Here is a 112,771-nt window from a genome sequence, read left to right as displayed (position 1 = left end):
CTTGACCCAGTCGTCGAGGTCGCGTTTCAACCTGCCTCTGTACATCTGCCTGCCCCCTTGAATTCGAAGGCAATCTGAAACGACACAGTTAGAAAAACAAGCCGCAAGGCACAGGGAGCAACAAGGCCAGCCGCCCATGCAATAACCGCATGCCTTCCATGCTCTTTTTGCACTGCACAAAGTCGTACGTGTCGCCTATATTCATTCTCAACAGAGCGACGGAACTTCTGGCGCTTCTTCTTCGACCCGCTCACTCCTCCTCCCAGAGCGGGATCGATTGGCCAACGACACTCCTCCTCCCAGTCGTTGGTCTGCAAAAATGACGCTCACCGGACCTCCTCCCCCGGTGAGCGTTATTTTTTTGTCTTCTCCCCCCACTTCTGACTGCCTTGCGTTGCGGGCTGCCGCGTGACCTGCACGAATGCAATGCAAGATGGGATCTGAGGCAAACGCACAAAAAATCACCAGTTAACAATGAGTTAAATCGATCGATATGCGTAGAGCGCATGGGTGCTCTGCCGCATTATGTCTTCAATGATTTCGCATTGCAGCATATATTCAGATCAACAAATTCGAAGGGGCCCACAGACGGGTCCAAACCACCAAAGAGGTAGACCCCATGAACATCGCTCGCTCGCTCAACAACTGGCGCAAGTATCGTCAGACCATCACCGAACTCGGCCGCATGTCGGACCGCGAACTGCGTGACCTCGGCATCGGCCGCGAAGACATCCGTCGCGTTGCCCGTCACGCCGTCAACGGCTGATTGGTCCCGACTTCGGTCGGATACAGAATGGAAAAACCCCGGATCTCCTCCCAGATCCGGGGTTTTTCTTTGTCTGCTCGGCGCTGCTGCTCAGTCTTCGCGGACGGCCACGATCACATCGTGGATCAGCTTCAATACAGCCGGCGCATCGATCTCGGTGCAGATCTTCTGGCTCGGCAGGTCACCATCCCAGTCGGAGGGACCGAATCCGCGACCATCCGGCTTCTGGATCGTCTGGCCATCGGCAATGCCGCCGCAGACCACACGGATGACGCCGCTGCGGGTCTTGAAGAGTTCCGGTGCGACGACATAGACGCAGGCGCAGCTGTCATGCACGACCATGCCGTCGTCGACCAGCCCCTCGTAGAAATCGATGTAGAACTGCGAGAGATCAAACAGCAGGCGCGCGCGGCTGGTGCCGGCGGCGTCCCTGATGTCGGCGAGCTGCGAACGCGTCATCACCGTCTGCATCGTGACATCCAGGCCGACGACCACCACAGGCCACCTTGCGGTCATCACCACGTCTGCCGCTTCCGGGTCACCGTGGATGTTGGCTTCGGCCGCCGGCGTCACGTTGCCGTTGACGTCGAAGGCGCCGCCCATGATGACGATCTCCTTCACCAGATTGACGATCTCGGGGTCTTCTTTCAGCGCATTGGCGAGATTGGTCATGCGGCCAACGGCAACGATCGTCACCTCGCCCGGATTGGCACGGACCGTTTCGACGATGAAGCGGTGGGCTGGACGCGGATCGGGATGGACGTCCGTCACCTCGGGCACGCCGATGTTGCCGAGCCCGTCATCGCCATGGATGAATTTCGGCGGCTCGTGGCTGACACGATGCGGGATGAAGGTCTCGCCGGCGCCGCGTGAAACGGGGGCATCGATCTTCCATTCACGCTTCAGGTACAGCGCGTTGCGGGTCGTGATATCGATCTCGGCATTTCCGAACACGGTCGTGATACCGAGGAGGTCGATCTCCGGATGATGGTGCAGGAAGAGGAGCGCCATGGCGTCGTCGACGCCGGGATCCGTATCGAAGATGACCTTGTGCATGGAAGAAATCCTTTTTTTGTTGTTGTTGTTCGGCGTCCGCCGAGCGCGTCGGACGATAGACCTGAAGCGTGACGGCGGGAAGACCGGGTATCAGCCGGCTGCTTTCTTCTTTTTGCCGACGTTTCTCAAGACATGGCTGAAATCGGAATTGTAAAGATCGCTGTCGCGGAATTCGACATGACCGAAGACCTTGCCGACCAGCACCAGTGCGGTCCGCGTGATCTTCGCCTTGCGTACCTCTTCCGCCATGTCCTTCAGGGTCGTGCGGATGAAGAGTTCGTCCGGCCAGGTGGAGCGATAGGCGATCACCACGGGGCAATCCTCGCCGTAATAGGGGGTCAGTGTGTCCCGGATATGCGCGAGATTGCGGATCGAAAGGTGGATCGCAAGCGTAGCCCGGGATTTGCCGAGGATCTCCAGCGTTTCGAATTCCGGCATGGACGATGCCTTCATCTCGGTGCGGGTGACGATGACCGTCTGGGCGATCTCGGGCAGGGTCAATTCGGTCTTCAACCGCGCTGCCGTCGCAGCAAAGGCCGGCACGCCGGGGACGACGTCATAGGGAATACCCAGCGCATCAAGACGGCGCATCTGTTCGGCGATCGCGCCATAGATCGAGGGATCGCCGGAATGCACACGGGCGACATCCTCGCCGCGCGCATGGGCGGCCACCATGTCGGCGACGATCTCGTCGAGATGCATGGGCGCCGTATCCTTGACGATCGCATCCTCGGGTGCCGCCGCGACGATCTCCTCCGGCACCAGCGAGCCGGCATAGAGGCAGACCGGGCAGCGCTCGATGAGCCTGAGGCCGCGCACAGTGATCAGATCGGGGGCTCCGGGGCCGGCGCCGATGAAATAGACGGTCATGCTTCAATTCCCTTCATGCCACTGTCTGCCTTGCCCGAATAACCACGCGGCGTGTAGACCCAGGTCTTGCCGTCGCCGGTCGTCACAGTCCGGCTCTCGGACGAGCCGACCACCACGACGGTCAGCATGTCGACATCGTCGACGTTCAATTCGCCAAGCGGCACGGTGCGGACGTTTTCGCCCTCGCGGCCGAGATTGGTGGCGAGGATTACGGGGGTCGTGGCCGGGCGATATTTCAACAACTCGTCGCGGGCATAAGCGAGCTGCGTGCGGCGTTTCATCGATACGGGATTGTAGAAGGCGATGACGAAATCGCCCTCGCCCGCCGCCTTCACCCGGCGCTGGATATGTTCCCAGGGGGTCAGAAGGTCGGACAGCGAGATGGTGCAGAAGTCGTGGCCGAGCGGCGCGCCGATCCGGGCAGCAGCGGCCTGCAGCGCGGAAATACCGGGCGAGACCTGCACTTCGATGCGGCTCGCGCCATCGGTGATGCCGCCCTTGTCGAACAGTTCGAAGACCAGCGTCGCCATGGCATAGATGCCCGCATCGCCGGAGCAGACCAGGGCCACCGTGTTGCCCTCACCCGCTAGTTCCATGGCGTGCACCACGCGTGCCTCTTCCTTCCCGAGATCGAAATCGTGGCGGGTCTTGCCATCGGCGAGCGGACCGAGCAGGTCGAGATAGAGCGAATACCCTATGAGATCGGTGGAGGCCGCAACCATGCGCGACACCTCGGGCGACCGCCAGCCTTCCGAGCCCGGGCCGATACCGACGACGAAGAGCGTGCCGCGGGCACGGCCTGTTGTCTTCGGGTCAATGATATCAGCAGCCCTCGCAATCGCGGCTGTGGCCCCCTTGGATTTGATCTTCTCGACAACGAGTTCGCCAGACGCGCCGACGGCCGCAAGCGCTGCCCCTTCGGCCACACCGTGGCAACCGACTTCGGCAAAGACGACCTCAGACGGGTTCTTCAGACGCGGTGCCTCGGCTTCGAGCGCGGCTGCGCTGAAGAAGCGGGCCGGCACGCCGAAATGGGCGGCCACCGCATGGATCGCCGTCTCATCCGCCTTCAGGTCGATCGAGCAGACGGCCGCCAGACTTTCCCACGCGAAACCACCCTTTGCGAGCGCTTCCTCGGCAAGCGCGATGGCTTCTTCCGGCTTTGCATGCCGCTCGCAGCCCATGCCGAGCACCAGCGTCTTGGGGTGATAGACGAGTTCGAGCTCGCCTGCGGTCTTCTGTTGGTCGGTCACGGAGAGCGTCACGCGGGCCTCTTGCTGAAATGGAAGTCTTGATTGAGTGAGCCAGGCAGCGGTTTCACCCTCGAGCCGGGCGCCAGCGCCGGCCACGAGCTCGGCCATCACCACCTTGGCTCTTTCGGGATTGACCAGCACATAACCTTCCGGTGGCTGGTCAAGCGCTAACCCGAACTTGAGATCGCCGGCTGTCGTGATGGCGGCATGGGCACCGATGGCGGTCGCAATCTGTCGAGCGAGGTCATTGGCGCCATGGTGGCCGCCGAGCAGCGGCACAACGGAGGAACCATCCTCGGCGACAACAATTACCGGAGGCTCCGCATGTTTGTCGGACAGGAGCGGCGCGAGGAGCCGGATCAGCGCGCCAGCGGCCATTACGGCAATAATCGGTCGACCGGCGGCAAACAGCGTCTGGACGTGATCTTTGGCAGATGCAAAGCGCAGATCTGCCTCCTCGACCCGGGCGGCAGCACCATGCAGTTCACCGCCGATGTCCGCTGCAATGCGGCGACCCAGCGAAGCGGCTGATGCACTTAGGATGACGACCACGGGCTTGGCCGGGGATGCGAGGACAGGCGTCATGCGGCTCCGCTTCCAAGCTTTTTAGCAAGTGCCGGATGCCAGCGCTCGTCACCCTTGTAGATCAGGATCATCGAGAAATAGGGGGCGGTGTCCTCGGACACCTCGCCCAGCGGCGTGAGCTTCTGTTCGGCAAGGCTGACCCGCTCCGCATATCCGGCCTGCGCCGTCAGCCCGAGTCTTTCGATCAGCGCACGGATACGGGCGAAATGCCGGCCGAGCTTGATGATCGCCACGGCTCCCGACGCCTCGATGCGAGCGGCGAGTTCCTCGTCCGAGAGAGGTCCGGGGAGCACGGTCAGCACGTCGTTGCGGGCAGCAAGCGGCCGTCCGAGACCAGCGGCAGCCGCCATCATTGAGGAGACGCCCGGCACGACCTCTGTCGGATATCGATCGGCAAGCCGCTCGAAGAGGTACATGAAGGAGCCGTAGAAAAAGGGATCGCCTTCGCAGAGGACTGCGACATCCGATCCGGCATCAAGATGATGCGACAACGTCTCGGCAGCCTTCGTGTAGATGTCCTGGGCCGGAAAACGCTCGACCCGCATCGGCACGATGATCGGCACTTCCAGCTGAGCGGCGGTCAGAAAGGGAGCCGCGATCTGGCGGGCAAAGCTCGGGCCGGTATCGGGCGCCGGATAGGCGACGACAGGGCAGCTCGTCAGGATGCGAAGTGCCTTCAGCGTCAGCAGCTCCGGATCGCCGGGGCCGAGGCCGAGGCCATAGAGTTTACCGGTCATGTAGCTGCTCCTGGATTGTTGATTGCCCCTCATCCGCCCTTCGGGCACCTTCTCTCCGCAAGCGGGGGGAAGGCCAATGCGGCCAGCGTTCTGCCTCCTTCTCCCCGTTCACGGCGAGAAAGTCCCGGCTGGGGGATGACGGGCCAAGTTGCAGCGTCATGCGCCCTCTCCCTTCACGACCGTCCACATCGTCACCGGCATCAGCGACTTCCAGCCACAATAGCGACCAACCGGGGCCGCCCGCGCCACCTGAATCCGTGAGAGATCACCGCCATGGCGGCTGCGCAGATCTACGAGTTTAGCCTCGCCTTCGATCGTAACAGCATTGGCGACCAGCCGTCCGCCGGGAGGAAGCGCTGCCCAGCAGGCCTCGAAGAGCCCCTCGCCGCTGATGCCGCCGCCGATGAAGATCACGTCGGGCGTCTTCAGGCCCGCGAGAACGACCGGCGCCTCGCCTTCGACCACGTCGAGATCGGGCACGCCGAGGATTTCGGCATTATCGCGGATCATCGCCAGCCGCTCGGGTTTCGCCTCGATGGCGATCGCTTTGGTGCCCATGCCTGATCGCATCCATTCAATCGCAATCGAGCCGCAGCCGGCACCGACATCCCAGAGACGGGCATTCGGAAAAGGCGCAAGCTGGGCCAGTGTTGCCGCGCGGATCTCGCGCTTGGTCAGCTGCCCATCATGACGGAAGGCGTCATCAGGCAGGCCCGGCACAGGTGCCAGCAGCGGCCCGTCCCAGGCGCAGTCGATGGCCAGCGTGTTGAAATCCGAGATCACAGGGCATGTCTCGGCCATTTCCAGCGCCGTCATGCGCAGGATACGCTCTTGCGTGCCGCCCATATGTTCGAGCACCTGCAGCACGGAGGCCCCAAAGCCGCGTTCGGACAGCAGGACGGCGGCGGCCTGGACGGTCGAGGCATCCGAAGTCAGCGCCAGGATGCGGGCGCGCGGCATGACGTGTCGGTTGAGGAAAGCGAGCGGGCGGCCATGCAGCGAGATCTGCGTTACCGATTGCAGCGGCCAGCCAAGCCGGGCAGCGGCGAGCGAAAAGGCCGACGGGCTCGGCAGCACGAACATTTCGTCGGCCGCCACATAGCGCCGAAGCGTCGCGCCGATGCCGAAATGCATGGGGTCGCCGGTGGCCAGTATCGTTACGGGCGTGCCACGCAGTTTCAGGATTTCGGTCAGCGTCTCGCGAAAACCGGCGCCCCAGGTGAGGATCCGCTTCAACTCGGGCAAGTTCGACCCATCGATCACCGCATCAAGCCGCTCGCCGATAACAAGCGTTTCCGCCTGCCAGACGATCGCCTGCGCCTCGGGAGTGAGGCTTTCCAGCCCGTTGTCTCCGATGCCGATGATGGTGAGCCAGGGGCCCTGTACGCGATCAGACATTGGTGCCGAGCCCTCCCGCCAAGGCGTTGACAGCTGCCGAGGCCATGGCCGAGCCGCCGCGACGACCGCGCACGGCGATGTAGGGAATGCCTCTGGAATGGGCGATCAGTTCGTCCTTGCTTTCAGCGGCCCCCACGAAGCCGACGGGAAAACCGAGGATGATGGCCGGCTTGGGCGCGCCGGCATCGATGCGCTCCAGCAGGCGGAAGAGCGCTGTCGGCGCATTGCCGATCGCGACCACGGCGCCTGCAAGATCCTCATCCCAGAGATCGACCTGGGCGGCGGAGCGGGTATTGCCGATTTCGTCGGCCTTCGGCCGCACGCGCTCGTCGTTCAACAGGCAGAGGATCTGGTTTTCGGCCGGCAACAGGCGGCGGATCACGCCGTGGCGGACCATCTCGACATCGACAAGAACCGGGGCACCCTTTTCCAGCGCTGCAGCACCGGCTTCGAAGGCACCGTCCGACCAGCTGACATCATCGGCGAGATCGACCATGCCGCAGGCATGGATGAGGCGGATGACCAGCGGCTGGAGGACCGTGGGGAAACGGTCGAGTGCGGCTTCTACGCGGATGGTGGCGAAGGACTGGCGGTAGATTTCAGCGGGGTCGCGGATGTAATCGAGTGTGGCGTTCATGCGGCCAGCTCCCCCGAAAGTTCCCGATGCCCGATGCCGAGCACCCAGCCCTCCTCAGCAAGCGATGTCGCGACCTCCTCGTCTGACAGCATTGGCGGACGATCCAGAAGCATTGCAAGTCGGCCATCCGCATCGAAGCCTGCAAAGGCCTCGGCGACGGTGCGGACCTGCGCCTGATCCTTCACCTCGTCCTGAGCGGCCAACGTGAAGAGCGACGGATAAATTTCGGCAAAGACCACAGGCTTGTCGAATGAGGCAGCAAAACCGGTCTCGAAGGGCCAGACGGCGATATGTTCACCGTGGCCGCTTTCGTCCAGAAAACGCGACAGGCGTGCGATACCGAGCAATGTCTGGCTGCCGACGGAGCCGTTATAGGTCAGCTGCCAGACGGATTTTGCCCCCTTGGCAAACTGCTCCGATCGCCGGAAGGCAAGCGGGGCCGCCAGTGGCGCGGGCGGCTTCTTGTCGGAGAGATCGGCATAGGCATGCTGATGCGGCCGTCCCCAGAAGCGCGGTTCACCGGCAAAATGGGTGGCGTTCCAGCGCGAGGCGAGATCGAAGCGATTGTTTCGGTTATCGGGCGCATCCTCGATTTCATCGGCGATCTTGCGCCAGAGGGCCCGCCAGTTGGGCTCTCCCGTCAGCCGCTCGGCGGTGCCAGCAGGATAGCCGAAGGCGAAGTCGAAGCCGCAAAGCAGGCGTTTGCCCTCGGAGACCGCTGCGCCGACCACCGCGTCGAGGCGCTGCATGAAAGCATGACGGGTCGAGAAATTCTCGTTCCACTCGATCACATGACCATCGCCCTCGCGCCGGGCGAGGCACGCCCAGAGCGAGTTCTTGCCCGTGACCGGTTGCCCGGCACCGGACCAGTCGACGATCAGGATGCGATCGAAGAGCGGCATCACTTTTTCTTCTGCATCGACTTCGGCCCCAGCGGATGGTCGGCATGGGGGTAAGGCGCATGGTGATGATCGTGACCATGCGAATGGCCATGCTCATGTGCATGACCATGGCCGTGAGCATGATTGTGATGGCCGTGATCATGGCCATCATGGTGATGGTCGTGCCCATGGTCATGACTGTGATCGTGCCCATGATCATGCTCGTGGTGACCGCAGCCACAATTCGGTCCATGCTCGTGATGGGCCGCCTTGACCGAGGAAGGCGCGTCCATCACGGCCTGCAGTTCGGCATCCGGCGTCTTGTCTTTGAGGCCTGCATATTTGCCGCCCAAAGTGAACGAGGGCGCGTAGTCGAAGGCCGGCTCCACGGCAACGGGCTTCAAAGGTGCCGGTTCCGCATGGCTGTGCACCGGCGTCCAGGGCAGACCATGCTCGCGACAGAAATCGGGATCGCGGCAGGAGGCATCGCAATCGCCCTTGCAGGGACAGTTTTCCAGGCCACCGCCGATACCCTCCACATGGTGGTGGTGGCTCTCCTGCGGCTGGCCGACATCGGCTTCGAATCCGAGTACCTGTTCGCGATACTTGCACATCTGGCAGTTCATCACAGCGGCACCCTCGAGGATCTCCCTGACGCGATCCTGGAAGGCATCGAGCACCAGCGGGTGGTCGTTCAGGTAGCTCGCCTTGACGAACTGGATCTCCGGATAGCGCGCTGCCACCTCGTCGGTATAGCTGTAGATGCGCTTCACCAGGACGCCGGTGAAGAGGAAATAGGGGAAGACGACGATGCGCTTGTAGCCCAGCTTTGCAGCATGGGTCAGACCCGGCTCGACCAGCGGGAAGGTCACGCCCGAATAGCAGGTCTCGCCCCAACCGAACCCCATGCCTTCCCAGAGCATGCGCATGACCTTGGTGGCGTTGGAGTTGGCGTCCGGATCGGACGAGCCGCGACCGACCACCATCAGCAGCGTCTCGTGTTTGTCGACGAAACCAAGGGTATCGTTCGCCTCGTCGACAGCCGTCTGGATGCGGTCACCGGCGGCGCGGATCATCTTCAGGTCGATGCCGAGCTCACGGCCGTAATTGATGACGAAATCCTTGTGCTGCGCCTGGTAGGTGTTGAGCACCGAAGGGATGTCGTTCTTGGCGTGGCCTGCGGCAAACAGCATGCCGGGGACCGCAAGCACGCGGGTCACGCCCTGTTCGCGCAGGCTGTCGAGACCGGCTGAAATCACCGGATTGCAGAATTCGAGATAGCCATATTCGACCGGCATGTGCGGATTGCGGGCGCGCAGCGCCTCTGCAATCACGGCGAATTCCTTCGCAGCGTTCTGATTGCGGCTGCCGTGGCCGCAGACCATGATTCCGAGTTTTTCCGCCATGATGATACAAGGCCTCCCTGCTTCGTTCTTTCTGCCTGTACGAAGCGCCGGACTTATCGCGCCTTTCGGCACGGTCCATGGCCTTTGGGACAGCTCCGGAATTGGCCCCCTGATTGGGTCAGCCGCACCGGACTATTTCCAGCCTGTCGAACAGGCGCCGTCGCACATTACCACGAGCTTTATCGAAGCCTTACCAAACGGTCAAACCGGATTGCGGCGCTTTATGTGACGGAAGCGGCAGTTCACAGAATGTCCCTTGTGCGACCTGCACGACACGCTCTCGCAAGGTTGCGCAGCCAAGGCGTTTGGTCCACAAGAGCGCCACCTTCCCTCACCCTTCACGAGTCTCCCCGTGGCCGATCTCGCTTTCCAAGCTTTGCTGCTGCTGTTCATTGCCGCCTTCATCGCCGGCTTCATCGATTCGATTGCGGGTGGCGGCGGGCTGATTACCATTCCCGCGATGCTGATTGCCGGCATTCCGCCGCTGGAAACGCTGGGCACCAACAAGCTGCAGTCGATGTTCGGCGCAGGGTCGGCAACGCTCGCCTATGCGCGCAAAGGTCACGTGGATCTGAGGAAGCAGCTGCCGATGGCTGTCATGGCGGTGATCGGTGGTGCCATCGGTGCCCTGATCGCAACTGTGGTGCCAGGCGACGTGCTGCGGGTGCTCATGCCCTTCCTGCTGGTCGCCATCGCGCTCTATTTTGCGCTGAAGCCGAACATTTCCGACGAAGACCGCCATCAGCGCATGACGCCCTTCGTCTTCGGCGTGACGCTTGTGCCGCTGATCGGCCTCTATGACGGCGTCTTCGGCCCCGGCACCGGCTCCTTCTTCATGCTCGCCTTCGTCTCGCTTGCCGGCTTCGGCATGCTCAAGGCGACGGCACATACGAAGCTTCTGAACCTCGGCTCGAATCTCGGCGCCTTCCTGATCTTCGTCGCCAGCGGCGTCGTGCTCTGGAAAGTCGGCCTCCTGATGGGCGTCGGCCAGTTCCTCGGCGCCCAGACCGGTTCGCGTTTCGCCATGAGCAAGGGGGCCAAGATCATCAAGCCGCTGCTGGTCGTCACCTGCGTGGCACTTGCCATCCGCCTGTTGGCGGACCCGACCAACCCGATCCGGGTTTGGATCGGGGTGTGAGGTTCAGTACTCCACTCCGATCTGAGCCTTGATGCCCGAGCGGAAGGGATGCTTCACCAGTTCCATCTCCGTCACGAGATCGGCAAGTTCAATCAGTTCGTCCTTGGCGTTGCGACCGGTCAAGACGACATGGGTCATCGGTGGTTTTTCGGTTGCCAGGAATTCCAGCACCTCCGCCAGATCGATGTAGTCGTAGCGGATGGCGATGTTCACCTCATCGAGCAGCACCATGGAATTGGCGGGATCGCGGATCAATTCCTTGGCCTTCTCCCAGGCGGCCTGCGCCATCGCAATGTCGCGCGCCTTGTCCTGGGTTTCCCAGGTGAAGCCTTCACCCATGGTGTGGAAGTCGCACAGCTCCGAGAAATGCTTGAGGATCATGTCCCGTTCGCCTGTTGACATGGCGCCCTTGATGAACTGGACCACGGCGCATTTCTTGCCGTGTGCGATGTGCCGGAAAATCATGCCGAAGGCAGCAGAGGACTTGCCCTTGCCCTTGCCGGTATGAACGATGATCAGGCCTTTTTCGCCCGTCTTGGTCGCCATGATCTTGTCGCGGGCAGCCTTCTTCTTGGCCATCTTTTCCGCATGGCGGGCGAGATCGGTCTCGCCGGTGGCAATCGTTTCCTCAGTCATGTCGTACTCCCGGAACTATTGAATTCTTTTGCGAACCAGATGGCTTGCGGTTTACTACAACGGTGACCGCGCCCCGTCTTCAAGAGACGCCACCTTGCCCCTTTGGCAAGTCGTCCACTATGTTGAGCCAGTCGACGCGCTCGTCCCAGTGCCAGTGCTCGCGGATCGCTACGGAAAGCCCATCATCAAGGCTCGCGACATAGAAATCGATATCATCAGGCCGTCGCTCAGTCTCGAACGACATGGGCGACCCGCAATTGCTGCAGAAGCCGCGCCGCACACCCGGGGATGAGGCGTAAAAGTGCAGACTGTCTCCTTCGAGGCGCGCGCTGTCGCGCGGAACGGTGAAGAAGGTCGTTACAGGCGAAGAGGCAACCCTGCGGCAGCTCTCGCAATGGCAATGACCAGAGCTGCGGACGGGCCCAGAGGTACGGAAGCGCACACCTCCACAAAGGCAATGCCCCCGCAAGGCCATCGGGTCACTCTGTTGAACGTCAGACATGCAACTCTCCCTCGGCAAGTTCGCTCAAGGTGAATTTGGCTGAGTTGCTCTTCGGCGTCCACAAGCCGCGCTCGATTGCCTCGATCAGGCGATCCGCCAGCTCTCTTTGTGCCGGAGCATTCTTGTCGGCCATGAAATCGCGCACCCGCTCATCGAGGATGAACGCTTGGTAGACGGCCTCGAAATGGTGGTCACGGACGGCGCCCGTCGTGGCCGCAAAGGCGAACATATAGTCGACGGTCGCGGTCATCTCGAAGGCGCCCTTGTAGCCGTGGCGCATGACGCCCTCGATCCATTTCGGGTTGACGACACGGGCACGCACGACACGGCCGATCTCTTCCTCGAGGCTGCGGATGACAGGCTTTTCCGGCCGCGAATGGTCATTGTGATAGACCTTGGGCCTCACACCCGCGACATGCTCGATCGCTGCCGTCATGCCGCCCTCGAACTGGTAGTAGTCGTCGCTATCGAGCAGGTCGTGCTCGCGGTTGTCCTGGTTCTGTACCACGGCCTGGACCGAGCGCAGGCGTTCCTCGAACAGACCGCGTTCCGCCTTGCCCTCCTCGCCCGCGCCATAGGCATAACCGCCCCAGACGAGATAACTCTCGGCGAGGTCGGCACGGTCATTCCAGCCCTTCTCGTCCATCAATGCCTGCAGGCCAGCCCCATAGGCGCCCGGTTTGGAACCGAAGACCCGATAGCCGGCACGGCGGGCGGCCTGCTTTTCGTCCAGCCCTTCGGCGATCAGTACCTCAGTTTCGGCCCTGACCCGTGCTGCAATCGGGTTGTCACCCTCGTCCTCGTCGAGGCTGGCCACCGCACGCACCGCCTTGTCGAAAAGCGCGATCTGCTCGGGGAAGGCATCGCGGAAGAAACCGGAGATGCGGAGCGTCACATCGACTCGCGGCCGTCCCAGCATCGCGATCGGGATCACCTCGAAGCCGGTAACGCGCCGCGAGGCCATGTCCCAGAGCGGCTTGACACCGATGAGCGCCAGGGCCTGCGCGATGTCATCGCCGCCGGTGCGCATGTTAGACGTGCCCCAGGCGGTTATGCCGAAGGAAACAGGCCATTCGCCGTGATCCTGCACGTAACGCTGGATCAGGAGCTCGGCGGATTTCTTGCCAAGTTCATAGGCCGCCGGCGTCGGCACGGCGCGGCTGTCGACAGAGTAGAAGTTGCGGCCCGTCGGCAGCACGTCCGGTCGACCGCGCGTTGGCGCGCCTGAGGGGCCAGGGGAAACGAATTGGCCGGCGAGGCCCTTGAGCAGGCCATTGATCTCGGCGGGGCCGGAGGAGACGACGGCGGGTTTCAGGCGGGTCTCGATCTCGGCGAGGACGGCGCGGGTGCACGGCCAGTCATCTGGGCAGGCGATCTCTCCGGCGACCAACTGCGCAGCTAGCAACTCGATCCGTTCCACGGTGTCGCCGTGGGTACGCCAGGGGGCTTCGGTGAGATCGGCGAGGATCGCGGGCGTGGGGCCTGCCCAAGGGGCGGACATGACGCAGTCGAGGGGATCGAAGCCTTCGGTCTTCAGCAGATCCCCTGCGATCGCCCGCTGCAGGCTGGCATCGCCGCCATTACCCTGCCCACGCGGCACCCGGGCCAGCGCGACGACAAGATCGGTCAACAGCCGCCCTTCGGGTGCGAGCCCGAAGATGTGCAGCCCGTCACGGATCTGCATTTCCTTGAGGTCACATAGATACGCGTCGAGCTTTTCCAGTGCCGTCTCGTCTGCCTCGCCCTTGGCGATGCCGGCGTCCTGGTCGAGGCCGATATCGGCGATCAACTCCAGGATCTGCTTCTTCAGCAGCACCAGACGGCGTGGATCGCCGCCCGAGGCTTCGTAGTATTCGTCGACCAGCGCCTCAAGATCCTTCAGCGGCCCATAACTCTCGGCACGCGTCAGCGGTGGCGTCAGGTGGTCGATAATGACGGCGGAGCTGCGGCGCTTGGCCTGCGTGCCCTCGCCGGGATCGTTGACGATGAAGGGATAGAGATGCGGCAATGGGCCGAAGACGGCTTCGGGGAAACAGGTTTCCGACAGCGCCAGGGCCTTGCCCGGCAGCCATTCGAGATTGCCGTGTTTTCCCATGTGGATGAGCGCCTGAGCGCCGAATTCCCGTCTCAGGAAGGCGTAGAAGGCGAGATAGCCATGCGGCGGCACGAGGTCGGGGGAATGGTAGGTTTCCTTGGGATCGATGTTGTAGCCACGCGCCGGCTGGATGCCGATCATGAGCTTGCCGAAGCGCATCAGCGGCAGCGCAAAGGCACCTTCCAGGTGAAAGGGATCGGCTTCCGGGGCACCCCAGCGCGCGGTTACGCGCTCCTGAACTTCTTTGGGAAGATCATCGAAGAACTTTATGTAATCGCTGATGGAAAGACGTTCGCGAATGACCCGTCCGTCGTTCGCAGCGTTCGTCGGGCCTGCCATCAGCGCCTGCATCAGCGCATCACCATCGGCGGGTAGATCGGCAATGTCATAACCCGCGTCGCGCATGGCGCGCATGACCTCGATCGTGCCGGCTGGCGTATCCAGTCCGACGCCATTGCCGAGACGTCCGTCGCGGTTCGGGTAATTGGCCATAACAAGCGCCACGTGGCGGTCGGCGGGATCAGTTGCCCGGAGCTTCGCCCAGTTCGCCGCCAGTTCGGCAACGAAACGCATGCGGCCGGCATCCGGCTCGTGGCTGACCAGATTTGCCTCGACCCGCTCGTCAAAGCGCGCCTTGGACTTGAAGGAGACGGCGCGGGTCAGCACCCGGCCATCGACTTCCGGCAAAGCGACGCTCATCGCCAGATCGCGGGCGCTCAAGCCCTGGCTCGAACTCTCCCAGGTGGCGCGCAGCGAGGACGAGAAAATCGCCTGCAGGACGACAGCATCGGTCTCGTCGAGCACCGTCGACGGCTTTTCCGCGCCAGGCGTCGAGACGGCGAAACCGGTGGTGTTGATGACAACAGATGGCGGGAATCGGTTGAAGATGGCGCGGAGCGTATCGACCGAGACCTGATCCTTGAGGCTCGAGACGAAGACCGGTAGCGGTATCAGTCCCTCAGCCTTCAAGGCTTCGACCATGGCTTCGACGGGTGCCGTTTCGCCGCTCTGTACGAGGGCGCGATAGAAGCAGAGGGGGGCGACATTGCCTCTCCCTGCAGCCAAGGAGAGTGTCAGGGTGAGGGGCTGGTCTTGCGCAGAGGTTCGCCCCTCATCCGCCCTGCGGGCACCTTCTCCCCGTGAACGGGGAGAAGGAGGCATGCCGCCGGCCGCAACGCTGCTCTCCCCCCTTGTAGGGGAGATGGCCGGCAGGTCAGAGGGGCGCGCCAGGAACGCGAGCCTCTCCCATTCCTCGACCCCAATCACGCCCCTGCCCGGCCACCAGATGCCGGCTTTCAGCAGTGGTCGCGCCGGTTCCGGACGTTCGTCCCCGCCCAGCATAGCCTCGGCATAGGAGACGAAGGCCGAGGCATTGCCCGCCCCGCCTTCGGTGAGATAGGTCCAGAGCGCTTGCCGGTCGTCATCAACGCAAGCCTGGAACGGTGCTAGCCCCTCGTCCGGCTTGTCATCGCCAGGCAACACAACGATTGCCGTACCGCTGCGGCGGGCTGAGGCATGTAGCGCTTCCAGCGCATAGTGGAAGTAGCTAGCCCCACCCAGAGCCCGCACCACGATCAGCCGCGCATGCCGCGCCGTGCGCTCGATATAGGTATCGACCGACATCGGATGCTTCAGCGTCATCAGGCTGGCAAGCCGCCAGCGAACCACCTGTTCGCCCCTCGCCTCGACAGCTGCGGCTATTGCCGCAAGCTCCGTGTCGGCGGCCGAGAGGAACAGCACGTCCCCCGGCGTCTGGCCGAGATCGATCGCCTCGTCGCCGTCGCTGATCGATCCCTTTTGGGCAAGGAGCAGATGCATGGATCAGCCGGCCGCCGCCTGAACGTCCTCGACGACGGCGCCGAAATCCCATTCATGCAGGCCGATGACGACGATGCGCGTCTCGCGCTTCTCGGCGCTTGTCCAGGGACGGTCGAAATAGGTTTCGATGCGGGTGCCGACGGCCTGGACGACAAGGCGCATCGGCTTGCCCGGCACGTCGATGAAGCCCTTCAAACGCAGGATGTCATGCTTCTCGATAACAGGCTTCAGGCGGTCTATGAAATCGGAAGCGTCCTTGATCGCGCCGAGCTTCAGGACGAAGCTTTCGAACTCGTCGTGATCGTGGTGATGGTCGTGGTCTTCGCCCGAGGCATGCAGCGCCTCGTGTTCCAGCTCGTGATGCGACTTGCGGTTTTCGATGTCGTCTTCGGTGCTGGCGCCGATGCCGAGCAGGACCAGCGACGGCACTTCGCCGTTCTTCGCCTCGATCATGGACGGCTTGCGGCTGGTGCGGCCGGTCACCTCGGCGCGCACAGCGGCAATGCCGGCAGCGTCGAGCAGGTCGGTCTTGTTGAGGACGATGAGGTCGGCGCAGGTCAGCTGATCCTCGAAGAGCTCCTCGATCGGGCTTTCGTGGTCGAGATTGTCGTCCTCGGCGCGCTGGGCGGCGACCGCGTCATGGTCGTCGGCAAAACGGCCAGCGGCGACGGCGGCACTATCGACCACGGTCACGACGCCATCGACGGTGACGCGGGTGCGGATATCCGGCCAGTTGAAGGCAGCGACCAGCGGCTGCGGCAGCGCCAGACCCGATGTCTCGATAACGATGTGGTCGGGCTTCACGTCGCGCTCAAGCAGCTTCAGCATGGTCGGCACGAAGTCGTCGGCGACCGTGCAGCAGATGCAGCCATTGGTGAGTTCGATGATGTCATCTTCGGTGCAATTGTCGGCGCCGCAGCCCTTCAAGACATCACCGTCGACGCCGAGGTCGCCGAATTCGTTGATTATCAGCGCGATCTTCTTGCCGCCTGCATTCATCAGCATGTTGCGGATGATGGTGGTCTTGCCGGCCCCCAAAAAGCCGGTGATGACGGTGGCGGGGATCTTTTGCTGCAACATGGTTCAACCCTTCATTTTCAACGGCAAACCCGCCGCGATAAAATAGACTTCAGCCGCCTCGGCGGCGATGGCTTGGTGGAGACGGCCGGCATGGTCGCGGAAGGCGCGGGCCATCTTGTTCTCAGGCACGATGCCGAGGCCGACTTCATTGGAGACGAAGATGACGGTGGCCTGGAGTTCCTCAAGACTGGCGGCGAGTGACGCGCCGTCCGCGTCCACGTCACGGCCTTCTTCCATCATCAGATTGGTGACCCAGAGCGTCAGGCAGTCGACGAGGATAACCCGCTCGGGCTTGTCCAGCGCCTTCAGTGCCCCGACGATATCCAGCGGCTCCTCATGTGTCGTCCAGCCGTCATCGGCACGGTCGGCCTTGTGGGTCTCGATACGGGCGCGCATCTCGTCGTCCCAGGCGCGTCCCGTGGCTAGGTAGATCTTCTCAAGCGCCGAATTGCGCGCCAAACCCTCGGCAAAGCGCGACTTGCCCGAGCGGGCGCCACCGAGAACCAGGATGGATCGGGAATCGGATGGGGTCATGGTGCGCCATGACCTTCGACCGCGCGCAGACGGCCAGCGGTGCATGCCTTCAGCATGCCCAAAAAAACGATCGATGCCAGGCCCGCAAATACGGACCGGCACCGGCGGGGCGCAAAGGACCCGCGGATGCAGAACGTCGCCACGACAACCTCCGTGCTGGCAACGGGGAGACCTCCCCAGTGTGGGCACCATGCCCGTGGATGGCAGGTCTCCTGGCTCGCAGGTCGTGATCCTCGAAAGGACCGTCGGGTTCTCCTCGCCTTCCCAGGGTTTGCGGCAACACGAAAGAGCGGACGATTCGTAGAAAAAGAGGCGTCCTGCCCCGGCTGATCGTGTTGCCACCCCAGTGGCTTTTCCGTCCTGCCGTTCTGGCGAGCCGGTCGCACCCTGCGACCCGTCACTCGTTCAACGACAAGGCGGATGGAGAACCCTCGCTGCAATACAGTCGCGGGGTCGGCTGCGTTCGGCGTGCCCGGTTGGGGTCCACGCCTTCGCATTCCCTTTTGCTCTCCGGACAACATCTCTGCCGTTCGGAAACCATCCATCATGAGGATTAGGCCGAGGTCGAAGCCGAGTCAATCACAGCTGCGGCGCAGAGCTGCGTCATTGCGCCCGAGGGCCGATCAAGGGCTCGTGGAGCAGTCCGGCGTGACGGCGGGGTCGCAATCCGGCCGCAGGCGAATGGCACCCACGGCTCCCTGTTCGACCGGCGTGCCCTGGCCGATGTCGGCAGCGCGACGCGCAGGCTGGGCCGGGGCTGCGGGCCGAGGTGTCTGCACGTCGGCGACCGGCGGCGCGGCCATTTCGCGCGGTGGCGGAGGAACAGCCGTCTCCGGCACCGCCATAACGGACGAGTTTTGCGGCGGCGCCTGCCGCACCACCGGGGCGGCGCGTGGCGATTCCGCCCGGGCATTCGGCACGATCACCGGCGGTGGCTCCGAAGCGAGCCGCGTTGATATGGTTCGCTGCGGCAGGGTCTTGCGGACACGCGGCGTGGTCAGCGAGAAGGCAAAGCGGATACGGGCCGCGAGTTCTTCGGCAAGCGCCTGACGGGCCCAGCGCGGGTCGTCGGTCGGGCCGTTCACCCTGAAGCTTCCCTTGGCGACCGGCTCGCCGGTTTCGACCGAAACAGCAGTCACGGAAAAGTCAGCCTGAGCGAGGCGGCGACGGGCACCTTCGCCGAAACCGAGGCGATCGATTTTGACCAGAAGCACGACACGCTCGGCACCCGCGGGCGGGCGCGTCGCCGCAATCGCGGCCGAGACGCGGCGATCGACGCTTTCAATGAGGTCGAGCGGGATGCGTGCATCGGCCATGACCGTCACGTTGCGGACGTAGTAAACCAACGGACGGTCAATGCTGCGCCCGAAAAAGACGGAGCAGGAAGCGAGCAGCAGGGCGAAGCCCATGGCGACGGCGATGCGAAGGCTGCGAGCGAACATAAGGACCCCGGACAGGTGATTCTGAACCTGCCCGAGAATTCGCCATTTATGGTTAGTGTAGAGTTAACTTGCTGCCTGAAGGACTGCGAAGAGTGACGCTGCCGATGCGAACTCGCCGTAACGGGCCTCACGACGCGCTTCGGCCTCAGCATCGGAACCCCAATGCTCGATCGTCCAGTCCTCGTCGAGATGGGCAAGCGACCAGATGTCATCCAGATCAAAGGCGCCCTCGGCAAATGCAAGGGTCAGCACAGCCGAACCCGTCAGCGTCGTCACCACGTTGAGGCAGGAGATCTGGAAGGGATCGCGATAGCGCTCCAGCGCCCGAGCGTAGGCGCCGATTGCCTCCTGCGGTTGCTCCTGATGCATCACGCCTTCGACAAGGATGAAGCGCGCGCCGTGCGCAGTCGATACCCAGGCAAGCAAAGGATCCCAGCGAGCCGACTGCCGGTCGATCAGTTCCTTCGGCCCGTCGGCGCGGTAGCAGAGCAGATCGGTTCCGGCGAAACGGACGATCTCGTGGAACACGTCATCCAGGCTGTTCGAAACAGCATCGATGGCGGTATTTGCGAGCTTGGTGATCGGCATGGTCGCCGGGTCGATGAATTCGCCCTGGCCGGCCCATTCGGCGACCACGAGTTCCGCGGCCTCACGGTTCGGCAGCGTCAGCAGGTTCTTCGCTGGCGTCTTGACCGGCTTGCCGTCGAGAGTGATCGAGAAGCCTTCCTCACGCTCCTCCATGCCGACGCTCTCGTAGAAGCGCTTCGGCAGCGGCCGCTTCATCTGGATCTGCGCCCGGCGCACCGGATCCTCATGGCTCGGCTCCGGAATGAAGGTCCCGAAAATGTCCTGGCTGAGTTCGTCGCGCATCAAGAGCTCCTAGTGGATATAGGCCAGAAGGTCGACCGGACGCTCGACCACGGCATCGGCACCAGCCTTCCAGAGATCGTCGGCCTTGGCATACCCCCAGGCGACACCGATCGCGGTTGCACCAGCGGCCTTGGCCATCTGCATATCGTAGATGGCATCGCCGATGACTATGGTCTCGCGCGGCGCAATGCCCGCCTCGTCACAGCATTCCGTCACCATGGCCGGATGCGGCTTTGACGGGCAGTCGTCGGCTGTCCGGCAGAAGAGGAAATGGGGCTTCAACCCATGACCTTCAAGAATGGTTTCCAGCCCGCGTCGCGACTTGCCGGTGACGGCGCCGAGCCAGACGTCCTCGCGGGCGATGAGCGCATCCAGGACTTCGCGGATGCCGTCGAACATGGTCTCGCCAAAACCAGAATCTCGGCGGACATCAGCGAAAATCGCCTTGTAATGGGCAGCCATGGCGACCGCTTCGTCATCGGCATGCGGTTTGCCGTCCATGCGGGCAATGGCGATGTCGAGCGTCAACCCGATGATCGACTTTGTCGTCTCGACGGCCGGCTCCGGCTTGCCGAAGGCGATGAAGGTGTGGCGCATGACTTCATGGATCAGCCCGGCGCTGTCGACCAGCGTGCCGTCGCAATCGAACAGAACAAGCTTCATTCGCCGTCCCTGTCACCGTCGCGCTGATCGAGGCCAAGCAGGTTCCAGGTCTGGACCATGTGCGGCGGCAGCGGCGCCGTCACCTTCAGGCGGCCACCGTTCGGGTGCGGCAGATCGATGAAGCGTGCATGCAGGTGCAACCGCTTCTGAACGCCGCCCGGGAAATCCCAGTTGTGATCCTCGTCGAAGTATTTCGGGTCACCAATGATCGGGTGGCCGATATGCAATGCGTGGACGCGCAATTGGTGGGTACGGCCGGTGTAGGGTTCCATCTCCAGCCAGGCGAGGTTCTGCGCCGCGGTGTCGATCACACGGTAATAGGTGATGGCGTGGTCTGCGCCGTCCTCGCCGTGCCTGCAGACCCGCATACGGTCGCCTTCGTCGGTTTGGTCCTTGGTGAGCCAGGTCGAGATCTTGTCCTCGTGCTTGCGCGGGACGCCCTTCACCAGCGACCAGTAGATCTTCTTGGTGTCGCGCTCGCGAAACGCGGCCGTCAGCTTCTGGGCAGCGCCGCGGGTACGCGCCACGACAAGCACGCCGGAGGTGTCGCGATCGAGGCGGTGGACGAGGCGCGGCTTTTCGCCCTTCCGGCTCGTCCAGGCTTCAAGCATCTTGTCGATATGGCGATTGAGACCCGAGCCGCCCTGCACGGCAAGGCCGGCGGGCTTGTTGAGCACGAAGACCTTCTCGTCTTCATGTAGCAGCATGCGCGACAGGAGCTCGTGGTCATCACCATGCTTCAGGTCATGACTTGCGATCGGACCGGTCTTCTTGGCGTCGACATCCATCGGCGGCACACGGACCACCTGACCGGGCTGAACGCGTGCATCGGTCTTGACGCGACCGCCGTCGACACGGACCTGGCCGGAGCGCAGAAGCTTCTGCAGCGCGCCGAAGCCTAGACCCGGATAATGGATCTTGAACCAGCGGTCGAGCCGCATGCCAGCCTCGTCGGCTTCCACGGTGATATGTTCGATGCCTGCCATCAGGATACTTTCTCGCTCGGGTTCTCCACCCACTTATCCCGTGCCTTTAGTAGATTTCGGGCGGAAAGGGAAAGCGGAAATGCAGGCTCGGGCGTCAGAACAGACTGCGGCCGAGGGCGAGACCACCGAAAGCGGCCGAGAGGGACAGGACAAGGCTCGCTCCGACATAGGCCAGGGCCAGGTGACTTTCGCCACGTTCGAAGAGCGCCATCGTGTCGAGCGAAAAGGAGGAGAATGTGGTGAACCCTCCAAGGAAGCCGACCACGAGCAGCAGCTGCATTTCCATCGATGCGGAGAACTTCCGCGCCAGCAGTTCGGTCAACAGACCTATAATGAACGAGCCGACGATGTTGACGGTGATCGTGCCCCAGGGGAAGCCCATCCCCAGCCAGCGGGTCATGGCAATCCCGGCGAGATAGCGGGCTACCGATCCGGTCGCACCGCCGATCGCGACGAGCAGGATATTGAACATGGATGACTCCGGCTTGAACGGCTGTTGCGCGAGCCGTTCAAGCCGGTTCGGGCCGCCGCGTCAAGCCTTGGCCGATGCCAGAAATCCCGCCACGAACGCCGACAGCGCCTTCCAGTCGGTGAATTCGTGGTCCCGGCTCACATCCGTTGGAGCATTCTCGTGCTCTGCCATGCGCCGGATGATCCAGCGCTTGAAGAAGTCATATTCGGTATATCTGAGCGCGCCAGCCGCGTGATGGATCATGCCGGGCTTCCATCCGCTCTCCTCGAACAGGTGGTCGGGGAAATGCGTCGCTTCTTCCCGCTCCTCCTCGAATTCGGAACGGATCAGCAGGGATACGGACACGAAAGCCGAGGGCACAGCATTCAGCCAAGCGGCTTCCTGCCGAACGAACCGGGCGAAGGCAGCCGGATAGCGGGCCGCGTGAACCGGCGCACAAAGGATGGCTGCCTCGGGATGGGCAACCGCATATTCGCCACCCGAGGATATGTCGAACAGAAGTGCCCGGTCGCCGGCGGCCTCGACCGCCGACGCGACCGCTTCCGCGATCTTGCGTGTCTGCCCCTCAACCGTCGCGTAGCCGACAAGAATAATCATGGCTCTGGTCCTCTGCTGATGACGCACTCAGTGTGCGGCAAGGACATGGATGGCGCTTTGATCTGGCGCAAAGCGGCACATCCGAGGACGCCAACGCAACCAATACATTTTTATTCAAAACCGCTCATTCGACTTAAAGATGCATAGATAACCGTAGTTTATGCTAATGTCGTTATGTATTATCTGGGAAACGCCCATGACACAGGTTGTCACAGTCTCTGCGCATACCGCGGCCTACGCGATGGAACCGGTGAAGCCGCCACAACGCGTCTCCCGTGCGTCCTACGTGGAAGAGCATACGCGTGTGCTGGCACAGCAGGCAGCACAGAGCGAGGACCTGCGGCTCAGGGCGCTCGTCAACGTCGTGCAGCCTCCGGCGCTCGCCCTCTACTTCCTCACCTCTTCGCAGCAACAGTTCGAGCAGGCGACGCTGAAAGAAACGATCGAGGCCTACAAGAGCTCGGTCGCCTGATCTCCCAAGACCCCATCCGGGCAAAGAAAAACCGCGACCGGTGACGGTCGCGGTTTCTTATTTCAGGGCATAGCGATCAGGGTCATTTGCCCCGGGCCGGACCGACCGGAAGCGCCACATCCACAGCACCGGCCTTCTCGAAGGTCAGCGTGACGTTGACGGTCGCGCCTTCCTGGAAGGGCTCTGTCACCTTGAAGAACATCAGGTGCAGGCCGCCAGGCTTCAGCTCAACCGTCTCACCGGCCGGGATTGCGATGCCGTCGTTCAGCTGACGCATCTTCATCACCTCGCCTTCCATCGCCATCTCGTGCAGCTGGACCTCGCCCGCCTGGGCTGAGGTTGCGGAAACGAGCTTGTCTTCTTCACCGCCCTTGTTGACGATGGTGATGAAACCGCCGCCGACCGGCTGGCCTGGCAGCATCGCCCTGGTGAAACCGGCGGTCAGTTCGAGGTCACCGGCAGTCACGGCCTGAAAACCACCGGGATCGGTTGCCGCCATGTGATCGCCGTGACCGGAATGGTCACCATGGGCGCCATGCGCGCCGTGGCCATCCGCTGCAGCCTGCTCGGCGGGAGCACCGTGACCGGCATGCGCGCCGTGTGCACCGTGTGCGCCATGACCATGTGCGTCGCCTTCAGCGGCCGCGAGCTTGAGAACTGGCGCCGGACCGTCGAGGTCGTGCGGATCCTGGCCGGGGGCCGCGATCTGATCCCAGGCGACCTTGGCGTCAGCGCCGCAAAGCTGAACCGTCGGGAAGGCAAGTCCCGTCGCCGGATCGCCGGCAGCGACCTTACCGTAGACGACAAAAGTGTCGTAGAAATTGTCCGGCAGGTCACCGTTCTTGAAGCGGATTTCGACCGGGCCTGATGTCACTGCCTTGCCGTGGTTGTCGTAGCTGTTCTGGTAGTCGCCGGTGATGACCTCAACGTCCCAGCCGGCCTTCGGCATCGGCTTGGCGGAGATAAAGCCTTCCGGCAGCTTGATCTGGACTTCGTTGGTCGCCTTGCCGTCGCAACCATGCGGCACCTGCAGCGCGGCGGCGACATAGGAGCCGACCTTGGCGGGCTGGTTGGCAAAGGTCGCATGGGCGAACACAGCCGTGGTCGATGCGAGTGTGGCAATCGCGGTTGCGAGAATGAGATTGGTCTTCATGGGTGTCTCTCCTTGCCGCGGTCCTTCTTGGCCGTCGGCAGTCGTCAGTCTTCGTCGATTGAGTGAGGGCGATCAGACGAAGAGCGGCGGCCCACGGAGGCGCGGACGATCGAGGAGATGGCCGGAGCGCACGGTTGTTGCAACAGGTACAATCTGACCCAGACTTGTGAACCGGCTAAGCAGCCAGGACTGGTCGGAAGGCTCCGGCAGTAGAATCGCGCCAGCGAGACGGCAGGCCTCGCAATCCGCAGAAGGGCGCGCATGCTTCTGGCCACTATCGGCGATGCAGAGATCGGCAAAAGAGCCGTCGGGAAGCATATAGGCGGCCGACTGAACTTCGCGGGCAATAGCGGCGGGTGCCCGGTGGCCAAAACCGACAGACAGGAAGACCATCGCGCAGAAGATGCGCAATAGGATCGTCGCTGGCCTGACCTTCGGTTTCATCGTTACCCCCGTTTCGCCGAATCCTTTATCGCGATGCCGGGGACAAGCCAAGTGGCGAGATGCCGCGCCTGCGGAGCAAACGCCCAGGTGTCTGCGCGCCCGCCAATCACGAGGCCTCAGCGACAATTATTTGTTCGGGAGCGACGCAGCCTCTTGCCAAGCCGCCACACTGCCAGATAATGCCTTGAAGACCTTGTTGGGAGATACCGGTTTGATCCGGAGCCGAAGGAGCAACCGCCCCGGAAACTCTCAGGCAAAAGGACCACAAGGCGTCGACTGCACTCTGGAGAGAGGCCCGTTTCCAAAGCGGGCCGCGCCGAAGGGATAACAATCTCAGGCACAAGGACAGAGGGGGCTCATGAAGCGGCACAACCGTGCCCAGACTTGAGCAAGCGCGCGAGCGCTCAAACCCGGAGGCGACGTCTTGGACGATCAGACCCAACTGAAACGCACCCCCCTTTATGATTTCCATGTGTCGCTTGGCGCCAAGATGGTGCCCTTCGCCGGTTACGAAATGCCGGTGCAGTATCCGGCCGGCGTGCTGAAGGAACACCTGCATACGCGCGCTGCCGCTGGCCTCTTCGACGTTTCCCACATGGGCCAGGTCGAACTGGTTGCGGCCTCTGGCTCTTATGAGGACGCTGCCAAGGCGCTCGAAACCCTCGTTCCCGTCGACATCCTCGGATTGAAGGACGGGCGCCAGCGTTACGGCTTCTTCACGGACGACAATGGCGGCATCCTCGACGACCTGATGATCAGCCGCCTCGGCCAGCGACTGCTGGTCGTGGTCAATGCCGGCTGCAAGGATTCCGACATCGCCCATCTCAGGGCGAAGCTGCCTGATGGCGTCGAAGTTCTCGTGCATGACGACCGTGCGCTGCTCGCCCTCCAGGGTCCGAAGGCCGAATCGGTGCTTGCGGCGCTCAATTCCGACGTCGCAGCCATGAAGTTCATGGATGTGCGTGAACTGTCTCTGGGCGACATCCCTGCCCTCGTCTCTCGCACCGGCTATTCGGGCGAAGACGGCTTCGAAATCTCTGTGCCGGCTGATCGCGCCAGCGATCTCGCCAAGGCTTTGCTCGACCAGCCGGACTGTCAGCCGATCGGGCTCGGCGCCCGTGATTCGCTGCGCCTCGAAGCCGGGCTCTGCCTCTACGGCAACGACATCGACACGACGACCTCGCCTGTCGAAGCCTCGATCGAATGGGGCATCCAGAAGGTCCGCCGCTTGTGCGGCGCCCGCGAAGGCGGCTTTCCGGGTGCTCATCGCATCCTTGGCGAACTGGAGAATGGCGTCTCTCGCCGCCGCGTCGGATTGAAGCCTGAGGGCAAGGCGCCGGTGCGTCCGCCGGCAAAGCTCTTTGCCGACGCCGAGGGCAAAACCGAGATCGGCCACGTTTCCTCCGGCGGCTTCGGCCCCAGCGCGGAAGGCCCGATCGCCATGGGCTACGTGCCGACGGAAATGGCCGAGGCTGGAACCCAGGTTTTCGCTGAGGTGCGTGGCAAGCTGATGCCCCTTACCGTCACCGCTCTTCCTTTCGTCACACCCACCTACAAACGCTAAAAAAAATCTCCGGAGAGAACCATGTTGAAATTCACCGCTGAACACGAATGGCTGAAGATCGAAGACGGTATTGCCACCGTCGGCATCACCACGCACGCCGCCGGCCAGCTCGGCGATCTCGTCTTCGTCGAACTGCCGGACGAAGGCTCGAGCTTCAAGAAAGACGGGACCGCCGCGACCGTCGAGAGCGTCAAGGCGGCGTCCGACGTCTACTGCCCGCTCGATGGCGAAGTGGTCGAAATCAACCAGGCGATCGTCGACGATCCGTCGCTGGTGAACTCCGATCCGGAAGGTGCCGCCTGGTTCTTCAAGCTGAAGCTCGCCAACCCATCTGACGCCGACGCCCTGCTCGACGAGGCTGCCTACAAGGAGTTGATCGCCTGATGACGACAGAATTCCAGTTCACGGATTACGATCCGTACGACTTCGCCAATCGGCGCCATATCGGCCCCTCGCCCTCCGAGATGACCGAGATGCTGAAGGTGATCGGCTATCACTCGCTCGACGAGATGATCGACGCGACCGTCCCCGGCTCGATCCGCCAGAAGGTGCCGCTCACCTGGGGTGCGGCGATGACCGAGCGCGAAGCGCTCGACAAGCTTCGCGAGACGGCGAACAAGAACAAGGTCCTGACCTCGCTTCTCGGCCAGGGCTATTATGGCACGATCACGCCGCCGGTCATCCAGCGCAACATTCTGGAAAACCCGGCCTGGTACACGGCCTATACGCCCTACCAGCCGGAAATCAGCCAGGGTCGCCTTGAGGCGCTCCTCAACTACCAGACCATGGTGACGGATCTCACCGGTCTCGACGTCGCCAATGCGTCGCTGCTGGACGAGGCCACCGCTGCCGCCGAAGCAATGGCGCTCTGCCAGCGCAGCGCCAAGACCAAGGCGACCGGCTTCTTCGTCGACAAGGACTGCCACCCGCAGACGATCGCCGTCATACAGACCCGCGCCGAGCCACTGGGCTGGACGGTCACTGTCGGCGATCCCTTCACCGATCTCGATCCAACGGAAGTCTTCGGCGCGATCTTCCAGTATCCCGGCACACATGGCGACGTGCGCGATTTCTCCGGCCTGATCGCCCGTCTGCACCAGACCGGCGCTCTGGCTGCCGTCGCGGCCGACATCCTCGCACTGCTTCTGTTGAAGTCTCCGGGCGAAATGGGGGCTGATATCGCCATCGGTTCGACCCAGCGCTTCGGCGTTCCCATGGGTTACGGCGGTCCGCATGCGGCCTATATGGCAGTGAAGGATGCGATCAAGCGCTCGATGCCTGGTCGTCTTGTCGGCGTTTCCGTCGATGCCCGCGGCAACCGCGCCTATCGCTTGTCGCTGCAGACCCGCGAACAGCATATCCGCCGCGAAAAGGCCACGTCGAACATCTGCACCGCGCAGGTCCTGCTCGCCGTCATGGCATCAATGTATGCCGTCTTCCACGGGCCTCAAGGCCTGAAGGCGATTGCCCAGCAGGTGCACCAGAAGACGGTCATCCTGGCGAAGGGTCTGGAAAAGCTCGGCTACACGATCGAGCCGGAGGCCTTCTTCGACACGATCACTGTCGAGGTTGGCCACATGCAGGGCCTCGTCATGCGGGCGGCTGTCGCGGAAGGTGTGAACCTGCGCAAGGTCGGCGAGACCAAGGTCGGCATCGCGCTCGACGAGCGGACCCGCCCCGCCGTGCTCGAAGCCGTCTGGCGTGCCTTCGGCGGCAGCTTCAAGGTCGAGGATTTCTCCGCCGACTACCGTCTGCCGACGGATCTGCTGCGCACCAGCGAGTATCTGACGCATCCGATCTTCCACATGAACCGTGCGGAAAGCGAGATGACCCGCTACATCCGCAGGCTCTCAGACCGCGACCTCGCACTCGATCGCGCCATGATCCCGCTCGGCTCCTGCACGATGAAGCTGAATGCAACGGCGGAAATGCTGCCGATCACCTGGCCGGAATTCTCCGACATCCATCCCTTTGTGCCTGAGGATCAGGCGCTGGGTTACAAGGAGATGATCGACGATCTCTCGGAAAAGCTCTGCGCGGTTACCGGTTACGACGCGATCTCGATGCAGCCGAATTCGGGGGCGCAAGGGGAATATGCCGGATTGCTGACGATCCGCGCCTATCACCTGTCGCGGGGCGATACGCATCGGACGGTTTGCCTGATCCCAACCTCGGCGCATGGCACCAACCCGGCATCCGCCCAGATGGTCGGCATGACGGTCGTGCCGGTCAAGTCGAAGGAAAACGGCGACGTCGACCTCGACGACTTCCGCGCCAAGGCGGAAGAGCATGCAGACAACCTCTCCTGCTGCATGATCACCTACCCCTCGACGCATGGCGTGTTTGAGGAGACGGTGCGCGAGATCTGCGAGATCACCCACCAGCACGGTGGCCAGGTCTATCTCGACGGTGCCAACATGAATGCCATGGTCGGCGTATCCCGTCCCGGCGACATCGGATCCGACGTCTCCCACCTCAACCTGCACAAGACCTTCTGTATCCCACATGGCGGCGGCGGTCCGGGCATGGGGCCGATCGGCGTCAAGGCGCATCTGGCACCTTTCCTGCCGGGCCATGTCGTCACTGACGGTCGTCCAGGCGCGGTGTCAGCTGGACCTTACGGTTCGCCCTCGATTCTGCCGATCAGCTGGTCCTACTGCCTGATGATGAGTGGCGAAGGTCTGACGCAGGCGACGAAGGTCGCGATCCTCAACGCCAACTATATCGCGGCGCGGCTGAAGGGTGCCTATGACGTGCTCTATACCTCGGCCTCGGGTCGCGTGGCGCATGAATGCATCATCGACACCCGTCCGCTGCAGGCGTCCGCCGGCGTCACCGTCGACGATGTCGCCAAGCGCCTGATCGACTGCGGCTTCCACGCGCCGACCATGAGCTGGCCGGTGGCCGGAACGCTGATGATCGAGCCGACGGAATCGGAGACCAAGGCCGAGATCGACCGTTTCTGCGAAGCCATGCTGGCAATCCGCGAGGAAGCCCGCGACATCGAAGAAGGCCGGATGGACAAGGCCAACAATCCGCTGAAGAACGCACCGCATACGGTGGAAGACCTCGTCGGCCAGTGGGATCGTCCCTATAGCCGCGAACAGGCCTGCTATCCGCCGGGCGCCTTTCGGGTGGACAAGTACTGGTCCTCAGTCAACCGCGTCGACAATGTCTATGGGGACCGTAACCTGGTGTGCACCTGCCCGCCGATGGAAGCCTACGCGGAAGCGGCAGAGTAACAGCCTGAAATTCGCCATGAGAACGCCGCCCTTGAGGCGGCGTTCTTCATTTGTGGTGACATGCCGAAACGCCCTGTGATGGAACGGATCTGGCCACTGCCCGTTTCTCCCGCTGTCCAACACAGGAGAACAGACATGCGCAACACTCTCATCCTCGCTGGTGCAGCGGCATTCATGACGCTCTCGGCGTCGGCCCATGCGCAGGACACTGTCATCATCCAGCAGGCCCCGCCGGTCACCTCGCAGTCGACCATCATCGTGCCGGCTCCGGTCGAAACTTATGTCTTGCAGCGCGAAGTGCGCTCGGTGCCTTATGAAGGCGACGTCCTGATCGGTCGCGTTATCGAGGATCCGGTCGAGCTCTATCCCGTTGATGGCTATGAGGATTATTCCTATACGATCGTCAACGAGCGACGCGTGATCGTCGATCCCCAGACCCGTCAGATCATCCAGATCATCGAGTGACCCGATCGCTGGTCAGCTACCGGAACCGGCTCAGGCCGGGTTCTTTTGGTGCAAGACGCCAATCAACTGTCCCTGTCCCGTTTTCGCACAACTCTTCCCGGCGCAGTCATAAGCCGGAAACCCTGCCCGTTCGGAAAGTTCTAACACCTGCCGCTTATCCTGCTCTGAAGACCATCGAGACGGTTGGAAAGACGATGAGCATCTCAGCGATCATGGGCATCTCGCTTTCGGGCATGCAGGCGCAGCAAACGCGCCTTGCTGCGACCGCCAACAACGTCGCGAATGCCATGACACCTGGTTACGATCGTCTCGAAACCAGCTTTACCAGTCGCGCCCAGGGCGGCGTGTCCGCCACGGTTGCCCCGTCCGATGGACCGGTCCCCGATGACACGTCCAATGTCGACCTTGCGTCGGAAATGCTCTCGCTCGTCGAAACCGAGATCGGCTTCAAGGCGAATGCCGCGGCCTGGGAGACGGGTGCTGACATCTGGGACGTCCTGCTCAGCATCAAGCGCGACTGATTCCCTGACATGTATGGCACGCGTTTCCACCGTCAAAAGACGGTGACGCGAACGCGCGTTCCGTCATACCCTGTCTCCGCAAAGCTCGGATAGCACTGACTTTTTTAGGCCAATGGCTGCTCCGCCAGGCAAAAGCAGCCGAGGGAGCGAATTCTCCGATTGCAAAGATCCGGACATCCAGACACAGTCGGGAGTTGCATAAGGTTGCATCGAGGATGGCATGTATAACGACTCACTCAACTACCTGAAGACACAGATCCTTTCCGCACAGGTCGGGGACGCCGCCGGCATCCGCGGCCTGATCAAACAGCGTCTCGACCAAGCGCTCACATCCGTCCATACGAATGATTATGTCGAGGACTGTCTGTTTCAAATCACCGAGGCGCTCGAACAGCTCGACACCGGGTCAACGGACCCGGCGAAGCTTCGCGACTACTTATTGGGCGCGATCGAGGCGTTGCGAGACGAACTCCATCTTTGCGACATCGAGCCGGATGTCCGCCAGTCCGCTGTCGGTTTCTGAGGCACTGCGCTTGCGGCCTCCACCGGCGCGGCGGCGATCGAGACCGTCGGCGGCAGCGAGCGACACCATCTCCAGAAGATGATCGAGGAAGAGCGCGTCATCGCTGAGCGGGGCTTTCTGCGAAACACCCTTGATGATCTCCCGAAGACTACGAACCTGCTCTTCCACGATCGAGCGAACGTAGATTTCAGAGGATGGAAGTTGGCCATCCGGCATGTCATTCTCCTGCAATTCTTGCATATTCTATATGTCCGTGAAGGTCTTCGGCGAAGGCCAGACGTTGAAGGGCCGCCGCGGCGAAGGGATTTCCCGGTGCGCGCTCGAGATCGAGGACGCTGCCGGTAATCCCGTAGAGTTCGTGATGCCGCAGCAGCCCTGCCATGGAGGGTTTGGCCGTGATCGGAACGATCAGCGATCCGTCGAGCATGCTTGGAGCCGCCAGCGGCATCACATCCCAACCGGTCGTCAGAAGCAGGTTGACGAGCTTGGGATGTGTCTCGACAACCAGCGTGCCGATGCCCGCAACGAGGCAATACTCCATGACCCCGGTCATCAGGATGTTGGAAATCGGGACGCCGGCGATCGACCTGCCGGACACTTCGGCAATGCACCGGGTCCATTCATAGACACGCGGCCCACGCGGCCAGTCGGCACCGTCCATCAGATGCGGATAGACATCCGACAGAAGATGCGGCTTCAGTGTCGGCAGGAGGCGGCTATATCCCACCACATTACCGCCGACGATGAGCGGCAGATGGATGGCCTCGTCACCGTCGAACTGGTCGATCTCCCGTTCGTCGCCACGACGGCAGGCTTCCCATCCCAATCGGTCTACGAACTGGCGATGGCGAAACGCCCAAACCTGCTCCATGACGTCGGCATGGTCATGCGTGTACCTGCCCAGAATTGTCGCAAGCATGTAGATCCCCAGAAAATCCAGGGGCAAGGATGCGATAAGCGGACCGAATTCAATATAGGCCGTTCTGCCTATTTATCTGATAATTCCAAGCCGAATCGATTCGGCAATCAGTTGCGCACGGTTCACGGAATTCAACTTACGGCACGCCGCCGCGATTTCGTGCTGAACTGTTTTCTCCGATATTCCAAGAATTTGGCCAATCTCCCAATTGGTCTTGCCGGCCGAGCACCAGAGAATAACCTCGCGTTCGCGCGGCGTGACTTTGGCCGCAACCGCCGCGCTGCGCTCGCTGCTGTCGACGAGGAAGGCACGCAACCGGTTGTGCGCGTAGATTGAAACGATGTGCAGCGCACCGCGCTGCTCGCTGGACAGCTCGACCTTGCGCGCACCGAAGGTGACGATCGCCTGAAAGCCGCCGACAGAATGGAGCGGCACACTGTAACCATCCAGCATTCCGAACTCGGTGGCCTCGTTCATGACGCGCTTGGCGGAGCGACTGAGCGGCTTGTCGGCCAGCGCTTCCGACCAGACGAATGCCTCGTTCGACATCTTCGTCCGGTAGATCACTGGATCGACATGCACATAGTTTTCCTGGACATAGCGCTCGAACCAGCCCTCCGGCCAGGCATTCAGCATGAAATAGGGATCGATCCGCTCGCCGGGGAGCGGGATGCCGGACACCGCATAGCAGTCCATGCCGAAGGCACCCGCCACCTTGCCAAGGCAGGCTAGGACTTCCTCATTGTCGCGGGCTCGCGACGATTCGGTGATAAAATCGAACATCGCATTGGCTGTCGCCTGCCTGTCTGACATCCGCACCCTCAAGATAGCCAGTCATCACATTTGTGACTTCTAGCACAGCCGGCGACCAGTCGATCCGATAAACATTGGATTTCCAAGAGAATCGATGGAGCATCACACAGTGCTCAACTGCAGGGTGACGGCATGTGCCGACACGCGTTGAAGGGGTTCAGATGGCGTTCAATACGGCATGCAGCAGCGCGATGATACCGAAGGCGATCAGAATGAACGCAGAGACCCGGCTGACCAGGGTTGCAAATCCCTCGGGGAGCCGCGTGCGCACCACGGTCACGGCACCGCTCAGGAAGAACCACCAGGCAAGCGAGCCGAAGAAGACACCTGCCACTAGTAGCACGCCTTCCCAACCGCCCTCGCCCGCCGCGAGCCCCAGTCCGGCAAAAATCGCTGCGAAGGTAAGGATCGTCGCGGGATTGGCGATGGTGAGCAGGAAGGTCGCGGCAATTGTCGACAGCAGGCTGTGGGCCTGGACAGAAGCTGCGGAGACCTCTGGTCGCGGCTTGAGCGCCGTCACGCCAAGATAGAGCAGGAACAAGCCGCCTGCGACCTGCAATGGAAACACGATCCAGTCGAGATAGGATCCGAGCGCGTTGAAGCCGGCTGCAGCCATGGCGGCATAGACGCCATCGGCAATCGCGGTGCCCAGCCCTCCGGCAACGCCGGCCCAGAAGCCACGCTCCAGCGTACGATTGATGCAGAGCGCCCCTATGGGTCCGAGTGGTGCCGCGATCGCGACGCCCAGCACGAGCCCTTTCCCGAAAAGGAGCGCGTCCATGTCACTCCGTGCCGATCACGTAGCTGCGTTCACTCGCCGTCGACAGCGCGATCATCGTCTCGCTGCGCGCAATCAGGCGCTCGCCCTTCAAGTCGGCGAGGAATGTCTCGATGCCCGTGAGGTCGGCCGTCCGGATCTTCAGCATGTAGGACCAGCTACCGGTTACATGATGACATTCGAGCACGGCCGGGTGGGATTCTGCATAATCGCGAAAGGCAGCCTGTTCGGTGTCCTGCGGCAGGGTCACCAGCATGAAGGCGGTGATCGGCAGGCCAAGCGCCGCAGGATCCACCTCCAGGGTGAAGCGTCTGATGGCTCCCGACGCGACCAAGCGACGGATGCGTTCATTGACGGCGGAGGGCGAAAGCCCTACCACATCCCCGATGCTGGCGAGCGAACGGCGAGCATCCTCGGCTAAGAGATCGATAATTTTGCGGTCACTGGTATCCATAACCGCAGTTTATTTGCCTACATCGATATATCGCAAGATATTTTTTCGAATCTTGGCGAAAAAGAATATTCTCACCGAATGAGAGCCGCCGAACTCTCCCGATCGGCGCATCGCCGTTCAAATCAGGCAGGAGCTGCCTGTCGCTGTTTCGCGAGTTCCGATAGATCAGCAGCCTTCAACTCCACGGACTCGCCGCAGCCACAGGCAGATGTCTGATTCGGGTTGTGGAAGGTGAAACCGGACCGCAGCGTTGTGGTCTCGAAGCCCATTTCCGTACCGAGCAGATAGAGAACTGCGGCCGGATCAATCCAGACCGAAGCGCCATCTTTCTCGATGCGGTCATCCCTCGGATTTGGTTCAGTCACCATATCGATGGTGTATTCCATCCCGGCACAGCCACCCTTCTTGATGCCCACGCGGATGCCCTTGGCATCGGGACCGGAATTCTCGACGATCGCCCTGACGCGTGCGGCAGCCGCATCGCTCATGGTCATTACCTGAAAGCCCATCGGCACAGTCTCCATCAACAACCGGGTTCAAGGTCCGGCGTTTCTTCTGGCAATGTAAGGGAGGCGCCTCGTCGGTTCAATAGCTTAGGCTGCCAAGTGTGCCGCAGGCAGCGCATTGCGAACATGCCCGTCGCCTGATGATGATCAATCCTTGAGCACGACAGGATCACCCGAAAAACTTGATCTTTATCAGAAGCTTGAAACGCGCTCTTGCATGACGCTCCCCTCGTCGGCGATCAAAAATATTGCAGTGCACAGCGGGAACGGATGCAAACTCGGGCAAAAGCTCCCGAAATCGATGGAAATTTTGACCATTCGGTAAATTATTTCCCCAGTCGACATCTAAACAACTGTTCTTATTGTTTTTTTCTGACTGGCATAGCGATTGCTTCGTTCTCTGCGAAACAAAAAGGGCGCCCGGCGCGCCTCCAGAAGCGGAGAACAGATATGGAAATCGGCGTCTTTATCCCGATCGGCAACAATGGCTGGCTATTGTCGGAGAATGCCCCCCAATACAAGCCAAGCTTCGAACTCAACAAGGCGATCACGCTCAAGGCCGAATCTTACGGCTTCGACTTTGCGCTTTCGATGATCAAGCTGCGTGGTTTCGGCGGCAAGACGGAGTTTTGGGACTACAATCTCGAGAGCTTCACGCTGATGGCGGGCCTTGCTGCCGTCACCTCGAAGATCAAGCTGTTCGGCACGGCCGCGACCCTGATCATGCCGCCTGCGATCATCGCGCGCATGGCCACCACGATCGATTCGATTTCCAATGGCCGCTTCGGCGTCAATCTGATCACTGGCTGGCAGCGTCCGGAATACAGCCAGATGGGGTTGTGGCCAGGCGACGACTATTTCTCCGACCGCTACGAATATCTCACCGAATACACGACGGTGCTCAAGGACCTGCTGACGACTGGCCAGTCCGACCTCAAGGGCAAGCACTTCCAGATGGATGATTGCCGGATGAAGCCGATCCCGGAAGGCGATGTGAAGCTGATCTGCGCCGGATCCTCCAACTCTGGCATGGCCTTCTCGGCTCAGTTCGCGGACTATTCGTTCTGCTTCGGCGTCGGCGTCAACACGCCCAAGGCTTTCGCGCCGACCAACGAACGGCTGCTGGCCGCCACCGAAAAGACCGGCCGTGACGTACGCTCCTTCGTGCTGACCATGGTTCTGGCCGAGGAAACCACCGAGGAAGCCTTTGCCAAGTGGGAACACTACAAGGCAGGTGCCGACGAGGAAGCGATCAAGTGGCTTGGCCTGCAAAGTGCCGTCGACACGAAATCCGGTTCCGACACCAATGTCCGCCACATGGCGAACCCGGTGTCGGCCGTCAACATCAACATGGGCACGCTGATCGGCTCCTATGCCGAAGTCGCCGCCATGCTCGACGAGATGAGCGAAGTGCCTGGTACCGGCGGCGTGATGTTGACCTTCGACGACTTCCTCGAAGGCATCGAAAAGTTTGGCAAGTTCGTCCAGCCGCTGATGAAGAGCCGTGCGCATGTCAACCAGATGTTGGAGGCCGCCGAATGAGCGAGGCCGTTGTTGCAGGCTATCAGCCACGCCCGGAACTGGCCAAAAGCGTCACGCTTCCGGCCCGCCCCGAACCGATCACGCTGAAGCCGTCGGAAACGGCCGTCGTGGTCGTCGACATGCAGAACGCATATTCGACCGAAGGCGGTTACGTCGATCTCGCCGGCTTCGACATCTCGGGCGCAAAGGGCACGATTGCCAACATCAAGAAAACGCTTGATGCAGCCCGCGAAGCCGGTGTGCTGGTCGTCTATTTCCAGAACGGCTGGGATCCTGATTATGTCGAGGCTGGCGGCCCCGGATCGCCCAATTGGCACAAGTCGAATGCGCTGAAAACCATGCGCAAGCGGCCCGAGCTGCAGGGGCAACTGCTTGCCAAGGGCACCTGGGATTATGCGATCGTCGACGAATTGCAGCCTAAGCCGGGTGACATTCTGGTGCCGAAGAGCCGCTATTCCGGCTTCTTCAACACCAACATGGACTCGGTTCTGCGGGCCCGCGGTATCCGCAACCTGGTCTTTGTGGGCATTGCCACCAATGTCTGCGTGGAAAGCTCGCTTCGCGATGCCTTCCACCTCGAATATTTCGGCGTGATGCTCGAGGACGCGACCCATCACCTCGGCCCCGACTTCATCCAGCAGGCGACCGTCTACAATGTCGAAAAGTTCTTCGGCTGGGTCGCGACCGTCAACGACTTCTGCGGTGCGATCGGACAGGCAGCGCCTGCCGATGCCGCTTGATACCATCACCATTCAACAAACGGAGAGAGTGAGAATGCCCAAGACCATCGTCGTTCCCGAAGGCACATCCAAGCCGCTTGCCCCCTATTCGCCCGGCACGCTAGCCGATGGCATCCTCTACGTCTCGGGGACCCTTCCCTTCGACAAGGACAACAACGTCGTGCATGTCGGCGATGCGAGCGCACAGACACGCCATGTGCTGGAGACGATCAAGTCCGTCATCGAGACAGCCGGCGGCACCATGCAAGACGTGACCATGAACCACATCTTCGTCACCGACTGGGCCAACTACCAGGCGGTGAACAAGGTCTATGCGGAATATTTCCCGAGCAACGAACCGGCGCGCTACTGCGTGCAATGCGGGCTGGTGAAGCCGGATGCGCTGGTCGAAATCGCGACCGTCGCACACATCGGGAAGAAGTGAGGGGAAGCACAGCCCCTCATCCCCCGCCGGGACCTTCTCCCCGCAAGCGGGGAGAAGAGACCTTTACGCAATCGCCTGCACCTGGGCTTCCCCTGCACAAAGGGCGGCCATTCCCTCTCCCCGCCTGCGGGGAGAGGGTCAGAGTGAAGGGCTAAGCCAGAGCAAAGACGTATGCATTACAACATCCACGGCCTTACCTCCCCCGATGCGCCGACAATACTGCTCTCGTCAGGCCTCGGCGGCTCGGCCGGCTATTGGGCACCGCAGATCCCTGTCCTGGCCGAGCGGTTCCGCGTCATCACCTATGACCATCGCGGCTGTGGCAAGACGGGTGGCTCAGTGCCCGAGGTTGGCGGCATCACGGCCATGGCCGACGACGTGCTCGAAATCGTCGATACGCTCAAGCTCGAAAAATTCCATTTCATGGGTCATGCGCTGGGTGGCCTGATCGGGCTGGATCTGGCACTGCGCAGGCCTGAGCTCATCGAGAGCCTGATTCTCATCAATGCCTGGAGCAAGGCCGATCCACATTCCGGGCGCTGCTTCGACGTGCGCATCGCGCTCCTGGAAAACGCCGGCGTCGAGGCCTTCGTCAAGGCGCAGCCGCTGTTTCTTTATCCGGCGATCTACATGGCGGACAATCCGGAGAAGTTGGCGACAGAAGAGGCGCATGCGCTCGCCCACTTCCAGGGTCGCGACAATATCCTGCGCCGGATCGCGGCGCTGCGCGCCTTTGATGTCGATGACCGCCTCGGCGAGATCCAGACGCCGACGCTTGTCGTTGCCACCCGGGACGACCTGCTCGTTCCCTATTCGCGGTCGCTGCGCCTCTCAGACGGCTTGGCGAACGCAAATCTCGTGCTCACCGTCGCCGGCGGACACGCCGTCAACGTCACCTATCCGCAAACATTCAACAGCGCGGTCACCGACTTCCTGTCGGGCCTCGAACGCGCGTGAAAGGACCTGCCATGCTGGCCACCAAGACCATCGCCCCTGTCGCAGCCGAAGGCAGCTCGCCGGAAGTGAGTGCGGCCTATCGCAACGGCATGGCCCGCCTCGCCGCAGCCGTGACCATCGTCACCACCGATGGCCCTGCCGGACGCGCCGGCTTTGCGGCAACCGCCGTCACCAGCGTTTCGGACAATCCGCCGACGCTGCTCGTCTGCCTCAACAAGGGCAGTTCAGCCTATCCGGCCGTTACCGCCAACGGCCTCGTATCAGTCAACGTGCTCGCCGCCGAGCATGAACCCGTCAGCCGGCTCTTTGGCGGCAAGACGCCCGTCGATGAGCGCTTCGCCGCCGCCACCTGGGATACGACGGCATCAGGCACGCCGCGCCTCGCAGACGCCCTCGTCTCGTTCGAGTGCCGGATCTCCGAAGTGCATGACGGAAAGACCCATGACGTTCTGTTCTGCGAAGTCCTCGATGTCACCACCCGCGAGGAGGGCCAGGCGCTCGTCTATTTCGACCGCGCCTATCGCACCGTCTGAATAGCTGTGTCTGAAAGCAAAACGGCCCGCGCAAGGCGGGCCGTTTCATTAATTGCCTAATTCTCTCAGTACCAGCCGACGGCGACCTGCGCCTCTTCGGACATGCGGTCCGGCGTCCACGGCGGATCGAAGCTCATTTCCACTTCGACACCCGACACGCCTTCGACCGAACCTACGGCATTTTCGACCCAGCCCGGCATTTCGCCGGCGACCGGGCAACCGGGGGCCGTCAGCGTCATGACGATCTTGACCGTGCGATCGTCTTCGATATCGATCTTGTAGATCAGGCCGAGTTCGAAGATGTCGGAGGGAATTTCCGGATCATAGACTGTCTTCAGCGCGGCGATGATATCGTCCGACAGGCGGGCAACTTCATCCGCCGGGATCGCGGTGTGGATGATGCCGTCACGGACATCGGGCTTGGTTTCGGTGTCACTCATGGTGTTCATTCCTCAGGCGAAGAAGCTGCGGGCGTAATCCAGCGCGTCCGCCAGCGCATCGACTTCTTCCCTTGTGTTATAGAGACCGAAGGACGCCCGGCAAGTGGAAGTCACGCCGAAACGGGCGAGCAGCGGCTGGGCGCAATGGGTTCCGGCGCGAACGGCAACGCCGCGACGGTCGATCATGGTGGAGACATCATGGGCATGAATGCCGGCGAGTTCAAAGGAGAAGATCGCCCCCTTGCCCGGCGCATTGCCGATGATGCGCAGCGAATTGATCGCCGAGAGACGCTCATGCGCATAGGCGCGCAAGCTTTCCTCATGGGCGGCAATTGCCGGACGCCCTAAGCTTTCCATATAGTCGAGCGCATAACCTAGGCCGATCGCCTGGACAATCGGCGGCGTGCCAGCCTCGAAACGATGCGGCGGCTCGTTATAGGTGACGCGGTCTTCCGCGACTTCGATGATCATCTCACCGCCGCCCATGAAGGGGTCCATGTCGCGCAGGCGATCCATCTTGCCCCAGAGCACGCCGATGCCTGAGGGGCCGTAGAGCTTGTGGCCGGTGACGGCATACCAGTCGCAGCCGAGATCCTGAACATCGACGGGCATGTGGACAGCCCCTTGGCTGCCATCGACCATGACGGCTATTCCGCGCTCATGGGCGATCCGGCAGACTTCCTTGATCGGCACGACCGTGCCAAGCGCGTTCGACATATGGGTTATGGCGATCAGCTTTGTGCGCTCGGTCAGGCAAGCCACGAATGCTTCCATGTCGAAGGCACCGTCATCGGTAACAGGCGCCCAGACGAGCTTGGCACCCTTGCGCTCGCGCAGGAAATGCCAGGGCACAATGTTGGAGTGATGCTCCATGATCGAGAGCACGATCTCGTCGCCCTCGCCGATATGCTTCATGCCCCAGCCATAGGCGACCGTGTTGATCGCTTCGGTCGACGACTTGGTGAAGATCACCTCGTCAATCGAGGGGGCATTCAGAAAACGGCGCACCTTTTCGCGCGCCGCTTCGTAGGCGTCCGTCGCGGCATTGGATAGGAAATGCAGGCCACGATGCACATTGGCGTATTCGTGGGCGTAGGCATGCGAAACGGCGTCGATCACGCTTTGCGGTTTCTGTGACGAAGCAGCATTGTCGAGATAGACCAACGGCTTGCCATAGACTTCGCGCGACAGGATCGGGAAATCCCGCCTGACAGCTTCGACGTCATATCCTGTCTTTACCGCGATCGTGTCAGCCATGATGCTCCAGCCAGTCGGTGATGATCTCTTCCAGTGCCTCGACGAGCGGCTCGTTTTCGAGCTCCTCGACGATTTCGGCAACGAAGCCGTTGATCAGCAGCGCGCGCGCCTTCTTTTCCGGAATGCCACGCGACATCAGGTAGTAGAGATGGCTCTTGTGAATGTCGGCAACCGTTGCGCCATGGGCGCACTGCACGTCGTCGGCAAAGATTTCGAGCTCGGGCTTGACCGAGAATTCGCAATCGTCGGACATCAGCAGCGTGTTGCAGGCCATGCGGGCATCGGTCTTCTGGGCGTCCGGTGCAACCCGGATCATGCCCTGGAAGACACCACGGGCACGATCAAACACAACGTTGCGGATCACTTCCGTCGAAGTCGTGTTGGGCACGTCGTGGCCAAGCGTCATGGTGACATCGGTATGCGTGTCACCGCCGAGCAGGTTGACCGCACGCATCATGAAATCGGAGCCTTCGCCTGCCGTCTTCACATGCACTTCCTGGCGAACCAGTTTGCCGCCGGCATTGATGATGAAGAGGCGGAACTTGGCATCCGTGCCGAGTTCGGCGCGGATCTGACCGAGATGGGTATCGGCATCGCCTTCGCCCTGCATAATCACCCAGGTGATTTCGGCGCCTTCACCAAGCTTCAGGTCGGCGACGACGGAGGCAAGCGCTGCCGAACCGCTCTGGCCGACATGGCGCTCGATGACGGTTGCCTTCGAACCCTTGCCGAAGGTGGCGGGGAAACGCAGATGCAGCTGGCCGGCGGCATGCACCGACTGCAGCTCGATCGGGGCTTCGATCTCGGCGTCATCGGCCACGTCCAGCGTGAAGCCGTCACGCACGAAAGCGCCGTTCAGGCGGCCGATCGTGTCGTCACCGTTGAAGGTGGTCAGGCCTTCGGCGGCGTCACCATTCGTCAGCGCATCGCGATAGAGCGAAACGGCAAGGCCTTCCGGCAGGGATGCCGGTACCTCAGCCACGCCCTGCAGCACGTTGAGCACGGTTGCACCCGAAACCAGCGAACTGATCGCCTTGGCCACCGCCTGCGGCTCTTCGGCCGGAAGCGCCCGCAGCAGCGCCTTGAGGTCCGTGTAGTGGAAGGTCTCTACGCGGCGCGTCGGCAGACCCTGGCGCTTCAGGGCGTCGAACAGGCCGTCGCGCTTCAGAAGCACGGCGCCATCGCCCGGAAGGCTGCCGATCTGGTTGGTATAGGCGTCGATGATCTGGGTCTCGGCTACGGTGAGCCGGTTGGCCGCTTGCAATGTCATCGTTGCAACTCCTTTAAAACTTGAGAGCCCTTAGGCGGCCTGACCGGTGATGTCGGCATAGCCGTTGGCTTCGAGTTCCAGCGCCAGGCTCTTGTCACCCGACTTGATGATCTGGCCCTTGTAGAGGACGTGCACGCTATCCGGCACGATGTAGTCGAGCAGGCGCTGGTAGTGGGTGATCACGACGGTTGCGCGATCCGGACGCTTCAGCGCGTTCACACCATCAGCGACGATCTTCAGCGCATCGATGTCGAGGCCGGAATCGGTTTCGTCGAGGATGCAGAGCTTCGGCTCGAGCAGCGCCATCTGCAGGATTTCGGCGCGCTTCTTCTCACCGCCGGAGAAGCCGACATTGAGAGGACGCTTCAGCATGTCGGGGTTGATCTTCAATTCGCCGGAGGCTTCCTTGACGCGGCGGATGAATTCCGGCGTTGTCAGCTCGTCTTCACCACGCGCCTTGCGCTGCGAATTCATCGCGACCTTGAGGAACTGCATAGTCGCCACGCCCGGGATTTCGACCGGATACTGGAAGGCAAGGAAGATGCCCTTGGCAGCGCGCTCGGCCGGGTCGAGTTCCAGAATGCTCTCGCCGTTATAGAGGATGTCGCCTTCGGTCACTTCATAGTCTTCGCGGCCTGAGAGTATGTAGGACAGCGTCGACTTGCCGGAGCCGTTCGGGCCCATGATGGCAGCGACTTCGCCGGCCTTCACGGTCAGGTTCAGGCCCTTGATGATTTCGGTGCCGTCTTCGGCGATGCGGGCATGGAGATTGCGGATTTCAAGCATGTCTGTGTTCCTGTTTCAGGCAGCCGGATCACTTCGACCGCGTGTAAGAATGATGAGCAGCCCCCGCCAGATCATTTCCAACCAGTTGTTGGAATACAAGGCGACGAAGAGAACTAGGAAGACCCAAGAAATCAGGAAAACCTGCGAGGATCGCCTGCCAATGGCCTGCATCCTTTTCTCGAGATACTTATGCTCCTGCTTCTTCGTCTCGGGCGGCTCCGTTTCCATCAATGGCGTTTCAAGCTGACGTCAGCCAACGCTTCCCTCCAGCGAGATGTTGATCAGCTTCTGCGCTTCCACCGCAAATTCCATCGGCAGCTGCTGGATGACGTCGCGGACGAAGCCGTTGACGATGAGGGCGATTGCCTCTTCTTCCGGGATGCCGCGCTGCATGGCGTAGAACTTCTGGTCCTCGGAAATCTTCGAGGTCGTCGCCTCGTGCTCCACCTTGGCCGTCGAGTTCTTCACCTCGATGTAAGGCACGGTATGCGCGCCGCAGGTGTCGCCAATCAGCAACGAATCGCAATTGGTGAAGTTGCGGGCGTTTTCCGCCTTGCGATGCATCGAGACCTGGCCGCGGTAGGTGTTCTGCGACACGCCGGCCGAGATGCCCTTGGAGATGATCCGGCTCTTGGTGTTCTTGCCGAGGTGGATCATCTTGGTGCCGCTGTCGACCTGCTGGTGGCCGTTCGACACGGCGATCGAGTAGAACTCGCCCTGGCTGTCGTCGCCGCGCAGAATGCAGGACGGGTATTTCCAGGTGATCGCCGAACCGGTTTCGACCTGGGTCCAGGAGATCTTCGAACGGTCGCCACGGCAATCGCCACGCTTGGTGACGAAGTTGTAGATGCCGCCCTTGCCTTCCTTGTCGCCGGGATACCAGTTCTGGACAGTCGAATACTTGATTTCGGCGTCATCCATGGCGACGAGTTCGACCACGGCTGCGTGCAGCTGGTTTTCGTCGCGCTGGGGTGCCGTGCAGCCTTCGAGATAAGAGACGTAGGCGCCTTCCTCGGCGATGATCAGCGTGCGCTCGAACTGGCCGGTGTTCTTCTCGTTGATACGGAAGTATGTCGACAATTCCATCGGGCAGCGAACGCCCTTCGGAATGTAGACGAAGGAGCCGTCGGTGAAGACGGCGCAGTTCAGCGTCGCATAATAGTTGTCCGTGACCGGAACGACCGAGCCGAGATATTTCTTCACCAGATCCGGATATTCGCGGATGGCTTCCGAGATAGACATGAAGATCACGCCGGCCTTCATCAATTCGGCCTTGAAGGTCGTGACGACCGAGACCGAATCGAAAACGGCATCGACGGCGATCTTCGAGGTCTGGACGCCTGCCAGCATTTCCTGCTCGCGCAGGGGAATCCCGAGCTTCTCATAGACCTTCAGAAGCTCCGGATCGACGTCGTCGATCGTGGTCGGGCCGGCTGTGCTCTTCGGCGCGGCGTAGTAATAGATGTCGTTGAAGTCGATCTTCGGATAATCGACGCGGGCCCAGGTGGGCTCGACCATAGTCAGCCAGCGCCTGTAGGCGTCGAGGCGCCATTCAAGCATCCATTCCGGCTCGTTCTTCTTTGCCGAAATGAAGCGGACGATGTCTTCCGACAGGCCCTTCGGGGCCTTGTCGACTTCGATGGTGGTTTCAAAACCATACTTGTACTGATCCACATCGATCTGGCGGACCTGATCGATCGTTTCCTGCACAGCAGCCATGGTCGTTCTCCAATCTTGCCGGGCCAAATTCCGGCAGCTTGTTAACGTTGGGCGGTGACCCGCCATACTTAAGGTTCCCGAGCCACCATTTCACCCCTCTTGGCAAGGGAAAAACGACGTTTGGCCCGGTTTTTCGCCGCCTTAGGCGGCCTGCCCCGCCGGTTTGCGGCGGGCAGCAATCTTCACAAAGGCGCCCAGAAAGCGATCGATGTCGCTTTCCGTCGTATCAGGGCCGATCGACAGGCGCAGCGCCCCGGTCGAGGCATCCTCACCCATGGCGGTCAGCACATGGCTCGCGCCGACCTTGCCCGACGAGCAGGCGGCACCGGCCGATAGCGCAATACCTTCGAGATCGAAAGCGATCTGACCGGTTTCTGCCTTCAGCCCCGGCAGATGGAAGAAACTCGTATTGCCGACCCGCGCCTCGCCTCTCCCGTAGATGACCGTATCCGGTGCAGCAGCAAGCATACCGGCTTCGACCTTGTCTCGCAGCGCTGCGATCGCGGCATTTCGCTCGACCAGATCCTTCGTCATCACGAAGGCCGACGCACCAAAGCCGGTCACAGCTGCCAGGTTCTCCGTGCCGGCGCGGTGGCCCTTTTCCTGGCCACCGCCGCGCACCAGAGGTTCCGGCATCAGCGTTTCGCCGCGCGACACAAGCGCGCCAACACCCTTCGGGCCGCCCAGCTTGTGGGCCGACAGGATCAGGAAGTCGGCGCCGAGATCTGCGATCGACAGCGGAATGCGGCCTGCCGCCTGCACGGCATCAACCACCAGCAATCCGCCAAACTTCTTTACGGTGGCGGAGATCTCCCGGATTGGCTGGATGATCCCGGTTTCGTTGTTTACGAGCATGACGGCGACCAATGGCAGACCGTCTGCCGGATCATGCGACGCGAGCTGAGCGGCCAGCGCATCGACATCCAGTATGCCCGAACGGGTCACCGGAACTTCCGTCACCTGATCTGCGGAAAACCGGCCGCCGGCCCTCACTGCCGGGTGCTCAATGGCGGAAACATAAAGACGCCCGAGCGCCACACTGGACTTACCCATGCGATAGATGGGCGACAACACCTGATTGGCGGCTTCGGTCGCACTCGCGGTGAAGGTCACATGCGCCGGCTCGGCACCGACGAGGTGTGCCACCTCGCGGCGTGCCTTCTCGATGACGGCCCGGGCTGCGCGCCCCTCGGCATGAACGGAAGACGGATTGCCGGGCATTGAAAGCGCATCGAGCATGGCCTCGCGCGCCGCGCCCATCAGGGGTGCGGTGGCGTTCCAGTCGAGATAGATGCGCGCAGCGGCCATCCTTGCTTCAGACTCCCATACTCATGTCGGCGCATTTTCCTTGAAATATCCGCCGGGCTTGCCTTATGACACCTTCACCCCGGATGCGACGCCATCCAGTTTCGAACGGTTCTAAACTTCGTTCTAGAAAAGCTGACTGACGCCGTCAAGTCAGCTTTCTAATTTGGTGTTGACGAACCGCAAAAATGTCAGGGACCGGAACCTAATGCCCGAAGTGATTTTCAACGGCCCCGCGGGTCGTCTCGAAGGCCGTTATCAACCCTCCAAGGAAAAGAGCGCACCGATCGCGATCATCCTTCATCCGCATCCGCAATTCGGCGGGACGATGAACAACCAGATCGTCTACCAGCTGTTCTACATGTTCCAGAAGCGCGGCTTCACCACGCTTCGCTTCAACTTCCGCGGCATCGGCCGCAGCCAGGGCGAATTCGACCATGGTGCCGGCGAGCTGTCGGATGCCGCATCGGCCCTCGACTGGGTTCAGAGCCTGCATCCGGATTCGAAGAGCTGCTGGGTTGCCGGTTATTCCTTCGGGTCCTGGATCGGCATGCAGCTTTTGATGCGCCGCCCCGAGATCGAAGGCTTCATGTCGATCGCGCCGCAGCCGAACATCTACGACTTCTCGTTCCTCGCCCCTTGCCCGTCATCAGGCCTGATCATCAACGGCGACAGCGACAAGGTGGCCCCTGAAAAGGATGTGCTTGGCCTCGTCGACAAGCTGAAGACCCAGAAGGGTATCCTGATCACCCACAAGACGGTGCCGGGCGCCAACCATTTCTTCAACGGCCAGGTGGAAACGCTGATGGGCGAATGCGAAGACTATCTCGACCGTCGCCTCGAGGGCGAGCTGGTCCCCGAGCCGGCCGCCAAGCGGATCCGGTAAGATGATCCGGATCGTGGCCGATACAAACGTTCTCGTCAGCGCTTGTATCGGCCGCGGCCCAGCCTCGAAAGTGATCGAGGCGTGCCTGGACGGGCGTCTCGTCCCTTTTCTGTCCGGTCCACTTCTGCTCGAATACCGCGACGTACTCTCCAGAACAGAGCCTTTTGCGAACGGACGAATGTCCGCCAACGAACGGCTAGCGCTGTTGGATATCTTTGTTTCTCGCTGCCAATGGCGGACCGCGCATTTCAAGTGGCGGCCCAATCTCGTCGATGAAGCCGACAATCACCTGCTCGAATTGGCAATCTCGGCCAACGCGCATATACTCGTGACGTCGAACGTCCGAGATTTTGAAAAGGCGGAACTCAGGTTCCCGCACATCAAGATCGAGACACCAGCGGCTACTGTCCGGAGGCTTGAAGATGAACGCTTTAACCGTTGAGCTGAGTTCAGAGGTTCACGAAAAGGTGGATCTGATTGCAGCTGAGAAGGGTGTCTCTCCTGAACGCCTAGTGTCAGAGATGGCCGCGGAAATGGTCAAGCAACATGAGGCCTACCGGCTGTTCGAGGAAATGGCGGCGCGCGGCAAGGGAAGAGAAGCGGAAGCTCTCGAACTTCTTCGGCGTGATTAAACACTCTTTCGATTTCAGACTGTGATTTTGAATGACCTCACCCCTCACCTTTGACGCCGTCGGCCTCGCAGGCGGCGGTAACCGCTGCTACTGGCAGAGCGGCTTCCTCAAGGCCTATAGCGAACATCATCCGCTCAAGCCGCGCTTCTATGTCGCCGTTTCGGCCAGCGCCTATCACGGCGCGATGCACCTTGCCGGCGTCGGCGACCGTGTCAGGGCTTCCGCCTTCGCCTTTGCCGAAAAGGGCCATCGCGGTGTTGACTGGCGGGCGCTCCGGCGACGGGAATCGCCGCTCGTGGTCGGCGCCCTCTTCCGGCAACTGCTCGCAGACGCGTTTGGCGAACAAGAACTCGCCGCGCTAAAGGCAGCACCGCCGATGCTGATCCAGCTCTCCGGCCTGCCGGACTGGATGCCCGGTGCGCTCGGTGCACTGGGCTCGATCGGCGCCTACCAGATCGAGAAGCTTCTGACCGACGGCACCCATTCCAAGGCTGGTCTGCGGATGAGATTGCGCCCCACCTGGATCTCGACGCACAATTGCGACTATCCCGGCGAACTGGTCGATGCGCTGATGGCAACCTCGTCTGTGCCGCCCTTCATGCCGGTCGGGCGCGTCAGGGGTCGCGCCTATCTCGACGGCGGCCTCGTCGACAATCCGCCGCTGATGAAACTGAGCGAGGTCGAGACCAAGGGCTGGAAGACACTGCTTCTGACCACCCGATTTGGCCGACAGCCGCCTTCCTCCCCCAATCGCGTGGTGGTCGGCCCGAGCGAGGACATCCCGGTCAGCAAGTTCTCTGTCGGCGACGCGGCCGGGATCCGGCACGCCTATGAAGTGGGTTTGCGGGACGGGCTGGCGTTTGCGCGATCCGCATAAACGGCTCGGGTCATTTCAAAGAAGCGGCAGGGTTCCCCTCGCACGGTGCGCATGTCGATTTCCCGGAAGCCTGTCTTTTTGAGGATGTGTAAGGAGGCCGCGTTGTCGACATGCGCCATGGCCTCCAGCCGCTCCCCAACCTCAGCCTCGAAGAACCACCCAACCAGAGCGCTAGCGATCTCGCCGGCATATCCCATCCCCCATTTCGACCGTTCGATCGAATAGGCAAGTTGATGGACCTGCGCGTCCTCATACCAGCTGATGCCGGCGCGCCCGACGAATTGCGAACCACTGGCCGTCATCAGCTTCAAGGTGGAGAAGCCATGGCGGTGAAAGCCTGTCCGCCACCCCGCCAGTCGCTCTCGTGCGTAGTCCCGATCCCAGGGCTTGCCGTTCCCGACATAGGCGCTGGTCTCCGGCGTGCCGTGCAATTCGACAAGACGCTCTTCGTCACCATCCAACCACCGTGTCAGGACAAGACGCGGCGTCCGCAGGATCACGGATGGCGCCAGCACACCACCAATGACCGGCGCTTTCACGCCGGTCGTTCCCGGAAAGGTCAGCGGAAGCCCTCGTGCCGAGCGCACCGCAAGATAGGCCCAGGCTTCAGCTTCCATGGCGTCGCCGTTGAAGCCGGCCTCTTCAGCCGTCAGGACTTTTGCTCCCTTTTCGCCGGCGAGGCGAACCAAATCGCCCATGATAATCCGATTGAGGCGTCCCCCGCCGCAGATCACATAGGTCTTCGGAAAACTGGGCAGATGGCCGGCCGATTTGAGGATCGCGGCTGCCGAGACGAAGGCAAGCGTACGGGCGCCGTCCGACAGTTCGGCCTCGTGGCCTTCAGGCGGACGAAAATCGTTGCGGTCCAGCGAGCGGCGCGTGCTTGCGGTGAAGAAGGGATTGTCCAGATAGCGCTCGGCGAGCGGCATGATGACCGAACCTTCAGAGGCGATGCGACCGCCGTCGTCGTAAGGTATGCCCGCATGGGCCTCGACCCATTGATCGATCAGCGTGTTGCCGGGTCCGCTGTCAAAGCCGATGATCGTGCCGTCGCGGTCGAGGAAGGTCAGGTTCGAGATGCCGCCGATATTGACGAAGCAGACCGGCCAGTCCTCTACCGGAATCTGATGGGCGAGCGCCTGGTGATAGACCGGCACCAGCGGCGCACCTTGCCCGCCATGCCCCATGTCGTTGGCGCGCATATCGTAGACAACGTCGATGCCGGTTTCGACTGCCAGCAGCGGCCCGTCGCCGAGCTGCACGGTGAGCGCTTCATCCGGTCGGTGCAGGACGGTCTGACCATGAAAGCCGATGAGGTCGATATCCCCAGGCTTCAGCTTCTGTTGCTGCAGGAAAAGGCCGATCGCTTCCGCATGCCGTAACGTCAGGTCTCTCTCCATACGGGAGAGTTCACCCGGGCGGTCGTCGCGGCATCCGATCGCCCTGGCATCGTCCAGCGCCTGCTTCAGCCGGTCGCGGAAGGCCGGCTCGTAAGGAACGGACAGACAGCCGCCACGCTCAACGATTGCCTCGCCATCGGTGCGAACCAGCGCCACATCGATGCCATCCATCGACGTGCCGCTCATCAGGCCGATCGCCGTCTTCATTTCCGCCATATGCCACCCGATTCGAACGCCTGTGTTGCCGGACATTCATGACCGAGACGGGTGCACAATTCAAAAAACAATGCTAAAGCCCGCGCGGATTTTAAAGTGTGCCACCGAAAGACCAGAGAAACCGAAAGCAACAGCGTCATGACGAAGTTCAAGTCCGATTTCCTCCGCATCCTCTCCGAGCGCGGCTTCATTCATCAGATGTCCGATGAAACGGGGCTCGACGACCTGCTCGCCAAGGAAAGCGTGACGGCCTATATCGGCTATGACCCGACGGCTTCCAGCTTGCATGTCGGCCATCTGATGCAGATCATGATGCTGCGCTGGTTCCAAGCCACCGGCCACCAGCCGATCTCGCTGATGGGCGGCGGTACCGGCATGGTCGGCGACCCCTCCTTCAAGGAGGAGGCGCGCAAGCTGATGACAATCGAGACGATCGAAGAAAACATTGCTTCGATCAAGCGCTGCTTCTCGCATTACCTCGACTACGACAAGGGTCCGAAGGGCGGCGCCCTGATGATCAACAATGCCGAATGGCTGCGTCCGCTCAACTATCTCGAATTCCTGCGCGATGTCGGCCGGCATTTCTCGGTCAACCGCATGCTCTCCTTCGACAGCGTCAAGACGCGGCTTGACCGCGAGCAGTCGCTGTCCTTCCTGGAATTCAACTACATGATCCTCCAGGCCTACGACTTCGTCGAGCTGAACCAGCGCTACGGCTGCCGGCTGCAGATGGGCGGCTCCGACCAGTGGGGCAACATCATCAACGGCATCGACCTTGGCCACCGCATGGGCACGCCGCAGCTCTATGCACTGACGGCACCGCTGCTCACCACCTCGTCGGGTGCCAAGATGGGCAAGTCGGCCTCGGGTGCAGTGTGGCTCAATGCTGACCTGCTGCCGGTCTATGACTTCTGGCAGTACTGGCGCAACACCGAGGATGCCGATGTCGTTCGCTTCCTCAAGCTCTTCACCATCCTGCCGATGGACGAGATTGCGCGTCTCGCGGCACTTGGTGGCTCGGAGATCAACGAAGCCAAGAAGATTCTCGCCACGGAAGTGACGACGCTGCTGCATGGCCGGGAAGCCGCTGAGCAGGCTGCCGAAACGGCCCGCAAGACCTTCGAGGAAGGGGCGCTTGCCGACACGCTGCCGACTATCGAGGTCGCCTCGGCGGAACTCGAAGCCGGGATCGGCCTGCTCGGACTGATCGTCAAGGCGGGCCTTGCCGCCTCGAACGGCGAAGCCCGTCGTCATGTCCAGGGCGGTGCGGTCAAGATCAATGACGCCGGCGTCTCCGACGAGCGCATGTCTGTGGGCACTGCAGAGGTCACGGCGGATGGCGTGATCAAGCTTTCGCTCGGCAAGAAGAAGCACATCCTGATCAAGCCGGTCTGATCAACGACCAAGCCCCAGGAACGCCTTTGAAAAGCCCGCAATCGCGGGCTTTTCTGCATTGGTGAACAGCTGTTAACGCATGGCGCATTTTTCGCCAGCCCACCCGCCCTGCCGCATATCACGGCAACCTCATGCACAAATGCATAGCAGTCGCATATTATTTGCACTGCACAATATTGTTTTACGAGCGTATAAGAAGGTCAATCGCCGATGCGGGAAAGACCGCAGGATCAGCGAACATTCGACGAGGAAACGACCATGAACCCGATCCGCATTGCAAAGAACTGGATCAGCTACCGCCGCACGATGAACGAACTGGGCAACCTGTCTTCGCAGACCCTGAACGACATCGGCATCACCCGCTACGAAATCCGCAACATCGCTTCGCGCTCCTTCCGTTGATCGGACCTGCGCAAAGCAGCCTGTCAAACGGCACCGCATGGTGCCGTTTTTGATTCCTGCGTCGCGAATGTGAACGCTCGGTGCGCTGCATGGCTTCAGACATGATGGACCTCGCGCCGCGAGCCGTGATATGGAGCCGCCCATGACAAACAGCTCCTTCTCTCCCATTCATATCATCGGCGGCGGTCTTGCAGGCTCGGAGGCCGCCTGGCAGGTGGCCCAGGCCGGCGTCCCGGTCATCCTGCACGAAATGCGCGGCGTGCGTGGCACCGATGCACACAAGACCGACGGCTTGGCCGAGCTGGTCTGCTCCAACTCCTTCCGCTCCGATGATGCGACCTCGAATGCCGTCGGAGTCATCCATGCCGAGATGCGGCTCGCGGGCTCGTTGATCATGGCCTGCGCCGACAAGCATCAGGTGCCGGCCGGTGGCGCGCTCGCGGTTGACCGTGATGGCTTTTCGGAAGCAGTCACGGCCGAGATCCAACAGCATCCGCTGATATCAGTCGTCCGCGAGGAAGTGACGGGCCTGCCGCCGGAAGACTGGGATCTCGCCATCATCGCGACGGGCCCCCTCACCTCGCCGGCGCTCGCCGAAGCCATCCGCGAACGCACAGGCAAGGACGCGCTCGCCTTCTTCGATGCCATCGCGCCGATCGTGCATACCGACAGCATCGACATGGACACCTGCTGGTTCCAGTCGCGCTACGACAAGGTAGGCCCTGGCGGCACGGGCAAGGACTATATCAACTGCCCCCTCGACGAGACGCAGTACAATGCCTTCATCGACGCACTGATTGCCGGTGACGCCGTCGGCTTCAAGGAATGGGAAGGCACGCCCTATTTCGACGGCTGCCTGCCGATCGAAGTCATGGCCGAGCGTGGTCGAGAAACGCTGCGCCACGGGCCTATGAAGCCGATGGGCCTCACCAATGCCCACAACCCGACCGTCAAGCCCTATGCCGTTGTACAGCTGCGCCAGGACAATGCGCTTGGTACGCTCTACAACATGGTCGGTTTCCAGACGAAACTGCGCTACGGCGCCCAGGCCGAGATCTTCCGGATGATTCCGGGGCTGGAAAATGCGGAATTTGCACGCCTCGGCGGGTTGCACCGCAACACCTACATCCACTCACCGACGCTACTCGACCAGAGCCTGCAGCTGAAAGCGCGCCCCGGTCTGCGCTTCGCCGGCCAGATCACCGGCTGCGAAGGCTATGTCGAGAGTGCCTCGATCGGCCTGCTGGCCGGTCGCTTTGCAGCAGCCCAGCGCAAGGGCGAGACGATCAGCGTGCCACCGGCGACCACCGCGCTTGGCTCACTGCTCAACCACATCACGGGCGGCCATATCGTTTCCGACGAGGAGCCGGGTAAGCGCTCGTTCCAGCCGATGAACATCAATTTCGGATTGTTCCCCGAACTCGAGCCCGGTTCGATCGTCAAGCCGGAGGGCGTCAAGCGCTTCCGCGGCAAGGACAAGACGATCATGAAGCGTCAACTGATCGCCGCACGCGCCCTCGAACACTGCAAGACCTGGCTCGGCGCCGCCTGACGGGAGTGTCCGGCGTCAGCCCGTCGTGCCTGAGGCGGGGTCCGCCTCTCGGTCGGCGTGGCCGAGGTAGTTTCCGAGCAACCAGAGGGAAACCTCTGCCGCGATTGCCGGGTTGGCAAAGGTGAACTCGCCATTGTGGAAGGATGCGTCGAGAAACTCGACGGCGATCCCCTTGCCGTTCGGCAAGGGGCCGACACGCACAGTGCCGGGCTCGATCAGATGGCAGGCGAAATGGTTGCGCATGCTGCGCATGAAGCCTGCCTTGTTGTCATGCAGACGGACGAAGACGGCCTTGCCGTCGACCGTGGCGTGCAGGCTGCGGATTGCCTCCTGCGGAAAGGCGCGGCCGAATTCGAGAATAGCGAGGCCAGCGTCCTGAAATCCCTCATCCTCCTGGCGCATACTACGCGTAGAGAAATAGGCCACCCCCATGACGAGCGCAAAGACGATACCCCAGGTCACCATGATTTGATCTCGCCTCCTTCCGCACACACATACTATCGCAATGGCAGCTAACAGGCGAGCCTTGCGTGAACGTGGTGTATCCGGGACGTGGCCGCTATCTCAGAGCCGACCCGTCAGCAGCAGGCGCATCATCGCCATCTGCCGTCGCCATTGCGGCGGGCGAATATCGGTCGAGAGAGACGCACGGCCGATCTTCATCGCCCGCTTGAGCACCGGTTCTGCAAGCGTCGCAGGCAGGAAGGCGGCAAGCAGGCTCTTCGGTATCGCCCCGGCCGCACGCGCCTTGCGCAGGTGATCGAGACCGAAACCGGCAAAGGCCTGGATGGCGGCAGTCACCCGCTCGTCGTTGCCCCGGGCCAGAAATGCGTCCCGGTCCAGTCCGACGGAGGCAAGGATCTGTGTCGGCAGGTACACCTGCCCTCGGGCCCGATGGATCGGCATCAGCAGGATAGCACCAGCAACTGCAAGCGCCACACCTGCATGCCCTGCGATCTCGGATACCGCTTCGGCAGCCTCTGCATCAAGGACCAGAGATGAAAGCTGGATGAGCGCCGCCGCCGTCTCGCCGGCATAGCCTTCGAACATCGCGGTCGTTTCCATCGGATCGTCGTAAAGGTCGAAGATGCGCGCGTCGGCCATGGCGACGAGTGGCGCCACAGGCAGCCGCCAGGTCTGTACGGCGCGAAGAAGCTCGGCTGCAACGGGGTTTGCAGCGGTCTCGCCATGCGCCGAGCCCTCGAGCAGGTCGCGCCAGTATTGCAGTCGCACCTCGCCCGGCAAGGGTTCACGGACGAGGTCGCGCACGCGGGCAAGCTCGGCGTTGTAGGCATAGAGCGCGACGATGGCAGCACGCCGATCGGCCGGCATCAGAAGGCTCGCGAGATAGCGGTCGCGATCCGACTCTTGCAAGGCCCGCAGGCAAAGAGCCTCATTGGCCGACGGGGTCTCGCTCACAATGCACCTTTCGAGGGACGGGTTCAGACTGCGATCAACGCGGCCGCGACCGGACGCTGCTCGGCCAGCATGATGTTATACGTGCGGATTGCAGCACCGGTTCCCATGGGATCGGTCGCAATGCCCCTCGCCTTCAATGCGACCCGCAAATCGGGGTCGACAAGGCGCAACTGCCGGCCGGTACCCAAGAGCAGAAATTCGATGCCGGTTTCGGCAAACACGCGCGCGAGCGAGGCTTGCGTGATCGGCTCCTCCTCAGCCTGCTCCCAGCCATAGACACCAGAGGGAAGCAGGAGAAGCGATCCACGATGCGACATGTCGGCAAAGCGGAAGCCACCATTGCCGTAACTGTCGATACCGGGCCGCCCGGGGAAATGGGCGTCACGGATGGTGACGCCCTTGTCTCCGAAGCCAAAAACCATCGGATCAGGCCCCGGCCTTGGCCGGAACCTGCTCGCCCTCGGTCTCGTCCCGCTGGAAGTTTTCCGGACGCAGCTTGAAGGCGATCAGAACCGGGCCAGCGATGTAGATCGACGAGAAGGTTCCGATCAGAACGCCTGCCAGCATGGCGAAGGTGAAGGAGGCAATGACTTCCCCGCCGAACAGATAAAGCGCGCCAAGGGCGAGCACCGTACTGCCGGCGGTCAGAACCGTACGCGAGAGCGTCTGGTTGATCGATTCGTCGATCAACACCTCAAGCGGCATCTTCTTGTATCGCCTGAGGTTTTCTCGCATGCGGTCATAAACGACGACCGTATCGTTCAGCGAGTAACCGATGATCGTCAGGATCGCCGCGATACTTGTCAGGTTGAATTCAATGCCAGTCAGGACGAACAGGCCGAGCGTGAAGACAACGTCGTGCAGGGTCGCGATGATTGCGCCCAGCGCGAACTGCCACTCGAAACGGAACCAGATGTAGATCAGGATGCCGAACAGAGCTGCCGCAACGCCGATCGTCGCCGAATAGGTCAGGTCGCTCGAGACCGATGGTCCGACCACCTCGACACGGCGGAAGTCGTATTCCGCTTCCAGTTCGCCACGAACCTTGCTCAGAGCCGACTGTTCGGCATTCTCGCCGCCATCCTGCGCCTGCAGGCGGATCAGCGCGCTGGCATCGTCGCCGAAGCCCTGCGCCTGCACTTCGCCGAGGTTCAGCTGGCTCAGACGGTCGCGGATATCGGAGAGATCGGCGGTTCCGTCACGTGCCTGCACCTCGATGATGGAGCCACCCTTGAAGTCGATCCCGAGGTTCATGCCGACGGTCGCAAACCCGACCAGGGAGGCAACCGAGATGAGCATGGCCAGTCCGAAATTGAACTTGCGGGCCGCCATGAAGCGAATGTTGCGGTTGTCGAAGAAACCAGTGCGTACGCTTTTCGGAATGTGCTTCGGGCGCTTCCAGCGGTACCAGAAGGCCATCAACCAGAAGGTCAGGGTGAAGGCGGTAAAGACGGTCGTCACGATACCGATCGACAGGGTGACGGCGAAGCCGCGCACTGGGCCGGACCCGAGGAAGAAGAGAACGACGGCCGCGATCAACGTCGTCAGGTTCGCGTCGATGATCGTCGCAAAAGCCTTCTTGAAGCCGACCTCGATCGCCTGCACCAAGGGTCGGCCGTTGCGGGCTTCCTCTCGAATGCGCTCATAGATCAGAACGTTCGAGTCGACGGCCATACCCATGGTGAGCACGATACCGGCGATGCCAGGCAAGGTCAGCGTAGACCCGATCATCGACAGGGCCGCAAGGATCAGAGCAATGTTCGCCGCTAGCGCGATGTTCGCCATCACGCCGAAGGTGCCATAGAAGGCGAGCATGAAGAGAACGACCGCAATGCCGCCAATGATGCTGGCGGTCACGCCGGCATTGATGGAATCCTGGCCGAGACCGGGGCCTACGGTGCGTTCCTCGACGACCGTCAGCGTCGCCGGCAAAGCACCGGCACGCAGCAGAACCGCAAGATCGTTTGCCCCTTCGACCGAGAAATTGCCGGAGATCTGCCCGGAACCGCCGAGGATGGGCTCGCGAATGACAGGCGCGGAAATGACCTGCTGGTCGAGGACGATGGCGAAGGGATTGCCGACATTTTCCTGCGTTGCCTGGGCAAAACGCTGGGCACCGCGGCTGTCGAAGCGGAAGCTGACGACCGGCTCATTGGTGCGCTGGTCAAAGGCTGCCTGGGCATCAACGAGGTTTTCACCCGAAATCAGCGCCCGACGCTCGATGAGATAGGGAACGGCCGGGTCATCGGCCGAATAAAGGATCTCCGACTGTGCCGGCGGACGCGTGTTCATCGCTTCCGTGACCGGCATCGTCGTGTCGACCATGTGGAAGGACAGTTTGGCCGTCTGGTTCAGAAGCGCTTTCAGGCGCTGCGGATCAGTCAGGCCCGGGACCTGGACGATGATGCGGTCATCCCCCTGGCGCTGGATGAGCGGTTCGGTCGTCCCCAATTCGTCGACACGGCGGCGAACGACTTCCATCGACTGCGTCAGGGCAGAGGATACGCGGTAGTCGATGCCCGCGTCGGTCAGCGTCAGGCGCAGCACGCCGCCCTCGGCCTGCTCGAGAGCAACCTCCGTCACAGAACCGCCGGTCAGACCGCCGATGCTGACGGGATCGGTCAGCGAGCGCAGCGCTTCGATTGCTTCCGGCACCTTGTCCGCATCGGTAATGCGAACCTGGATCTGCTGGCCGACGCCGGAAAGGCCCGTATAGCGGATGCCGGCTTCGCGAAGCTGGGTCCGGACGTCGCCGACGATCGTCTCAAGGCGTTCCTTGACGATATCCTGGCGCTCGAGCCTCAGCATGATGTGCGAGCCGCCCTGCAGGTCGAGGCCGAGCGTCACCTTGCTCGTGGGGAACCAGGAGGGGAATGCTTCCAGTTCCTCGTCCGTGAAGGCATTGGGCAGGGCGACAAGGACGCCGAGCGCAACGGTCAACCAGATGAACAATGTCTTCCAGCGGGAAATGTAAAGCATGGAACTCTCGAATCAGGGCATCGGAAAATGGCAAAGGCCGGCGCAAGGCCGGCCCAGCGGGATCAGGCGGCGGTTTCGGTCTTGACCGGTTCGCCCTTGACGCGGACTTCCGCCACATACTGGCGCATTGCACGAACCTTCACGCCGTCGGCGATTTCGAGTTCGAGTTCCTTGTCGTCGATCACCTTGGTAACCTTGGCGACGATGCCGCCACCCATGATGACCTGATCGCCACGACGGATGGCAGACAGCGTCTCTTCACGCTTCTTCATCTGCTGGCGCTGCGGACGGATCAGGAAGAAATACCAGACCACCATCAGCGGTGCGAAGAGCAGCAGCATTTCCAGTCCGGATCCCATCGCGCTCGGGGCAGCAACTGCGTCCTGGGCAAAGGCCTCGGTGATAAACATGAAAGACTCCCTATTGAAGCGTATTGGGGAGCCGCCCGGCCCCCTCGTCAGGTCGCCGGAATATAGTGAGAGAGCCCATGAATGCAACAGAAACAGCGCCGGGGCGTACCATTTTCAGGCCCCTTACCCTTTATGCCCGCAATTCTGCGTGATACCGCCCAAGCTCAGGCTTGCACAGCCGGACCGGACGACGAGGAGCAGGACGATGGATGATCAGACCGTGAGCGCACTTCTGGCGGAAGTGAAGCGTCTCACCGAGGCCGTGGAACGGCTGGCAGGGCCGGCGCCCGCCGTCAACGACTGGGAGGCCGCAGACTGTTTCGTCTGGTCTCCGGCACGGCTTCACCTGCAACCCGTCAAGCGACCGAACCGGGTGGAACTGGGCCTGATCCGCGGTGTCGACCATGTGCGCGACATCCTGCACGAAAACACATTGCGCTTCGCCGAAGGTTATCCTGCGAACAACGTGCTGCTCTGGGGTGCGCGCGGCATGGGCAAGTCGTCACTGGTCAAGGCCGTCCATGCCGACATCATCAAGACCAACGGCATCGCGCTGAAGCTCGTCGAAGTGCATCGGGAGGATATCTCGACGCTGCCGGGGCTGCTCGAGATTATCAAGGATGCGCCGCACCGGATCGTCGTCTTCTGCGACGACCTGTCATTCGATCACGACGACACCGCTTACAAATCTCTGAAGGCAGCGCTGGACGGCGGCGTCGAGGGCCGGCCGGACAATGTGCTGTTCTACGCCACCTCTAACCGGCGCCATCTTTTGCCGCGCCACATGATGGAAAACGAGCAGTCGACGGCGATCAACCCGTCAGAAGCCGTAGAGGAGAAGGTATCGCTCTCGGACCGGTTCGGCCTCTGGCTCGGCTTCCACAAATGCAGCCAGGACGACTATCTGACGATGATCGACGGCTATGCAGCGCATTTCGCGCTGCCGCTGCCCCGCGAGCAGTTGCATCACGAAGCGCTGGAATGGGCAACCACGCGCGGCGGCCGCTCAGGGCGCGTTGCCTGGCAATACATCCAGGATCTTGCCGGACGCCTGCGGATCTCCACCGACCGCCGCTGAATCTCTCCACCCGCAGAATCAGAAAGGCCCGGAGCGCGAGCTCCGGGCCTTTTCACTGACCTGTACGCAATACACTATTCCAGGTAAGTGATCGGGTTGACCGGTGCTGCATCCTTGCGGACTTCGAAGTGCAGCATCGGACGCTTGACGTTGCCGGTCATGCCGGATGTAGCGATGGTCTGGCCGCGCTGGACCTTCTGGCCACGCTGAACCGACAGGCTGTCGGCATGGCCGTAGACGGTGACCTTGCCATCGTCGTGACGGACGAGAACCGTGTTGCCGAGTTCCTTGAGGCCGTTGCCGGCATAGATGACCACGCCGTTCTCGGCGGCCTTGATCGGCGTGCCCTGCGGCACGGAGATCGCGATACCGTCGCTGCGCTTGCCATCGATATTGGCGCCAAAATTGGCGATCACGGCACCGCGGGCCGGCCAGCGATACTTGCCTATGCCGGTCAATTCGGGTGCGGCCGTTTCCGGCTTGGCAGCGGCGACTTCCGTCACCGACTTGTTGGCGGCCGGGGCCTGGTATTGAGCGGGCTGACCGGCAGCCGGCACGGAGGCCGTCTTGACCGGATCGGCGGCCGCTGCAGCCGGAGCCTGGGCAACTGCGGGTGCCGCGACCCTCTTTGCCGGGACGACGAGCGGCTGTCCGATGCGGATGTTGCCGCTGGCCAGATTGTTTGCCTTCTTCAGGTCATCGACCGAAACGCCGTTGGCCTTGGCGATGCGCGCCAGGGAATCGCCGGGCTTCACGATGTAGGAGCTGGCACCAGCACCGGCGCCCGCATCCGACTTGCCGGTGGCGGCCGATGCCGAGACCTGCTGCTTCTCGCGGGAATTCGGGGCATTCGGCAGGACGGCGACGTTCTGCTGCTGGTCGCCCGGCAGCACAGGCTTGCGGCCATCGGTCGGCAGGCCGGAAGCATCGGCCGCAGCGCGGGCAGCATTGGGACCGCCGAAGGTCGGGATGATCACGAGCTGGCCGGGGGCCGCATCGCTGACATGGGTCAGACCATTGGCCTTGAGGAGTTCCTTCTGCGGAACGCCATAGCGATCGGAGAGCGTCGCGATGGTCTCGCCGGGCCGCAAGGTCACGCGGGCAGCACCGGCCGTCGACCAACCGCCCTGACGGGGTGTCGAACCGGTCGATGTCGGCTCGGCCAGAACCTGACCTGGGTTGACTGCAGCCACCTGACCGGCTTGCGGCCGAGGCGCAGATGGGAAGGGCTGCGCAAGCGCTGCAGCACGCTCGGAATTATTGCCAGAACCTGATGGCGCGGCGAGTTCGGCGCGCTGCACGGAGGCCGGCGTGCTTGCCGCCCGGGCAGATGCCGGTGCCTCGTAAGCCGGGCTTGCCGGCATCGGCTGTGCCATGGCCTGAGACTGGCCGTACATGCCGCCGCCACCGATGTTCTCGGCGGGGACCGGCGGCTGATTGCGCAGCGCTGACTGACGTGGGATGGAGGCTGTGGTCAGACTGTCGGTGGAGAAGACCGAGCTGAAGCGCGAGGCGTCTGAACTACACCCGGCCGCCGTACCGGCCAGGAGGAGCGCGCCGCACAAACGAGCGACAGACAATCCAGCTTTCGGCGATACACTTTTACGCATGACTCGACCCACATATGACACAACTTGATGTGGGTTCATTAAAGCGCGTTAGTATTACCGGTCAGTTAACCCCGTGGATTCGTTATGAACGAATTCGGCGAAGCGCATATAAATTATGCAAAGGCGGGCGCTCTTGCGCCTGCGCTCAAAGGGATCTGGAAAGTTCGAAAAATATGAATTCAGAGGTGCTGGGCAATCTTCGGCTGCAGGGGCAGGAAGGGCACCTCGAACAGATCCTCCCGTTCGAAGCGGCTCCCGGTCTTGGTCAGACGGACCATGACGCAGCGCTCCTCGTCCAGCATGATCGGTGCAAGCAGCATGCCGCCGGACACGAGTTGTTCGGCAAAGAATCGGGGCATGACGGGATAGGCCGCCGTGGACACGATACGGTCGAAGGTCCCCTCGCCCGGCAGCCCGTTCGAGCCGTCGACCTGGCGCAGGATAACGTTACGAAGCGCAAGCCGCTCCAATCGACCCTGGGCGCTCGCAATCAGGGTCTTGTATCGTTCGATCGAGATCACCCGCTCGGCGAGCCGCCCGAGAACGGCGGTCGCGAAGCCACTGCCAGTGCCGATCTCAAGCACCCGATGTCCTGGCTTCACCTGCAGCATGGAAAGCAGTCGAACGGCGAGATCCGCGCCCTCCATGAACTGCCCGCATTCGATCGGGATCGAGCGGCTGGAATAGGCGCTCTGGGCGTATTCGGGCGGAACGAAGCTCGAGCGATGCGTCTGCTCGACGGCCGTCAGCAGGTCGAGATCGGTGATGCCTTCGGCCCTGAGCCGCAGGACCAGAGCCGCAAAGCCCTCGCGCTCGACCAGAGCAGATCTCACACTGCATCCCCATCGGCGAGCGCTGCCGCAACCATGTCCTGCACTGCATAGTCGGTCATGTCGAGCTTCAGCGGCGTCACGGAAATCTTCTTCTCGCGCAGCGCATGAATGTCGGTTCCGGCGCGGAAGTTGCCCTTGCGGTCGCCGAATCGCAGCCAGAAATAAGGAAGGCCGCGCCCATCCTGACGCTCTTCCACCGAGAGGCCGAAGTCCAGCTTGCCCTGCGACGTGACATCAATGCCCTGCACCTCTTCCGGTTCACAATTCGGGAAGTTGACATTGAGAAATGTGCCGGGTGGCAAATCGATCGTCGAAAGCTTCTTCAGAAGATCCGGCGCCAGGGCTTCTGCAACATGCCACGGGATCGGCGCACCCGCCTCGTAGCTATAGGCCTGGCTCAGCGCGAAAGACCTGACACCGTGCACCGTCCCTTCGATCGCACCGGCAACCGTTCCCGAATAGGTCACGTCGTCGGCCATGTTTGCGCCGGCATTGACGCCGGACAGGACGAGATCAGGCTTGCGGTCGAGCACCTTGCGGATCGCCATGATGACGCAATCGGTCGGCGTGCCACGCAGGGCAAACTTCTTGTCGTCGAGCTCGCGCAGACGCAAGGGTTCCGAGAGCGTCAGCGAATGGGCAAGCCCGCTCTGGTCGGTCTCTGGCGCGACGATCCAGACATCGTCGGATAGGCTGCGGGCGATGCGCTCCAGGGAGGCAAGGCCCGGAGCGTTAATACCGTCGTCATTCGTCAGCAGGATGCGCATGGTCACTCCGGTTGCGGCGTGATCAGGCCGCCTTCTCGATTTTCTTGATGCCGCCCATGTAGGGCAGCAGAACGTCAGGCACAGTGATCGAACCGTCCTCGTTCAGGTAGTTTTCCATGACGGCGATCAGGCAGCGGCCGACGGCCGTGCCAGAACCGTTCAGCGTGTGCACGAAGGTCGTGCCCTTGCCGTCCTTGTTGCGGTAACGCGCATTCATGCGTCGGCCCTGGAAATCGCCACAGACCGAGCAGGAGGAGATTTCGCGATAGGTGTTCTGGCCCGGCAGCCAGACCTCAAGGTCATAGGTCTTGCGGGCGCCGAAGCCCATGTCGCCGGTGCAAAGCGTCATGGTGCGGAAGTGCAGGCCAAGACGCTTCAGGACCTCTTCTGCGCAGGCCGTCATGCGCTCATGTTCGGCCATCGAGCTTTCGGCATCGGTGATCGAAACGAGTTCGCATTTCCAGAACTGGTGCTGACGCAGCATGCCGCGTGTGTCGCGACCGGCAGAGCCAGCCTCCGAACGGAAGGACGGTGTCAGTGCCGTGAAGCGCAGCGGCAGCTTTTCCTGGTCGAGGATTTCGCCCGAGACGAGGTTGGTCAGGGTGACCTCCGCCGTCGGGATCAGCCAGCGACCGTCGGTCGTCTTGAACAGGTCTTCCGCGAATTTCGGCAGCTGGCCGGTGCCATACATGGCGTCGTCGCGCACCATCAGCGGCGATGACACTTCGGTATAGCCGTGTTCGCTCGTGTGCAGATCGAGCATAAACTGGCCGAGGGCGCGCTCAAGCCGAGCGAGCTGGCTCGTCAGGACCGTGAAGCGGGCGCCCGAGAGTTTCGCGGCGCGCTCGAAATCCATGTAGCCGAGGTTCTCGCCAATCTCGTAGTGCTCGAGCGGCTTGTGGTTCCATGTCGGCTTTTCACCGACAACGCGAGCGACGACGTTGTCGTGCTCGTCCTTGCCAACGGGCACGTCATCATGGGGAATGTTCGGGATGCGCGACAGGGCGTCGTTGAGCTCAGCGGTAAGCTGGCGTTCTTCCTCTTCGGCTGCCGGCAGCGTGTCCTTGAGCGAAGCGACTTCCGCCTTCAGCTTCTCGGCGAGCTCCATGTCCCTCTGCGCCATGGCGGCGCCGATTTCCTTGGAGGCCGAGTTGCGGCGCGACTGCATGTCCTGCATCGCCTGGGCGACAGACCGGCGCTTCTGGTCGAGCGCGATCAGCGAGGCAGACAGCGGCTCGGCACCGCGCTTGGCGAGTGCGGCGTCGAGGGCCTCGGGGTTTTCACGGATCCACTTGATATCGAGCATCGTCGTTCCAGGTCTTGGTTTTCGACCGGGATCGGAGCTGGCCGGCGGCCACGTCCGGCCCCATGTCGGCATGGGTTGAATGCGGCGGGACCGCCCGGTCTGCCTCAGGCCTGCTCTTTAGAGCCAGCCTCGGCGAGTTCCGTGGCAGCGCGCTTCTTTTCGATGAGTCGCGCCGCATAGATCGCAACCTCGTAGAGAAGGATTGTCGGCAGTGCAAGACCGATCTGGGACAGCGGATCCGGCGGCGTCACGATGGCTGCGATGACGAAGGCAACGACGATGAAATACTTGCGCTTGTCGGCAAGCCACTGGCTCTCGAGGATGCCGACCCGCACCAGAAGACTGGTGACGACCGGCAACTGGAAGACGAGGCCGAAGGAGAAGATCAGGGTCATGATCAGACCTAGATATTCCGAGACGCGCGGCAGAAGCGAGATCGCAACGCCGCCCTCTTCAGGCGCCTGCTGCATGGCCAGGAAGAACCACATCACCATAGGCGTGAAGACGAAATAGACGAGCGAGGCGCCGAGCAGGAAGAGGATCGGAGACGCGACCAGGAACGGCAGGAAGGCAGCGCGCTCGTTCTTATAGAGGCCCGGTGCCACGAACTTGTAGACCTGCGAGGCTATGACCGGAAAGGCAATGACCATGGCGCAGAAGGCGGCAACCTTCACCTGGGTGAAGAAGAATTCCTGCGGCGCCGTATAGATGAGTTCGGTCTTCGTTACGTCGAGCCCGGCCCAGTCCACTGCCCACTTATAGGGGACGACCAGCAGGTTGAAGAGCTGCTTGGCGAAGTAGAAGCAGACGAGGAAAGCGACGAAGAAGGCGCCGAGCGCCCACATCAGGCGCGAACGCAACTCGATCAGATGCTCAATCAACGGCTGGGGCTTGTCGTCCATATCGCCGCTCATGCGCGGTCCTCACTCTTGCTCTTGCGTGCCTTGGGCGCCGGCTTGGCCGTAGGTTCGGGAGCGGGCGCGGCCTTTGCCTTGGCAGAAGCAGCCCCAACAGTCGCCGGCTTCGGCTTCGCGGTTTTGGCGGCCGGGTTCGCTTCGACAGCGACGGGCACCGTCTTGGTCGACTTGGCAGGCGCTTTTACAGCAGCTGGCGCCTTGGCGGCCGGCTTGCGGGCTGCCGTCTTCTTTGCAACCACGGGCGTAGCTGCCGGTGCGGAGGTCGCCGGAGCCGTGGCAGCAACCGCAGGCGCCGCAGCGGCTGCTGCCGGCGCAGGTGCTGCTGTTGCGGCGGGTGCTGGCGACGCGGGCTGGGCGACTGCTGCCGGCGCAACAGGCTGCTGGACCACGGGCTTCAGCTCCTCGGGCGGTTCGCCAAGGCCGAGCGGCATTTCGGGCAGGATCGAATTGTCCTCGTAGCCGTTGTCCAAAGGCGCGGATTTTGGATCAAGACGCGTGGACCGCTCCAGGTCGGACTTGATCTCCTGCCCCATCTGCCGCAGCGGATTGAGCGTCTCGCGGATCGTGTTTGCCGGATTGAGCGACCGGATGTCGTTGACCGAATTCTTCAGGTCATCGAGCTCTGCCTCGCGCAGGGCCTCGTCGAACTGGGCGCGGAATTCGCCTGCAGTCTGACGCAGGCGCTTGGTCATCTTGCCAAAGGCCCGGATCATCGGCGGAAGGTCCTTCGGACCCACCACGACGATCAGGATGACCGCAATCACCAAAAGCTCGGTCCAGCCTATATCCAGCATGCAAACGGGCTCCTGATGCCACGCCATGGCGCCTCAAGACGGGCGCCGGTCTTCCAAGATTTCAACGAAGAACGGGCAGCTCAAGGAGCCGCCCGTCCGATCGGCTTCGGCCGATCACTTTACCTCGTCGGCCTTGTGGTCGACCGTCTTCGTCACGGTAGGCTGTGCGTTGGAGGCGGTCTGCTTCTCGCTCTCGTCCTCTTCGCTGATGCCCTTCTTGAAGCTCTTGATGCCCTTGGCAACGTCACCCATCAGTTCCGGGATCTTGCCGCGACCGAAGAGAAGCAGGACGATCGCCAGAACGATGATCCAGTGCCAAATGCTAAACGAACCCATGCCTGCCACTCCTTAGATTTTCGTTTCCCCGATGTAGGGGCTTTGCGGTGTCTTTTCAAACACCAAAATGTCCTTGGGCTCAACCGCAATCGTCACGTCGCGCGCACCCGCTGACAACATGTCGGCCCGAATCCGCGCTCGAACCGGCCGCTCTGTGCCGGGAACGGCAAGATCGAGCAGCTCGACGACGCCAAGGAAGCGCCGCGCAATGATGCGGGCCGGAATGGGACCACCGCTGTCGTGAACCGACAGTCCGGAGAGCCGCACGGCGACCTCAACCTCGGCGCCTTCGGCAATGTCTCCGGAATCGGCGGCCCCCAAGGGCGTCTCGACGCGACCGCCACGCACTCTCCCGGAGAATTCGTTGATCTCCGAGAAGAAGGCAGCCGCGAAAATGTCGTTGGGCCGGCGATAGAGATCGTCCGAGGTCCCAACTTGCACGAGCCGACCATTCTTCAGCAATGCAATCCTGTCGGCCATGCGCATGGCTTCCTCAGCGTCATGGGTGACGACGACGGCAGTCGCGCGGGTCTCACGAAGAATTGCGAGCGTGTCGGCCCGCACGGTGTCTTTCAGGCGCGAATCGAGGCCGGAAAAGGGCTCGTCCATCAAGAGCACGCTCGGCCGGGGTGCGAGCGCTCTCGCCAGTGCCACGCGCTGCTGCTCGCCGCCCGACAGGGCGTGCGGAAACTTCTCGGCATAATGCGCGAGGCCGACGCGCTCCAGCGCAACCATGGCTTCGGCCACAGCCTCTTTGCGTGGCAGTGCAGTGAGGCCAAAGCGGGCATTGTCGAGAACGCTCATGTGCGGGAATAGGGCAAAATCCTGAAACATCAGCCCGATGCCACGCTTCTCCGGCGGCAGAAAGGTTTGGGGACCGGCCACTTCGCGGTCGTTGATCAGAACCCGGCCTGCGGCCTGCGCCTCGATACCGGCAGCGATCCTGAGCAGTGTCGTCTTACCCGATCCGGAGGGACCCAGCAGGCAAAGCACTTCGCCCGGTTCGGCGGTCAGCGACACGCCACGGATCGTCTCCTTGCCGTGATAGCGATGCTGAATGTCCTCGAAGGTCAGGCGCGCGGCAAAGGTTACGCCCGCCGTGCGCTGGCCGTCTCCATGCTGGATCTTCGCTGGGTTCATTCTGCCGTCCGCGCGGCTCATCCCGGATCGTTGCGGATTTTTGGAGCCGCACGACCCGGCATCACCGGTCACCGTTGAAAAAGCTGACCCTATTCCTCTGCTTCACCGCCCGGAGTCAAGAGGCCGAGTTCCTCAAGGTCGAGCTGGGTAATCGGATCTTCCTCGTCGGTCAGATCGTCGTGGGCCATGGGAAGCGGTATGTTGAAGTTGGCGGGGATGCGGCCAGACAGCAGCCCTGCCCCCTTCAATTCTTCGAGACCGGGCAAATCACGCAGCTCTTCCAATCCGAAATGATCGAGGAAATCGCGGGTCGTGCCGAGCGTGACAGGACGGCCGGGCGAACGACGGCGACCGCGAAACCGCACCCAGCCCGCCTCCATCAGCACATCGAGCGTGCCCTTGGAGGTCTGGACGCCTCTGATGTCCTCGATTTCGGCGCGCGTTACCGGCTGGTGATAGGCAATGATCGCAAGCACTTCGAGGGCGGCACGCGAGAGCTTCTTGACCTCGGCCTCGTCGTTGCGGATGGCAAAGGACAGGTCTGCGGCTGTGCGAAAGGCCCAGTGGTCGTCGACCTGCACGAGGTTCACCCCGCGCGCAGCATAGTCCTGCTTCAGCTGGTGGAGGATTTCGGGCGCTGAGATACCGCGCGGCAGACGCTCCTCGATAAAGCTTGTCGAGACGGGCTGGGCCGAGGCGAAGACGAGGGCTTCGGCGATCCTCAGCGCCTCGCGGCGATCGAGCTCGGCGCGCAGGGATGCGGAATGACCGCCCTCCTCTGGTTCCATGCCCTCCTCCGGCTCGAGATCGTCCACATCGGCCACGGCTTACTCCACCGCCTTGAGCGCCTCGGCCCTCGGGCCGCTGCGCATGTAGATCGGTTGAAAGGCACCGTCCTGGCGGAGTTCGAGGCGGCCCTCGCGCACCAGCTCAAGCGAGGCTGCGAAGGCACTGGCGATCGCGGTCACCCGTTCCTCCGGGCTCGGCAAGTAGCGCAGCAGGAAATGGTCGAGCGCCGTCCAATCGGAGATCTCGCCGATCATGCGGGTGAAAATGCCGCGCGCGTCCGAGAGTGACCAGACGCGCCGCTTCTCGATGGTCACCTGCGTGATTGCCTGGCGTTGACGCAGTGAGGCGTAGGCGGTCAGCAAGTCGTAGAGCGATGCCTCATAGGCACTTACCGCGCGCGAGGGGACATGCTCCGGCGCCCCGCGCGGGTGGACGTCACGACCGAGACGATTGCGGTTGATGAGGCGGCTTGCGGCCTCGCGCATCGCCTCCAGCCGCTTCAGGCGGAAGGCAAGCGTCTGGGCCATTTCCTCGCCCGAGGGACCATCGTCCTTCGGCTGCTGCGGGATCAGAAGACGCGACTTCAGATAGGCGAGCCAGGCGGCCATCACGAGATAATCGGCGGCAAGCTCGATGCGAATGCGCCGCGCACTTTCAATGAAAAGAAGATATTGCTCCGCCAATGCCAGCACCGAGATGCGGGCGAGATCGACCTTCTGGTTTCGGGCGAGGAAGAGCAGCAGATCCAGCGGCCCTTCGAAGCCGGCGACATCGATCAGCAGCGCGGGGTCGCTTGCGGCCCTCTCCTCGGCCGTATCCTGCCAGAGGCTGTCCATCGGCGTCGGTGCCGGTGTCTCCCCGTTGGAAGTCCGGTTCAAAACCGTCGGCTGGACGGGGCCACGCACCATCAGGCCACCGCCATCAGGTTGGCGAATTCGTCGCGAAGGGCCTGCTCGTCGGCAGCTTCCGGAACACCAAATGCCGCCTCGACGGCATCCGCCCGCTCCCGTGTCTTGCGGGAGAGCTCCGACACGGCTGCTGCAACGGCTTTCATCTCGTCCATATGGCCATGGCAATGCAGGACAACGTCAAGGGCCGCAGCGACACGCACCGCCCGCTCGCCGATCGTGCCCTTCAGTGCATTCATCGAGATATCGTCGGACATCAGCAGCCCCTCGAAGCCGATCGCCTTGCGCACGATTTCCTCGGTCACAATCTGGGAGGTCGAGGCGGGATGATCGCGGTCGATGTCGGTATACACGACATGGCAGCTCATGCCCATCAACTCGTGGGCCAGCGCCTTGAAGGGCACGAAATCATGGGCTTCGAGTTCAGCCCGCGGCACGGTCACAACAGGCAATTCGTGGTGGCTGTCGGCCATACCCCGACCATGGCCAGGGATGTGCTTCATGACCGGCAGCACGCCGCCGGCCTTCAGGCCATCGGCTGCCGCCTGCCCCATCTTGGCAACGACATGCGGATCGTTGGAATAGGCCCTGTCGCCGATGACGTTGGAGGCACCGACGATCGGCACATCGAGGACCGGAAGGCAGTCGACATTGATGCCGAGGCGATAGAGATCGAAGGCGTGCAGGCGCGACATCAGCCATGCGGCGCGCAGCCCCTTCTCAGCGTTCCGGTCATAGAGCGCACCGAGATCGGCGCCGGAGGGATAACGCGGTGCGATCGGCTCGCGGATGCGCTGCACGCGCCCGCCTTCCTGGTCGATCAGGACCGGAACTTCGGCGCCGCCACCGACCGTCTCGCGCATTTCGGCGACCAGATCCTTGACCTGCTCCGCCTCGCCGATGTTGCGCCCGAAGAGGATGAAACCCCAGGGCTGTTCATCACGATAGAAAGCCTTCTCGTCAGGGCTCAAGCGCTGGCCGAGGCAACCGAGGATCATGGCTTTGGCGGGGCGGGACTGTGTTGTCATGGCAAGACCATATCGAGAGGGAGAAGAAAGCGAAGGGCCCGGCAGTGAGCGCCAAGCCCTCATACACAAAAAAAGAGGCGGAACACGCGGTTCCGCCTCTCGAAGATTTGAAAATTGGGTCCGACCTCAGCGAGAGACGAGGCAGCTTCCACCGGCGGCGCGATACTGCTCACAGAGCGCCACGGCGTCATCCTTGGAGCCCGCGACGACCCGCACGCGGTAGAAGGTGCCCTTGCCGGGAATGTCCGCCTGACGGATTTCCCAGGGCTTGCCACCCAATACGCCAGCAAACTTGGTGGACAGGTTGCGATAGCTCTTCTGGGCGTCGGCCTCGGACGGCAGGGACGCGATCTGAACGCCGAAGCTGCCCGCCGGTGCTGCAGTGGCAGGAGCAGGCGTTGCCGCGGCCGGTGATGCGGCAGCAACCTCAGCCGGGGCTGCTGGCTGCGCCGGTGCCGTGGCAGCAGGAGCAGACGGACGAAGATTGCCCTGATCCGTTACGGTGCCGACGACGTTGACCGGCTGGTCGGCCGGGCGGGTCGTCGGGACCGGCGCACGCGATGCGGTTGTATCTGCGGGAGCCGCTACCGTCTCTGCCGTCACAGGCGTTGCGGCAGCCAGCTCAGCTGCAGCGGTCGTCGTGGCGGCAGGGGCAGTCGCCGACGCGTCGGTCGTACCACCCGGGGTCACGACGCGGGTATCGACGGTCCTCACAGTATCGGCGGCATTGGTGTTCGGGACGCTCGGCGGTGCAAGCACCGGAGCGTCGGCTGTCGATTGCGACGAAGGCGCAGACGCCGTCTCGACCGGAGCCGGTGTCGGCTCGGCTGGGACTTCCTGAGCGACTAGCGTGCCGTCGGGGCGAACGATCATCGTGCGCACCTTGCGCGGCGTGATCGTCGCCGGGTCTTCGGCGGCGGCCTGCGGCAGCTGGCCATCGGGGAGCAGGCGCGGATCCTCGGTTTCGCCAACAGGCGTCGCCAGGGCTTCGCTTCCACCATCCATCGGCAGCGTTTCCGGAATCAGGGTACGCTGGACAACATCGATCGGCTGCTCTTGCGAGGAAATCAGGCTGGGCTGCGTGGGATCCTCGACCCCATTGCCGGCCACGCGATCATAAACTGCCTTGTCCTGGTTCGGGACGGACTTGCCGCCCGGGTCCTCGGGGACAATCTTGACCGGAGACTTGTCAGCAGCGATCACCTGCGGCTCGCCGCTGCTCAGCGTGCCAACTGCTCCGCTGCCGAGCCAGGCATAGAGGCCGCCTGCACCAGCGAGCAGCACGATCACGGCCGTGCCAGCCATCAAATACGGCTTGATGTGACGGAAACGGAAGCCCTGCCCCTCACCTGAAATGGTGATGTGGCCACGACTTTCAGGCTCCAGAGCCCCCGAGGAGGTCATCGAGCTGCGGAAATCTTCCTCCAATGCCTTCTCGAAGGCGTCGAAGTCATCCAGCGGTGCGCCAGGTGCTCGGGCGCCCGTTGCTGCGGCCGGTGCAACCTCTGCAGCAACACGGCTCACTGCGGTCGGGTTCGGCTGGCGTGCTGCCGGCACCACGGGCTGCTCGAACAAGGTTGCCAATTCCGCATCGATGTCGATGTCGTAATCTGGCTGGGGCGCCTGTGCAGGGCGTGCATCAGCCACCGGAACGTCCGGCACGTCCATGCCGCTCAGGGTTTCCAGCAAATCGTCCTGCTCGGAGATCTCGGACGGATCGAAGGCAAAGCTGTCGTCGACCGGCGTTGCAGGGCGCGCGGGCGCGCTTGGCATGGCGGGCGTAGCCACTTGGCTTTCAAAAGCCGGGCGAGCGACGGCCGCTGCAAAGGCGGAGGCCGATACGGTCGGCGCGGCAACATAGGCAGGTGCCGAGGTGCTGGCGCCGTAGGACGGTGCCGTGACAGCAGGCTCGACGCGGGCCGGTGCGACAGCAGGGGCAGTGGCAGCCGCGAACGCAGCAGCGCTGACGGCCGGTGCAGGCTGCGGCACAGATTTCTGAGGTGCGACGTCGAGCTCGGAAAGATCGAGCTCGATATCGTCAAGCTGCAGATCGAATTCCTGGTCATGGAAAGGATCGAATTCCTCGTCGGCAATCACAGGGGCCGCGCGCTGAACGACCGGCTCTGCGGCCTGGGGCTGAACGACAACATCCTCGTCGATCGCCAGTTCATCGAGAAAATCGAAGCTGAAATCGACGTCGTCGCGGTCCGCCACAGGCACTGCCGGAATGGGCGCAGGTGCAGTAACCGTCGAGGTGGCACGCGGCTCCGCCTGCACGGCGAAGCCTTCGAAATCAGCCGAAACGGCAGGAGCAACAACAGGCTCGATCCGCTGCGGAGCGGGAGTGCTTGTCGGAATTGGCTCTACCGGACCCGCAGCCCAGTCAAAGCTTGCCTTGCCGAAATCAAGCGCCATCGGCTCCTTCGCGACCGAAATCGACGGACCGCTCGGGGCATCGTAACCCTGCAGATCGAGTGCCGGAATATCGCGCGGCGGCTCGACAGCAAGCTGCGGCTCCGGGCGACGGGCCGGCTGGGCGGAAAAATTGGCGAGCGGCAGCCGCAGACGCGGCGGCTCGACCTGAGCCGGCTGCTGCGGCGCGACCGGGCGCAGATCAGCATCGGCGACAGCGAATTCAAGTTCGTCGGCAAGATCAAACGTCACTTCCGGCTCGACCTGCTCCGCGACAGGCGCGTGATCGACACGACCCGGCTCCTGGGCATCGGCCACGTACAGATCCATATCCGATACAAAGGCGTCATCATAAGCTGAGACTGGCTCAGGATATTCGACCGGTTCGGGCGCATAGGCCGCCTGCGGCGCAGAATAGGAAACGATCGGCTCCGACTCGAAACGCGGCTCTTCGCGGTACTGAGCCACAGGAACGCTCTCGACGATGGCCGGACGCGCGACGACCGGCTCGGGCACAGACAGCGGCGGCGCATAGGACGGCGGCGCGGGCGAGGCCTCATAGCCCTCGAACTCGCGCATCAATTCGTCTTCGAGATTGAATTCGGCCGAGCGCATGTCGGGCGCCTGCGGAAGCGAGACAACCGGCTCACGCTTCAGCGGCTGATCGAACCCAACGATGCGGGCGAGTTCCGCCAACGGATCATCATCCGCGAAACCGTCGCCCTGCGATCGAATGCTGTTTGCAGCCTGCTTCTGTACCATTACCTGTTCCACTCACTCACGCGACTCAACGCCTGCCAGCGCAATGTGGGGAATTGGTGACGATACTATCGCATTTCTACCGGAGCTTCGGTGCCAGTAATGGCCAGTCCCGACTTCAACACGGAGGCGACAGCATGCACCAGCCCAAGCCTGGCGATGGTTAATTCTCTATGTTTATCGTTAACAAAGCGTAATTCGGGCGAATCCTTGCCCTTGTTCCAGTGAGTATGGAGCGAGCTTGCCAGATCATGCAGGTAAAATGCAAGTCGATGCGGCTCCTGCGACAGTGCGGCCGCCTCGATGATCCGGGGATATTCGGCAAGCTTGGCAATCAGGGCGAGTTCCGTCGGATCTTCGATCTGTCCCATTACGGCACCGGCAAGGTCGAGCTGCTCGATATCGAGATCGGGCAAGGCTTCCTTCGCCTGGCGCATGATCGACATGCAGCGGGCATGGGCATACTGCACGTAGAAGACCGGGTTGTCCTTCGACTGCTCGGTTACCTTGGCGAAGTCGAAATCGAGCGGCTCGGAGTTCTTCCGGTAGAGCATCATGAAGCGCACCGAATCGCGGCCGACTTCCTCGACCACTTCACGCAGCGTTACAAAGTCGCCCGAGCGCTTCGACATCTTCACCGGCTCGCCGTCACGATAGAGCTTGACCAGCTGGCAGAGCAGCACGGTCAGCTTCGACTTGCCTTCCGAGACCGCGCGGTTGACGGCTTCCAACCGCTTCACATAGCCGCCGTGGTCGGCACCGAGCACGTAGATCATCTCGGAGAAGCCGCGGTCGAACTTGTCCTTGAAGTAGGCGACGTCGGCGGCGAAGTAAGTGTAGGAGCCGTCAGACTTCATCAACGGACGGTCGATGTCGTCACCGACCTCGGTCGAGCGGAACAACGTCTGCTCGCGGTCTTCCCAGTCTTCCGGCAGCTGCCCCTTCGGCGGCGGCAGCGTGCCGCGATAGACATGGCCCTTGAAGGTCAGGTCGTTGATGGCGGTACGGATCTTGGCGGCACCATTGGCATGCAATGTGCGCTCAGAGAAGAAGATGTCGTGATGCACATTCAGCGTGGCGAGATCGTCGCGGATCATCACCATCATCGCATCGATGGCCTTTTCCTTGACGATGGCCAGCATGTCCTCTTCCGGCATGCCGTAAAGCTTGGTGCCGTATTCGTCGGCAAGCGCCTTGCCGACCGGTACGAGATAATCGCCCGGATAAAGCCCCGCCGGGATCTCGCCGATATCCTCACCGAGCGCCTCGCGATAGCGCAGGAAGGCCGAGCGGGCGAGCACGTCGATCTGTGCGCCGGCGTCGTTGATGTAGTATTCCTTGGTTACCTCATAGCCGGCAAAGCCAAGCAGGTTGGCGAGTGTGTCACCGACGACGGCGCCACGGCAGTGGCCGACATGCATCGGCCCGGTCGGATTGGCCGAAACATATTCGACATTGACCTTGTGGCCGGCACCGACGGTCGCGCGACCGAAATCGGTCCCCTGACGGATCATGGTCGCCAGCAGACGCTGCCAATAGGGCACCGACAGGCGGATGTTGATGAAGCCTGGACCGGCGACGCCGACGTCTGCGATGTCGGGATCCTGCTTCAGCTTTTCGCCGATCAGGTCGGCGAGCGCGCGCGGGTTCATGCCCATGCCCTTGGCGAGCACCATCGCGGCATTGGTCGCGGCATCGCCATGGCTCGGATCGCGTGGCGGCTCGACAACGATGCGGCTGAAGTCGAGGCTGTCGCGCTTCTCGCGCACCGCCTCGATCTCGTCGAGCGCTGCTTTGATCCGGATTTCGAAATCGGCGAAAAGGTTCATGGCGTGTCCCTGCGCGCCGGAGCTCAGTCCCGGCGTTCTCTAAAGAATTTCGTCGGGTGCCTATCGCAATTCAGGAGTCCGGTCAAACAGCTCGCGATGCGTTCGCACCGCATAGGTGTCGGTCATGCCGGCCAGATAGTCCCCGACATGGCGGGCCTTCTGGCCATCGTTGAGGCCCGAGATATGGTTCACCCAGAAGTGGCTCTTCATCAGCTTCGGGTCGTTCATATAGGCGTTGAAAAGATCGGTGACGATCTCGGCCGCCGCGGCCCGGATGCGCATGATGTCGGGGTGGCGGTAGATACGGCTGAACAACAGCTTCTTGATTGCCTTGTCGGTCTCGGCCATCTGATCGGAGAAGGTCGCGATCGTCATTGAGGCCGCCCTCACCTCCTCGACGCTCTGCGGTTGGACCGTCTTCAGCCGCTCCTGCGCCACGCTGATCACGTCCTCAACCATGCGGGTGATCTGCCGGCGCATGATCTCGTGGGTGAACCTGTCAGGGTCGAGATGCGGGTAGCGGTCGCGCACCTCCTTCATCAGGCCAGCGAGAAAGGGCACATCCTCCAGCATATCGAAGGTCAGGTATCCCGAGCGCAGGCCATCGTCGATGTCATGGGTGTTATAGGCGATGTCGTCTGCAATCGCCGCTACCTGAGCTTCGAGCCCAGCAAAGCTCGCCAGTTCCAGATCATGGATCTCGCAGTAATCAAGGATCGGCTGCGGAACCGGGCCACGGGTGCCCTGCCCGTCCTTGGTCAGCAGAGGCCCATTATGCTTGACGAGGCCTTCGAGCGCTTCCCAGGTGAGGTTCAGGCCGTCGAAATCGGCATAGCGCCGTTCGAGCTTGGTGACGATGCGCAGCGACTGGGCATTGTGGTCGAAGCCGCCATAGGGTTTCAGCACCTCGTGCAGCGCATCCTCGCCCGTATGCCCGAATGGCGTATGACCGAAGTCGTGAACCAGCGCCACACCTTCTGCCAGGTCCTCGTCGAGCTTCAGGGCGCGGGCGAGAGCACGGGCGATCTGGGCCACCTCGATCGTATGGGTAAGCCGGGTGCGGTAGTGGTCGCCATCCGGGCCGATGAAGACCTGGGTCTTGTGCTTGAGGCGGCGAAAGGCGGTCGTATGGACGATGCGGTCACGGTCGCGCTGGAATTCGGAGCGGGTGAGGCTTCCCCCTTCTTCGAAGAGACGGCCACGGCTCGCCCAGGGATTGGTCGCATAGACTGCCCGCTCTCCGGTCCCGAAACCCAATGCTGCTTGATCGATCGTCATACGCGTGCCGCTTGCTCCCCATTGACGCAACTCGTGTGCCTTCATACCTATAGCGGACAAAGCCGCAAGGCGATGCAGGTTCCGAAGGGTCTTCGGGCCGTCTCGCCGGATCAAAAGTCGCGCAATTGCGTGACATTGTGGTGATTTGCGCCGAATAGAACCGTTTTCACCGGGCCTTGAACCCGGCAGGAGGCAGAATGAGCACCGAAACCGTTACCCTTTCCGAAGCCGCAGCGAAGCGAATCGCCGCAATCGTCGCAGCCGATGCCGACAAGCAGGCGCTGCGCGTGTCCGTCGAAGGCGGCGGCTGTTCCGGCTTTTCCTATAAGTTTGACCTGGACGGCCAGCCTGCTGGCGACGACATCGTGATCAGCCGTGACGGCGCCACGGTGCTGATCGACCCGATGTCGATCATCTACATGGCTGGCTCCGAGATCGACTTCGTCGACAACCTGCTCGGCCAGTCCTTCCAGATCAAGAACCCCAATGCGGTGGCGAGCTGCGGCTGCGGCACCAGCTTTTCCGTATGAGCATGATGAAAATAGCCACCTGGAACATCAACGGCGTCAAGGCGCGCATCGAGAACCTGTGCCAGTGGCTGAAGGATAGCCAACCGGATATTGCCTGCCTGCAGGAGATCAAGTCGGTCGACGAAGGGTTTCCGCGTGGAGAGATCGAGGCGCTTGGCTATCACGTCGAGACCCATGGTCAGAAGGGCTTCAACGGCGTGGCGCTCCTCTCGAAGATGAAGCCCGACGAAGTGAACCGCGGCCTGCCCGGCGACGAGACCGACGAGCAGGCGCGCTTCATCGAAGGTGTCTTTTCCGTCGAGGGCGGCGTCCTTCGTGTCGTCTCGCTCTATCTGCCCAACGGCAATCCGTCTGACGACCCGGTGAAATATCCCTACAAGCTCGCCTGGATGGCACGCCTTGAGGCCTTTGCGCGCGATCGTATGGCGCTCGAAGAGCCGCTGATCCTTGCCGGTGACTACAATGTCATCCCCGAGCCGCATGATGCCAAGGACCCGAGCCAGTGGGTCACGGATGCACTCTTTTTGCCGCAGACACGGGCGGCCTTCCGCCGCCTGGAAAACCTCGGCTTCGTTGACGCCGTTCGTGCGACCAATGACGAGACGCCGCTGTTTTCCTTCTGGGACTATCAGGCGGGTGCCTGGCAGAAGAACAATGGCATCCGCATCGACCACCTGATGCTTTCGCCCGAGGCGTGCGACCGGCTGCGTTCGACGGCGATCGAAAAACACGTGCGGGCCTGGGAAAAGCCATCCGACCACGTGCCGGTCGTCGGGCATTTCGCCTTCTGAGACCACGGCAAATCGCAGACACAGAAATGGGCGCCGAGGCGCCCATTTTCATATCTACCATCAGCCACAAAGGGTTCAGTCGCCCTGCTCGTAGACCTGTGGCGCAAGCGCCACCGCCACCCTGCGGTCGTCCTCGGTGGCGAGGGAAAACGCCCGCTCCTGCAATTCCTGCATCCAGGGACAATCCTTGGCGCTGCAACGATCCAGGGCTGCGGTCAGGAAAGCGAGCCCGCGCACCGTCTGGCCTTCTTCGAACAGTACATTGCCGAAGATCGACATGGCGCCGGCATGGCCGCTCTTGCGGGCCATGTTCAGCCACTTCTTGGCCTGCTGGACATTCACCCTGCCGCCCTCGCCCGCGAGGATCATGCGCGCCAGCTGAAACTGCGCTTCCGGTACACCGAAGGTCGAGGCCACCTGGAAATAGATCTGCCGTGCCTGGGCGAGATCCGCCTTGACGGGGCTGTCCGGGATCCCCTGCCGGTAATAGCGGGCCAGCGACAGAAGCGCATTGACGAAGAATCCGGTATCCGCCGACCCCGGCTCGACACCCTGATTGGCGATCTCCGCATAGATCTTGAAGGCCTCGAAGTCGTTTTCGACGACGCCGTCGCCAGCCGCATACATGTTGGCCAGCGCCCAGCGCGAGCCGGTATGGCCCTTTTCCGCTGCGTAGCGATAGGCCTCAACCGCCTCTTCCTTCTGGCCCTTCTTGTAGGCGTTGAAGCCGAACTTGAAGAGATCGAAGGGACCGGATTCCTTGTTCACGCCAGCATTCATATCGAATGCACGAGCGGACGGGCTCGAGGACAGCAGAAGAGCCGCCGTCAGAAGCATTGCCGAAGTCTTCCAGTCACCGAGACGCATGGGTCCGCACAATTTCCAAGTCATGATGGACATCAGAAGCCTCGCCCCACGTGTGCGACGAGTTCACCTGCGCCCGATCCGAAGAATACATCAAACCGATGAATAGACGGTTCATGACCGATTGTCCGGTCGGAGCTTCCGTCATCGCTCCTTCTTGTTCTCGTCTGCATGGAAGAGAGACTAGACCCTATTTCCGGCAAGACCGGGGCGATCGATCGCGCCTGATCCATTTTCCCTTCGAGACAGTCTGGACGCTCCCCAAAAGCGACCGAAGTCATTGCTATCAGCACCGAATTTTCGCCCCAGAGGCTCATATGAAACTCTTAACACCACGCTCGGAAACAGCCCCCGCCGTTCCACGCAACACCGGTGCTCTTCGTTTGTGGCGGGAAATGGACAAATTCGCCCGATGAGCGGCCTGACAGGAAGGATAGAGGCGATGTTGCAGAATCATCACATTCCGGAAAGCTGAAAGACCGTTGCACGGGCTTAAACGAAAGAAGCCCGGACAAGCCGGGCTTCGATCAATTCGATGTCGCAGAGATCAGAAGCGAACCTTGAGCGAGGTCGAGACTGCGGCTGCAATGTCATTGTCATAGGTGTACGAAGCATCGTCACCATAGGTCACGCCGTTGGCAACCACCGCACCCGAGCTTCCAGAGGTCAGGATGCTGACGGCACCAGCCACGCGCAGCTCAACATTCTTGGTTGGGGTATAGGAAACGCCGGTACCGAAGGTCCACACGTCGCTCTGGGCACCAAAGCCCTGCGAGGTGCCGCGATCCCAGGTAACCGAACCTGCGACGCTCCACTGTTCATTAAGCTTGTGGCCGATACCACCGCTCACAGTCCAGCCGTCACGGTAGATCAGGTCAAGCGAGGTTGCCTGAGGAGTAGTGCGCGAGCAGCTCGTGGTTCCGACGACGCAGAACGGGATTGACTGCAACTGGCTCCAGTCCGTCCACTTTACCGATCCGAATGCCAACCAGTCCGGCGCGATACCCGACTGAACCTTCAGTTCCAGAGAGTCTGGCATCGTCGTTGAGCCGTAGACGGCGGTGTCGCGGCCGGCGAGTTGGTTGCCACCAAAATTAACTGGCAAGCCGCGCAAATCGAGGTTGCCGGTAATCTCATCAAGCTCAACTTCGCTGTTATAGACCAAGCTCGCACGCAGGGCGTATTCCGGGATTTCGTATGCTGCACCGATGCGCCAGCCGTAGCCATCACCTTCAAGGTTTAGTCGACCAAGCCCGGACAGAGAACCAATAAAACCCGAGTTAGGGTTGAAAACAATACGCTCTTTGAACCCGTCCAGTTGCTGATAGAAACCGCCGCCGATCACTCGAAGCTGGCCCGGACCCACATCGAACTTGTATGAGCAGGTCAGTCCATAGTTATGACTGTTGACCTTAGTCTCAACATTCTGGTTGGCGCCCGCCCAGTTTGTGCCGGGCTTGGTGTGTGCGCCCCAAGGCTGAGAGTAATCCGCCAAACAATCGACACCCTCCATCAGGGTGGCCTTGAACCCAATCCTCGGAACGAAATAGTTTTCAGAATCATCAGCTTCGGTCGGACGGCCGGTCAGGTTTCCGCCACCACCGATTGTGTTTGCCGTGTTCGTATCGACAACGTTTTTGATCTTACGCTGAGGCGCCACATACGTCACGCCACTCTCGAACACATACTGGCCCGGATCGAACAGAAGGTCGATGTTGTAACCGCCACGTTCAAGACCGCCTGCCTGCGCGCCTCCCACGAATGCGCATGCTGCGATCAGCCCGAGGGCCGTTGTCTTCATCAAATGGTTCGCCATGTCTCTCCCCAATTCAGGCAAAACTGTGATTGGCATACTAGACATGTGCGAGAGGATGGCAATCCGGTGACGGCCATCACAGGATTGTTCCCTCACCCAAATTTTTACGTAACGATCCTTACGCGCACGTCAAAACGCCGGGGCCATGGACAAAACTTCTCCAATGCCGCCCAAAAAACCTGATCTGTGAGAAAAATATTTTACACAAAACACCATGCGTTGCGCGTGCGCCACAGTATTGCCGATCATCACCTTGGTCGAATTTTATGCATCTCGCCCGGCCCAGGCAGGCAATGAGGACCTTGGCAACGAGATAACGCTCAGAATCAATATGAAATAGAGCAAAACACCCTTTTCAGCATGGTGCAGCGCAAAAAAAGAAAAGGCCGGATGCAAGATCCGGCCTTTAGAATTTCATTCCAGAAGCTTTTGCAGATCAACCTGCCTCGACAACCCGCGAAAGCGCGGTCAGGAGGCTCGTCTTCTGCCCTTCAAGCTCCTGCTGGCGTTCGCGCTCGGCAGCCACCACCTCCGGATTGGCATTGGCGACGAACTTCTCGTTGCCCAGCTTTCCGGCGATGCGGCCCAGTTCCTGGTCCACCTTGGCGATTGCCTTTTCGATTCGGGCCTTTTCGGCAGAGAGATCGATCAAGGCCCCCAGCGGCAGGCAGGCGGTTGCCTCACCGACGACGATCTGGGCAGCGCCCTTCGGTGCGACATCGGCAACGGTAATCGCCTCGACACGGGCGAGACGCTTGATCGCCGCATCATGACGGATCAACCGCTCCTGGGTCACGCCATTGGCGCCGACGACGACGAGCGGGGCTGTCGCGCCCGGCGGCACATTCATTTCCGAACGGGCAGAGCGGATACCGGTGACCAGATCGATCAGCCAGTTGATGTCAGCTGCCGAATTCTCATCGGAGAATTCCGGCGTCGGCCAGTCGGCATGGCAGAGTAGCGTATCGCGGGACACACCCTCGCCTGCCGTATGGGCCCAGAGCTCTTCCGTCATGAAGGGCATGAAGGGATGCAAGAGCTTGTAGATCTGCTCAAGCACAAAGGCCGCGCAGGCCTGCGCTTCCTTCTTGGCGCTTTCGTCCTCGCCCATGAAGACGGGCTTGAGCAATTCCAGATACCAGTCGCAGAACTGGTTCCAGACGAAGCGATAGAGGCTGCCGGCGGCGTCGTTGAAACGATAGTTCTCGATCGCCTCTGTCACCTCGGCTTCCGTGCGGGCAAGCTCGGTGAGGATCCAGCGGTTGATGGCGAGCGAGGTTGTCTCCGGCAGGAATGCCGGATCGGCCTTCACGCCGTTCATTTCGGCAAAACGCGTGGCGTTCCACAGCTTGGTGCCGAAGTTGCGGTAGCCAGCAATACGTGCCGGGTCGAGCTTCACGTCGCGACCCTGCGCTGCCATGATCGCCAGCGTAAAGCGCAGCGCGTCGGCACCGTATTCGTCGATCAGCTCCAGCGGGTCGATGACGTTGCCCTTGGACTTCGACATCTTCTGGCCGTTCTTGTCGCGAACCAGCGCATGCACATAGACCGTGTGGAAGGGCTCGACCGGCTTGCCGTCCTCGTCCTTCATGAAGTGCAGGCCCATCATCATCATCCGGGCGACCCAGAAGAAGATGATGTCGAAGCCGGTGACCAGAACGTCGGTCTGGTAATACTTCGCCAGTTCCGGCGTCTCGTCCGGCCAGCCGAGCGTCGAGAAGGGCCAAAGCGCCGACGAGAACCAGGTGTCAAGCACGTCCTCGTCGCGGGTCAAGATCTCGCCGGGCTGGAAATTCTCGAGCTTCTCTTCGACCCAAGCCTTCCAGGGGCCTTCATGGGCGATGTAGTGCTGGATCGCCGAATGCAGCGCCTCTTCCTCGGTCTTCTCGACGAAGACCTGACCGTCGGGACCATACCAGGCAGGGATCTGGTGACCCCACCAGAGCTGGCGGGAAATACACCAGGGCTCGATGTTCTCCATCCACTCGAAGTAGGTCTTTTCCCAGTTCTTCGGCACGAAGTTCGTGCGGCCTTCGCGCACGGAAGCAATCGCCGGCTCGGCCAGCGTCTTTGCGTCAGCAAACCACTGGTCGGTCAGCATCGGCTCGATGACGACGCCGGAACGGTCGCCGAAGGGCTGCATGATCTTCTTGTTCTCGACGAAGGGAATGTCATTGCCTTCGTCGTCCTTGGTGGTGACGGCCAGACCCTCCGCATTGATCGCCTCGACGATGCGCTTGCGGGCCTCGTAGCGGTCGAGACCGCGATAGTCTTCCGGCACCAGGTTAATGTCATCGACCTCGGTCTCGTTCGGCAGTTCGCCGGACTTGGCGATCTCAAGCGCACGCGCTGCATAGACGGCGTAGTCCTCGCCGTCGTCGCGCATCTTCGCCTGAGTATCCATCAGGCGGTAGAGCGGGATCTTGTTGCGACGGGCGACCTGGTAGTCGTTGAAATCATGGGCGCCGGTGATCTTGACGGCGCCGGAGCCGAACTTCGGATCCGGATATTCGTCGGTGATGATCGGGATCAGGCGGCGATGCTCCTTCGGCCCGACCGGGATCTCGCAAAGCTTGCCGACGATTGCGGCGTAACGCTCGTCCGAAGGATGAACCGCGACGGCACCGTCGCCCAGCATGGTCTCAGGCCGCGTCGTCGCGATCGCGATATAGTCGCGTTCTTCCTGGAAGGTGACGTTGCCGTCCTCGTCCTTCTCGACATAGGTGTAGGTCTGGCCACCCGCGAGCGGATATTTGAAGTGCCACATATGGCCTTCAACTTCCTTGTTCTCGACCTCGAGATCGGAAATCGCGGTCTCGAACTTCGGATCCCAGTTGACCAGCCGCTTACCGCGATAGATCAGGCCCTCTTTATAGAGTGAAACGAAGACTTCGAGGACTGCGGCCGACAAGCCCTCATCCATGGTGAAGCGCTCGCGCGACCAGTCACAGGATGCACCGAGGCGCTTCAGCTGGTTGAAGATCAACCCGCCCGATTCTTCCTTCCACTCCCAGACCTTCTCGATAAAGGCCTCACGGCCCATGTCTCGGCGCGAAAGGTTCTGGCCGTTTTCAGCAAGCTTGCGCTCGACGACCATCTGGGTCGCAATGCCGGCATGGTCCATGCCCGGCTGCCACAGCACATCCTTGCCGCGCATGCGCTCGAAGCGGACCATGATGTCCTGCAGCGTGTTGTTCAGCGCATGACCCATGTGCAGCGAGCCAGTGACGTTCGGCGGCGGGATCACGATGGTGAAGGTGTCCTCGCCCGGCTTCGCGTTGGCGCCAGCACGAAACGCATCGGCGTCTTCCCATGCTTTCGCGATTTTCGGTTCGACGGCGGCTGAATCATAGGTCTTTTCGAGCATTTTCCGACCGGATTTTCGAGTTCTGGATGTGGCTTGGTAAATAGGACTGACAAAACCAAGTCAATAAAAAAGGCCGCTCTTGCGAGCGGCCCACGATCCCCAAAGGGAGTTCAATCAGCGTCGCGGGCCGCGGGCGACGCGTTCGATTTCCTCGCGCACGAGACGCTCCACCAGCGTCGGCAGATTGTCGTCGAGCCAGTCCTTGAGCATCGGACGCAACATCTCCTCGGCGACCTCGTCGAGCGAGCGGCGTTCGCTGCCATCGAAGGCGGCCGCGAGTTCGGAGAAGGAGCGCGAAACCTGCTCGACGGTTGCGGCGGAAACAAGGGCGGTCAGATCCCGTCCCTCGTTTTCTGTCTTCTGATGCATATCGGTGGCGGCGGACGTCGCCTGCATGTCCGCCTCGAACGATGGCTCTGCCTGCTCCGTGGCGGGTTCCAGGAATGTCGGCTCCCTGCGTTCAGCGCGAACCTCAACATGGGCCATGCGCGCGATCGGCGACGGTTCTGCGGGGCGCTCGGCTTCCCGTTCGGCACGCGGCACTGGTGCCTGAGCCGGTTCGGCGGCGATCGTCGGGCGCAGCTGCTGGTCGCGCATCTCGGAGAGACGCGTCGTCATCACCGGCGCCCTATGCTGCGCCTCGTCGGCCGAAATTTCGCTGTCGCGACGTGGCTGCGAGACCGTCACATGGGCAGTCGTGTTGGACAATTGCGGCGGGCTCGGACGTTCGGTGCGCTCGGAGGCGGATCGTACACGGGCGGCGAGATCGGCAAGCGACACGCTCTTGGGTGCTTCCGGAGCCTGTTCGAGGACCGGCTCGCGACGCGGCTCGACTTCGGCGCGCTCCATGTCCCGCTGCGGAAACAGGGGGAAAGCGGAACCGGCATCGTTGGCCGGGACGAATTCGCCGCCATCATAGCCCATGTCCTCGTCGCTCTCGCCCTGATCGTCGGTCAGCGACGCTGCATCCTGCGTCAGGCTTCCACCGTTCACGGGATCATTGCTCTCGATGATCCGGCGGATGGATGCCAGGATCTCTTCCATGGACGGTTCACGCGCTACGCTTGGCTGAGCCATACTAATCCCCGTTGTCCTCAGAAATTCTCGGTCGGGACATAAGCACCCACACCGATTCGCGCTCACCCTAGGATACGCGCCTCTCGAAAAAAATCACGTGCGCAGAATGAATTGCCGTGATGCACAGCTTTGTTGCGCACCAACGAAAAGGCCCGCACGTGGCGGGCCTCAAACGCACTCGTTGAACGTCGAGCTTCAGAAGACGAATTCGGCTGCCTTACGGAAACCGGGCAACGGCTTCACGGCGGCATTGAAATATTCGGTGTGGGAGGTGATGCCGCCGTTCTTGACATAGAGGCGGGCGCGGGCCGCATTGCCATAACCGACGACGGCGACAAGACGACCACCCTCGCGCAGCTGCGCCAGCAGGGCTTCCGACAGCTCCTCGACGGCACCGTTGACGAAGATCACGTCATAGGGTGCTTCGGCGGTATAGCCGTCCTCCAGCTTGGCGGAGACCACGGCGACATTGTCATAACCGAGTTCGGAGAGCGTTTCGGTCGACCGGGCCACAAGCGCCTCGTCGCTCTCGGTCGCCACGACGGAACCGGCGAGCAGCGACAGAAGTGCTGCGGCGTAACCTGCACCACAGCCGATCTCGAGCACCAGGTCATCCTTGGTGATGGCGGCCAGCTGCAGAAGCTTGGCGAGCGGCGACGGCTCCATGATGTAGCGAGCCGGATTGCCATTGGCGGCGGGAGCCACCTGCATATCCTCGTCGATATAGGCGAGCGGCTTCAGCTCGGCTGCAACGAAGGCTTCGCGCGGCACCGAAAGAAAGGCGGTCAGCACGGAATGGGACGTGACGTCCGTCGTCCTGATCTGGTTGTCCACCATCTTGGTGCGTGCTGCTACGTAATCCATCATTTCATTCGCGCCCCGTGTCGACCGGCCATAGCGGCTTATTCCACCCGTGTCTTTAATTGCAGGGCGAGGCGCTTTCAAGCCGGTCTTCTTCTCGCACACGAGAATATCGCGGTCGCCATGTGACGCAGTCGCTCTTGCGGAACGCGCAAAGACGACATCACCGATGCCGCCGGGATAAGGTCGATTGTATCTATGGAGAGAGTTCGGATGGAGGCCTCGCCCGGAATTGAACCGGGGTACAAGGATTTGCAGTCCTCTGCGTCACCACTCCGCCACGAGGCCATCCGAGTAGAAAAGTGCGTGTGGTGGGCGGCATTTAGAACGGATCGAGAGTGAGCGCAAGGGGAAATTCATCAAATTTCGCGGCGCTCCTGTGGATGCCCGAAGGCGCCCTTCCCCGCCCGATTTTCCTTAAGAGTCCTCTCGCCAGCGACGACGATCAAGCAGGCGTGTTGCGGCCATGGTGCTGGCGGCTTCGGCCAGGCGTCCGGGATCGGTCATGCCCGATGTATAAAGCCGGATCACCGCCTTGCCCACCGCTTCGCGATGGCCGTCATCGGAATAAGCGGGCTGTGCCGGTTCGGCCGCCCGCATCGCGTGATCGATAATGTGAAAATCTCTTGGCGTCAGAATCAAGGAACTCTCCGCCTGGATTAATATGTTCATGTCGTATGACCTTTCCGGGAACCAGACGGCGAGCGCCGCGTTCGGTATCCCCGATTGAGTCCGCCCAGGGTATCGGGTTGGAACCATCAGGTCATTTCACTATGACATGTGCCGCGTTGTGGGCGTCAGCCCCCGCTGCCGGGGCGTGACGCGTCCTTGCGGCGACTCCACCAGACGGTCAAACGCCGACGACGGCGTCGAACGGCCGGCAGGTCATGCGACAGAACGATCAGGCCAAGCGGCACCATCCAGAAGCCCAGGATCGGCAGAAAGCCCAGAAAGCCACCGCCGACGAGTGCCGTTCCCGTCACGATTCGACCGGCCTTGGAGCGCGGAACGGGGATCTCGAGCCTGCCGAGGACAAGGCGCCCTCGCTGTTGGTCGAGCCGATACCGACGTTCTGCCATTCACGAGACTCCCTGCGTTTCAGCGATTTTGGGCCCCCTTCCCACGGCCCTCCAGATGGTGAGCCCACAAATAAAAACAAGACGATGACATTTTTTTTGAAAAACCGCTTGGCAAACGGAGCGAGCATCAGTATTACCCCGCTCACACCGCGGCAAGCGGCTGTTCCCTGGTAGCTCAGCGGTAGAGCATTCGACTGTTAATCGACAGGTCGCCGGTTCGAATCCGGCCCGGGGAGCCATCTAATTTCAAAGCCCGCGCCTCACAAAGGCAGCGGGCTTTTTGATTCAATGCGCGTTGCCGGCCCACAAGATCCAATGTGGACTTTCCGGCAATGGTTCCGAAACCCCCTCTTCACCTTTCGCTGCTATTTCCCTCCTCGTACGGAAAAGAATGCAAGGAGGACGGCCGATGTGGCTTGAGCTTCACGATGGGGACGGCTTTCCCTTCTACGTCAACATGGACAATGTGGTGGATTTCCGCTGGTACGAGCGGGAAGGCTATACCTGCCTGCTGACCACCGCCCCGGTCGCCGAAAAGCTGCATCGCCTCTATGTCCGCGAAAACGCCCAGGAAATCATGGCCATGCTTCGGGCCGAACAGGCCCGGCGCATCCCTGCACGCTCCGCCGCCTGACAGGTCAGCATGCGGGCGCATGCCAGAGTGTGAGATTCGTGACAGCGGCGTGATCTTGTCGCGGTAACCCTTCGTATGGCTTTGAAAGCCAGCGAAGAAGAACAACGCATGCCGCAATCCGCCAAGACGCTCATCCTCTGGTTCCGCAAGGATCTCCGGATCTCCGACCACGCCGCGCTCGCAACCGCGGCGGACGAGGGGTTTCGCATCGTCCCTCTTTATATAAGGGAGCCGGAGCACGCCGGCACCGGACCGCTCGGCGCGGCGCAAGCCTGGTGGCTGCATCACTCGCTCGAAGCCTTCGGGGAATCGCTGGCAAGGCTCGGCTCCAATCTGATCCTGCGCAGCGGCGCCGCAGACGCCATGCTCGCCGATCTCATCACAGAAACCGGCGCTTCGGCCGTCTTCTGGAATCGTCGTTATGATCCCTCAGGCATTGCTGTCGACAAGGCGTTGAAGGCAAAACTGATCGCTGATGGAATCGACGTGCGCACCTTTGCCGGCCAGATCCTGCACGAGCCGACCAAGCTCAAGACCGGCGCCGGCGGCCATTTTCGCGTCTATACGCCCTTCTGGAAGGCGCTGGACGGGTCCGGCGAGCCGCCCGAGCCGATCCCTGCCCCGAAGTCGCTCACCGCACCTGAGCATTGGCCGAAGAGCGAGACACTTTCGGACTGGAACCTGCTGCCGACCAGGCCGAACTGGGCGAAAGGCTTTGAAAGCGAATGGCAGCCCGGCGAAGACGGCGCAAGCAAGCGCCTCGCCGCTTTCATCGCATCCGGCCTCAAGGGCTATCGCACCCGCCGCGATTTTCCCGGTGAAGCGCATGTCTCGATGCTCTCGCCGCACTTAGCGCTGGGCGAAATTTCGCCTGCGTCCGTCTGGCACGCGACGCGCGGGCTGCCGGACGCCTATTCGAGTGAGGACTATATCCACTTCCGCAAGGAGCTCGTCTGGCGCGATTTTTCCTATCATCTGCTCTTCCATTTTCCCGATCTCGCGACCAAAAACTGGAACGCCAAGTTCGACGTCTTCCCCTGGCGCGACGCGCCGGATCTGCTCGAAAAGTGGCAGCGTGGCCAGACCGGCTACCCGATCGTCGATGCCGGCATGCGCCAGCTCTGGCAGACGGGCTTCATGCACAACCGCGTGCGCATGATTGTCGCCTCCTTCCTGATCAAGGACCTTTTGATCGACTGGCGCGAAGGCGAACGCTGGTTCCGCGACACGCTTGTCGATGCCGACCCGGCCTCGAATGCAGCCAGCTGGCAATGGGTCGCCGGCTCCGGCGCCGATGCCGCTCCCTTTTTCCGCATCTTCAACCCCACCAGCCAGGGCGAGAAATTCGATCCCGAAGGGGCTTACATCCGTCGCTTCGTACCGGAGCTGAGAGGCATGTCGAACAAGTTCATCCACAAGCCATCGGAGGCGCCCTTCGCGATGCTGAAGGAAGCAGGCGTGAGCCTCGGCAAGACCTATCCGCTGCCGATCGTCGATCACGGCAAGGCAAGGGATGCGGCGATGGCGGCGTTTCAGGGGTTGAGGGGGGAGTGATGCGGCCACGCCGAGTTGTGCAAATCAACGGGCGCCCTGCAAAAAGAGAGCAAGAGTTGCTTCTTGTACGCGATCAAGTACAATAAAGGGATGAGAACGACATCCTACAGCGACCTGCGCAAGAACCTGGCCTCTCTGCTCGACAGCGTGACTGAGGACCGGACGCCTGTGCTGATCACCCGTGATCGCGGCAAGCCCGCTGCCGTTCTGATGTCGGTGGAGGATTTTGCGTCCTATGAGGAAACGCAGCATCTCCTAAAGAGCCCCCGCAACGCCGAACGCCTGCTTGAAGCGGTGCGGGACCTCGATGAAGGCAAGGGCGAGGCGCGCGAGCTCTCGGAGTGAAGCTCATCTTCCATGCGCGTGCCTGGGAGGACTACCTGTATTGGCAGTCTACCGATCCGAAGATGCTGGCGCGCGTCAATCAATTGATCAAGGACAGCAGCCGATCACCCTTTCATGGCATCGGCAAACCGGAGCCGCTGCGAGGCGAGTTGCGCGGCTGGTGGTCGCGGCGGATCGATCAGGAGCATCGGCTCGTCTATCGTCCGACGGAAGACGGGCTCCTGATCGCGCAGTGCCGCCATCACTACTGATCGACTTTGGGAAGGACCCTAGTGGCCAGTTCGACGGCCAGCAAACTCAGCCCCCCGCACTGGACCTTGATCCATCTCTCCGCTAAAATGACCATACATAGTCATTTTAGGAGATCCACATGTCGAGCATGAGTGTTGCCGATGCCAAGGCAGGATTCGCCAGCCTCGTCGATGATGCCGCCAACGGCGAATTCGTTACGATTACCCGTCACGGGAAGCCTGCCGCCATGTTGGTCAGCGTCGAGGCCGGAGAGGCGGCGAAACGGGCGATGTCGAAGCCGAGACCGAATTTCGGAGAGTTCCTGATGTCTTATCCCGGCCCCGCCGATCTAGTCCGCAATCCATCCCCCATGCGGGACGTCGAGCTTGAGTAACGGCTTCCTCATCGACACCAACATCATCTCGCTCTTTTCGCCCGACCGGAAGCAGGCGCCATCCGAGGCGATGCGTATGTGGTTTCGAAATGAAGGCGAAGTCCTCTATGTGTCGGCCATCACGCTGGCGGAGATCGAGAAGGTCCTGCGCAGATTGCATCGTCGCGGCGGCTTCGAGCGGTCGCAGCGCTTAAGCGACTGGCTCGATACGATCACTGAAACCTTCGGCGACCGAATCTTGCCCGTCGACCCCATCGTTGCCCGGATCGCCGGCGGGCTCGACGATGTCGCTACCGCGAGCGGCGCGCATCCCGGGTTCGCCGACATCCTGATTGCCGCCACAGCAAAGGCTTACGGGCTGACGGTGATTACCGCCAATCTGAAGCACTTCATGCCTCTTGGCGTGGCCTGTGATTTTCCGGAAGCCCTCAGATCCTAAGTCCCGAACGCATTTTCCCTCTCTCCGCCGCCACGCGAAAAGCCATTCCTTGCCTTTGCCTGCCCTCGGGCGGAAAAGACCTGTCCACGTTTCGCGCTGACCGCTGCCCCGCAGAATCTTGCCCAGAAGGACAAAATTGCGCGGCATACCGGTTTTCTTCCCCGCGCATTTGGTTCTAGTGTCCGCGTCAGACAAAAAAGGCAGGCATCATGGCATTTCACCCCTCCGTGCTCGAGGCGATCGGCAATACGCCCCTCATCCGGCTGAAAGGCGCCTCGCAGGCGACAGGCTGCACCATTCTCGGCAAGGCCGAATTCCTCAATCCCGGCCAGTCGGTCAAGGATCGCGCGGCGCTGTTCATCATCCGTGATGCCGAGCGGCGCGGGCTGTTGCGCCCCGGCGGCGTGATCGTCGAGGGCACGGCCGGCAATACCGGCATCGGGTTGACGCTGGTTGCCAAAGCGCTTGGCTACCGCACCGTGATCGTCATCCCGGAAACCCAGAGCCAGGAGAAGAAGGACGCGCTGAAGCTGCTCGGCGCAGAACTCGTCGAAGTGCCGGCAGTGCCGTACAAGAACCCGAACAACTATGTGAAGATCTCGGGGCGTCTCGCCGCCCAGCTAGCGAAGAGCGAGCCCAACGGTGCGATCTGGGCGAACCAGTTCGACAACACCGTCAACCGTGACGCCCATGTAGAGACGACGGCGAAAGAGATCTATGTGCAGACCGGCGGCGCCGTCGATGGCTTCATCTGCGCGGTAGGCTCAGGCGGCACGCTCGCCGGCACCGGCATCGGTCTTCGCAACATGAAACCATCCGTCAAGATCGGCCTTGCCGATCCGGAGGGTGCTGCGCTCTTTGAGTATTACAAGAACGGCGAGCTCAAGTCCTCGGGATCCTCGATCACCGAGGGCATTGGCCAGGGCCGCATCACCGCGAACCTCGAAGGTTTTGCGCCTGACTTCGCCTATCAGATCCCCGATTCCGAAGCGCTCGACATTGTCTTCGACATCGTCGAGAACGAGGGCATCTGCCTCGGCGGCTCGTCAGGCATCAACATTGCGGGTGCCATGCGTCTGGCTCGCGAACTCGGCCCCGGCCACACGATCGTGACGATCCTCTGCGACTACGGCAACCGCTACCAGTCGAAGCTCTACAACCCGGATTTCCTGCGTTCGAAGGGCCTGCCGGTTCCGGCCTGGCTGGAAAAGCGCCCCGCCTTCGACCTGCCCTTCGAAACTGCCTGATTGTTATTGAAAGCATAGCCATGACCACCATCGCCCTCTACCGCGACGATTTCTATCTCTCGACGGCGGAAGCGGTGGTCACGGCCGTGCATGAAGACGGCGCGGTCGAACTCGACCAGACCTGTTTCTATGCGGCCTCCGGCGGGCAACCGGGCGATACCGGTTTCCTGGAGCGGGAGGATGGCAGCCACATCCAGCTTGCCGAGACGCGCCACGGCGCCAGCAAGGGTATCATTTTGCACCGCCCTCTCGACGGCGAGCCTCTGCCCGCAGTCGGCGAAAAGCTCGTGCTGCATGTCGACTGGGCGCGCCGCTACAAGCTGATGCGCATGCACACAGCCTGCCACCTGCTCTCCGTCGTCTGCTCCTATCCGATCACGGGGGCCGCCGTCGGCGAGGACGAAAGCCGCGTCGATTTCGACATGGGCGAGACCATCGACAAGGATCAGGTCACGGCAGACCTGATGAAGCTCGTCAGCGAAAATCATCCCGTTTATCTGCAGTGGATCACCGACGAGGAGCTCGCGGCCAACCCCGGCATCGTCAAGTCGAAGAATGTCCGCCCGCCCGTCGGCCTTGGTCGGGTGTCTTTGGTCTGTATCGGCGAGCATTCCGCCGTTGACAGTCAGCCCTGCGGGGGCACACATGTTTCCGAGACCCAGGAGGTCGGTGCGATTCATATCGCCAAAATCGAAAAGAAGGGCAAGGAGAACCGCCGGTTCCGCATTCGCTTTGGAGCCCCGGAGACCTAAGCCATAGGAACTTACGGGAGAAGTGCATGTCCGGTGAAAGAAGCCGTTTCGTCGTTTCGGCGGATTGGGTGGAAAAGAACCTCGGGTCTCCCGGCTTCAAGCTCGTCGATGCCTCCTGGTATCTGCCGGCTCATAACCGCAACGGCGCCGTGGAATATGCCTCCGGCCACATTCCAGGTGCGGTCTTCTTTGATCAGGACGTGATTGCCGACACCACCACCGGCCTGCCCCATTCCCTGCCGTCGCCCTCCTTTTTTGCCCAGGCCGTCGGCCAGCTCGGTATTTCCGCCGAGGATACGATCGTCGTTTATGATGGTCCCGGCTTCTTTTCGGCGCCGCGTGTCTGGTGGATGTTCCGTGTCATGGGCGCGCGGCGCGTCTACGTGCTTGAAGGCGGCATCGATGGCTGGAAGGCGGAAGGGCGGAAGCTTGAAACCGACCTGCCGGAACCGGCACCTGTTACCTTCGAGACGCAGTTCGACCGCTCGAGACTCACCTCCTTCGACCAGATGTCGGCGATTTCAGACGAGGGCGACAAGCAGATTGCCGACGCCCGTCCGGCCGGCCGCTTCACCGGCGAAGAGCCCGAACCCCGCGAAGGCATGCGCTCCGGCCATATCCCCGGGGCACGCAGCGTGCCTGCATCATCGCTGTCGGAAAACGGCCGCTTGAAGGATCTCGCCACGCTGCGCTCGATCTTCACCAGTGCCGGTATCGATCTCAACAATCCGGTAGTGACGTCCTGCGGCTCAGGTGTGACGGCAGCAGTCGTGACGCTGGCGCTCGAAAGCCTGGGGCATACCGACAATTCGCTCTATGACGGCTCCTGGTCGGAGTGGGGCTCGAAGACCGATACGCCTGTCGTCATCGGCGACGCTTCATCGCTCAGCTCGAAGACGTCGGGGCCGCTGACCGCCCATGTCACGCGGCTCGAAATGACGGCCCCGCCGAAATCCAGCCTTCCGGTGCCGGTCAACATTCAGACGGCAATCATGCGCACGCATGAAATCCCGCTTTCCTTCTACCGCTTCCTGCACCGCCAGGTTGGTGCACGCTGGCACTGGTATGAGCGCCTGCGTTTGCCCGACGAGCAGCTGAAGGCGATCATCCATGCCGAGAAGGTGTCGATCTCAGTTCTCTATGTGAACGGGGCGCCGGCCGGCTTCTACGAGCTCTCACAGGAAAGCGACGATCTCGTCGAGCTCTCCTATTTCGGCCTCTTCGAACATGCGCTGGGGCTCGGCATCGGCAAGTGGTTCCTGCTCCAGTGTCTCTATGCCGCATGGGCGAGCAATCCGAAGACAGTCACCGTCACCACCAATTCGCTCGACCATCCGCGCGCGCTGCAGCTCTACCAGCAGTTTGGCTTCTCGCCCGTCGGCACCTATGACGCCCTAGTCGATCCCCTGACCGATCAGGAGCTGTTGGCGCTCATCAAGCGCGACGGCTGACGCCGCCGTCGCTCATTCCTTCCTCTTCAGCTTGACGGACGTCGCCTCATCGCCGGAACCGGTCGCGTCGTCGTCGCTCGAGGTGTCCTCCGAGCCCTGGTTCTCGAACCAGTTGGCGATGAGACCGGCATGGAAGGCGGCCATCTCGTAGCAGTAGGTGATTTCGCGCGCCTCTGGATCCCAGAAGGCATTCTCAACGCCACAGGCCGTGCCGGTGATCTTGATGCCGTCCTTCAGATTGTAGCCCTCGCCGAAGACGGTGGCGATCGTCTCCAGAGCGCCAGCGCTCTTCAGCAGATCGGCAAAAGCCTGTAGATCCGCGTCACCCGCCGGTTCGTAGCGGACGTCGAAGCGGGTCTTGGCGCCTTCCTTCATGTTGGCAGCGAGCAGGCTCATCCAGCTGTCTCGCGCCTTCTCGTATTCGAATAGGCATTCCTCGCGACGATCCTCGGGAAATTCGAGCGAGTCGGCAAACTCATCGAAGAACTCCGCATTCGCCCCGGTCATCATGCAGACGATCGAATAGGCACGCTGGCGATCCAGGCCATGGGTGCCCATGAAGTCATCTTCCTGCGGACCATCCTCATTGGCTTCATCGAGCAGGAACCAGCCATCGGCGGCATCCTGCATGGTCGTGTAGAGATCCTCGTCCTCGGCGCCGAGCAATAGCACAGAGGAGAGCGCATCGACCGCGTCCTCCTCGCGTCCGAGCACCGGCAGATTGAACTCGGAGACCAGCATGTGGCCGGCCTCGTGGAAGAGGATGAAGATGGCATTGTTGACGACGAATTGCTGGCCTTCCTCCACCTGTTCGGCAGTCAAATCTTCTGCCTGAACACGCGTGGTTGGCTGGAAAAGCCATGCTGCAGCGAAGGCCAGCATGACTGTTGTGACGGACTTGAGCGACAGCATATGAGAGACCCCGAACCCCTGATACCTCGCCCATTCTCTACAGCAGAGATGCGGCGAGAGAGAAGCACCATTTCTGACCGCACGAACGCACGCAGGAATCGGGTGGCCGCAGATGCCTCAATGACAGAAGCTAGCCTATCTCAACTGTCGACATGAGGCTTCCATGATGTCCGATCTCCGTTTTCTCGCCATGCCTTCGCAACAGGCCGCAGCCTATCGTCAGGGGGCCCCCGACGCCTATGGGCTCACGCCTGAGCGTGGCATCTCCCCCGGCGGTTATCCCTGCCGTCATTGCCTCAGCGACATTGCCGAAGGCGAGGCCTATCTGACGCTCGCCTATCGCCCTTTTCCGACGCTCCAGCCCTATGCCGAGACCGGGCCGATCTTCCTGCATGCCGATGCCTGCCCGCGCGATGAAGCAAGCGACGTCCTGCCGCCGATGCTGGAAAGCCCCGACTACATCGTGCGCGGCTATGGCGCAGACGACCGGATCGTCTACGGCAGCGGTAGCGTGGTCCAGACAGAGGCCATCATCGCGCGGGCGCAGGAACTGCTCGCCAGTCCAGGGATCGCCTATCTGCATGTCCGATCGGCACGCAATAACTGCTATCAATGCCGGATCGAGCGCGCCGACACGGCAGTGACCGACAGCCGGAGACAAGCATGACTACCGCCCGCCCCTCCATGACCGCCACCGAATGGGGCCTGCTGCTCTTGCTTTCCGTCATCTGGGGCGGATCCTTCTTCTTCACCGGTGTTGCCGTTCGCGAATTGCCGCCGCTCACGATCGTCGCAGCGCGCGTTGGTCTTGCTGCCCTTGCCCTGCACGCCGTGGTGCGCCTCTCCGGAAAACACATGCCGACTTCACCGAAGATCTGGCTCGGCTTTCTCGGCATGGGGCTTCTCAACAACATCCTGCCTTTCAGCCTGATCGTCTGGGCGCAGACCCATATCGAAAGCGGCCTCGCCTCGATCCTGAATGCCACGACGCCCCTGTTCGGCGTGGTTGTGGCGCATCTGCTGACGAGCGACGAGAAGATGACGGGTAACCGCCTCTCAGGCGTGATCGTGGGCTTTGCCGGCGTTGCCGTGATGATCGGCCCATCTTCGCTGTCCCATCTTGGACAGGATCTGCTCGCACAGATCGCCATCCTCTGCGCCGCTCTCTCCTATGCTTTCGCAGGCGTGTATGGCCGTCGGTTTCGGCTCTGGGGGCTCAGCCCGATGGTCACCGCCTGCGGCCAGCTCACGGCGTCGAGCGTCGTCATGCTGATCTTCGCCATGGCTTTCGATCACCCTTGGACCCTTCCGGCTCCAAGTGCTGCCACCATCGCCGCCGTGATCGCCATCGCACTCATCTCGACTGCGCTTGCCTATGTCATCTTCTTTCGCATTCTGGCGAGCGCCGGCGCCACCAATATCATGCTGGTGACCTTCCTGATCCCAGTCAGCGCCATCATGCTCGGCGCCGTCTTTCTGGGTGAGCGCCTTGCTCCGGAGGATTTTGCCGGCATGGCGATCATCCTTCTCGGTCTCGCCCTGATCGACGGTCGGCTATGGCCTCGTGTGCGACGCATCGCGAACCATGCTCTTGATCGCGGCGGGCGGGGCTGAAGCAACGGCCTTTCGTCTCTTGGGAACCCCGGTCACTGGCGCTGCGTTCCGTCCGCTTGTCTACAGAGAACGGAGCCCTTGATGCAGCCCACCCCGCCAATCCGCTACCATGCCGACCTCGAAAGTCCCTCCGCCGACGAAAAGGAGGCGATCGAGGATATCAAGGAGAGCATGCTCTACATCATAGAGAAGACACACGAGGATCTTGGCCATGCGCAGCGCAGCGTACATGCCAAGAGCCACGCCCTGCTCGAAGCCTCCATCACCGTCCATCCGGATCTTTCGGCCGAACTGCGGCAGGGGATCTTCGCCGAACCGGGTCGGACCTATCCGGCGATCATCCGCATATCCACCATCCCTGGCGATCCCTTGCGCGACAGTGTTTCACTGCCGCGCGGTTTCGCCATCAAGCTCTTCGACGTCGAGGGCACGCGGTTGCCAGGCAGCGAAGGCGATCTCACGCAGGATTTCCTCTTTGCCTCCGCGCCGGCTTTTGCTGCACCGGATGCCGCAGGTTTTGCCAAAAACCTGAAACTCATTTCCCGCACCACCGATCGGGTGGAATGGGCCAAGAGTGCGCTCAGCTGGATCCTGAGACCCATCGTCCGTGGACTGGAAGCCATGGGCGCGGATGCCGGAGCGTTGAAGGCGATGGGCGGCTATCCGGAGACCCATCCACTCGGCGAGCACTACTACACCCAGGTTCCCTTGCGCTTCGGCGACTATGTGGCAAAGCTCGACATCGTGCCGCGGTCCGAGAGCTTCAAGCGCCTGGTCGACGAAAGGATCGATCTATCCGAGGGTCCCGACGTGCTGCGCGAAGCGGTTGCCGAGGTGATGGCGCGCGATGGCGGAGAATGGACCTTGCGCGCACAGCTCTGTCGCAATCTCGAAACACAGCCGATCGAGGATGCTTCCGTCGTCTGGCCAGAGGAAGACAGCCCCTATCTGGAGATCGCGACCATCAGTGTTGCGCCGCAGACGGGCTGGTCGGAAGGTCGTTCGCGTGCCGTCGATGACGGACTGACCTTCCGCCCATGGCGCGGCATCGAGCAGCATCGACCCCTCGGCAATGTCATGCGCGCCCGCAGGGAGGTCTATCCGGTGGCGGCGGCAAAGCGCAGCGCCTTGATCGGCTGCCCGATGCATGAGCCGAAGAGCCGGCCCGATCTGCCTTGATCTAGGCATAAAAAAACGGGCCGGCCGATGGGAAGGCCGGCCCGGATCGGCCGCTTTACACGTTACATTCGCGGACCTGACGCAGCGTGAGGCGACCGGAGAGTGCAGCCTTACGCAACGTTGAGTACGGATTCCGGCGCATGGGCCGGATAACCCAGGGCATCGGCCACCGGCTTGTTGGTGATCCGGCCCTTGTGAACGTTGAGACCGTTGCGCAGGTGCCGATCCTCGGCAATCGCGCGCAGACCGCGATCGGCAAGCGCCAGCCCATGGACCAGCGTTGCATTGTTGAGGGCATGCGCCGAGGTGATCGGAACCGCGCCCGGCATGTTGGCGACGCAGTAATGCACGATGCCATCGACGACATAGGTCGGGTCGGAATGGGTCGTGGCATGCGAGGTCTCGAAGCAACCGCCCTGGTCGATGGCGACGTCGACGATGACAGCGCCCTTCTTCATGCCGGACAGCATCTCGCGCGTGACGAGCTTCGGGGCAGCCGCACCGGGGATCAGGACCGCGCCGATGACGAGATCGGCGGAGAAGGTTTCCTGCTCAAGCGCATCGATTGTGGAGTAAACGGTGTGAACGCGGCCGCCGAAGATGTCGTCAAGCTGGCGCAGGCGCGGCAGCGAGCGATCGAGGATTGTGACATCGGCGCCGAGACCGACGGCCATCTTGGCCGCATGCAGGCCGACAACGCCGCCACCGATGACGGTGACCTTGGCCGGCAGCACGCCCGGCACGCCGCCAAGCAGGATGCCGCGGCCGCCATGGGCCTTCTGCAGGGCCGTCGCACCCGCCTGGATCGCGAGACGTCCGGCGACTTCCGACATCGGCGCCAAAAGCGGCAGGCCGCCACGCTCGTCGGTTACAGTTTCATAGGCGATGGCAGTCACGCCCGAATCGAGCAGCCCCTTGGTCTGGTCCGGATCCGGCGCAAGGTGGAGATAGGTATAGAGGATCTGGCCTTCGCGCAGTTGCACCCATTCGGAGGGCTGGGGCTCCTTGACCTTAACGATCATGTCGGACTTTTCGAACACGTCCTTGGCCGAGGCTGCGATCTTCGCGCCAGCGGCGATATAGGCGTGGTCGTCTGCGCCGATGCCGGCGCCTGCTCCCGTTTCGATCAGGACATCATGGCCATGAGCCACATATTCTCTGACGGCACCGGGGGTCAGACCGACACGGTATTCATGGTTTTTGATTTCCTTCGGGCAACCGACACGCATGAAGCGTTCCTCTCTCTTATTCGCAGCCGAAGCTGCTTTGTTTCAGATACGGAAATTCAAACATTCTCCGCGCAAAATGTCCTTGCAAAGTGAAGCCTGGGACATCAGACAATTCGCAGCTTCTTGCGTCAGGCAGCTGCAAAACGGAGAAATCTACGAATGGCGGAACTGGATGCCATTGATCGTGCCATTCTGAAGGCGCTTCAGGAGAATGGACGGATGACCAATGCCGAGCTCGCCGAAACGGTGGGCTTATCGCCCTCCGCCTGCTCGCGACGCCATGACATGCTGGAAAAATCGGGCGTGATCAGCGGCTATCATGCGCGCCTGTCGCACAAGGCGATCGACTACAAGATGATGGTGATCGTGCACATCTCGCTGTCCGGCCAGTTCGCCAAGACGCTGACCGAATTCGAGGCCGCCGTGAAGCGCTGTCCGAACGTGCTTGTGTGCTATCTGATGTCGGGCGAATACGATTACATTCTGCGTGTGGCCGCCAAGGATCTCGAGGATTACGAGCGCATCCATCGCGACTGGCTCTCGGCGCTGCCGCATGTGGTGAAGATCAATTCGAGCTTTGCGCTGCGCGAAGTGATCGAACGTCCCAATGTGGGTCTTTGATGAAGGATCCTGAAAATCCTAATGAATTGGTTTAGACCGTTCTCACAGATCGGGCGTAGGTTCGTGCCATTCCTTTTTCTATTCAGGACGGCATCATGAGCAATAATCTCGGTATGGATGTTCGCAAATCAGCCCGCAACCGCTGCCGGATCGACAGCAAGATCCGCTATTTTCAGCAGCAGGCGGATGCGCGCGTGATCAATATTTCGCGCACCGGACTTGCTCTGGAACTCGCAACCAAGCTGACCGCCGCCGCCGGCAGCCAGGTGACCATCGAGAACGCGGATATCGGCCATCTCGAAGGCGTCGTCCGCTGGAATTATGGTGGCCGGATCGGCATCATGTTCCGCCCGAACAGCAACTCGATCGCCAAGGTCGCGGCCTATTTCCGCAACTACCACCAGGAAGTCCGGCCGGTCCTGCGCGGCTGACCCTGCCGCGCGGAAGTTAACGGTAAACACCCCGCATAACTGGCAAAACACCCAAATTCTCCTGAGGAGATCGCTCGCATTCTAATGACCTTGGCCAGATGCCGTTAAGGCGCCTGACCGAGGTTTTCTGCGTTTCTTTCATCAATTTGACGGAGCGCAATTTTATGCTTGCTGCCAAACTCAATCCGGACGGCCGCCGAAGCCACCGTATCCGCTGTCACATCAGGGGCACGCTGGAATTCATCGGCCAGAAGTTCAACGTCCGTATTCTCGATATTTCCCGAACCGGCATGGCCCTGCATCTGGAGGGCTGGATCGAAGCCAAGCGCGGCGCGACTGTTACCGTCAGCTGCGCCGAACTCGGTCACATCGAATGCACCGTCCGCTGGTACCGCGCCGGCAAGATGGGGCTCGAATTCGAGCAGACCACCAATGCGGTTGCGCAGGTCACCGCCTATTTCCGCCACTTCCATCGGGATCCGCGGAACCTCGTGCCGAACTAGACACGGCCACGGCACGTCTCACCCCTGTCATTTTACAGGTGCAAGCCTCTTGAAAGCGACTTAACCTCTGTCGCTTTCAGAACCTGTTCTTCGCGAGGCCCCCATGCCGTCTTTGCTCGATCTTCATGCGATTTCCCGCCGATCTTTCCTCAGCGGCGTCGCGGCCTCCGCGGCGCTAATCACGCTTCATCCGTTTGCGGCGCGCGCCAATGGCAATCAGGCGCATCTCAGGCTGATGGAGACCACCGACATCCACGTCAACGTGATGCCTTACGACTACTATGCCGACAAGCCGAACGACACGATGGGCCTTTCGCGCACCGCAAGCCTGATCGATTCCATCCGCGCCGAGGCCGGCAATTCGATGCTGATCGACAATGGCGACTTCCTGCAGGGCAATCCGATGGGCGACTATATGGCCTATCAGAAGGGCATGAAGCCAGGCGACGTACATCCGGTGATCAAGGCGATGAACGTGCTCGGCTATGATTGCGGAACGCTCGGCAATCACGAATTCAACTACGGCCTCGACTTCATGTTCAACACGCTGGCGGGTGCGCAGTTTCCCTTCGTCTGTGCCAACCTGACCAAGGGCCAGCTTGCGGCCGATCCCAAGCAGGATCCACTCTATTTCAAGCCCTACCACATCATCGAAAAGCAGATCCGCGACGGATCCGGGGCCACCAGCCCGATCAAGGTCGGCTTCATCGGCTTCGTGCCACCACAGATCATGCTCTGGGATGCGAAGAACCTCGAGGGCAAGGCGATGACGCGCGACATCCTGCAGGCGGCCCGCGCCTGGGTGCCGCAGATGAAGGAGGACGGCGCCGACATCGTGATTGCCCTTTCCCATTCCGGGATCGACGGGCAAGGCGAGACAGAGGGCATGGAAAATGCCTCGCTGTATCTCGCAGGCGTCGAAGGTATCGATGCGATCTTCACCGGCCACCAGCATCTTGTCTTCCCCGGCCCCAAAGACTTCGACGACGTGCCGGGTGCTGACGCCGTCAAGGGCACGCTGCTCGGAAAGCCAGCCGTCATGGCCGGTTTCTGGGGCTCGCATATGGGGCTGATCGACCTGCTGCTCGAAAAGGACGGCGCGAGCTGGAAGATCGTCGACTTCACCTGCGAAGCGCGGCCGATCTATCATCGCGACGACAACCGCAAGGTCGTGGCCGACGTGACAGACAAACCTGAAGTGCTCGCCTCGGTCGCGACAGAGCATCAGGCGACACTCGACTATGTGCGCACCCCCGTCGGCAAGTCGTCTGCGCCGCTCTATTCCTATTTTGCGCTGGTGGCCGACGATCCGTCGATCCAGATCGTCTCGATTGCGCAGTCCTGGTACATCAAGGACATGTTGAAGGATGGGCCTCACAAGGATCTGCCCGTCCTGTCGGCGGCGGCCCCGTTCAAGGTTGGCGGTCGTGGCGGCGCCGATTATTTCACCGACGTGCCGGCCGGCGATATCGCGATCAAGAACGTCGCCGACCTCTATCTCTATCCGAACACCATCCAGGCCGTGGCGATCACCGGCGAACAGGTGAAGAACTGGCTTGAAATGTCGGCCGGCATCTTCAACCAGATCGAGAAGGGCGCGAAGGACGCGGCCCTGATCAATCCGGATTTCCCGTCCTACAATTACGACGTCATCGACGGCGTGACCTATCAGATCGATCTCACCAAGCCCGCCCGCTACGACAAGGACGGCGTCGTCGTCCATCCGGAATCAAGCCGTATCGTCAACCTGCAATTCGACGGCAAGCCGATCGACCCCGGCCAGACCTTTGCGGTTGCGACGAACAACTACCGCGCCGGCGGCGGCGGCAAGTTCCCGGAGATTGCCGCCGACAAGGTGATCTTCGTCGGCCCGGATACCAACCGGGACATCATCGTCCGCTACATCGTCGAGCAGGGCACGATCAATCCGTCCGCCGACGGCAACTGGTCGTTTGCACCGATCGGCGAGACCAGCGTGATCTTCGAGACCGGCCCGAAGGCACGCGAATTCCTCGCCGACTTCAAGGGCGGCCAAATCGAAGATGCCGGCGAAGCGGCGGAAGGTTTCGCGAAGTTCCGGCTGATGCTCTGAGCAGCGCCAGCATGATGCTGATCCATCAAGAACGGAGTCGATTCAGGATGTTGAATCGATTCCTTAAACTGCCGTTGCAAGTGGCGGTGGGAATGCCAGATCCATGGGGCAGTTCGAAAGCTGTTCTTCGAAGGCCCGGATCAGCCAGGTTCCGGCGGGGCCCGGCGGATTGTCGGTCCGCCTGATGGCATAGAGATTGTAAGACCCCTGCTCATAAGCCGGCAGATCGAGATGCACGATCCGGCCGCTTGCCATGTCTTCGCGAATGATCGAGGCCGGCAGCCCGCCCCAGCCGAGACCGCCACGAATCAGCTGATGTTTGGTTGCCATGTCGCTCACCCGCCAGGTCTTGAACGACAGCACGTTGAAATCACGCCCCGACGTCAGATCCGAGGCGTCGCTGACGACGATCTGGGTTTCCTCGCGCACGTCCTGCAGGGACAGCGTGCCTCTGCGCTCAGCGAGCGGATGGTCGGCCGCCGCCGCGGGCAGAAGGAAATTGTGGCCGATGCGGGTGACGATCAGCGTGTCGTCCTGCCGCGTCGGCGCACCGCCGATGCCGATGGTGGCCCTGCCGCTCATCACCAGCTCGACCAGCCGTCCGAGTTCGCCCACTTCCAGTCGCAGCGAAACGGACGGAAACTGCCGCTGAAATTCGCGGAGCACCGCCAGCATGGCGCCGGTCGGGACGAGCACGCTGATGGCAACCGAAAGTTCCGCCTCCAGCCCCTGATGCATGCTGCGCACCTTGGCGCGCATCACCTGCAGATCACCGACGATCCGGCCGGCATCGGTCAGCATGGCTCTGCCCTCTTCCGTGAGCTTGGGTTGCCGTGTGCCGGTCCGCTCGAACAGAGTCACGCCGAGCTGGCTTTCGAGATTGCCGATCGTATAGCTCACCACGGATTGGGCGCGATTGAGCTGCCGGGCGGCCGCGGAAAAGCTGCCGGTATCAGCCACGGTGAGAAAGACCTGCAACTGGTCGAGAGTGGGATTGGCATCCATGCGATCGGGCATCCATCCAGTTATTCGATATGACCGATCTAGATTATCACAGTTTCATTGATGCGTGCTCGGACATAGATGCATGGCAGGCCTGCTCCCAAGGGCCCACCACCATTCGAGGAATTGCACATGTCTTCCATCCTTCTCGTCACCTCCAGCCCGCGCGGCTCGGAATCCCTCTCGAACGCGATCGCCACCGAGCTCGCCGAGAAGTTCGCCGGCGAGACCGGCACGCTGGTCCGCCGCGATCTCGTCGAAACCCAGCTCGACCACGTCGACGGCGCCTTCACCACTGCGATCCGCAAGTCGGCCGATGCACGCACCGCTGAAGAAACCGCTTCTGTTGCCATCTCCGACGCGCTCGTCGCCGAACTGATGGCCGCCGACACGATCGTCATCGGCACCGGCCTCATCAACTTCAACATCTACTCGTCGCTGAAGAGCTGGATCGACCACATCGCCCGTGCCGGCCTCACCTTCAGCTACACGGAAAACGGCCCGGTCGGCCTCGCCAAGGGCAAGAAGGCCTATCTGGTGCTCGCCGCCGGCGGCATCTACTCCTCCGGCCCCGGCGCCCCGATGAACCATGCCGAACCCTATCTCAAGACGGTTCTCGGATTCCTCGGCATCGAGCTGGTCGAGACTGTCTATGTCGAAGGCGTGGCCTATGGTCCGGAAGCCGCCGAAAAGGCCGTGGCTTCAGCCAAGGCCAAGGTCGAGGAACTGGCGCGCGCCGCCTGATCCATTGACGATCCAGCGCGGCAGCCTCGCTGCCGCCACACTTCTGCAAACGGCAAGAACCTTCAGTTGCCGTTTGCCGCCAGAGCAAGCCCTGTCTCGCTCCCCGTTCGGGACAGGCGCTTGTGGCGATGCGCTGCCAGCCGCGCGACACTGGTCAGCTCGGAGACAACCTCTGCGCTCACCTCGGATGCGACGCTGTCGAGCGGCTGAGGCCGGCCCAACAGATATCCCTGCAGCTCGTCACAGCCCGCGACGCTCAGGTAACGAGCCTGGTCCACCGTCTCCACACCTTCCGCCACGACCCGCATGCCGAGCCCGCTGCCGAGATCGATGATGGTGCGGACGATGGCGTCGGCGGTCTCCTCTGTGCCGAGGGCAGACACGAAGCTGCGATCGATCTTGATCACGTCGAAGGGGTAGCGGCTCAGATAGCTGAGCGACGAATAGCCGGTGCCAAAATCGTCGAGCGCAATCCTCAAGCCCAGCGTCTTCAGATGGCCGAGAATGAGGCGCGCCCGTTGATCGTCGTCGATCAGCACGCTCTCCGTGATCTCAAGCTCCAACTGATGCGGCGAAACCCCGGACGCATCCAGGATCGCTTCGATCCGTTCCAGAAACTGCGGATGGCGGAACTGTACCGGCGAGACGTTGACGCTGATATGCAGATGCTCTGGGAAATCGGTTGCCAGACGGCAGGCTTCGATCAGTACCCATTCTCCCAGTTCGATGATCTTGCCGGACACCTCGGCGACCGGGATGAAATCACCCGGCTGCACCATGCCGCGCTCCGGATGTTTCCAGCGCACCAGCGCCTCGTATCCGACGATCAAAGCATCCGATGCCGAGACCCGAGGCTGGAGATAGAGCTCGAACTCACCGCGCTCCAGTCCGCGCTCGATATCGGCTTCGAGCGCACGTCGCTTCTCGATCAGTTCGTCCATACCCCTGCGGTAGGATCTGAACGTGTTCCGACCGGACTTCTTGGCGTGATAGAGGGCGATGTCAGCACGGCCGATCAGTTCGTCGAGCTCGCCCGCATGCTCCGGGCAAAGCGCACCACCGATGCTGACACCGCATTTGATGCGTTCGCCTTGGCCGGTGTCAAAGGGTTGCCGGAAGGCTTCGACCAGGCGGCGACCGAAATCTTCGCATTGGGCTTCGAAATGGCAATTGCCGAGGATGATCGCGAACTCGTCACCGCCGAGGCGGGCCGCCATGTCGGCGGGACCGAGTGCCGCAGACAGGCGCCGCGCCGTCTCTCTGATCACCTCGTCGCCAGCAGGGTGCCCGTAGAGATCGTTGACGTCCTTGAAATGGTCGAGATCGACCAGAAGAACCCCGCAACCCCACCCGTCATTCGCCTGTTTGACATGGGCGGCGAGCGTTTCGGTAAACAGCGCACGGTTCGCAAGCCCTGTCAGCGGATCGTGCTGCGCCAGATGGCGCATGCGGCTTTCGACGGCCTTGCGCTCACGAAGATCGACGAGGCAGCTGATCCGGATATGCCGGCCGCGATATTCTATATTGCGGCCCCGAGCCTCGATCGGGATGCTTGAGCCGTCGGCGCGGACGATCTGGAACTCTCGCGACACATCGGGCGCCGGATTGGGATCCTCGATGAGCATGCGCCGCCCGGTCTGGTCGACAACATCGAGGATCGACGTTCCGATGAGATCTGCAATCTTGCGACCAGTCAGCACCTCGAACTGCTCGTTGCCGTCAATGATCACGCCGCCTTCGTGCATGACGATCGCTTCAAAGGTGGCGTTGGCGAGCGCCGACACCCGATCCGCCTCTTCCTGGTCGCGGACCTGGGATTCGAGTACGCTTCGATTGCGTTCCTGTTGCTGGATATTGTCCATCAGGTGGTTGAACAGCCGGGTCAGCTTCTCCGCCTCGTCGCCCGGATCGACCGGTAACCGGTCGCCCAGATCGGCCTTGCCGGAAACGAGCTTTGAAAGAGCGTCCTCGACATGGCCGACACCGAGCCGCGTCCCATGTTCGGCGACGTTCAGGCCGATGTCTTCGGCCTCGGCCGTGACGCGAACCGGCACGAGTTTGTCGAGCGTCCAGAAGAAGGCATAGCCGAGGCCGAAGGCCCAGTAGAAGTTCAGCGCGGAGCCAAAGATCTGGATGTAGAGCTGATCGAATCGTCCACCGAGCGGCAGCCGATCGACCGGCGCCAGCAGTGCAAGTGCCACGGTTCCGGCGACACCGGCGAAAGCGTGCACGCCGACGGCTCCGACGGCATCGTCGACCTTGAGCTTCTCTTCGAGATACTGGTTGCCGACGATGGCGACGATGGCGCCGAGCGCGCCCGTGATGAGGGCCCCACCCGGCTCAAGCAGGTGGCAGCCCGCCGTGACGGCGACCAGCGCACCCAGCATGCCACACAGCGCCTTTTCCGGCAGCACCACACCATCTTGCCTCGCACCGATCACATAGCCGACGCAGGTGCCCATTCCGCCGGCGAGAACCGTGTTGAGAATGATCGGCGCCACATCCGCATTGGCTGCCAGGGTGGAACCGCCATTGAAGCCAATCCAGCCGAAAAACAGGATGAGGCCTCCGGTGGTCGCCAGAACCGGATTGTTGCCGGCAAGGCGTACCGGGCGTCCCTCGGCATCAAAACGCCCGCGTCTTGCGCCGATCACCAGGCATGCAGCAAGTGCTACCCAGCCACCCGTGGCGTGCACCACCGTGGAGCCGGCAAAATCGACGAAGCCGAGATTGGCGAGAAAGGCACCTGAGTTCGGCCCGATCGCCGCTCCCCAGACCCAGTGCACGAAAATTGGATAGATCAGCGTCGACAGGATGATCGACCCGAGCACATAGGCCGAGAGTGTCATGCGCTCGGCGACGGCACCGGAAACGATGGTCGCCGCCGTACCGCAGAACATTACCTGGAAGACGAAGAACCCGGCGAGCCAGCTATCGAGGCCCTGCAGCAGGAAATAGTCAGGATCGAGCCCGACCGGCAGGAAGCCGGAGCGACCGAAGGCGAGCATGAAACCCACGACTGCGAAGCCGACAACGCCGAAGACAAAATCCAGGAGGTTCTTCTGGGCGACATTGATGGAATTCTTCGAGCGAACCATGCCGGCTTCAAGAAGCAGGAATCCCACCTGCATCATCATCACCATGCCGGCCGCCGCCATCAGCCAGGCGAGATCGGCAGAAGCCTTGGCCGCCTGAACGGACACTGCGTCAGCGGCATGAACAGGGAGCGCTAAGCCGAACACGAGGCTCGCTGCCAAACCGTGAAAAGCAAGGAATGAAACGGAGCGAAACGCAATGATCACTGGAAAACCCGGACAATATCTCAGGGGCCAGTGTTGCGGCGCATCATTAACATTCGGTGATCGCGAAGAAACATTTCTTCGCAATATCAAAGTGCAACGTCAGACGATGCGCGTTTCCTCGCCATCACCGAACAGCGAGGGGCCATTCTGATCGATGATCTGCTGCGCCTTGCGGAAGGTGCAATCGAGGGCATCATCGAGCGAGGTGAAGACGTCGGCGCGGATGAACTTGCGCTCGAGCACCCGACCATCCACGGTCTGTACGATGCGACCGGCGAGACGATACTGACTGCCTTCACGCATGGGTTCGGCATGGATGACGCAGTCCTTATAGGTCTGCGGCTCGGCCAGGGGCTTGGCAGCGGTCTCGGAAGAGGAACCACCGGTGAAAATGGAGAGGATGCTGGACAGAATAGACATGGCCTGACCTAGCATAACCGGGCCTGCCGAGGAAGAGCAGGTGGGGCGGCTTCCCGCATCATGATGGCGTGATACAGTCGGCACCGGTCGGGAGGGACCGTGGGAGGCTTGAGGATGCGGATCGTCATGGGCTTGTTGCTTGCACTCGTTTTTCTCAGCATCGCGGCTATCGTCTTTCTCTATCTGAGACCACCGGTACTCGCCCTGGAACGAGAGGCAGAGATCGGTGCGGACACGCCGCTCGATTCGCTTGAAGCCCTGATCGCCGACAATGAGCATGACGCAGGCCGCATCCGCGAAGGGCTTGCCAAGCAGATAGTCTGGGCGGACCCCATCCGCAAATCGAAGACGCCGGTCTCGGTGGTCTATGTGCATGGCTTTTCCGCCTCATCCGCCGAGGTTCGCCCCCTGCCCGACCTCGTGGCACAAGCGCTCGGCGCCAATCTCTTTCTCACCCGTCTCACCGGTCATGGCCTCGACGATCCCGACGCCTTGGGCCTCGCGACGATCGATGACTGGGCGGCGGATGTGGGTGAAGCGCTGGCCATCGGTAAACATCTGGGGGAGCGGGTCGTCATTATCTCGACATCCACCGGCGCCTCGCTTGTCACCTGGGCGCTCGGTCGCCCTACTCTTGCGGACAAGATAGCGGCTTCGGTGTTCCTCTCACCCAATTATGGCGTGCAGGCTTCCGGCAGCTTTCTGCTGACCGGTCCGTTCGGCGCCCAACTGGCCCGCCTGATCATCGGCAAGCGCGCCGGCTTTGAACCGATCAGCCCGCTCAACGCACACAACTGGACGACAAGTTACCCGGTGGCCGCGCTCATTCCCATGGCGCAATCGGTCCGGCTGGCAAACCACACGCCGGTGCAAGAGATCCGCGTCCCCGCCCTCTTCCTCCAGTCGGCCGAGGACAAGGTTGTCAGGCCGGATCGGACGGCGGCGGTTGCGGCGCGCTGGGGTGCCGATCACAAGCTCGTCGATCCAGGCCCGACCGGCGACGCCAACAACCATGTAATTGCCGGCGACACCTATTCGCCCGAGACCACCGAGCCGATTGCGAAGATCATCGTGGACTGGCTCGCCGGCCAGGGCATCAGATGATCAGGTTGGCCAGGATCTCGTTCTCGGTGATGTCCTCGAAGCCAAGACCTGCCTGATCGAAACGGTCGAACAGCTCTGCGAAGTTCTCGCGCTTGCCCGTCTCGATGCCGATCAGGATCGAACCGAAGTTGCGCGCCGACTTCTTCAGATATTCGAAGCGGGCGATATCGTCTTCGGGCCCGAGAAGATTGAGGAAATCGCGCAGGGCGCCTGGACGCTGCGGCAGACGCAGGATGAAGTATTTCTTCAAGCCGGCGTAGCGCATGGCGCGTTCCTTGACGTCAGGCAGCCGCTCGAAATCGAAGTTGCCGCCGGAGACGACGGCGACGATTGTCCGCCCACTCAGGGCAACCCGCGGCAGAAGGTCGAGTGCGGCAAGTGCCAGCGCGCCTGCCGGCTCCAGAACCACGCCCTCGACATTCAGCATGTCGGTCATCGTCACGCAGATCGCGTTTTCCGGCACGATCAGCACCTGATCGGGGCGGAAAGCCTTCAGCGCCTCGAAATTATGGTCACCGATCCGGGCGACGGCTGCCCCATCGACGAAGTTGTCGACCTTGGGGAGCGTGACGACCTTGCCGGCCTCGAGGCTCTTCTTCAGGCTCGGCGCGCCCTGGGGCTCGCAGAAGATCATCGCCTCGGGCGAAACCTTGCCGGCGAGATAGCCGGTCATGCCCGACGAGAGCCCGCCACCGCCGACCGGCATGATGACGAGATCCGGCGTCACGCCTTCCGGCAACTGCTGCATCATTTCAGCCGCGACCGTCGCCTGGCCTTCGATGATATCGGGATGGTCGAAAGGCGGGACCATGTAGCCGCCGATCGCCTCGACATGTTCGCGGGCAGCCTGATAGCACTGGTCGAAAATGTCGCCGATCAGGCGGATGGTGATGAATTCGCCGCCGAAGATGCGGGTCTTGTCGATCTTCTGCTGCGGCGTCGTCACCGGCATGAAGACCACGCCCTGAACGCCGAAATGACGGCAGACAAAGGCAAAGCCCTGGGCATGATTGCCGGCAGAGGCGCAGACGAAGGTGGTACCGGAAGGGCTGTCTTCGACGATCTTGCGGAAGAAATTGAAGGCGCCCCGGATCTTGTAGGAGCGAACCGGTGTCAGGTCCTCGCGCTTCAGATAGACATTCGCACCGTAACGGGCACTCAAATGCTCGTTGAGCTGCAGCGGTGTCTCGGGAAAAAGCCCGCGCATGGCTTCCAGCGCTTCGTCGACCTGATCGGGGGTCACGTCAGCCTCCGTTGAATTTTGGACAGAGCCCCGCTATGGCATAGACATCGGGCAGAGACAAAGCCTCTTTGCGCTGCAACAGACGGAAGTCATTCCTTGAACACCAATCTGCTCCGCTCCGTCGTCTATATCGCAGCCCTTTGCGGGCTCTATCTGTCCACGGCCATGCTGATCCCGGCCATGGTGGACCTCTATTACGGCGACCCGCACTGGTCTGTCTTCACGGTGTCTGCCGCCATGGTCGGCGGTCTATCGGTCACGGCTGCCATGGCGACGCGGGGGCCGCCGCCGGCCTTCTCCAAGCGCATGGGCTTTCTGCTCGTCAACGTGCTCTGGGCCACCTTTTCGCTGGTCGGTGCGATCCCGATCTATTTCTCCGAACTCGACCTCACCTTTGCCCAGGCGCTGTTCGAATCGGTTTCGGCCATCACCACGACGGGCTCGACGGTTCTTGCCGGACTGGACGACATGGCGCCCGGGCTTCTCGTCTGGCGCTCGCTGCTACAATGGCTGGGCGGCATCGGGATTGTGGCGCTCGGGCTGTTCGTGCTGCCATTCCTGAGAGTGGGCGGGGTCTCCTTCTTCAAGATGGAATCCTCCGACATCGCAGACAAGCCGTTCGCGCGGATCGCCACCTTTACCAGCGCCTTCGTCGCCATCTATGTCGCGATCACCCTGATTTGCATGATCGCCTACGACATCTTCGGCATGAGTCATTTCGATGCGCTCAACCATGCCCTGACGACGATCGCCACAGGTGGCTTCTCCACCCATGACGCCTCCTTCGGCTATTTCGACAGCTATGCGCTTCGCGGGATCGCAACCTTCTTCATGACGGTCTGCAGCCTGCCTTTCTCGATCCTGATCGTCTTCTTCATAAAGGGGCGCCTCGACGCCCTGCGCGATCCACAGATTCTCGTCTTTCTTGGCTATCTCGCAGCCTTCGCCGTTTCTGCAGCACTCTACAACCACCTGCGCAATGGCGTGGACCTGCCGCTCGCGCTGTCGCATTCCTTGTTCAATTTCGCATCGATCCTGTCGACCACCGGCTATGCCAGTGAAGACTACACTCTGTGGGGGCCGTTTGCAGTGGCCGCAGCCTATTTCGCCACCTTCATGGGCGGCTGCTCCGGCTCGACGGCCGGGGGCATCAAGGCCTACCGTTTCGTCATCATTTTCAACATCATCGTGACGGGGCTGAAGCGGCTCATCTATCCGAACGCCGTCTATTCTGTCCGCTACGGCAACCAGATCGTCGATGCAGACACGCAGCGCGCCGTGTTCCTGTTCTTCAGCGCCTATATCTTCATCTGGGTGATCGGCAGCCTCGCCATGGCGCTGGCCGGCTACGATTTCGCCACTGCCTCATCCGCCATGATCACGGCGCTCTCGAATGTCGGCCCCGGCATCGGGTCGCTGATCGGCCCGGCCGGCAACTTCGCCACGATGCACGATCCGGAACTCTACATCCTGTCGCTTGCCATGCTGCTCGGTCGTCTCGAAGTGCTGACCGTCATGGTGCTGCTGGTGCCAATGTTCTGGCGCTCGTGACCATCAGGCCAACGTGATCGCACAGAACCGCTCTGCGCTTGACGCCCGGGCCTGGTTCTTCCCACACTCCCGCAAGATCAATGCGGGAGAATCACGTGTCCCTGATGCCTTCAGCCCCTGCCCGCGGCCTTGCCGTCACCCTGATCGGCGCATTCCTTTCTGCGGCACCGGTTGCGGCCGGCCCGCTTCTCGATGCGGCGATCGAGGCGGAGAAACTTGCGGCACAAAACGATGCGAAGGGCGCCTTCGAGGCCATGCGTTCGGGGCTTGCAGCCTTCAGCCAGAGCTTGCCGCTCACGGTCCCCCGCGCCGTCTTCATCACGGAAGTCCCGAAGGCCTACAGGGCCTATACCGCAAAAGCGGAGCCGGTCTTCGTCACCGGCGAGAAGCTCATCACCTATGTCGAGGTGGCTGGGCTCAAATGGCAGCCGGCGCCCAACAACCAGCGGCAATCGCATTTCACCGTCGATCTCGAACTCACCGACGACGAAGGCAAGACGCTCGCGCTGCAAAAGGAATTCGGCAACTTCACCTTCACCGGCCATTCGGATGCGATCGAGGTCTATACCCATCTCACGCTCGACGTCGATGGCGCCAAGCCCGGCGCCTATGTGCTGCGCTATACTGTGAACGACGTAATCGCCGAACGCTCGACGCCTTTCGAACTGGCCTTCACGCTGAAGGACAAGAGCTGAACGCCCACATCGGGCGTCCAGTTTTTCGGATCAATTCGCCATGGTCGAGCGATGCGCCCAGCCGGTCATGCGCTTTTCGAGCCAGGCCATCAGCGCATACATGGCGATGCCCTCGACGGCGAGCGCCAGAAGCCCGGCAAAGACCAGGGGCACGTTGAACTGGCTCTGGGCCGAGCTCATCATGTTGCCGAGACCGTAATTCGAGGCCACCGTCTCCGAGACGACCGAACCGACGAAGGCGAGCGTGATCGCGATCTTTAGCGATCCGAAGAAATACGGCATCGAGCGGGGAATGCCGACCTTCAGCATGATGTCGAGCTTCCTGGCGCCCAGCGCCCGCAGCACGTCTTCCGTCTCCGGCTCGATCGTGGCGAGACCCGTCGCGACATTGACGACGATCGGGAAGAAGGAAATCAGGAAGGCGGTCAGCACAGCCGGCACGGTGCCGATGCCGAACCAGATGACGAGGATCGGCACGAGCGCCACCTTGGGGATCGCATTGAAGCCGATCATCAGGGGGTAGAGCCCGGCATAGATGGACTTCGACCAGCCGATGAAGAGACCGAGCCCCAGTCCGGCGACAACAGCGATCATGAAGCCGAGCGTCGTCGTGTAGAGCGTCTGCAGCGAATTCTTCCAGATCGGCGACCAGTATTGTACCACCGCCTCGAATACCCGTGATGGTGCCGGCAGGATGGTCGGCGGCATGTCGAGCACGATGACCGTCAGTTCCCAGATGGCAAACAGGGCCAGCGTGTAGAGGAAGGGCGCTGCCCGCACCCAGTTGATGCGCTGCATCAGGGGCTTTACGACCGGGCGGGTCGGCGCTGTCTCGATCGTCATCGTCATGCCGCAACCCTCGCCTTTGCGATCTCGCCGTGCAGCACATGCACCATGTCGTTGAATTCGGTCTGGTACATCAATTCCAGATCCCTTGGTCGCGCGAAGGGCACCGTGTGTTCCTTGACCACCTTGCCGGGTCTGGCACTCATCACGAAAATCCGGTCGGCGAGGAAGACCGCCTCGCGAAGGTCATGGGTCACAAGCACGATGGTCACGCCCTGGGCCGCATGCAGATCGCGGATGACGCACCATAGCTCCTCGCGGGTGAAGGCATCCAGCGCACCGAAGGGCTCGTCGAGCATCAGGAGTTCCGGTTCGTGGATCAGCGCCCGGCAGAGATTGGCGCGCTGCTGCATGCCGCCCGACAACTGCCAGGGGAATTTCGACCCGACACCCTTCAGGCCGACGATCTCCAGGAGGTTCTCGGCCTTCTCGACATATTCCTTCTTGTTCGCTCGCAGGCGATGCCGATGCTTCTCGACGATTTCGAGCGGCAGAAGAATGTTCTCGAGCGTCGTGCGCCAGGGCAACATGGTCGGGTTCTGGAAGGCCATGCCGACGATCGACACCGGCTTGGTCACCTGCTGGCCGGCGACGATGACGACGCCGGATTGCGGGATATGCAGCCCGGTCACGAGCTTCATCAGGGTGGA

111 protein-coding genes, 2 tRNA genes, 2 pseudogenes and 2 riboswitches (2 of these 117 running past the window's edge) are annotated in these 112,771 nt (G+C 61.8%); of the genes and pseudogenes, 44 read left to right on the top strand and 71 right to left on the bottom strand.

Annotated elements, in window-relative coordinates; all coding sequences use genetic code 11:
- Positions 1-45, bottom strand: the beginning of a protein-coding gene (locus GH983_RS08005; RefSeq protein ID WP_153762110.1) for a DUF2157 domain-containing protein. 1,065 nt of this gene lie to the left of the window's left edge; 45 of the gene's 1,110 nt are visible here — the first part of the coding sequence; the start codon lies at positions 43-45; its stop codon lies beyond the left edge, outside the window.
- Positions 46-619: 574 nt separating this feature from the next.
- On the opposite strand from GH983_RS08005, the gene GH983_RS08000 reads away from it, so the two are divergent.
- Positions 620-766 (top strand): DUF1127 domain-containing protein, encoded by a 147-nt coding sequence (locus GH983_RS08000; protein ID WP_006728511.1) that lies wholly within the window; start codon positions 620-622, stop codon positions 764-766.
- Between the two features lie 90 nt (positions 767-856).
- Here the strand turns inward: GH983_RS08000 and GH983_RS07995 are convergent, their stop codons facing one another.
- From GH983_RS07995 to GH983_RS07965, 8 genes are all read right to left on the bottom strand, one after another.
- Entirely contained in the window at positions 857-1,822 is a 966-nt protein-coding gene (locus GH983_RS07995; RefSeq protein ID WP_069041478.1) for a nucleoside hydrolase, read from the bottom strand.
- A 90-nt stretch (positions 1,823-1,912) separates the two neighbouring features.
- Positions 1,913-2,692, bottom strand: coding sequence for a precorrin-4 C(11)-methyltransferase (cobM, locus tag GH983_RS07990; protein WP_153762109.1), 780 nt, complete (start codon positions 2,690-2,692; stop codon positions 1,913-1,915).
- Entirely contained in the window at positions 2,689-4,530 is a 1,842-nt protein-coding gene (cobJ, locus tag GH983_RS07985) for a precorrin-3B C(17)-methyltransferase (RefSeq protein ID WP_153762108.1), read from the bottom strand. Before cobJ ends, cobM begins: the two co-directional genes overlap by 4 nt.
- A complete protein-coding gene (cobI, locus tag GH983_RS07980; protein ID WP_153762107.1) occupies positions 4,527-5,267 on the bottom strand; it encodes a precorrin-2 C(20)-methyltransferase in 741 nt (246 codons plus the stop codon). Before cobI ends, cobJ begins: the two co-directional genes overlap by 4 nt.
- A 156-nt stretch (positions 5,268-5,423) precedes the next feature.
- Positions 5,424-6,665 carry a precorrin-6y C5,15-methyltransferase (decarboxylating) subunit CbiE gene (gene cbiE, locus GH983_RS07975; RefSeq protein ID WP_153762106.1) on the bottom strand — a complete coding sequence of 414 codons (1,242 nt, stop codon included), beginning with the start codon at positions 6,663-6,665 and terminating at the stop codon, positions 5,424-5,426.
- The gene (locus GH983_RS24095) at positions 6,658-7,302 is read right to left on the bottom strand and encodes a precorrin-8X methylmutase (protein ID WP_194842800.1); all 645 of its coding nucleotides are present in this window, start codon (positions 7,300-7,302) and stop codon (positions 6,658-6,660) included. The genes cbiE and GH983_RS24095 overlap by 8 nt, the downstream gene beginning before the upstream one ends.
- Positions 7,299-8,204, bottom strand: coding sequence for a cobalamin biosynthesis protein CbiG (locus tag GH983_RS24090; RefSeq protein WP_194842799.1), 906 nt, complete (start codon positions 8,202-8,204; stop codon positions 7,299-7,301). The genes GH983_RS24095 and GH983_RS24090 overlap by 4 nt, the downstream gene beginning before the upstream one ends.
- Entirely contained in the window at positions 8,204-9,589 is a 1,386-nt protein-coding gene (locus tag GH983_RS07965) for a sirohydrochlorin chelatase (protein ID WP_153762105.1), read from the bottom strand. Before GH983_RS07965 ends, GH983_RS24090 begins: the two co-directional genes overlap by 1 nt.
- 352 nt (positions 9,590-9,941) lie before the next feature.
- Here GH983_RS07965 and GH983_RS07960 point away from each other — a divergent pair, with 352 nt between their 5' ends.
- Positions 9,942-10,727 (top strand): TSUP family transporter, encoded by a 786-nt coding sequence (locus tag GH983_RS07960; RefSeq protein ID WP_069041486.1) that lies wholly within the window; start codon positions 9,942-9,944, stop codon positions 10,725-10,727.
- A 3-nt stretch (positions 10,728-10,730) separates the two neighbouring features.
- Here the strand turns inward: GH983_RS07960 and cobO are convergent, their stop codons facing one another.
- The 11 genes from cobO to GH983_RS07905 all read right to left on the bottom strand — a co-directional run bounded on the left by cobO (position 10,731) and on the right by GH983_RS07905 (position 22,422).
- Complete coding sequence (gene cobO, locus GH983_RS07955; protein ID WP_069041487.1) at positions 10,731-11,363, bottom strand: cob(I)yrinic acid a,c-diamide adenosyltransferase; 633 nt, start codon at positions 11,361-11,363, stop codon at positions 10,731-10,733.
- A gap of 79 nt (positions 11,364-11,442) precedes the next feature.
- Positions 11,443-11,838, bottom strand: a complete 396-nt coding sequence (locus GH983_RS07950) for a GFA family protein (RefSeq protein ID WP_236759352.1) — start codon at positions 11,836-11,838, stop codon at positions 11,443-11,445.
- Positions 11,839-11,857: 19 nt separating this feature from the next.
- Entirely contained in the window at positions 11,858-15,778 is a 3,921-nt protein-coding gene (cobN, locus tag GH983_RS07945) for a cobaltochelatase subunit CobN (RefSeq protein ID WP_153762104.1), read from the bottom strand.
- A gap of 3 nt (positions 15,779-15,781) precedes the next feature.
- The gene (gene cobW, locus GH983_RS07940; protein WP_153762103.1) at positions 15,782-16,858 is read right to left on the bottom strand and encodes a cobalamin biosynthesis protein CobW; all 1,077 of its coding nucleotides are present in this window, start codon (positions 16,856-16,858) and stop codon (positions 15,782-15,784) included.
- 3 nt (positions 16,859-16,861) lie between these two features.
- Positions 16,862-17,392 carry a bifunctional adenosylcobinamide kinase/adenosylcobinamide-phosphate guanylyltransferase gene (gene cobU, locus GH983_RS07935; protein ID WP_153762102.1) on the bottom strand — a complete coding sequence of 177 codons (531 nt, stop codon included), beginning with the start codon at positions 17,390-17,392 and terminating at the stop codon, positions 16,862-16,864.
- A gap of 184 nt (positions 17,393-17,576) precedes the next feature.
- Positions 17,577-17,949, bottom strand: a riboswitch (cobalamin riboswitch).
- 66 nt (positions 17,950-18,015) lie between these two features.
- On the bottom strand, positions 18,016-18,834 hold the full coding sequence (locus tag GH983_RS07930; RefSeq protein ID WP_153762101.1) for a hypothetical protein: 819 nt from the start codon (positions 18,832-18,834) through the stop codon (positions 18,016-18,018).
- A gap of 63 nt (positions 18,835-18,897) precedes the next feature.
- A complete protein-coding gene (locus tag GH983_RS07925) occupies positions 18,898-19,704 on the bottom strand; it encodes an ATP12 family chaperone protein (protein WP_054150194.1) in 807 nt (268 codons plus the stop codon).
- Between the two features lie 9 nt (positions 19,705-19,713).
- Positions 19,714-20,367, bottom strand: coding sequence for an HAD-IA family hydrolase (locus GH983_RS07920; protein ID WP_069041493.1), 654 nt, complete (start codon positions 20,365-20,367; stop codon positions 19,714-19,716).
- The gene (locus GH983_RS07915) at positions 20,364-21,353 is read right to left on the bottom strand and encodes an RluA family pseudouridine synthase (RefSeq protein WP_054150192.1); all 990 of its coding nucleotides are present in this window, start codon (positions 21,351-21,353) and stop codon (positions 20,364-20,366) included. The genes GH983_RS07920 and GH983_RS07915 overlap by 4 nt, the downstream gene beginning before the upstream one ends.
- A gap of 94 nt (positions 21,354-21,447) precedes the next feature.
- Positions 21,448-21,825 carry a fluoride efflux transporter CrcB gene (gene crcB, locus GH983_RS07910; RefSeq protein WP_054150191.1) on the bottom strand — a complete coding sequence of 126 codons (378 nt, stop codon included), beginning with the start codon at positions 21,823-21,825 and terminating at the stop codon, positions 21,448-21,450.
- A gap of 60 nt (positions 21,826-21,885) precedes the next feature.
- Entirely contained in the window at positions 21,886-22,422 is a 537-nt protein-coding gene (locus GH983_RS07905; RefSeq protein ID WP_069041495.1) for a flavodoxin domain-containing protein, read from the bottom strand.
- A gap of 196 nt (positions 22,423-22,618) precedes the next feature.
- Between GH983_RS07905 and GH983_RS07900 the strand changes: the two genes are divergently transcribed.
- On the top strand, positions 22,619-22,894 hold the full coding sequence (locus tag GH983_RS07900) for a hypothetical protein (protein WP_054150189.1): 276 nt from the start codon (positions 22,619-22,621) through the stop codon (positions 22,892-22,894).
- 82 nt (positions 22,895-22,976) lie between these two features.
- Here the strand turns inward: GH983_RS07900 and GH983_RS07895 are convergent, their stop codons facing one another.
- Together GH983_RS07895 and GH983_RS07890 are read right to left on the bottom strand one after the other, a co-directional pair.
- A complete protein-coding gene (locus tag GH983_RS07895; RefSeq protein WP_153762100.1) occupies positions 22,977-24,047 on the bottom strand; it encodes a DUF1775 domain-containing protein in 1,071 nt (356 codons plus the stop codon).
- A gap of 72 nt (positions 24,048-24,119) precedes the next feature.
- Positions 24,120-24,491, bottom strand: coding sequence for a hypothetical protein (locus GH983_RS07890; protein ID WP_153762099.1), 372 nt, complete (start codon positions 24,489-24,491; stop codon positions 24,120-24,122).
- A 186-nt stretch (positions 24,492-24,677) separates the two neighbouring features.
- A riboswitch (glycine riboswitch) is annotated at positions 24,678-24,766 on the top strand.
- A gap of 149 nt (positions 24,767-24,915) precedes the next feature.
- Here GH983_RS07890 and gcvT point away from each other — a divergent pair.
- The 5 genes from gcvT (at position 24,916) to GH983_RS07865 (ending at position 30,283) form a co-directional block, all read left to right on the top strand.
- Positions 24,916-26,055 (top strand): glycine cleavage system aminomethyltransferase GcvT, encoded by a 1,140-nt coding sequence (gene gcvT, locus GH983_RS07885; protein WP_153762098.1) that lies wholly within the window; start codon positions 24,916-24,918, stop codon positions 26,053-26,055.
- 21 nt (positions 26,056-26,076) lie between these two features.
- Complete coding sequence (gene gcvH, locus GH983_RS07880; RefSeq protein WP_153762097.1) at positions 26,077-26,439, top strand: glycine cleavage system protein GcvH; 363 nt, start codon at positions 26,077-26,079, stop codon at positions 26,437-26,439.
- Positions 26,439-29,297, top strand: coding sequence for an aminomethyl-transferring glycine dehydrogenase (gene gcvP / locus GH983_RS07875; protein ID WP_153762096.1), 2,859 nt, complete (start codon positions 26,439-26,441; stop codon positions 29,295-29,297). Before gcvH ends, gcvP begins: the two co-directional genes overlap by 1 nt.
- A gap of 135 nt (positions 29,298-29,432) precedes the next feature.
- Positions 29,433-29,762 carry a DUF1236 domain-containing protein gene (locus GH983_RS07870; protein ID WP_054150183.1) on the top strand — a complete coding sequence of 110 codons (330 nt, stop codon included), beginning with the start codon at positions 29,433-29,435 and terminating at the stop codon, positions 29,760-29,762.
- A gap of 194 nt (positions 29,763-29,956) precedes the next feature.
- Complete coding sequence (locus GH983_RS07865) at positions 29,957-30,283, top strand: flagellar basal body protein (RefSeq protein ID WP_054150182.1); 327 nt, start codon at positions 29,957-29,959, stop codon at positions 30,281-30,283.
- A 436-nt stretch (positions 30,284-30,719) separates the two neighbouring features.
- On the opposite strand, the gene GH983_RS07860 is transcribed toward GH983_RS07865, so the two are convergent.
- The 6 genes from GH983_RS07860 to sufA all read right to left on the bottom strand — a co-directional run bounded on the left by GH983_RS07860 (position 30,720) and on the right by sufA (position 34,279).
- On the bottom strand, positions 30,720-31,022 hold the full coding sequence (locus tag GH983_RS07860) for a hypothetical protein (protein WP_054150181.1): 303 nt from the start codon (positions 31,020-31,022) through the stop codon (positions 30,720-30,722).
- Position 31,023: 1 nt separating this feature from the next.
- Positions 31,024-31,725, bottom strand: coding sequence for an acyl-homoserine-lactone synthase (locus GH983_RS07855; protein ID WP_153762095.1), 702 nt, complete (start codon positions 31,723-31,725; stop codon positions 31,024-31,026).
- Positions 31,726-31,797: 72 nt separating this feature from the next.
- Entirely contained in the window at positions 31,798-32,538 is a 741-nt protein-coding gene (locus GH983_RS07850; protein WP_054150179.1) for a LuxR family transcriptional regulator, read from the bottom strand.
- Between the two features lie 157 nt (positions 32,539-32,695).
- On the bottom strand, positions 32,696-33,319 hold the full coding sequence (locus GH983_RS07845) for a LysE family translocator (RefSeq protein WP_153762094.1): 624 nt from the start codon (positions 33,317-33,319) through the stop codon (positions 32,696-32,698).
- A 1-nt stretch (position 33,320) separates the two neighbouring features.
- Positions 33,321-33,770 (bottom strand): Lrp/AsnC family transcriptional regulator, encoded by a 450-nt coding sequence (locus GH983_RS07840; RefSeq protein WP_153762093.1) that lies wholly within the window; start codon positions 33,768-33,770, stop codon positions 33,321-33,323.
- 122 nt (positions 33,771-33,892) lie between these two features.
- Positions 33,893-34,279, bottom strand: a complete 387-nt coding sequence (sufA, locus tag GH983_RS07835) for a Fe-S cluster assembly scaffold SufA (RefSeq protein WP_069041504.1) — start codon at positions 34,277-34,279, stop codon at positions 33,893-33,895.
- A 447-nt stretch (positions 34,280-34,726) separates the two neighbouring features.
- Here sufA and rutA point away from each other — a divergent pair, with 447 nt between their 5' ends.
- From rutA to GH983_RS07810, 5 genes are all read left to right on the top strand, one after another.
- Positions 34,727-35,818 carry a pyrimidine utilization protein A gene (gene rutA, locus GH983_RS07830; RefSeq protein ID WP_153762092.1) on the top strand — a complete coding sequence of 364 codons (1,092 nt, stop codon included), beginning with the start codon at positions 34,727-34,729 and terminating at the stop codon, positions 35,816-35,818.
- Positions 35,815-36,558, top strand: a complete 744-nt coding sequence (gene rutB, locus GH983_RS07825; protein WP_153762091.1) for a pyrimidine utilization protein B — start codon at positions 35,815-35,817, stop codon at positions 36,556-36,558. The genes rutA and rutB overlap by 4 nt, the downstream gene beginning before the upstream one ends.
- A gap of 34 nt (positions 36,559-36,592) precedes the next feature.
- Positions 36,593-36,982 carry a pyrimidine utilization protein C gene (gene rutC / locus GH983_RS07820; protein WP_076396123.1) on the top strand — a complete coding sequence of 130 codons (390 nt, stop codon included), beginning with the start codon at positions 36,593-36,595 and terminating at the stop codon, positions 36,980-36,982.
- Positions 36,983-37,153: 171 nt separating this feature from the next.
- Complete coding sequence (gene rutD, locus GH983_RS07815; protein ID WP_153762090.1) at positions 37,154-37,939, top strand: pyrimidine utilization protein D; 786 nt, start codon at positions 37,154-37,156, stop codon at positions 37,937-37,939.
- 11 nt (positions 37,940-37,950) lie between these two features.
- On the top strand, positions 37,951-38,472 hold the full coding sequence (locus GH983_RS07810; protein ID WP_069041506.1) for a flavin reductase: 522 nt from the start codon (positions 37,951-37,953) through the stop codon (positions 38,470-38,472).
- Positions 38,473-38,537: 65 nt separating this feature from the next.
- Here the strand turns inward: GH983_RS07810 and GH983_RS07805 are convergent, their stop codons facing one another.
- The 6 genes from GH983_RS07805 to GH983_RS07780 form a co-directional block, all read right to left on the bottom strand.
- Positions 38,538-38,912, bottom strand: a complete 375-nt coding sequence (locus GH983_RS07805; RefSeq protein WP_006728551.1) for an SUF system Fe-S cluster assembly protein — start codon at positions 38,910-38,912, stop codon at positions 38,538-38,540.
- A 12-nt stretch (positions 38,913-38,924) separates the two neighbouring features.
- A complete protein-coding gene (locus GH983_RS07800; RefSeq protein ID WP_153762089.1) occupies positions 38,925-40,169 on the bottom strand; it encodes a cysteine desulfurase in 1,245 nt (414 codons plus the stop codon).
- A complete protein-coding gene (sufD, locus tag GH983_RS07795) occupies positions 40,162-41,439 on the bottom strand; it encodes a Fe-S cluster assembly protein SufD (RefSeq protein WP_153762088.1) in 1,278 nt (425 codons plus the stop codon). The genes GH983_RS07800 and sufD overlap by 8 nt, the downstream gene beginning before the upstream one ends.
- Positions 41,440-41,469: 30 nt before the next feature.
- Positions 41,470-42,225: a Fe-S cluster assembly ATPase SufC gene (gene sufC, locus GH983_RS07790; RefSeq protein ID WP_153762087.1), complete on the bottom strand. Its 756-nt coding sequence runs from the start codon at positions 42,223-42,225 to the stop codon at positions 41,470-41,472.
- A 249-nt stretch (positions 42,226-42,474) separates the two neighbouring features.
- On the bottom strand, positions 42,475-43,944 hold the full coding sequence (sufB, locus tag GH983_RS07785) for a Fe-S cluster assembly protein SufB (RefSeq protein WP_153762086.1): 1,470 nt from the start codon (positions 43,942-43,944) through the stop codon (positions 42,475-42,477).
- A gap of 141 nt (positions 43,945-44,085) precedes the next feature.
- Positions 44,086-45,252 (bottom strand): cysteine desulfurase family protein, encoded by a 1,167-nt coding sequence (locus GH983_RS07780; RefSeq protein ID WP_153762085.1) that lies wholly within the window; start codon positions 45,250-45,252, stop codon positions 44,086-44,088.
- Positions 45,253-45,457: 205 nt separating this feature from the next.
- Here GH983_RS07780 and GH983_RS07775 point away from each other — a divergent pair, with 205 nt between their 5' ends.
- From GH983_RS07775 to GH983_RS07760, 4 genes are read left to right on the top strand one after another with little or no spacing between them, the layout of a single operon-like run.
- Positions 45,458-46,135: an alpha/beta hydrolase gene (locus tag GH983_RS07775; RefSeq protein ID WP_153762084.1), complete on the top strand. Its 678-nt coding sequence runs from the start codon at positions 45,458-45,460 to the stop codon at positions 46,133-46,135.
- Position 46,136: 1 nt separating this feature from the next.
- Positions 46,137-46,577, top strand: a complete 441-nt coding sequence (locus GH983_RS07770; protein ID WP_153762083.1) for a putative toxin-antitoxin system toxin component, PIN family — start codon at positions 46,137-46,139, stop codon at positions 46,575-46,577.
- Positions 46,558-46,767 (top strand): hypothetical protein, encoded by a 210-nt coding sequence (locus GH983_RS07765; RefSeq protein ID WP_054150162.1) that lies wholly within the window; start codon positions 46,558-46,560, stop codon positions 46,765-46,767. Before GH983_RS07770 ends, GH983_RS07765 begins: the two co-directional genes overlap by 20 nt.
- Positions 46,768-46,798: 31 nt before the next feature.
- Positions 46,799-47,644 carry a patatin-like phospholipase family protein gene (locus GH983_RS07760; protein WP_153762082.1) on the top strand — a complete coding sequence of 282 codons (846 nt, stop codon included), beginning with the start codon at positions 46,799-46,801 and terminating at the stop codon, positions 47,642-47,644.
- Here GH983_RS07760 and GH983_RS24290 read toward each other — a convergent pair.
- Both GH983_RS24290 and GH983_RS07755 read right to left on the bottom strand, forming a co-directional pair.
- A complete protein-coding gene (locus GH983_RS24290; protein WP_246727554.1) occupies positions 47,596-48,144 on the bottom strand; it encodes a GNAT family N-acetyltransferase in 549 nt (182 codons plus the stop codon). The genes GH983_RS07760 and GH983_RS24290 overlap by 49 nt on opposite strands.
- A gap of 9 nt (positions 48,145-48,153) precedes the next feature.
- Positions 48,154-49,260 (bottom strand): annotated as a pseudogene (locus tag GH983_RS07755) (anhydro-N-acetylmuramic acid kinase); the annotation flags it as partial.
- 138 nt (positions 49,261-49,398) lie between these two features.
- On the opposite strand from GH983_RS07755, the gene tyrS reads away from it, so the two are divergent.
- From tyrS to trmFO, 3 genes are all read left to right on the top strand, one after another.
- Positions 49,399-50,655 carry a tyrosine--tRNA ligase gene (gene tyrS, locus GH983_RS07750; RefSeq protein ID WP_153762080.1) on the top strand — a complete coding sequence of 419 codons (1,257 nt, stop codon included), beginning with the start codon at positions 49,399-49,401 and terminating at the stop codon, positions 50,653-50,655.
- A 258-nt stretch (positions 50,656-50,913) separates the two neighbouring features.
- Positions 50,914-51,057, top strand: coding sequence for a DUF1127 domain-containing protein (locus tag GH983_RS07745; protein ID WP_006728564.1), 144 nt, complete (start codon positions 50,914-50,916; stop codon positions 51,055-51,057).
- Positions 51,058-51,199: 142 nt separating this feature from the next.
- On the top strand, positions 51,200-52,609 hold the full coding sequence (gene trmFO, locus GH983_RS07740) for a methylenetetrahydrofolate--tRNA-(uracil(54)-C(5))-methyltransferase (FADH(2)-oxidizing) TrmFO (protein ID WP_153762079.1): 1,410 nt from the start codon (positions 51,200-51,202) through the stop codon (positions 52,607-52,609).
- A 15-nt stretch (positions 52,610-52,624) separates the two neighbouring features.
- Here trmFO and GH983_RS07735 read toward each other — a convergent pair whose 3' ends face one another.
- The 5 genes from GH983_RS07735 to yajC all read right to left on the bottom strand — a co-directional run bounded on the left by GH983_RS07735 (position 52,625) and on the right by yajC (position 57,417).
- Positions 52,625-53,074: a hypothetical protein gene (locus GH983_RS07735; RefSeq protein WP_153762078.1), complete on the bottom strand. Its 450-nt coding sequence runs from the start codon at positions 53,072-53,074 to the stop codon at positions 52,625-52,627.
- 99 nt (positions 53,075-53,173) lie between these two features.
- Positions 53,174-54,028: a phytoene/squalene synthase family protein gene (locus tag GH983_RS07730; RefSeq protein WP_194842798.1), complete on the bottom strand. Its 855-nt coding sequence runs from the start codon at positions 54,026-54,028 to the stop codon at positions 53,174-53,176.
- A 23-nt stretch (positions 54,029-54,051) separates the two neighbouring features.
- Positions 54,052-54,450, bottom strand: a complete 399-nt coding sequence (locus GH983_RS07725) for an Mth938-like domain-containing protein (RefSeq protein ID WP_153762076.1) — start codon at positions 54,448-54,450, stop codon at positions 54,052-54,054.
- Between the two features lie 4 nt (positions 54,451-54,454).
- Positions 54,455-57,007 (bottom strand): protein translocase subunit SecDF, encoded by a 2,553-nt coding sequence (secDF, locus tag GH983_RS07720; protein WP_054150155.1) that lies wholly within the window; start codon positions 57,005-57,007, stop codon positions 54,455-54,457.
- Between the two features lie 62 nt (positions 57,008-57,069).
- Positions 57,070-57,417, bottom strand: a complete 348-nt coding sequence (gene yajC, locus GH983_RS07715) for a preprotein translocase subunit YajC (RefSeq protein ID WP_054150154.1) — start codon at positions 57,415-57,417, stop codon at positions 57,070-57,072.
- Between the two features lie 205 nt (positions 57,418-57,622).
- Between yajC and GH983_RS07710 the strand changes: the two genes are divergently transcribed.
- Positions 57,623-58,495 carry an ATP-binding protein gene (locus GH983_RS07710; protein ID WP_153762075.1) on the top strand — a complete coding sequence of 291 codons (873 nt, stop codon included), beginning with the start codon at positions 57,623-57,625 and terminating at the stop codon, positions 58,493-58,495.
- 74 nt (positions 58,496-58,569) lie between these two features.
- Here GH983_RS07710 and GH983_RS07705 read toward each other — a convergent pair whose 3' ends face one another.
- The 14 genes and pseudogenes from GH983_RS07705 to GH983_RS07640 form a co-directional block, all read right to left on the bottom strand.
- Positions 58,570-60,105, bottom strand: coding sequence for a peptidoglycan DD-metalloendopeptidase family protein (locus GH983_RS07705; RefSeq protein WP_153762074.1), 1,536 nt, complete (start codon positions 60,103-60,105; stop codon positions 58,570-58,572).
- Between the two features lie 179 nt (positions 60,106-60,284).
- Entirely contained in the window at positions 60,285-60,938 is a 654-nt protein-coding gene (locus GH983_RS07700; protein WP_054150151.1) for a protein-L-isoaspartate(D-aspartate) O-methyltransferase, read from the bottom strand.
- Positions 60,935-61,705 carry a 5'/3'-nucleotidase SurE gene (surE, locus tag GH983_RS07695; protein ID WP_153762073.1) on the bottom strand — a complete coding sequence of 257 codons (771 nt, stop codon included), beginning with the start codon at positions 61,703-61,705 and terminating at the stop codon, positions 60,935-60,937. The genes GH983_RS07700 and surE overlap by 4 nt, the downstream gene beginning before the upstream one ends.
- A gap of 22 nt (positions 61,706-61,727) precedes the next feature.
- A complete protein-coding gene (gene serS, locus GH983_RS07690) occupies positions 61,728-63,011 on the bottom strand; it encodes a serine--tRNA ligase (RefSeq protein ID WP_153762072.1) in 1,284 nt (427 codons plus the stop codon).
- A 104-nt stretch (positions 63,012-63,115) separates the two neighbouring features.
- Positions 63,116-63,925: a twin-arginine translocase subunit TatC gene (gene tatC, locus GH983_RS07685; RefSeq protein ID WP_054150148.1), complete on the bottom strand. Its 810-nt coding sequence runs from the start codon at positions 63,923-63,925 to the stop codon at positions 63,116-63,118.
- 182 nt (positions 63,926-64,107) lie between these two features.
- Positions 64,108-64,722, bottom strand: a pseudogene (gene tatB / locus GH983_RS07680) (Sec-independent protein translocase protein TatB); the annotation flags it as partial.
- 114 nt (positions 64,723-64,836) lie between these two features.
- Entirely contained in the window at positions 64,837-65,058 is a 222-nt protein-coding gene (locus tag GH983_RS07675) for a twin-arginine translocase TatA/TatE family subunit (protein WP_054150147.1), read from the bottom strand.
- 12 nt (positions 65,059-65,070) lie between these two features.
- A complete protein-coding gene (locus GH983_RS07670) occupies positions 65,071-66,198 on the bottom strand; it encodes an ABC transporter ATP-binding protein (RefSeq protein ID WP_054150146.1) in 1,128 nt (375 codons plus the stop codon).
- Positions 66,199-66,287: 89 nt separating this feature from the next.
- On the bottom strand, positions 66,288-67,013 hold the full coding sequence (gene scpB / locus GH983_RS07665) for an SMC-Scp complex subunit ScpB (protein ID WP_371418477.1): 726 nt from the start codon (positions 67,011-67,013) through the stop codon (positions 66,288-66,290).
- 12 nt (positions 67,014-67,025) lie between these two features.
- Positions 67,026-67,895, bottom strand: coding sequence for a ScpA family protein (locus GH983_RS07660; protein WP_371418445.1), 870 nt, complete (start codon positions 67,893-67,895; stop codon positions 67,026-67,028).
- Complete coding sequence (gene nagZ, locus GH983_RS07655; protein ID WP_194842797.1) at positions 67,895-68,923, bottom strand: beta-N-acetylhexosaminidase; 1,029 nt, start codon at positions 68,921-68,923, stop codon at positions 67,895-67,897. Before nagZ ends, GH983_RS07660 begins: the two co-directional genes overlap by 1 nt.
- A gap of 126 nt (positions 68,924-69,049) precedes the next feature.
- Positions 69,050-72,097, bottom strand: a complete 3,048-nt coding sequence (locus tag GH983_RS07650) for an SPOR domain-containing protein (protein ID WP_153762070.1) — start codon at positions 72,095-72,097, stop codon at positions 69,050-69,052.
- Positions 72,098-72,162: 65 nt separating this feature from the next.
- Positions 72,163-73,923, bottom strand: a complete 1,761-nt coding sequence (gene argS, locus GH983_RS07645) for an arginine--tRNA ligase (RefSeq protein ID WP_153762069.1) — start codon at positions 73,921-73,923, stop codon at positions 72,163-72,165.
- A 60-nt stretch (positions 73,924-73,983) separates the two neighbouring features.
- On the bottom strand, positions 73,984-75,201 hold the full coding sequence (locus GH983_RS07640; protein ID WP_054150141.1) for a deoxyguanosinetriphosphate triphosphohydrolase: 1,218 nt from the start codon (positions 75,199-75,201) through the stop codon (positions 73,984-73,986).
- Between the two features lie 197 nt (positions 75,202-75,398).
- Between GH983_RS07640 and erpA the strand changes: the two genes are divergently transcribed.
- Both erpA and xth read left to right on the top strand, forming a co-directional pair.
- Positions 75,399-75,731: an iron-sulfur cluster insertion protein ErpA gene (gene erpA, locus GH983_RS07635; RefSeq protein ID WP_054150140.1), complete on the top strand. Its 333-nt coding sequence runs from the start codon at positions 75,399-75,401 to the stop codon at positions 75,729-75,731.
- A 5-nt stretch (positions 75,732-75,736) separates the two neighbouring features.
- The gene (gene xth, locus GH983_RS07630; protein ID WP_153763576.1) at positions 75,737-76,522 is read left to right on the top strand and encodes an exodeoxyribonuclease III; all 786 of its coding nucleotides are present in this window, start codon (positions 75,737-75,739) and stop codon (positions 76,520-76,522) included.
- A gap of 75 nt (positions 76,523-76,597) precedes the next feature.
- On the opposite strand, the gene exoR is transcribed toward xth, so the two are convergent.
- The 8 genes from exoR to GH983_RS07590 form a co-directional block, all read right to left on the bottom strand.
- Complete coding sequence (gene exoR, locus GH983_RS07625) at positions 76,598-77,359, bottom strand: exopolysaccharide production regulator ExoR (RefSeq protein WP_236759355.1); 762 nt, start codon at positions 77,357-77,359, stop codon at positions 76,598-76,600.
- Between the two features lie 574 nt (positions 77,360-77,933).
- On the bottom strand, positions 77,934-79,202 hold the full coding sequence (locus GH983_RS07620) for an OmpP1/FadL family transporter (protein ID WP_153762068.1): 1,269 nt from the start codon (positions 79,200-79,202) through the stop codon (positions 77,934-77,936).
- A gap of 436 nt (positions 79,203-79,638) precedes the next feature.
- Entirely contained in the window at positions 79,639-82,569 is a 2,931-nt protein-coding gene (locus tag GH983_RS07615) for a valine--tRNA ligase (protein WP_153762067.1), read from the bottom strand.
- 114 nt (positions 82,570-82,683) lie between these two features.
- Positions 82,684-83,646: a DUF2497 domain-containing protein gene (locus GH983_RS07610; RefSeq protein WP_153762066.1), complete on the bottom strand. Its 963-nt coding sequence runs from the start codon at positions 83,644-83,646 to the stop codon at positions 82,684-82,686.
- Between the two features lie 195 nt (positions 83,647-83,841).
- A complete protein-coding gene (locus GH983_RS07605) occupies positions 83,842-84,510 on the bottom strand; it encodes a protein-L-isoaspartate O-methyltransferase (RefSeq protein WP_194842833.1) in 669 nt (222 codons plus the stop codon).
- Positions 84,511-84,721: 211 nt separating this feature from the next.
- A tRNA-Cys gene (locus GH983_RS07600) sits at positions 84,722-84,795 on the bottom strand.
- A 129-nt stretch (positions 84,796-84,924) separates the two neighbouring features.
- Positions 84,925-85,149, bottom strand: coding sequence for a hypothetical protein (locus GH983_RS07595; protein WP_150127398.1), 225 nt, complete (start codon positions 85,147-85,149; stop codon positions 84,925-84,927).
- 155 nt (positions 85,150-85,304) lie between these two features.
- Positions 85,305-85,586, bottom strand: a complete 282-nt coding sequence (locus GH983_RS07590) for a hypothetical protein (RefSeq protein ID WP_153762064.1) — start codon at positions 85,584-85,586, stop codon at positions 85,305-85,307.
- Between the two features lie 164 nt (positions 85,587-85,750).
- Between GH983_RS07590 and GH983_RS07585 the strand changes: the two genes are divergently transcribed.
- From GH983_RS07585 to sseA, 10 genes are all read left to right on the top strand, one after another.
- Positions 85,751-85,825, top strand: a tRNA-Asn gene (locus tag GH983_RS07585).
- Positions 85,826-85,995: 170 nt separating this feature from the next.
- Entirely contained in the window at positions 85,996-86,220 is a 225-nt protein-coding gene (locus tag GH983_RS07580; protein WP_054150124.1) for a hypothetical protein, read from the top strand.
- 108 nt (positions 86,221-86,328) lie between these two features.
- Positions 86,329-87,774 (top strand): deoxyribodipyrimidine photo-lyase, encoded by a 1,446-nt coding sequence (locus GH983_RS07575; RefSeq protein ID WP_069043822.1) that lies wholly within the window; start codon positions 86,329-86,331, stop codon positions 87,772-87,774.
- Between the two features lie 90 nt (positions 87,775-87,864).
- A complete protein-coding gene (locus tag GH983_RS07570; RefSeq protein WP_054150137.1) occupies positions 87,865-88,119 on the top strand; it encodes a type II toxin-antitoxin system Phd/YefM family antitoxin in 255 nt (84 codons plus the stop codon).
- On the top strand, positions 88,116-88,370 hold the full coding sequence (locus tag GH983_RS07565; RefSeq protein WP_054150123.1) for a Txe/YoeB family addiction module toxin: 255 nt from the start codon (positions 88,116-88,118) through the stop codon (positions 88,368-88,370). Before GH983_RS07570 ends, GH983_RS07565 begins: the two co-directional genes overlap by 4 nt.
- A gap of 119 nt (positions 88,371-88,489) precedes the next feature.
- Positions 88,490-88,744, top strand: coding sequence for a type II toxin-antitoxin system Phd/YefM family antitoxin (locus tag GH983_RS07560; protein ID WP_054150122.1), 255 nt, complete (start codon positions 88,490-88,492; stop codon positions 88,742-88,744).
- Complete coding sequence (locus GH983_RS07555) at positions 88,737-89,183, top strand: type II toxin-antitoxin system VapC family toxin (protein ID WP_153762062.1); 447 nt, start codon at positions 88,737-88,739, stop codon at positions 89,181-89,183. Before GH983_RS07560 ends, GH983_RS07555 begins: the two co-directional genes overlap by 8 nt.
- 209 nt (positions 89,184-89,392) lie before the next feature.
- Positions 89,393-90,430, top strand: a complete 1,038-nt coding sequence (locus tag GH983_RS07550) for a cysteine synthase A (protein ID WP_054150120.1) — start codon at positions 89,393-89,395, stop codon at positions 90,428-90,430.
- Positions 90,431-90,450: 20 nt separating this feature from the next.
- A complete protein-coding gene (locus GH983_RS07545; RefSeq protein ID WP_153762061.1) occupies positions 90,451-91,182 on the top strand; it encodes an alanyl-tRNA editing protein in 732 nt (243 codons plus the stop codon).
- A gap of 26 nt (positions 91,183-91,208) precedes the next feature.
- On the top strand, positions 91,209-92,633 hold the full coding sequence (sseA, locus tag GH983_RS24540) for a 3-mercaptopyruvate sulfurtransferase (protein WP_153762060.1): 1,425 nt from the start codon (positions 91,209-91,211) through the stop codon (positions 92,631-92,633).
- Positions 92,634-92,645: 12 nt separating this feature from the next.
- Here the strand turns inward: sseA and GH983_RS07535 are convergent, their stop codons facing one another.
- Complete coding sequence (locus GH983_RS07535; protein WP_153762059.1) at positions 92,646-93,545, bottom strand: DUF4344 domain-containing metallopeptidase; 900 nt, start codon at positions 93,543-93,545, stop codon at positions 92,646-92,648.
- Positions 93,546-93,711: 166 nt separating this feature from the next.
- Here GH983_RS07535 and GH983_RS07530 point away from each other — a divergent pair, with 166 nt between their 5' ends.
- The 3 genes from GH983_RS07530 to GH983_RS07520 all read left to right on the top strand — a co-directional run bounded on the left by GH983_RS07530 (position 93,712) and on the right by GH983_RS07520 (position 96,338).
- Entirely contained in the window at positions 93,712-94,212 is a 501-nt protein-coding gene (locus GH983_RS07530) for a DUF1203 domain-containing protein (RefSeq protein ID WP_194842832.1), read from the top strand.
- Positions 94,209-95,159 (top strand): DMT family transporter, encoded by a 951-nt coding sequence (locus GH983_RS07525; RefSeq protein ID WP_246727524.1) that lies wholly within the window; start codon positions 94,209-94,211, stop codon positions 95,157-95,159. Before GH983_RS07530 ends, GH983_RS07525 begins: the two co-directional genes overlap by 4 nt.
- A gap of 81 nt (positions 95,160-95,240) precedes the next feature.
- A complete protein-coding gene (locus GH983_RS07520) occupies positions 95,241-96,338 on the top strand; it encodes a catalase family protein (RefSeq protein WP_153762057.1) in 1,098 nt (365 codons plus the stop codon).
- Between the two features lie 110 nt (positions 96,339-96,448).
- Here the strand turns inward: GH983_RS07520 and ald are convergent, their stop codons facing one another.
- On the bottom strand, positions 96,449-97,567 hold the full coding sequence (ald, locus tag GH983_RS07515; protein WP_054150115.1) for an alanine dehydrogenase: 1,119 nt from the start codon (positions 97,565-97,567) through the stop codon (positions 96,449-96,451).
- A 159-nt stretch (positions 97,568-97,726) separates the two neighbouring features.
- On the opposite strand from ald, the gene GH983_RS07510 reads away from it, so the two are divergent.
- From GH983_RS07510 to GH983_RS07495, 4 genes are all read left to right on the top strand, one after another.
- Positions 97,727-98,188, top strand: a complete 462-nt coding sequence (locus tag GH983_RS07510; RefSeq protein WP_054150114.1) for an Lrp/AsnC family transcriptional regulator — start codon at positions 97,727-97,729, stop codon at positions 98,186-98,188.
- Positions 98,189-98,283: 95 nt separating this feature from the next.
- Positions 98,284-98,619, top strand: a complete 336-nt coding sequence (locus tag GH983_RS07505; protein WP_153762056.1) for a PilZ domain-containing protein — start codon at positions 98,284-98,286, stop codon at positions 98,617-98,619.
- Between the two features lie 164 nt (positions 98,620-98,783).
- Complete coding sequence (locus tag GH983_RS07500) at positions 98,784-99,122, top strand: PilZ domain-containing protein (protein ID WP_153762055.1); 339 nt, start codon at positions 98,784-98,786, stop codon at positions 99,120-99,122.
- A gap of 103 nt (positions 99,123-99,225) precedes the next feature.
- Positions 99,226-101,214 (top strand): bifunctional 2',3'-cyclic-nucleotide 2'-phosphodiesterase/3'-nucleotidase, encoded by a 1,989-nt coding sequence (locus tag GH983_RS07495; protein WP_153762054.1) that lies wholly within the window; start codon positions 99,226-99,228, stop codon positions 101,212-101,214.
- Between the two features lie 63 nt (positions 101,215-101,277).
- Here the strand turns inward: GH983_RS07495 and GH983_RS07490 are convergent, their stop codons facing one another.
- Positions 101,278-102,219, bottom strand: coding sequence for a LysR family transcriptional regulator (locus GH983_RS07490; RefSeq protein WP_153762053.1), 942 nt, complete (start codon positions 102,217-102,219; stop codon positions 101,278-101,280).
- Positions 102,220-102,348: 129 nt separating this feature from the next.
- Between GH983_RS07490 and GH983_RS07485 the strand changes: the two genes are divergently transcribed.
- Positions 102,349-102,960, top strand: a complete 612-nt coding sequence (locus tag GH983_RS07485) for an FMN-dependent NADH-azoreductase (protein ID WP_153762052.1) — start codon at positions 102,349-102,351, stop codon at positions 102,958-102,960.
- A gap of 62 nt (positions 102,961-103,022) precedes the next feature.
- Here the strand turns inward: GH983_RS07485 and amt are convergent, their stop codons facing one another.
- Both amt and GH983_RS07475 read right to left on the bottom strand, forming a co-directional pair.
- Entirely contained in the window at positions 103,023-106,202 is a 3,180-nt protein-coding gene (amt, locus tag GH983_RS07480) for an ammonium transporter (RefSeq protein WP_054150133.1), read from the bottom strand.
- A gap of 159 nt (positions 106,203-106,361) precedes the next feature.
- Complete coding sequence (locus GH983_RS07475; RefSeq protein ID WP_153762051.1) at positions 106,362-106,682, bottom strand: HlyU family transcriptional regulator; 321 nt, start codon at positions 106,680-106,682, stop codon at positions 106,362-106,364.
- A 114-nt stretch (positions 106,683-106,796) separates the two neighbouring features.
- On the opposite strand from GH983_RS07475, the gene GH983_RS07470 reads away from it, so the two are divergent.
- The gene (locus GH983_RS07470) at positions 106,797-107,786 is read left to right on the top strand and encodes a carboxylesterase (RefSeq protein WP_153762050.1); all 990 of its coding nucleotides are present in this window, start codon (positions 106,797-106,799) and stop codon (positions 107,784-107,786) included.
- Here the strand turns inward: GH983_RS07470 and ilvA are convergent.
- Positions 107,779-108,993, bottom strand: coding sequence for a threonine ammonia-lyase (gene ilvA, locus GH983_RS07465; RefSeq protein ID WP_371418476.1), 1,215 nt, complete (start codon positions 108,991-108,993; stop codon positions 107,779-107,781). The genes GH983_RS07470 and ilvA overlap by 8 nt on opposite strands.
- Before the next feature lie 132 nt (positions 108,994-109,125).
- Between ilvA and GH983_RS07460 the strand changes: the two genes are divergently transcribed.
- Together GH983_RS07460 and GH983_RS07455 are read left to right on the top strand one after the other, a co-directional pair.
- The gene (locus tag GH983_RS07460) at positions 109,126-110,580 is read left to right on the top strand and encodes a TrkH family potassium uptake protein (protein ID WP_054150107.1); all 1,455 of its coding nucleotides are present in this window, start codon (positions 109,126-109,128) and stop codon (positions 110,578-110,580) included.
- A gap of 104 nt (positions 110,581-110,684) precedes the next feature.
- Positions 110,685-111,275, top strand: coding sequence for a hypothetical protein (locus tag GH983_RS07455; RefSeq protein WP_153763574.1), 591 nt, complete (start codon positions 110,685-110,687; stop codon positions 111,273-111,275).
- Positions 111,276-111,305: 30 nt separating this feature from the next.
- On the opposite strand, the gene GH983_RS07450 is transcribed toward GH983_RS07455, so the two are convergent.
- Positions 111,306-112,124, bottom strand: a complete 819-nt coding sequence (locus GH983_RS07450) for an ABC transporter permease (RefSeq protein WP_054150105.1) — start codon at positions 112,122-112,124, stop codon at positions 111,306-111,308.
- Positions 112,121-112,771: the 3' portion of an ABC transporter ATP-binding protein gene (locus GH983_RS07445; RefSeq protein WP_069041548.1), read on the bottom strand. The gene runs 138 nt beyond the window's last position; 651 of the gene's 789 nt are visible here — the last part of the coding sequence; its start codon lies beyond the right edge, outside the window — the gene reads right to left on this strand; the stop codon is at positions 112,121-112,123. Before GH983_RS07445 ends, GH983_RS07450 begins: the two co-directional genes overlap by 4 nt.

Source organism: Agrobacterium sp. MA01 (genome assembly GCF_009650195.1).
GTDB lineage: Bacteria > Pseudomonadota > Alphaproteobacteria > Rhizobiales > Rhizobiaceae > Allorhizobium.
This window is presented reverse-complemented; position numbering and strand designations above follow the sequence as displayed.

Coding starts and splice junctions, on each gene's coding strand:
- sufC (WP_153762087.1), bottom strand. CDS start 42,225: ATGCTTGAAATCCGCAATCTCCATGCCCGCATCGCCGAAGACGGCACC.
- GH983_RS07545 (WP_153762061.1), top strand. CDS start 90,451: ATGACCACCATCGCCCTCTACCGCGACGATTTCTATCTCTCGACGGCG.
- GH983_RS07650 (WP_153762070.1), bottom strand. CDS start 72,097: ATGGTACAGAAGCAGGCTGCAAACAGCATTCGATCGCAGGGCGACGGT.
- GH983_RS07925 (WP_054150194.1), bottom strand. CDS start 19,704: ATGCGCGACGAACTCAGCCAGGACATTTTCGGGACCTTCATTCCGGAG.
- GH983_RS07775 (WP_153762084.1), top strand. CDS start 45,458: ATGCCCGAAGTGATTTTCAACGGCCCCGCGGGTCGTCTCGAAGGCCGT.
- rutC (WP_076396123.1), top strand. CDS start 36,593: ATGCCCAAGACCATCGTCGTTCCCGAAGGCACATCCAAGCCGCTTGCC.
- GH983_RS07895 (WP_153762100.1), bottom strand. CDS start 24,047: ATGAAGACCAATCTCATTCTCGCAACCGCGATTGCCACACTCGCATCG.
- GH983_RS07560 (WP_054150122.1), top strand. CDS start 88,490: ATGTCGAGCATGAGTGTTGCCGATGCCAAGGCAGGATTCGCCAGCCTC.
- exoR (WP_236759355.1), bottom strand. CDS start 77,359: ATGCTTCTGACGGCGGCTCTTCTGCTGTCCTCGAGCCCGTCCGCTCGT.
- tyrS (WP_153762080.1), top strand. CDS start 49,399: ATGACGAAGTTCAAGTCCGATTTCCTCCGCATCCTCTCCGAGCGCGGC.
- xth (WP_153763576.1), top strand. CDS start 75,737: ATGAAAATAGCCACCTGGAACATCAACGGCGTCAAGGCGCGCATCGAG.
- GH983_RS07590 (WP_153762064.1), bottom strand. CDS start 85,586: ATGGCAGAACGTCGGTATCGGCTCGACCAACAGCGAGGGCGCCTTGTC.
- serS (WP_153762072.1), bottom strand. CDS start 63,011: ATGCTCGATATCAAGTGGATCCGTGAAAACCCCGAGGCCCTCGACGCC.
- cobU (WP_153762102.1), bottom strand. CDS start 17,392: ATGACCCCATCCGATTCCCGATCCATCCTGGTTCTCGGTGGCGCCCGC.
- GH983_RS07535 (WP_153762059.1), bottom strand. CDS start 93,545: ATGCTGTCGCTCAAGTCCGTCACAACAGTCATGCTGGCCTTCGCTGCA.
- GH983_RS07640 (WP_054150141.1), bottom strand. CDS start 75,201: ATGACGATCGATCAAGCAGCATTGGGTTTCGGGACCGGAGAGCGGGCA.
- GH983_RS07920 (WP_069041493.1), bottom strand. CDS start 20,367: ATGAAGCTTGTTCTGTTCGATTGCGACGGCACGCTGGTCGACAGCGCC.
- GH983_RS07530 (WP_194842832.1), top strand. CDS start 93,712: ATGTCCGATCTCCGTTTTCTCGCCATGCCTTCGCAACAGGCCGCAGCC.
- GH983_RS07900 (WP_054150189.1), top strand. CDS start 22,619: ATGACACAGGTTGTCACAGTCTCTGCGCATACCGCGGCCTACGCGATG.
- GH983_RS07610 (WP_153762066.1), bottom strand. CDS start 83,646: ATGGCTCAGCCAAGCGTAGCGCGTGAACCGTCCATGGAAGAGATCCTG.
- sufD (WP_153762088.1), bottom strand. CDS start 41,439: ATGACATTGCAAGCGGCCAACCGGCTCACCGTAGCCGAGACCCAGATC.
- GH983_RS07745 (WP_006728564.1), top strand. CDS start 50,914: ATGAACCCGATCCGCATTGCAAAGAACTGGATCAGCTACCGCCGCACG.
- GH983_RS07770 (WP_153762083.1), top strand. CDS start 46,137: ATGATCCGGATCGTGGCCGATACAAACGTTCTCGTCAGCGCTTGTATC.
- tatC (WP_054150148.1), bottom strand. CDS start 63,925: ATGAGCGGCGATATGGACGACAAGCCCCAGCCGTTGATTGAGCATCTG.
- GH983_RS07495 (WP_153762054.1), top strand. CDS start 99,226: ATGCCGTCTTTGCTCGATCTTCATGCGATTTCCCGCCGATCTTTCCTC.
- GH983_RS07780 (WP_153762085.1), bottom strand. CDS start 45,252: ATGGCCGCTGCGCGCATCTATCTCGACTGGAACGCCACCGCACCCCTG.
- crcB (WP_054150191.1), bottom strand. CDS start 21,825: ATGTTCAATATCCTGCTCGTCGCGATCGGCGGTGCGACCGGATCGGTA.
- rutB (WP_153762091.1), top strand. CDS start 35,815: ATGAGCGAGGCCGTTGTTGCAGGCTATCAGCCACGCCCGGAACTGGCC.
- GH983_RS24095 (WP_194842800.1), bottom strand. CDS start 7,302: ATGAACGCCACACTCGATTACATCCGCGACCCCGCTGAAATCTACCGC.
- GH983_RS07470 (WP_153762050.1), top strand. CDS start 106,797: ATGCGGATCGTCATGGGCTTGTTGCTTGCACTCGTTTTTCTCAGCATC.
- GH983_RS24090 (WP_194842799.1), bottom strand. CDS start 8,204: ATGCCGCTCTTCGATCGCATCCTGATCGTCGACTGGTCCGGTGCCGGG.
- GH983_RS07995 (WP_069041478.1), bottom strand. CDS start 1,822: ATGCACAAGGTCATCTTCGATACGGATCCCGGCGTCGACGACGCCATG.
- GH983_RS07810 (WP_069041506.1), top strand. CDS start 37,951: ATGCTGGCCACCAAGACCATCGCCCCTGTCGCAGCCGAAGGCAGCTCG.
- cobJ (WP_153762108.1), bottom strand. CDS start 4,530: ATGACGCCTGTCCTCGCATCCCCGGCCAAGCCCGTGGTCGTCATCCTA.
- GH983_RS07500 (WP_153762055.1), top strand. CDS start 98,784: ATGCTTGCTGCCAAACTCAATCCGGACGGCCGCCGAAGCCACCGTATC.
- GH983_RS07950 (WP_236759352.1), bottom strand. CDS start 11,838: ATGGCCTTGCGGGGGCATTGCCTTTGTGGAGGTGTGCGCTTCCGTACC.
- GH983_RS07605 (WP_194842833.1), bottom strand. CDS start 84,510: ATGGATTACGTAGCAGCACGCACCAAGATGGTGGACAACCAGATCAGG.
- cobW (WP_153762103.1), bottom strand. CDS start 16,858: ATGTTGCAGCAAAAGATCCCCGCCACCGTCATCACCGGCTTTTTGGGG.
- GH983_RS07670 (WP_054150146.1), bottom strand. CDS start 66,198: ATGAACCCAGCGAAGATCCAGCATGGAGACGGCCAGCGCACGGCGGGC.
- GH983_RS07760 (WP_153762082.1), top strand. CDS start 46,799: ATGACCTCACCCCTCACCTTTGACGCCGTCGGCCTCGCAGGCGGCGGT.
- GH983_RS07620 (WP_153762068.1), bottom strand. CDS start 79,202: ATGGCGAACCATTTGATGAAGACAACGGCCCTCGGGCTGATCGCAGCA.
- GH983_RS07965 (WP_153762105.1), bottom strand. CDS start 9,589: ATGGCGGAAAAACTCGGAATCATGGTCTGCGGCCACGGCAGCCGCAAT.
- GH983_RS07865 (WP_054150182.1), top strand. CDS start 29,957: ATGAGCATCTCAGCGATCATGGGCATCTCGCTTTCGGGCATGCAGGCG.
- sufA (WP_069041504.1), bottom strand. CDS start 34,279: ATGGGCTTTCAGGTAATGACCATGAGCGATGCGGCTGCCGCACGCGTC.
- GH983_RS07855 (WP_153762095.1), bottom strand. CDS start 31,725: ATGCTTGCGACAATTCTGGGCAGGTACACGCATGACCATGCCGACGTC.
- gcvH (WP_153762097.1), top strand. CDS start 26,077: ATGTTGAAATTCACCGCTGAACACGAATGGCTGAAGATCGAAGACGGT.
- GH983_RS07735 (WP_153762078.1), bottom strand. CDS start 53,074: ATGGTGACCTGGGGTATCGTCTTTGCGCTCGTCATGGGGGTGGCCTAT.
- GH983_RS07905 (WP_069041495.1), bottom strand. CDS start 22,422: ATGATTATTCTTGTCGGCTACGCGACGGTTGAGGGGCAGACACGCAAG.
- argS (WP_153762069.1), bottom strand. CDS start 73,923: ATGAACCTTTTCGCCGATTTCGAAATCCGGATCAAAGCAGCGCTCGAC.
- GH983_RS07675 (WP_054150147.1), bottom strand. CDS start 65,058: ATGGGTTCGTTTAGCATTTGGCACTGGATCATCGTTCTGGCGATCGTC.
- GH983_RS07725 (WP_153762076.1), bottom strand. CDS start 54,450: ATGGTTTTTGGCTTCGGAGACAAGGGCGTCACCATCCGTGACGCCCAT.
- GH983_RS07930 (WP_153762101.1), bottom strand. CDS start 18,834: ATGTTCGCTCGCAGCCTTCGCATCGCCGTCGCCATGGGCTTCGCCCTG.
- GH983_RS07845 (WP_153762094.1), bottom strand. CDS start 33,319: ATGGACGCGCTCCTTTTCGGGAAAGGGCTCGTGCTGGGCGTCGCGATC.
- GH983_RS07800 (WP_153762089.1), bottom strand. CDS start 40,169: ATGGCTGACACGATCGCGGTAAAGACAGGATATGACGTCGAAGCTGTC.
- nagZ (WP_194842797.1), bottom strand. CDS start 68,923: ATGACAACACAGTCCCGCCCCGCCAAAGCCATGATCCTCGGTTGCCTC.
- GH983_RS07485 (WP_153762052.1), top strand. CDS start 102,349: ATGTCTTCCATCCTTCTCGTCACCTCCAGCCCGCGCGGCTCGGAATCC.
- GH983_RS07525 (WP_246727524.1), top strand. CDS start 94,209: ATGACTACCGCCCGCCCCTCCATGACCGCCACCGAATGGGGCCTGCTG.
- gcvP (WP_153762096.1), top strand. CDS start 26,439: ATGACGACAGAATTCCAGTTCACGGATTACGATCCGTACGACTTCGCC.
- GH983_RS07575 (WP_069043822.1), top strand. CDS start 86,329: ATGCCGCAATCCGCCAAGACGCTCATCCTCTGGTTCCGCAAGGATCTC.
- GH983_RS07550 (WP_054150120.1), top strand. CDS start 89,393: ATGGCATTTCACCCCTCCGTGCTCGAGGCGATCGGCAATACGCCCCTC.
- GH983_RS07710 (WP_153762075.1), top strand. CDS start 57,623: ATGGATGATCAGACCGTGAGCGCACTTCTGGCGGAAGTGAAGCGTCTC.
- GH983_RS07475 (WP_153762051.1), bottom strand. CDS start 106,682: ATGTCTATTCTGTCCAGCATCCTCTCCATTTTCACCGGTGGTTCCTCT.
- erpA (WP_054150140.1), top strand. CDS start 75,399: ATGAGCACCGAAACCGTTACCCTTTCCGAAGCCGCAGCGAAGCGAATC.
- GH983_RS07660 (WP_371418445.1), bottom strand. CDS start 67,895: ATGGTGCGTGGCCCCGTCCAGCCGACGGTTTTGAACCGGACTTCCAAC.
- rutA (WP_153762092.1), top strand. CDS start 34,727: ATGGAAATCGGCGTCTTTATCCCGATCGGCAACAATGGCTGGCTATTG.
- GH983_RS07505 (WP_153762056.1), top strand. CDS start 98,284: ATGAGCAATAATCTCGGTATGGATGTTCGCAAATCAGCCCGCAACCGC.
- surE (WP_153762073.1), bottom strand. CDS start 61,705: ATGCGCATCCTGCTGACGAATGACGACGGTATTAACGCTCCGGGCCTT.
- trmFO (WP_153762079.1), top strand. CDS start 51,200: ATGACAAACAGCTCCTTCTCTCCCATTCATATCATCGGCGGCGGTCTT.
- GH983_RS07510 (WP_054150114.1), top strand. CDS start 97,727: ATGGCGGAACTGGATGCCATTGATCGTGCCATTCTGAAGGCGCTTCAG.
- sseA (WP_153762060.1), top strand. CDS start 91,209: ATGTCCGGTGAAAGAAGCCGTTTCGTCGTTTCGGCGGATTGGGTGGAA.
- GH983_RS07490 (WP_153762053.1), bottom strand. CDS start 102,219: ATGGATGCCAATCCCACTCTCGACCAGTTGCAGGTCTTTCTCACCGTG.
- GH983_RS07915 (WP_054150192.1), bottom strand. CDS start 21,353: ATGGCAGGCATCGAACATATCACCGTGGAAGCCGACGAGGCTGGCATG.
- GH983_RS07450 (WP_054150105.1), bottom strand. CDS start 112,124: ATGACGATGACGATCGAGACAGCGCCGACCCGCCCGGTCGTAAAGCCC.
- GH983_RS07580 (WP_054150124.1), top strand. CDS start 85,996: ATGTGGCTTGAGCTTCACGATGGGGACGGCTTTCCCTTCTACGTCAAC.
- ald (WP_054150115.1), bottom strand. CDS start 97,567: ATGCGTGTCGGTTGCCCGAAGGAAATCAAAAACCATGAATACCGTGTC.
- GH983_RS07455 (WP_153763574.1), top strand. CDS start 110,685: ATGCCTTCAGCCCCTGCCCGCGGCCTTGCCGTCACCCTGATCGGCGCA.
- GH983_RS07615 (WP_153762067.1), bottom strand. CDS start 82,569: ATGCTCGAAAAGACCTATGATTCAGCCGCCGTCGAACCGAAAATCGCG.
- yajC (WP_054150154.1), bottom strand. CDS start 57,417: ATGTTTATCACCGAGGCCTTTGCCCAGGACGCAGTTGCTGCCCCGAGC.
- GH983_RS07870 (WP_054150183.1), top strand. CDS start 29,433: ATGCGCAACACTCTCATCCTCGCTGGTGCAGCGGCATTCATGACGCTC.
- cobI (WP_153762107.1), bottom strand. CDS start 5,267: ATGACCGGTAAACTCTATGGCCTCGGCCTCGGCCCCGGCGATCCGGAG.
- GH983_RS07840 (WP_153762093.1), bottom strand. CDS start 33,770: ATGGATACCAGTGACCGCAAAATTATCGATCTCTTAGCCGAGGATGCT.
- cobM (WP_153762109.1), bottom strand. CDS start 2,692: ATGACCGTCTATTTCATCGGCGCCGGCCCCGGAGCCCCCGATCTGATC.
- GH983_RS07860 (WP_054150181.1), bottom strand. CDS start 31,022: ATGCCGGATGGCCAACTTCCATCCTCTGAAATCTACGTTCGCTCGATC.
- cobN (WP_153762104.1), bottom strand. CDS start 15,778: ATGCATCTGCTCCTTGCCCAAAAGGGATCGATCAGCGACGGCGACGAG.
- GH983_RS07890 (WP_153762099.1), bottom strand. CDS start 24,491: ATGAAACCGAAGGTCAGGCCAGCGACGATCCTATTGCGCATCTTCTGC.
- GH983_RS07850 (WP_054150179.1), bottom strand. CDS start 32,538: ATGTCAGACAGGCAGGCGACAGCCAATGCGATGTTCGATTTTATCACC.
- rutD (WP_153762090.1), top strand. CDS start 37,154: ATGCATTACAACATCCACGGCCTTACCTCCCCCGATGCGCCGACAATA.
- GH983_RS07805 (WP_006728551.1), bottom strand. CDS start 38,912: ATGAGTGACACCGAAACCAAGCCCGATGTCCGTGACGGCATCATCCAC.
- GH983_RS07765 (WP_054150162.1), top strand. CDS start 46,558: ATGAACGCTTTAACCGTTGAGCTGAGTTCAGAGGTTCACGAAAAGGTG.
- GH983_RS07705 (WP_153762074.1), bottom strand. CDS start 60,105: ATGCGTAAAAGTGTATCGCCGAAAGCTGGATTGTCTGTCGCTCGTTTG.
- sufB (WP_153762086.1), bottom strand. CDS start 43,944: ATGGCTGCTGTGCAGGAAACGATCGATCAGGTCCGCCAGATCGATGTG.
- GH983_RS07570 (WP_054150137.1), top strand. CDS start 87,865: ATGAGAACGACATCCTACAGCGACCTGCGCAAGAACCTGGCCTCTCTG.
- secDF (WP_054150155.1), bottom strand. CDS start 57,007: ATGCTTTACATTTCCCGCTGGAAGACATTGTTCATCTGGTTGACCGTT.
- ilvA (WP_371418476.1), bottom strand. CDS start 108,993: ATGCGCGGGCTTTTTCCCGAGACACCGCTGCAGCTCAACGAGCATTTG.
- GH983_RS08000 (WP_006728511.1), top strand. CDS start 620: ATGAACATCGCTCGCTCGCTCAACAACTGGCGCAAGTATCGTCAGACC.
- cobO (WP_069041487.1), bottom strand. CDS start 11,363: ATGACTGAGGAAACGATTGCCACCGGCGAGACCGATCTCGCCCGCCAT.
- cbiE (WP_153762106.1), bottom strand. CDS start 6,665: ATGTCTGATCGCGTACAGGGCCCCTGGCTCACCATCATCGGCATCGGA.
- GH983_RS07520 (WP_153762057.1), top strand. CDS start 95,241: ATGCAGCCCACCCCGCCAATCCGCTACCATGCCGACCTCGAAAGTCCC.